This is a genomic window from Lysobacter tyrosinilyticus (genome assembly GCF_054779815.1).
Genome location: NZ_BAAGXN010000001.1, coordinates 1,284,051 through 1,396,323 on the forward strand (window position 1 = coordinate 1,284,051; position 112,273 = coordinate 1,396,323).

Genomic DNA, 112,273 nt, shown 5'->3' on the forward strand with positions numbered 1-112,273 from the left:
ACGCGCCGAAGCCGAACGCGCCGAAGCCGAACGCGCCGAAGCCGAACGCGCCGAAGCCGAACGCGCCGAAGCCGAACGCGCCGAAGCCGAACGCGCCGAAGCCGAACGTGTCGAAGCCGAACGCGCCGAAGCCGAACGTCTCGAAGCCGAACGTGCCAAGGCGGAAGAGGAAGCGGAATACGCGCGTCTCGAAGCCGAGTACGCTGAAGCCGAGCGCCACGCCCAGGCACAGCGCGACGCCGACGCGTTGGCGCAGCGCGAAGCCGCGGAGGCTGCGCGTCTTGCTGCCGAGCAGGCAGTGGCCGCAGAAGCCGCACGCATCGCTGAGGAAGAGCGTCTCGAGATCGAGCGTCTGGCCGCGGAACAGGCAGCTGCCGTACAGGCTGCCGCCGAAGCCGAGGCCGAGGCCGAACGTCGCGCGCAGGAAGTCCGCGAAGCCGAAGAGCGCGCGCAGCGCGATGCCGCGGCCGCGGCCGCCGCATTGGCCGCGGCAACGATGCTGCCTACGCCGGAGCCCGATCACGAGCCCGCCGTCGCCGCCATCCTTGCCCATGCGAAGGCGGGTACCGAGGATCCGGATGAGGCGCTCGACCTCACCGGCCTGGATCCGGAGCTGGTCGACATCTTCGTCGAGGAAGGCGCGGACCTGCTCGACCATTCCGACGGTCTCCTGGCCGAGTTGCGCGCCACGCCGGATTCGCGTGAACCGCTGATCGGCTTGCAGCGCGACCTGCACACCCTCAAGGGCGGTGCGCGCATGGCCGGCATCATGGCCGTGGGCGAACTTGGCCACACCATGGAATCGCTGCTCGAAGCCGTGGTCGAAAACCGCGTCGAACTGGGCAGCGACGGAATCCCGCTGCTGGAGCGCGGTTTCGACCGCCTGCACGCGATGGTCACGCGCGTCGGTGCGCGCCAGGCGATCGCGATGCCCGAAGCGCTCATCGTCGAGTTCGACGCCCGTTCGCGTGGCCAGCGCATCGCTGCTCCAGCCGCCGAGGTTGCGGGCGAAGCGCCGCAGCCCACCGCTGCACCTGCACTCGCACCGGCGACGCTGGAACTCAAGCCGCTGTCGGCGCCGATGGTCGAAGCCGTCCATGGCGAGGACGAGGACGTCGGTGCACGCGCACCGCAGGAACAGGTGCGTATCCGCGCCGACCTGCTCGACCGCCTCGTCAACTACGCGGGCGAGGTGGCGATCTATCGCGCCCGTCTGGAACAGCAGTTGGGTGCATTCCGTGGCGCGATCGCGGAAATGGACCAGACCAACCTGCGTTTGCGCGACCAGCTGCGCCGTCTGGAAATCGAAACCGAAGCGCAGATCATCGCGCGCTTCCAGCGCGAGCACGACACCGCGGACGCGACCTTCGACCCGCTCGAGCTCGATCGCTTCTCGACCCTGCAACAGCTGTCGCGCGCGCTGGCCGAGTCCGCAGCCGACCAGATCAGCCTGCACAGCACCCTCGACGACCTGACGCGCCAGTACGAAACCCTGTTGCTGCAGCAGTCGCGCGTGAGCTCGGAACTGCAGGAAGGTCTGATGCGCACCCGCATGGTGCCGTTCGACTCTCTGGTTCCGCGTCTGCGTCGCGTCGTGCGTCAGGCCGCGGGCGAAACCCACAAGCAGGCCCAGCTCAAGCTCGGCAACGCGCAGGGCGAACTCGACCGCAACGTGCTTGAGCGCATGACCGCTCCGCTGGAGCACATGCTCCGCAACGCGATCGCGCACGGTCTGGAAAAGCCCGATCAGCGCAAGAAGGCTGGCAAGTCGGAAGAAGGCTCGATCAGCATCGCCATCCGCCGCGAAGGTTCGGAAGTGGTGCTGGAAGTCGCGGACGACGGCGCCGGCCTCAACCGCGATGCCATCCGAAAGCGCGGCGAGGAGCGTGGCCTGGTCCGCCAGGACGCGGTGCTTACCGACAACGACCTCGACATGCTGATCTTCGAGCCGGGCTTCTCGACGGCCGACGAAGTCAGCCGCCTCGCCGGTCGCGGCGTGGGCATGGACGTGGTGGCGTCGGAAGTGCGCCAGCTCGGCGGCACGATCGACATCCAGTCGAAGGTGGGCGAGGGCACTCGCTTCATCCTGCGCCTGCCGCAGACGCTCGCGGTCACCCAAGCCGTGTTCGTGCGCATCGGCGAGACTAGCTTCGCCGTGCCGATCGCCTCGGTGCGCGGCGTGGGCCGCATGCCGCGCGAAGAAATGGCCAAGGCCGGTGCCGCCTACCAGTACGGTGGCGAAGACTATCCGGTGCACGACCTCGGACAGCTGGTTGGCCATGCGACGGCGAAGGCTGAAGGCCAACTGCAGATGCCGTTGTTGCTGATCCGCGCCGGTGACCTCCGTGCCGCGGTCAGCGTCGACCACGTCATCGGCAACCGCGAAATCGTGGTGAAGCCGGTCGGTCCGCAGGTCGCTTCGGTGCCGGGCATCTTCGGCGCGACCATCATGGGTGACGGTAGCGTCGTGGTGATCCTCGACGTCGCTCCGCTCGTGCGTCGCCAGTCTCTGCTCGCGCCCGAACACCTGCCGACGGCACCGGCGGTCGAACACCGCCGCGTCCCGATGGTTATGGTGGTCGACGACTCGGTCACCATGCGCAAGGTCACCGGTCGCGTGCTGGAACGAAACAACTTTGAAGTGCTAACCGCGAAGGACGGCCTCGATGCGCTGGAGAAGATGGTCGAGCACGTGCCCGACCTGATGCTCCTCGATATCGAAATGCCGCGCATGGACGGCTACGAGCTCGCTACGGCGATGAAGGCCGAACCACGCCTACGCAACGTGCCGATCATCATGATCACCTCGCGTACCGGCGAGAAGCACCGCGAGCGCGCTTTCAGCATCGGCGTGAACCGCTACCTGGGTAAGCCGTACCAGGAGCCGGAACTGCTGCGCAACGTATTTGAACTGCTAGGGATAGCGCGTACCCATGAGTGAGAACGGTCGTCGCGTCGCATTGCTGGCGCGCCCCGGCGTCGCCCGCGACCGCATGCGCGAAGCGCTGCAGCAGGCCGGCGCGAACATCGTGCTGGAAGTCGATCCGACTTCCTCCGACGAAGGCGTCGTGCTCGCGGCGCAGCCGGAGGTCGCGTTGATCGTGCTCGACTCCGCGACGGACGAGGCGCTCGAGCGCTTCGATGGCGTGCTGTCGAATCCGAAGATCGAGGTGCTGTTCGAGGAAGCCGAGCTGGCCATTGGTCGCGTCGGTTGGGATGCCGCGCGCTGGGTGCGCCACCTGCGCGCCAAGCTGGGGCACGCCGACAGCGTGCTGCCGCCGCAAAACGGCGCAGCAGCTTCGACGCAGGCCGCTTCGACGCAAACGACCGCCGTGCCCGCGCCGGTCGCGGTTGAAATCCCCGCGCGCCCCGAACCAGAACCCATCGTCACGCCGGCTCCGGCGAGCATGCCATCGACACCTGTGCCTGCGCCTGTCGTGGCGCCGAAGATGGAGCTCAGCCTGGCTGACATGGACGAGGTCGCTCCAGTCGACGTGCATTCCGACATGGAGTTGGTGACGATCGAACTCGGCGATGAAGCCGCGCACTACGTGCACGAACACGCCGCCGAACCGACGCCGCCACTGACCGCGAAACTCGAGCTGGAACTCCACGACGACACGCCGACCGAAATCAAGTTCGACGGCATGGGCCTCGAGGAAGACCATCCCACGGACACCAGTCGCTTCCACAGCGACATGGCGGACCTGCACGCGCGCATCGCCGAAATGGAACTCGTCGACCACCGCACGAGTGCGCCTACGCGCGGTGCGGTGCTGATCATGGCGGGCATTGGTGGTCCCGACGCCGTGCGTCAGTTGCTGGGCGCCTTGCCGGCCGCGTTCCCGCGCGCCGTACTTGTACAGCAGCGCCTCGACGGCGGTCATTACGACAAGCTCGTAGCGCAGATGCAGCGTGCCACCACGTTGCCGGTCAAGCTGGCCGCCAGCGGTGACACGCTCGAAACGGCGACGGTCTACATTCTTCCGCCGACGGTTGGCTTGCATGAAAACGGGCAGGGGCTGGCGTTCAACGACGCTCCGGCCGATCTGCTGACCGGCTTGCCCGCCAGCGACAGCGCCGTACTGATGCTGAGCGGCGCCGACGCGACGCAGGTGGATGCGGTCATGAAGCTGGCCGCCTCCGGCACGCTGGTTGCCGGTCAGGCATTGGATGGTTGTTACGACGTTGCCGCGCCAGCCGCGCTGGCCGCGCGTGGCGGCCAATCGGGCAAGCCTCAGGATCTGGCGCGGCGCCTCGCCGAGCGCTGGCACTGAGCAAGCTGCACTAGAGAATTCCGGGAATACAGATGAACACCGCAGAGCACAGCACCCAACAGCAGAACGATATTCGAGGCGTGTTGATTGCCGTGGCTCGCGCGCGCCTGCTGCTGCCGAACGCGACGATTGCCGAGGTGATGTCGTTTGCGCCGCCGTCGCCGATCGAAGGGGCGCCGGAGTGGCTGCTCGGCCGCATCCGCTGGCGTGGCTGGGAGTTGCCGCTGATCGCGTTCTCGCGCATGGCCGACATCGCGCCAGAAGCCGGCGGCCTGGGCAGCAAAGTCGTGGTGCTCAAGGCATTGGGTGGCGATCCCAAGCAGCCGTACTTCGCCATCCTGACCCAGGGCTTCCCGCGCTTGGTGACCGTGTCGCCGGATCGCCTCCAGCAGGATCCGGGCGAATTCCTGCCGCAGGGTGTGCACGCGCGCGTCTGGCTCAACGAGGACGAGGCCTACATCCCCGACCTTGAGGCCATCGAAGTCCTGATCGGCAACGCGCTGGCGCAGGCACAAGCCGCGTGATCCCTGCAGGCGTGGTTGCCGACGCGGCCCACGCTTGAATTCGAGTTACCACACCCTCCGTTCGGCGTACGCCCGGTAGGTTTGCTTAAAGGTGTGAAGACCGTTTCGTCATCCCGGCGCAAGCCGGGATCCGGTTTCATTTCATCAGGCCAGATCGCCCAGGCGCGATTGCAATGCGGCAATCGCCGCCAGGCCCGCGGTCTCCGTGCGCAGGATGCGTGGTCCCAGCTTCATTCCCTGGAAGCCGGCGGCACGCAACTGTTCGCGATCGGTCGGCGACCAGCCCCCCTCCGGGCCCACGGCCAGCACGACGGTGGTGTCGGCTTGCGCGGAAAGCTGCGACAGCGCGAGTTCGCCCTCTGGATCCAGGATCAGGCGCAGACCGCCCGCAGCTAGCGCATCCACCGCCGCTGCCAGCGATACGGGTGCGGCGACTTCCGGTACCCGCGCGCGGCCGCATTGCTCGCAGGCGGATGCCACCACGCCACGCCAATGCGCCAGACGCTTTTCCGCGCGTGCTCCGTCCAGCTTCACTTCGCTGCGCTGCGACCACAGCGGCGCGATCGAAGCCACGCCGAGTTCAGTCGCCTTCTGCAGGATCAGGTCCATCTTCTCGCCGCGCGCCACGCCCTGGAGCAGTACGAGACGAAGCGAGGATTCGTTGTCGACCGGCTGGCTGCCCGAAACCGCAACCCGCAACCCGCGCTTGTCCTGGGTGACGATGCGGGCCAGGTAATCATGGCCGTCGCCGTTGAACAGCACGCATTCGTCGCCGATCGACAGGCGCAACACCCGCGAGAGATGGGCGGCCACGCCTTCGGGAAGGTCCAGTTCCGCGCCCGGCGAAAGCGCCGTATCGACATGCACTCGGGTCAGGCGCATCAGGCGAGCTCCGCGGTCGCTTCGTCGATGGCAGTGCGCGTCACGTCGGCCAACAACGCCAGCGCGTCTTCGTCGACGCAATACGGTGGCATCCAGTAGAGGATGTCGCCCAGCGGGCGCAGCAATACGCCGCGGGACAGTGCGGCGCGATACGCCCGCAAACCAATACGGGCCGCCGAATCGAACGGCATCCGCTTGTCGCCGTTTTTCGTCAATTCGAAAGCCACGATCATGCCGGCCTGGCGCACATCAGCGACCTGCGGATGCTCGGCAAACGACGCCGCAAGTTGCGTCATGCGCGCCGCGGTATCGCGGTTGCGGGCGATCACGTCATCGCTGGCGAAGATGCCCAGCGAAGCCAGCGCTGCCGCACAGGCCAAAGGATTGCCGGTGTAGCTGTGCGAATGCAGGAAGGCGCGTTCGCGCGAGTCGTCGAGGAAACCGTCATAGATCCGCTGTGTGGTCAGCACCGCGGCCAATGGCAACGAGCCGCCGGTAAGTCCCTTCGACAGGCACAGCAGGTCGGGTTGGATGCCGGTGGTGCCGCCGTCGCGCGCCGGCGCCTGTTCGCATGCGAACAACGTGCCGGTGCGACCGAACCCGACCGCGATCTCGTCGGCGATCAGGAAAATGCCGTGTTCATCGCACAACTCCCGCACCAGCCGCAGATACAGCGGATCGTGCATGCGCATGCCGCCGGCGCACTGCACGCGCGGTTCGAGGATCAGGGCGCAGATTTCGCCGCCATGGCGTTCGAGGAGCTCGCGCAGGCTGTCGGCGGCGCGCTGAGCCCGCTGGGCCGTGGTTTCGCCCGGTTCGCACAGATAGGCGTCGGGCGAAGGCGCGAACAATGCTTCCGCCAGCAGCGGTGCGTACACGCGGCGATACAGCGGGATGTCGCCCACCGCCAGCGCGCCGATCGTCTCGCCGTGATAGCCGTTTTCCAGCGCCACGAACTTCGTGCGCTGGAGTTCTCCGCGATTGCGGAACCAGTGGAAGGCCATCTTCAGCGCGACTTCCACGCCGGCCGAGCCATTGTCCGCGTAGAAGACCTTGGCCAGCGGCTCGCGGCCGGCCTCGCGCGGGGCGATCCGGAGCAACTGTTCGGCGAGCTCCACGGCGGGTGCGTGCGAGCAGCCGGCGAGGATCACATGCTCCAGCGTCGTGGCCTGCTTGGCGATAGCCGCGGCGATGCGCGGCTCGGCATGGCCGAACAGGTTGGTCCACCAGCTGCTGATCGCATCGAGGTAGCGGTGTCCGTCGCGGCCGATCAGCCACGGGCCTTCGCCGCGCGCAATGGGCAACAGCGGCAGCGTGTCGGGGTGCTCACGCATCTGCGTGCAGGGGTGCCAGAGCACCGCCAGGTCACGCGAACGCCATGCATCGGCCTCGGCTATCATCGTCTTGTTCAAGTCCTGCATCCGGCCATTATCGGCCGGCGAGGGCCAAGGTCCTACTCCGCTGTCGTCCCTCGCCCCGCCTGGGACGACGGTTCTCCGGAACATCTCCCCCCAAATCCGCATGTCCCGCCGTCTGCCCATCATCCACGGCATCACCGAGCACGAGGCCGGCCCGTATCGCCTGGAGCGCCTCGATCTCGAGTTCGCCAACGGCGAACGCCGCCGTTACGAGCGCCTGCACGGCCGCGGTCACGGTGCCGTGATCGTCGTGCCCATGCTCGATGCCGAGACCGTGCTGCTGGTGCGCGAATACGCCGCTGGCATGCACCGATACGAGCTCGGACTGGTCAAGGGTCGCATCGATGCCGGCGAGACCGCGCTGCAGGCCGCCGATCGCGAGTTGAAGGAAGAAGCCGGCTACGGTGCGCATTCGCTCACCCTGCTGCGCGACATCACCCTCGCGCCGACTTACATGAGCCACACCGCACAGCTGGTGGTGGCACGCGATCTTTATCCCGAGCGCCTGCCCGGCGATGAGCCGGAGGAGCTGGAAGTGATTCCGTGGAAGCTCGACGCGCTCCACGAGCTGATCCTGCGCGAGGACTTTTCCGAAGGCCGCAGTATCGCGGCCCTGTTCATCGCCCGAGAGTGGCTGAGGATGCAAGCGTGAGCATTGGCAACATCATCGACGCCGGCATTCGCGAGGAAGTGATTGCCCTCGCGCAGGACGCCGCCGCGGCGATCCTTGGCATCTACGACAGCGAATTCGCAGTGGAGCACAAGGACGACAATTCGCCGCTTACCGCGGCCGATCTGGCTTCGCACCGCTGCATCGTCGATGGCCTGGCGCGGATCACGCCGGATATCCCCGTGTTGTCGGAAGAGTCGGCGCACGAGGTTTCCACGGACACACGCCGGCACTGGCATCGGTTGTGGGTGGTGGATCCGCTCGACGGCACCCGCGAATTCGTCAAGCGCAACGGCGAGTTCACCGTGAACATTGCGCTGGTGGAAGACGGTGTCGCCGTGTTCGGCGTGATCCAGGCGCCGGTCACCGGTCAGTTGTGGCACGGCAGCGCAGAACTCGGCGCCTTCCTGCGCGAACACGGTCGCGACACCGCGGTGCGCGCGCGTGCGCCGGCACGGGCGCCGTTGCGCGTGGCTGCCAGCCGTTCGCACCGCGATACACGCACCCAGGGCTTCATCGATCGCATGGGCGAAGTCGAGCTGCTGGGCCTGGGCTCCTCGCTGAAGTTCTGCCGGATTGCCGAAGGCAGCCTCGATGTCTATCCGCGCTTCGGTCCCACCAGCGAATGGGACACCGCCGCGGGTCAGTGCGTACTTGAGGGCGCGGGCGGTGCGGTGCTGGACCCGCAAGGCCGGCCGTTCCGCTACAACCAGCGCGATACCGTGCTCAATGGCGATTTCGTCGCGCTCGGCGATGCCGCGCTGCCGTGGCGGCAGTGGATGGGCGCCTGACGTCTGGCGCATCTCGAATTTCAACGATTTCAATCTGCTCCACGACAGGTGAGCATGAACGACTTGCCGCACGATCACCGCGACATCCACACGCTGCTCGCGATCATGGCGCGCCTGCGCGACCCGGATGGCGGCTGTCCCTGGGACGTGGAGCAGACCTTCGCCACGATCGCGCCGTATACGATCGAAGAAGCGTACGAAGTCGCCGACGCGATCGACCGCAACGATCTGCACGCGTTGAAGGACGAGCTGGGCGACCTGTTGCTGCAGGTAGTGTTCCATGCCCGGATGGCGGAAGAGCAGGGCAGCTTCGCTTTTGGCGACGTGGTCGCGGCGATCAGCGACAAGATGATCCGTCGCCACCCGCATGTCTTCGCCGACGCCACCGTCGAGGATTCGGAAGCACAGACAGCGGCGTGGGAAGAACAGAAGCGCCGCGAGCGCGAATCTTCGGGCCATGCCGACACCTCCGTACTCGCCGGCATTGCCCGCGGCCTGCCCGAGTGGCAGCGTGCGGTGAAGCTGCAGAAGCGTGCGGCGACAGTGGGTTTCGATTGGCCGGATATCACGCCGGTGATCGCCAAACTCCACGAGGAAATCGAAGAGGTACGGGCGGAGTTCAGCGCGATCGCGCAACAGCCCGATGACCTCGCGGCGCGCGATCGGCTCGAGGATGAAATCGGCGATCTGTTGTTCGTTGCCGCCAATATCGCCCGGCACGCGAAGGTCGATGTAGGCGCCGCCATGCGGCGCGCCAACCTCAAGTTCGAGCGCCGCTTCCGCGCGATGGAATCACTGGCCGAGGCCTCGGATGTCGCGCTTGCCGCCCTGTCGCTGGAAGCGCAGGATCGTCTGTGGGAACGGGCGAAGGTGGACGAGAAAGCCAAGCTCGGCTAGCCCCTTGTAGAGCGGAGCTTGCTCCGCTCATGCGTCAGCTACGGAGCACGTGGAAGGCAAAGGCAGCGGAGCAAGCTCCGCTCTACAACGGACGAGGGGACGATGAGCCGCTTCAACAGTTTCCGCGAGTTCTATCCGTTCTATCTGAGCGAACACAGCAACCGCACTTCGCGCCGTTTGCACTTCATCGGCAGCTGCGGTGTGCTGGTGCTGTTGGGGCTGGCGATCTGGAGCCGCACCGGCTGGTGGATATTGGCGGCGTTGTTCTGCGGCTATGGCTTCGCGTGGGTGGGGCATTTCTTCTTCGAGAAGAACCGGCCGGCAACGTTCAAGCATCCGTTCTATTCGTTCGCCGGCGACTGGGTGATGTTCAAGGACATCGTCATCGGGCGAATCAAGTTCTAGGGTTGGGTCGCACCAGCAGGTGTGTCGAGGCCTTCGACGTCAGCATTCACTCGCGGAAGATCAACCACGCCGCCACGACGATAAGACCGAAGCCGGCCCAGTGATTCCACTTCAATGGCTGGTCCAGGTACCAGGTCGAAAAACCGGCGAACACCAGCAGGGTAATCACTTCCTGCATGCCCTTGAGTTGCGGCGCCGAGTACATCGCGCTGCCAAGGCGATTGGCCGGCACCATCAGGCAGTACTCGAACAGCGCGATGCCCCAGCTGGCGATGATGGCGGTGGTCAGGGGTGCCGATTTGTAGCGCAGGTGGCCGTACCAGGCGAACGTCATGAATACATTGGAGCCGAGCAGCAGCAGCGCGGGATAGAAGCGGTCGATCATGGGGTCGCCAAGGCAAATTGAGACAGGAAGATGAACCGCCATTTTGCCTGCCTTGGGCCCGCTCTTCACGGAGCGATTACCCTCCACCGTGCATCTTCACAAACCTGAAGTCGAACGGGAGCCCTGTCATGCAAACGACGCGCGATGGCGGACTGGTCCTCATAGTCGAGGACAACCGCAATATCTCCGAGATGGTGGGTGAGTATCTGGAAGGTCGTGGGTTTGAAGTGGATTTCGCGGCCGACGGCGTGGACGGCTATCGGCTGTCCACCGAAAACAGCTACGACGTGATCGTGCTGGATCTCATGCTGCCGCGCATGGATGGCATCGAGGTCTGCAAGAAGCTGCGCGAGGAAGCGCACAAATCGACGCCGGTGTTGATGCTGACCGCCCGCGACACGCTGGACGAGAAGCTGAATGGCCTTTCTGTTGGCGCCGACGATTACCTGACCAAACCCTTCGCGATCCAGGAGCTCGAGGCCCGGCTGCGCGCATTGATCCGGCGCGAACGCCGCCAGGTCGGTGGTGAAGTCCTGAAGGTCGCCGACCTCGTCCTCGATCCCGCCAGCCTGCGCGTGACCCGTGGGGGCACCGAGCTGCAGCTGTCTCCGATTGGCCTGCGCCTGCTGACCATCCTTATGCGGGAGTCGCCGCGCGTGGTCAGTCGTCAGGAAATCGAGCGCGAGATCTGGGGCAATGGCCTGCCGGATTCGGACACGCTGCGCAGCCATCTCTACAACCTGCGCAAGACCATCGACAAACCGTTTGACAAGCAATTGCTGCATACCGTGCAAAGCGCGGGCTACCGGATCGCCGACATCTCGCAACCGCCGGATTGACCCGGGCACGCATGACCCAAGGCCTTCCGCGCAAAATCAAGCTGGCTTTCATCGCACAGGCCCTGGTAGCCAGCATAGTGCTGTTCCTGTTCATTCTTGCGCTGGGATTGGCGGTCCGGCAGAGCATCGTCTACGCATTCGCGAAACGCGAAACTTCGCGTTTCTGGATCGAGCAGCCCAAGGACGCCAATGCCGCGCTCCTGCGCGGTCGCACCTTCAACAGCTGGTTCGTACCAGCCGGTGGCGGCGTGGATTCGCAACCGATGTCCGTACGCGAGCTGCCAGAGGGCTTCAACCAGCTCGCCTTCAATAACTATGTTTTCGTCAGCGAGCGACCGGCCGGCCGCTTCGCAGTGGCGATCGAAACGGAAGTGATCGACTACGTGATTCTCTGGACGCTCGTGGGCGCACTGCTCCTTGCGTTGCTCACGTCGTACTTCATGGCCTGGCTGACCTATCGCACGACCAAGCGCCTGGTGGTGCCGGTCAGCTGGTTGGCGGACGTGGTCGAAGCCTGGGATCCGCGCGCACCCGATACGTCCGCCATCCGGCCGAACCGGTTGCCACCGGATTCCGGCAATGAGGTGCGCCAGCTGACGGGAGCGTTGACCGACCTCGCCGACCGCGTGACCAATTTCGTCCAGCGCGAACGCGACTTCACCCGCGATGCCAGCCACGAACTTCGCACGCCACTCACCGTCATTCGCGTCGCTACCGATTTGATGCTCGCCGCTCCGGACACCAGCGAGCGCCAGTTGCGTTCGCTGGCGCGCGTGCAGCGTGCCGGGCGTGACATGGAAGCAGTGATCGATGCCTTCCTGATCCTCGCGCGCGAAGCGGAAGTCGAGCCGCTGAGCGAAGACTTCGACGTACGCGAAGTCATCGCGCACGAGGTCGCGCGCGTGCAGCCGCTGCTGGCGGGGCGGCCGATCGCGCTGGAAGTCATCGATGACGGTGCACCGAAGCTGTTCGCGCCGCCGCACGTGCTTGCGGTGATGATCGGCAACCTGCTTGGCAACGCGGTGCGTTTTACCGACATCGGTCGCATCGAACTGCACCTGACTCCGCAGCGCATCGAGATCCACGACACCGGTATCGGCATGACCCCGGAAACGCTGATCAAGGCCTTCGACCCGTTCTATCGCGCCGATCCCGCCCGTGACGAGGGCCGCGGCATGGGGCTGTCGATCGTGCGACGCCTGGGCGAACGTTTTGGTTGGCCGGTCAGCCTGCAGAGCCAGGCGGGGCAGGGGACCGTCGCAACGATCCGCTTTGCCTGATCAGGCAGTTCGACATCTCTCGCCAAGGCTCGGGGGGCTTGTCAACCGAGGGCCTGTTCGAGCGTTATATCCATCGACTTCCTCTTTGCCGTGTCCATGAGCGCCCCCCGCAAGCCTTCGCCCGCCCGCAAGCCATCCGCCTGGTCACGCCCAATCGCCATTGCCGTCGTCGCGCTCGCCGTCGTCTCCGGCGGCGTCTACTACTGGCATCATCGCAGCAGTGAAGAAGCCGCTTCAGCCTATCGCACCGCGAAGGTCGATCGCGGCGACATCCGCGTCACCATTTCCGCGACCGGCGCGCTCAATGCCACGTCCAAAGTCGACGTCGGCAGCCAGATTTCTGGCCAGGTCACCGACGTATTGGTCGACTACAACGACCACGTGAAAAAGGGGCAGGTCATCGCCCGCATTGATCCCAGCACCTACGAGGCACAGATCGCGCAGGGCAGTGCGCAGATCAACGCCGCGCGCGCGAACCTGGCGACCGCGCAGGCGACGCTGCGCAATGCCGAAGTCGACTACAACCGCAAGGACGAACTCGCGCAGCAGCAGCTGATCGCGCGCGGTGATCTCGATCTGGCCCGCGCAGCGCGCGACCAGGCACGCGCGCAGGTGGCATCGGCGCAGGCGCAGATCAACCAGCAGACGGCTTCCACGCAGACCACGCGACTCAACCTGCAGCGCACGGTGATCCGCTCGCCGGTCGATGGCGTGGTCCTGTCGCGCTCGGTCGAACCGGGCCAGACCGTGGCTGCGAGCCTGCAGGCGCCGGTGTTGTTCCAGATTGCCGAAGACCTGTCGCAGATGGAGATCCTGCTCGCCGTCGACGAGGCCGACATCGGTCAGGTGAAGCCGGGCCTCGAAGTCGGCTTCACCGTGGACGCATTCCCGGAGCGTCGCTTCCGCGGCAAGGTGAAGCAGGTACGCCTGGCAGCCACCAATACCAGCAACGTGATCACTTATCCGGTAGTGGTGACGGTCGACAACGCCGACCAGTCGCTGTTGCCGGGCATGACCGCCAATGCCGAGATCGAAGTCAGTCATCGTGATGACGTGCTGCGCGTGAGCAACGCCGCACTGCGCTACAAGCCGGACGACGAGAGCGCCGAGGCCGGCACGCAACAAGGCGGCGGCCGCGGCGGCTTCGCCCAGGATTTCGAGCGCATCGCGAAATCCCTGCAGCTCAATATCGAGCAGCAGGCGGTGTTCGATCAGGCGCTGGCAGTGATGAAACAGCGAGCGGCGGCGCGCATGGCGGCGCCGGCGGCACAGAATTCCGGCGCGACCCTGTTCGGGCGTGGTCCGACTGGCGGCGGCAACAACCGTGGCAGCACTGGCGGCGGTAACGGTGGCGCCATGCGTCAGCGCATGGCCGAGCGTTTCAACCAGCAGTTCGCCGCGTTCAAGGCCACACTCGACGAACGCCAGAAGACCCAGTGGGAGAGTGAAGTCGCGGCCCTGCTCGGTTCGCGTCGCGCTCCCATCTACAAGCTGGTGAATGGCAAGCCACAGGCCGTGACGGTGCGCGTGGGCGCTTCGGATGGCAGCAACACCGAGGTGTCCGGCGATATCCACGAGGGCGACGAGATCGTCGTGGGTAGCGGACGCGGCAAGCAATGAGTGCGGCGGTGACAACCAACTCCGTGATCGAAACCCGCGCGCTGGGCAAAGTGTATTCGCCCGGTAGCGAAGCGGAAGTCGTGGCCCTGCGTGGCGTGAATCTGCGCATCGGCTCCGGCGAATTCGTCGCAATCATGGGGCCGTCGGGCTCGGGCAAGTCGACGTTGATGAACTTGCTCGGCTGTCTCGATACACCCTCCAGCGGCACGTGCCTGTGCGATGGCATCGATGTCGCGACGTTGGATGCCGAGCAACGCGCCGCGCTGCGCCTGGAGAAGATCGGCTTCGTCTTCCAGGGGTTCAATCTGCTGCCGCGCATGAATGCGCTGGAAAACGTCGCCATGCCGATGGGCTACGCGAATGTGCACCGCGAGGAGCGGATGCAGCGGGCGCGTGATGCACTGCAGGCGGTAGGTCTGGCCGAGCGCGCCGGCCATCGCCCCAGTGAACTCTCCGGCGGCCAGCAGCAGCGTGTGGCGATAGCGCGCGCACTGATCAACCGTCCGCCGATCCTGCTCGCGGACGAACCCACCGGCGCGCTCGACAGTCGCACTGGCGAGGAAATCCTGGCGTTGTTCAAACGCCTGCAGCAGGAGGACCACACTGTCGTGCTGATCACCCACGATCCGGATGTGGCGCAGCATTGCGACCGCATCTTCGTCATGCGCGACGGTGAGCTGCATGAAGGAAGTGCGCCGTGATCGCCGTGACGCTGCGCCTTTCTCCCTCCCTTTCGCCGCAGGCGAAGGGGAGGGTTGGGGAGGGGTATGAGCGCCGAAGGCGCGAATGGGCCTTTCCAAAAACAAACGCAGAAGCAAAGGCACCCCTCCCTAACCCTCCCCTTGCGCTGCGCGCAAAGGGAGGGGACAAAGCGGCAACCTCGCAATGAATTTCATTGAAGTCCTCCACACCGCCATCTTCGCCCTGCGCGGCAACTGGCTGCGCAGCGCACTTACCTCGCTCGGCGTGATCATCGGCATCGCCGCGGTGATCGTGATGGTGTCGGTCGGACAGGGCACGCAGGCCGAGATCGACAAGCTTGTTTCAGGGCTGGGTTCCAACCGCCTCGACATCGGCGGTGCCGGTGGCTTCGGCGGTGGCGGTGCGCGTATCGCTGCGGGCAGCCGCTTCTCGTTGAACGAAGCCGATGCCGGCGCGATCCGCGACGAAATTCCCGAAGTGCAGTACGTCGCCGCGATGCTGCGTGGCGGCACGCAGGTGGTGTACGCCGAGAACAACTGGTCGACGCAGTGGCAGGGCGTGCAGCCGGATTTCTTCGCCATCAATGGCTGGGAGATCCAGGACGGCAATGCCTTCGAGAGCAGCGACTACAACGGCGCGAAGACCGTGCTGCTCGGCGAGACCGTGCGTCGTGAACTGTTCGCCGACGAGGATGCGGTGGGCCAGACGGTTCGCATCGGTCGCGTTCCATTCACCGTGGCTGGCGTGCTGAAACCCAAGGGCCAGGGCGGTTTCGGCCAGGACCAGGACGACATCGTGCTGGTGCCGCTGGAGACCGCGCGCCGTCGCTTGATGGGCGCCTCCAATGTTCCGCCGGGCGCGGTGCAGCAGATCGCACTGGGCGTGACGCGGGCGGAAGACGTCAACTATGTGCAGGGCGAAGTCGAGGCATTGCTGCGCCAGCGTCACAAGATCCAGCCCGGCGACGACGACGATTTCAGCGTGCGCAACATCGCCGAAGTCGTGGCCACGCGCACCCAGACCACGCGGCTGATGTCGCTGCTGCTCGGCGCAGTGGCGACGATCTCGCTGGTGGTGGGTGGCATCGGCATCATGAACATCATGCTGGTGTCGGTGACCGAGCGGATCCGCGAGATCGGCCTTCGCATGGCAGTCGGTGCGGGCCCCGCGGACATCCGTCGCCAGTTCCTGGCCGAAGCGATGCTGATCTCGCTGATCGGCGGGGTAATCGGCATTGCGCTAGGCGTGGTGGGGGCCCTGTTGGTGGGACGCTTTGGTTCGCTGCCGGTGGCGCTCAATGGCCAGGTCGTCGCCCTGGCGGCGGGCTTCTCGATCGCCACCGGGTTGTTTTTCGGCTACTACCCGGCGCGCAAGGCCTCGCAACTGGATCCGATTGAAGCCCTGCGCCAGCAGTAGGTGCCTGGCTCGCCCGGCACGCGCTCTTTCCTGCGGTAGACCGCATTCTTTGTAGAGCGGAGCTTGCTCCGCTGCTTCTGGATTTGTTGTCGCGCCAAGCCAGGCGCGGGTCTGGGAGAGCTGCGGAGCAAGCTCCGCTCTACAAAGCCAGGAGCGGCGCTTTATGCTTGGCCGGCACCTTCCGGAGCCAGCCATGCGTCGCCTTTCCGTCCTCCTGCTCGCACTCGCCGCCATTACCGCCCACGCCGAAGACAAGCCGAAGACCGCACTGGTGATCCACGGTGGTGCCGGCGTGATCGAACGCAGCGCCCTGAGCGCGCAGGACGAACGCGAAGTTCGCGCTGCGTTGAACCGCGCACTCGATGCGGGTAATGCGGTGCTGTCGAAAGGCGGCACCGCTTTGGATGCGGTGGAAGCGGCAATCGTGGTGCTGGAGGAGTCGCCGCATTTCAACGCCGGCAAGGGCGCGGTATTCAATGCCGAGGGCAAGCACGAGCTCGATGCCTCGATCATGGAAGGACACACCCGTCGCGCAGGTGCCGTCGCCGGCGTCACTACGGTGCGCAATCCGATCCGGTTGGCACGCGCGGTGATGGAACACAGCCCGCACGTGATGTTGGCGGGAATGGGAGCGGAGAAATTCGCCGACACCCGTCCGGAAATCGAACGCGTGCCCAACAACTGGTTCGATACCGAGCGCCGCCGCAAGCAGCTCGAAGCCGCGCAGGCCAAGGAGCGCGCCGGCGCCGCCATCGTCGAGAAGGGCAAGTACTTCGGCACCGTCGGTGCGGTGGCACTCGATGCGCAGGGTCACATCGCCGCGGCGACCAGCACGGGCGGCATGACCAACAAGCGCTGGGGGCGCGTGGGCGATTCGCCGGTGATCGGCGCCGGCACCTGGGCCGATGATCGCTGCGGCGTTTCGGGTACCGGCTGGGGCGAGTTCTACATCCGCAATGCCGTGGCGCACGACATCTGCGCGCGCGTGGCCTATCGCGGCGATGCGCTGGCAGCGGCCGCCGATGAAGTGGTGAACAAGATCGTTCCCGCGGCCGGCGGTGACGGTGGTGCGATTGCGCTGGACCGCGACGGAAATATCGCGATGCCGTTCAACACCAGCGGCATGTATCGCGCGTGGATCAAGCCGGATGGTTCGCGCGGTACGGGAATCTTCCGCGACGAGAAGTAGGTGCGCGCCCCGGCTGGCTGGAAGCAGAGACGGCGAGGCGCAATCACACCTCGCCGCCGGCTGTAGGGTGCGTCAGGCGTTGGCGCTCTGCTGCTTCGACCACTCCTTCATCGCTTCGCGCATTTCATCCGGACTCACGTCGCGCACATGCGTGCCAAGCGACCACTTGTGCCCGAACGGGTCGATTACCGTGCCCATGCGATCGCCCCAGAATTCGTCCTTCACCGGACGCTCCGGTTTCGCGCCGGCCTTCACCGCGCGCTCCCAGGCCGCGTCGGCGTCCGGACCGTAGATGACGAAGCTGGATGTCGCGCCGCCGCGCTTGTTCGGGCCGAGCGCCTGCATGTCCGGCCATTCGTCCGACAGCATCAGTTGGGTATCGCCGATGCGGATTTCGGCATGACCGATCTTGTCGCCCATCGGCAGGCGATACAGCTCCTCGGCGCCAAAGGCCCGTTCGTAGAACGCGATCGCCTTGGCGGCATCGTCGACGATCAGGTAGGCATTGACCGAGTGGTAGCCCTCGGGAACGGGATTCACGGACATTGCGGTGCTCCTTGCGGGGAGAAGAGACGGCAGGCTGCGCCCGGCCGCGTTAGCCGGCAATGATCGTTCTTGCCCGTTCCGGTGAATCGGCGGGCGGTCGTTGGTCAGGGGCGGGGGGTGGCACGCTTGTGGCAGAATCCCGGGCTGATTACGGCGCTTCACGCCGCGTCGCCCGGCCCGTTACGGCCGTACCGGAACTACTTTCCATGCCGATTTTCGAGTCGATTTCTCCGCTGCTGCGCGCCCTCCCCGAGTCACGGGAGGTGGGCCATGGCTGATACCACCGGTCATCTTCCGCGCGATCCCGCGCGCATCCTGAAGGCCGCCAAGTGGTCGATGCAGGGGCTGCGGGCCGCGTGGACCCACGAGTCCTCGTTCCGGCTCGAGGTCTACCTGTTCGTGCTGCTGGCCCCGGTTGGCTGGTGGCTGGGCCAGACCCCGGTGGAGCGCATCCTGATGATCGGGTCGATCCTGCTGGTGATGAGCACCGAACTGCTGAACTCGGCGATCGAAGCGGTGATCGAACGCTACGGTCCGGAATTCCACGAGCTTGCCGGCCGCGCCAAGGACATGGGCTCGGCGGCGGTCTTCGTGCTGATGATGAACGTCCTGCTGGTGTGGGGCGCGATCCTGGTGCCGCGTTTCCTGTAACGCGGACTCATCAAATTCCCCGATATGCCTGACGGCGGGCCGAGGCCCGTCCTACCGAGACTGCGCAAGTGATCGAACTGCTAACCGACCCGCAAACGTGGATCACCCTGGTCACCTTGAGCGCGATCGAGATCGTGCTGGGTATCGACAACCTGGTGTTCATCTCCATCGCGGTGAGCAAGCTGCCGCTGATGCAGCGCGAGAAGGCGCGCAAGTTCGGTATCGCCGTCGCCTGCCTCACGCGTATCGGTCTGCTGCTGACGCTGGCGTGGCTGGCGGGCCTGACCACCGACCTGTTCCATGTGTTCGGCCAGGGCATCTCGATGCGCGACCTGGTGCTGATCCTGGGTGGCGTGTTCCTGTTGGTGAAGGGCACTGCCGAGATCAAGGACCTGATCATCGGCGAGGACGAGTCCGAGGATGTGCACACCAAGCCGGCGGTGTCGTTTCTGGGCGTGATCGCGCAGATCGCCGTGATCGACATCGTGTTCTCGCTGGACTCGGTGATCGCTGCGGTCGGCATGGCCAACCAGACGCCGGTGATGGTCGCCGCGATCCTGCTCGCCGTGGCGGTGATGCTGCTTGCCGCCACGCCGCTGGGCCACTTCATCGAGCGCAACCCGACCATCAAGATGCTGGCGCTGGCCTTCATCGTGCTGGTGGGTGCGTACCTGATCGCCGACGGCTTCGAACTGCATATCCCGAAGGGCTACCTCTACGGCGCGATGGGCTTCTCCGCGCTGGTGGAGTGCCTGAATCTCTGGGCCAAGCGCAACGCGATGCGGCGGGTCGAGGCGGACTGAGGCCTTTTCTCCCTCACTTTCGCCTAGCGAAGGGGAGGGCCGGGGAGGGGTACGAAGTGCCACAGACACGATTGTTGTTGTCTAAACAACAACAGCAAACGCACCCCCTCCCAACCTCCCCCTTTCGCTGCGCGAAAAGGGGAGGAGCAGAACGACGGCGCGCAGGGCATGGACTCATCACGCCGGCTTAATTCCGGCAGATGCTGCAATGCGCGACGAACGGATCGTTACCACCTAGCCTCCACTAAGGGGAATTCCATGCGCAAGCTCCTCATGACGCTGGTCCTGGTCTGCCTGGCCGGCATGCTCAGCGGCTGCGGCTACAACACCATCCAGCAGAAGGACGAGGCGGTGAAGGCTGCCTGGTCGCAGGTGCTCAACGTCTACAAGCGCCGCGCCGATCTCGTGCCGAACCTGGTCGCCACCGTGCGCGGCTACGCCACCCACGAGCAGCAGGTGCTGACGCAGGTGACCGAGGCGCGTTCCAAGGTCGGCAGCATCAACGTCAACGCGGACGATCCGGCTTCGATCCAGCAGTTCCAGCAGGCCCAGACCGAACTGAAGAGCGCGATCGGCCGCCTGCTGGTGGTCAGCGAGAACTACCCGCAGCTCAAGGCCGACCAGAACTTCCTGCAGCTGCAGGCGCAGCTGGAAGGCACCGAGAACCGCATCTCGGTGGAGCGCCAGCGCTACATCGTGTCGGTGCAGGACTACAACACTTTCATCCGCTCGTTCCCGCAGAACCTCACCGCGAAGGTGTTCGGCTACCAGACCAAGCCGAACTTCACCGTCGAGAACGAACAGCAGATCCAGGAAGCGCCGAAGGTCGACTTCGGTCAGCCGGCGCAGCAGCCGCCGGCGCAGCAGCCCGCTCCGTCGGGTGGCTGAGCGCTGAAGGCGCCTTGAGCCCGTGATATTGCGGCGTTTCATCGTCCTCGTCGTGCTGATGTGCGCCTGCGCGTTAGCGCAGGCGCAGCAGCTGGCCGCGATTCCGCCGCTGACCGGTCCGGTCATCGACACCACGATGACGCTGGACGCGGCGACCAAACAGCAGCTGGAAGCGCAGGCATTGGCCTTGCAGCAACGCAAGGGCAGCCAGCTGCAGGTGCTGATCGTGCCGACCACGGAGCCGGAGGACATCGCGCAGTACGCGGTGCGCGCGTTCGACGAGTACAAGCTCGGGCGCAAGGGCGTCAACGATGGCTTGTTGGTGGTGGTGGCAAAGAACGACCATCGCGTGAAGATCGAAACGGGTTACGGCCTCGAAGGCGCGATTCCGGACGCGACCGCCATTCGCGTCATCAGCGAATACATGGCACCGAAATTTCGTGCTGGCGACTTCAATGGCGGACTAGTCGACGCGACGGCCGTGCTCGTGAAACTTGTCGACGGCGAGGAATTGCCGGCGCCGCTGGTAGAAACGCGGCATAGAGGCAAAGGAGGCGCGGGCGGCGGATTTCTGTTCGCACTGTTCGCGGCCTTCATCGTGGCTCAGGTCGCGCGCGCCTTCCTCAATCCGGTGCCCTCATTCCTGCGCGGCCTGTTGGGCGGTGCCGCGGCCGGTGGCGTCGCCTGGCTGATTTCTTCCGCGCTGGTGGCCGGCGGCATCGGCGGTCTGATCGGTTTCTTCGTGGGCCTCGCCAGTCTGCCCAGCGGCCGTTATGCCGGTGACCGTCATTGGGGCGGATTCGGTGGTGGTGGTGGCTGGGGCGGTGGTGGATTCGGTGGCGGCGGCGGTTTTGGCGGCGGCGGAGGCGGTTGGTCCGGCGGCGGTGGCATGAGTGGAGGCGGCGGCGCCTCCGGCAGCTGGTAGGAGCCTGCGATGCGATTGCTCAAGCACCTGTTCGCCATGCCTTCGCGGCGCCTGTTCTCGTCGGATTCGCTGCAGCGCATTGCCGCTGCGATCGCGGCCAGCGAGGCGCGCCATACCGGCGAGATTCGCTTCGCCGTCGAGAGCGCATTGCACCCCCGCGCGGTACTCGCGGGCGCGCAGGCACGCGATCGTGCGCAGGAAGTCTTCGCGCAACTGCGGGTCTGGGACACCCACGCCAACAACGGCGTGCTGCTCTATCTGCTGCTGGCCGATCACCGCATCGAGATCGTTGCCGATCGCGGCTTCAATGACCGGGTCAGTCCCGAGCAATGGCGCGGCGCGTGTCAGCTGATCGAGGAGCGGTTGCGCGCAGGGGAGCCGGAAGCGGCAGTCCTGGGTGGCATCGAGGCATTGTCGGAACTGGTCGAAGCCCACTTTCCGCGCGACGCGGACTACGTCGATACGAACGAGCTGCCCGACGAGCCGCATCTGCTGTAGGACGGCTGTTCCGGGTCTTGTAGAGCGGAGCTTGCTCCGCTGCGCCGTCAGGTGCCGGGAAAAGCAGCGGAGCAAGCTCCGCTCTACAAGTGGCAGCCCGGGGCGAGGGCAATCGGTTCCGGCACCGAGTCGTCCTGCTCGGGCACAATACGAAGGTCCTCCGCGAAGCATTCCCCGGCATGACCGTACTGCACCAGATCGACCCGATCGCCCTCGACCTCGGTACCTGGAACCTGCCCGTCCTCGGCAGCGTGCATCCGCAGATCCACTGGTACGGCGTGATGTACCTGCTGGCGTTCATCGCCGCCTGGTGGCTGGGACTGCGGCGCGTGCGCGCCGGGCGCCTACCGGGCGTGAACGAGCAGGGCTACGGCGATCTGATCTTCTATGGCGCGCTCGGCGTGGTGCTGGGCGGCCGCCTCGGCTACATCCTGTTCTACGACCTGCCCACGTACATCGAACACCCGCTGCAGGTGTTCAAGGTGTGGCAGGGTGGCATGAGCTTCCACGGCGGCCTGCTCGGTGTCGTGTTCGCAGCGTGGTGGTGGTCGCGTCGGCAGAAACTGCACCTGTTCGACACCGTCGATTTCATCGCCCCGCTGGTGCCGCCCGGTCTCGGCTTCGGCCGCCTCGGCAACTACATCAACGGCGAGCTGTGGGGCAAAACGACCGGTGGGAGCTGGGGCGTCGTGTTCCCGACCGATCCGGATCTGCAGGGCCTGTCGATGCAGCAGCTGCAGACCCAGTTCGCGAGCGGCGCGCTCGACCAGTTCGCGCGTCATCCCTCGCAGCTGTACCAGGCGGGCCTCGAAGGCCTGGTCATGTTCGTGGCGCTGTGGTGGTACTCGCGCAAACCGCGACCGCGCTACGCGGTGTCCGGCCTGTTCGCGCTGCTGTATGGCCTGTTCCGGTTCGTCGTCGAATTCGTCCGCGTGCCGGATGCGCAGATCGGCTACATCGCCTTCGGCTGGCTGACGATGGGGCAGGTGTTGAGCCTGCCGCTAATCGCGCTGGGCCTGTTCTGGTTGTGGCTGTCGCGTCGCTCGCCGACGTTGCAGCCGGCGTTGTCGCACTGAGGAGAGCCAATCAATGAAGCAATACCTGGAACTCCTTCGTCATGTGCTCGAGCACGGCAGCGAGAAGGCCGACCGCACCGGCACCGGCACGCGCAGCGTGTTCGGCTGGCAGATGCGCTTCGACCTCAACGAAGGCTTCCCGCTGGTCACGACCAAGAAGCTGCACCTGCGCTCGATCGTGCACGAGCTGCTGTGGTTCCTGCAGGGCGACACCAACGTTGCCTACCTGAAGGACAACAAGGTCTCGATCTGGGACGAATGGGCGGACGCCAACGGCCAACTCGGCCCGGTATATGGAAAGCAGTGGCGGCGCTGGGCCGGTCCCGACGGCAAGGAGATCGACCAGATCCAGTGGGTGGTCGATGAAATCAAGCGCAATCCCGATTCGCGCCGCCTGATCGTTTCGGCCTGGAATGTCGCCGACCTGCCGCACATGGCGCTGATGCCGTGCCACACGATGTTCCAGTTCTATGTCGCCGACGGAAAGCTCAGCTGCCAGCTCTACCAGCGCAGCGGCGACATCTTCCTCGGCGTGCCGTTCAATATCGCCAGCTACGCGCTGCTGACGCACATGGTGGCGCAGGTCTGCGGCCTGGGCGTGGGCGACTTCGTGCACACGCTGGGCGATGCGCACCTGTATTCGAACCATTACGACCAGGCGCGCGAGCAGCTGTCGCGCCAGCCGCGTCCGCTGCCGCAGCTGAAGCTCAATCCCGAAGTGCGCGATATCTTCGGCTTCAGCTACGACGACATCGCAATCGAGAACTACGATCCGGCGCCGGCGATCAAGGCGCCGGTCGCGGTCTGATGCGCGTTAGGCCGCACCGACCTTCATCGCTCATCAAGGATTCACCAGCATGGCGTCGATTCATGCGCTTCGCCGACAAAAGGGTTCTCTGCAATTCGCGCGCAAGCTCCTAATCGCGGCCGTGCTTTTTCAGCTCCCGTTCCTGGTCGAAATTGTGCTGCGACAGGCTGACCTACTGGGTGGCTGGCAAATGCCTGGGAAAGTTACATCGCTGCTCTGGGTTGCAACTTCATTGCTAGCGATAGTCGGATTCGCAATGGTCTGTCGTCAGTTGGAACTTTGGGAGGGAGATCTGGAAAGTAACGAGTTTGCGCAACGCACGAGACTCCTGGGTTCGCGGAAGATTGCTGCAAGCATTCAGTTATTTTTTTACCTCGCATTTCTCACGCCACTGCTCAACCTAGTGTCGGTGGCCTGGGCCATATCCAAAGCTTCAGCTGCGATCCGCGAGCTTGACCTTCTAGTTCCGGCTCGTCGCCTATAGATGCACATCACAGGCGGCGACCTAACAATTCATTCAGGCCTAAGCCGCCTTGATCCAGACGTTAGCTTTGCAGGGGAAGAGTTTCGTGAATCATAAGAACCTGGTACTTGCCATCCTGGCCATAGCTTCGTTCGCGTCCGGAGCCATAGACCAGTACTTCTACCCTGGCCGACCATTTCCACCAACGGCAGTGGCATTCACGCTCATTGGCGTCGCCCTAATCTTCTTCTGGTACCGGCTGGACTCGACTCAACTCGGTTACCGACGTTCGCCGTGGCTCAACGTGAGCGTAATTGCGCTCGCCATTGTTGCTTTGCCCTACTACTTCTTTCGGTCGCGCGGCTTCAAAAAGGGAGCCATTGCCACGGGGGTGATGTTGCTGGCGTACGCTGCCTCCAGCGCGTTGACACTGGCCGGCTCGTACTCTGCCTACTACGGCCTGCAAGGCTAACAATTCATTCTTGTCGAAACCGCTTCGCGGCGGGTGCATGCCTGATCGACGCAATACAGGGTCGCCTGAGCTCGCTGCCTCAACGCCAACCGCACCACCCTCCGGAAGTCATGACGCCCCATCGCACCGTCGCACTCGTACTGCTCGCGGCACTCGATCGCCATCACGCCATCGGCCGCGGCAATGCGCTGCCTTGGCATCTGCCCGACGACCTTAAGCGTTTCAAGGCGCTCACCTTGGGCAAACCGGTGCTGATGGGGCGCAAGACCGCACAGTCGTTGGGTCGTGCATTGCCTAGCCGCCTCAATCTCGTGCTCACGCGTTCGGGACAGGTGCCTTTCGCGGGCATGGAAGCGGTGGCGTCGCTGGAAGCGGCACAACAGCGCGCAGTTGAGTCCGGCGCCGACGAGCTGTGCGTGATAGGTGGCGGCGAGATCTACACCTTGTGCCTGCCTGATGCCGCGCGCATGCACCTCACGCACGTCGATACCGAAGTAGAAGGCGCTGACGCCTTCTTCCCTTCGTTCGATCCATCCGGGTGGCGTATCGATTCCCGCGAGGAACACCCCGCGGATGCACGGCACGCGTCCGCGTTCGCGTTCGTCGACTATTCGCGGGTGGACGCCACGCGCTGAAGGTCCAGCGGCGGCCGGTAATGGCCGGTGATGCGGTATCCGAAGAGGATGTTGTCCTCGCGCGCGCCGCGGCCGATGTTGTGGATGATGAGCGGTGGGCCGAATATCGAGCGACGTTCCGACACGATGCCGATGTGCGGCACGTTGCCGCCCAGGTCCCACGTCACCAGGTCGCCCGGCTGGTAAGCCTCGGCCCGGGCGCTGATCTCCAAGTTCCAGCGTTGCCGCTCGAACCAGCGCTGCAGGTTCGGCACGCGCCGGTGGTCGATATTGGCGTCCGGCGCGTGCAGGCCCCATTGCTTCGGATAGGCGCCGAAGTGGGCACGCATGTCCTCGTGCACGCGTTGCTGCAGATCCAGGCCCTGGGTGCGGAATGCGCGGATCACGACATCGGTGCAGACGCCGCGGTCTGCGGCCACATCGCCGCCGGGATAGGGCAGTCGCACGTAGGCCGGGTCATAGCGGACGGTGACGCCAATCTGTCGCCTCGCTGCGGTGACCAGGGCAGGCGCCGGGAGTGCAGGCGAAGTGGCAGGCTGTTGCCTCGCAGGTGCGTCGGAGGCTGTGGCCGTCGGTTGCGATGTGCGTGAGCAAGCCGCCAGGGCGGCGACCAGCAGCAGCGCCATGCATGCGGACCTCACTGCCTTCGTTCGCATGCAGTGCAGCAGCCTATTTGCCCTGTGGCGGCCGGTGCGGCGGGCGAGGGCGCGGTGGATTTGCCGGCACGTCGCGGCCGGGTACCTGCACGACGCGCAGTTCGTCGGTATCCAGCTGCAGGGCGGTGAGCTTGCCGCCCCACACCGCCCCCGTGTCGATCGCATGCACGCCATGGCCGATGAACAGCCCCAGCGTGGACCAGTGACCGCACACGACCTTCAGATCGCGCTCGACGCGGCCCGGCACTTCGTACCAGGGATAGAAGCCCGGCGGCTGCGTGCCCGGCACGCCCTTGTCCTCGAACGAAATGCGGCCGCGCGGCGAGCAGTAACGCAGTCGGGTGAAGATGTTGATGATCGCGCGATGCCGGTCGATGCCGGTGAGCTTGGGATGCCATGCGGGCTTGTCGCCGTACATGTTCTTCAGCAGGCGCGCGGGCTGGTCGCCATGCAGGCGCTCCTCCACCTCGCGCGCGTGGCGCTCGGCCATCGCCGTGGTCCACTTCGGCGCAATCCCGGCGTGCACCATCATCCAGCCCAGCGAACGATCGACGTGCACCAGCTTCTGCTTGCGCAGCCAGCCGATCAGTTCGTCACGGTCCGGCGCGAACAGCACGCCCTGAAGGTCGGGATTGACCTTGCGTTGTTCTTCTTCGCGACGCTCGCTGATGGCGAGCAGTGAAAGATCGTGATTGCCGAGCACGACGATGCTGTTCGCGCGCAGCGAATGCACCAGGCGCAGGGTCTCCACCGACTGGCCGCCGCGGTTGACCAGGTCGCCACAGAACCACAGCGAATCGCGCGCAGGATCGAAGGCCAGCCGCTCGAGCAGCCGTTGCGTCGCGTCGTAGCAGCCCTGCAGGTCGCCAATCGCCCAGACAGCCATCAGTGCAGCGTCCGCGGAATGGTCAGGGTGAAGGCGGGAATCGGCGCCTTGAACTGCGTGCCGTCGTCGGCCAGCATCTGGTAGTCGCCGCGCATCGTGCCGAGGTCGGTCTCCAGCACCGCGCCCGAGGTGTATTCGAAGTTTTCGCCGGGACGCAGATAGGGCTGTTCGCCGACCACGCCTTCACCCTCGACCTCTTCGGTCTTGCCGTTGGCGTCGGTGATGATCCAGTGGCGCGTCAGCAGCCGCGCGGGCACGTTGCCGCTGTTGCGGATGCGGATGGTGTAGGAGAAGACGTAGCGGTCCTGCTCCGGCTCGGACTGATCGTCGAGGTAGCGGGTAGCGACATCGATGTCGATGGCGTAAAGGCTTTCCATGGTGGCAGTGTAGTGCGCGATGCTCGCCCGCGGTAGGTTGTACGTCGCGGTGATGTTGATGCCGCACGCGCGGCTGGCGTCGATGGGCAACCAGTAATTCTGGTTGCCACGAGACGGCCTTCTAGTCCGACAACGAATTCGCCAATCGGACGAAGTCGTCCACCGCAATCTGTTCCGCGCGTGCGTCCGGGCGCACGCCTGCGGCCTCGATCGCCGCAGCATCGCACTGCTGCGACAGCGCATTGCGCAGCGTCTTGCGTCGCTGGCCGAAGGCATCGCGCACGACGGCTTCGAACTTCGCCGGATCGCGGACATCGATCGTCGCGGGATCACGCGGAATCAGACGAACTACCGCCGAATCGACCTTCGGCGGCGGACGGAACGCGCCCGGCGGCACGGTGAACAGCGGCGTGACGCGGCAGTACGCCTGCAGCATCACGCTTAGGCGTCCGTACACCTTGCTGCCCGGTTCCGCCGCCATGCGATCGACGACTTCCTTCTGCAGCATGAAGTGCATGTCGCGGATCGCCGCGGCGTGCTCCATTGCATGGAACAGGATCGGCGAGGAAAGGTTGTAGGGCAGGTTGCCGACCAGGCGGATCGGTCCGCCGTTATGCGCCAACGCGCTGAAGTCGACGGTGAGCACGTCGCGATGGATGACCTCGAGCGTGCCATGCGCGCGCGCTGCTTCCGTGAGCGGGAAGATCAGATCGCGGTCGAACTCGATGACGGTGAGTTCGTGGTGGCGATCGAGCAGCGGGAAGGTGATCGCGCCCTGGCCGGGCCCGATCTCGACGAGGCGGTCGCCGGGCTGCGGGTCCACTGCCTGCACGATCTTGCTGATGATCCCGCGCTCGTGCAGGAAGTGCTGGCCGAGGTGTTTCTTGGCCGGTTCGGTGAAGGCGGTGGATCGAGTCATTCGCGGATTATCCGTGACCGTCCTGGCTTTGTAGAGCGGAGCTTGCTCCGCTGCTTTTCGTAGCGCCAGGGCCTGTCCGGTTCGCCCTGTCACAAGCTCAACTGCGGTCCGGGCAGCCCCGGATCTACAAAAGCGACACGATCCCCGTCAGGACCGAATCAGATAGCGGGTGGTTGGGCCCGAAGTTCTTGTGTGGGCTTTTCCCAGCGCACAGCCCGGGAAAAGCAGCGGAGCAAGCTCCGCTCTACAAGGATCGGTTGTGGCGACGTCGCGCGATGCCCGCGCATGTGTCGGCGGCGGCGAACAGGCTGGTAGGATCGGCTATGCCTCGGCCGGCCAAGTCCAGGGCGGTGCCGTGGTCGACGGCGACGCGCGGGTAGGGCAGGCCGAGAGTGAGGTTGACCGCTCGTTCGAAGCCGCTGTACTTGAGCACCGGCAGGCCCTGGTCGTGGTACATGGCGACCACGGCGTCGAACCCCTGCAGCTTGGCTGGGAGAAAAGCGGTGTCGGCGGGCAACGGGCCTACCAGCTGCAGGCCTTCTTCACGCAGTGCGGCGAGGACCGGTTCGATCACTGCAATCTCTTCGCCGCCCAGATGCCCGGCTTCGCCGGCATGCGGGTTGAGACCGAGCACGGCGATGACGGGATCGACGATGCCGAAATCGTGGCGCAGCGCGGCGTGGGTTATACGGAGGGTGCGTTCAACGGCTTGCGGCGTGATCGCATCCGGCACGTCGCGCAGCGGCAGGTGGGTCGTGACCAAAGCGACGCGGACGATGTCGTTGGCCAGCATCATCACAACGTCGCGGGCGGCCTGGCTGGCGAGGAGCTCGGTAGTGCCGGTGTAGGCGATGCCGCCGTCGTTGATGGCGGCCTTGTGCACGGGGCCAGTGACGAGGCCGTCGAATTCGCCACGCAGGCAACCTGCAGCGGCCTGTTGCAGCGCGCCGATCACGGAGGCGGCATTGCGGGGTTCCGGCCGGCCCCATTCGGCAAAGATCGGCTGGTCGATCTCGACTATTGCCAACTCACCCTGGCGGCGCTGGTCGCTGCCCGGCGGAACGAGATGAAGCGGCAGCTGTAGTGCAGATGCCGCGGCGTGCAGCGTCCGGGGATCGGCGAAGACGCTAAGGTCATAGTCGCGCGGCTGTTGCGCCAGCCGCACGCATAGTTCCGGTCCGACGCCTGCGGGCTCGCCCGGAACCAGCGCAAGCCTGACAGGCCTCATGGCTCAGCCGTTGGGCTGGGAGGCCGGCTTGGTTTCCTTCGCAGGCGCGGTCTGTTCGGCGGGCAGGCCGTTACGCATGTCGACGAAGTAGGCGTCGCCGCGCATTTCCTGCAGGTAGCGATTCCATTCGTCCTCGAGCTTGCGGCGGCCGATGGTGTCGCTGATGCGTGCGCGACGGTTTTCATCGCTGGCGTCGGTCTGGCGCGTCTCGACGCGTTGGACGACGTGCCAGCCAGCGTCGGTGTGGAACGGAGCGGAAATCTGGCCGTCGTTCAGTGCGGCCACCTGGCCGCCGAAGTCGGTGCCGTACTGCTCCGGTACGAACCAACCCAGGTCGCCACCCTTGGCCTGCGAACTGAGATCCTGCGATTCCTCGCGCGCGACCTGGACGAAGTCTGCACCGCCCTTGAGGCGCGCGGCGATCGTGTCGATCTTCGCCTTGGCAGCCGCTTCGGTGACGACGTCGTTGACGCGGATCAGGATGTGGCGGGCATGAACCTGCGTGACCATGCTGCCAGCGGTGGACTGCGCTTCGTCGCGCACTTCCACCAGCTTGAGCAACTGATAGCCGCTGGCGCCGCGCAGGGGTGCGGTGACGTCACCGGGCTTCATGTTCTTGACCAGCGCAGCAAACGCGGCGGGAATCTCGTCCATCGAACGCCAGCCCAGATCGCCGCCTTCCAGCGCGTTGGGGCTGTCGGAGTAGCGCACCGCGGCTGCGGAGAAGTCCATCTCGCCGCGATCGACCAGGCCCTGCACACCTTCGATCTTGCTCTTCGCCGTCTTGATCTGATCCGGCGTGGCGCCTTCCGGCAGTCCGACCAGGATGTGGGCGAGGTGGAACTGGACGCCCGCGTTCTTCTGCGTCTCCATCGCGGCCTGGATTTCCGCTTCGCTCACCGAAATCCGGCTCTGCGCGAAGCGCTGGCGCATGCGCTGCACCACCAGCTCGTCACGGATCGTGTTGCGGAAGTCGTCGAACGTGCCGCCATCGGCCGCGGCCTGCTGGCGCAGCTGGTCGTTCGTGAGATTGTTCTGACGCGCAATGCCGGCGATGGTCGAATCGACTTCCTGATCCGTCACGCGTACGCCGGTCTGCTCGGCGCGTGCCAGCTGGAGCTTCATCAGCACTAGGCGCTCCAGCACCTGGCGTTCCAGCACGTCACGCGGCGGAAGCTGGTTTTCGCGGCCTGCATACTGACGAGTGATGTTCGCGACAGCGCGGTCGAGCTCGCTGCGCAGGATCACGTCCTCGTCGACGATACCGGCGATACGGTCCAATGGCTGGAGCGAGGACGACTGCTGCTGGGCGATGGCCGGGGCGCCGGACAGGGCCGCGGCCGTGAAGAGGCACGCAAGGAATTTCTTCATGGAATGGGGTCTGGAACCAAGTCGCTGTCGGTGCGATTCACCGACGAGGGCGGGACGAGATAGAGATCGTCGCGGTCGTAACCGAGGATAGCACGGCGCAGGATACGCCTCGTGTCCTGGCCTGCGGAGCCCAAACCCTTCAATTCGAACTCCACCTGCAGGCTGTTGTTCAGGTCGCCGGTGCGGTTGCGCAGGTAGCGTCGGCCCAGCACGCGCACGGCCAGACAGCAGCTTTCCCATTGAACGCCGGCCAGTTGTTCGAGCGGCTTATGGTCGAGCAACGAGTAGTAGTAGCGGCCGACCAGACTCCAGTTCGGATTGACCGGATACAGGAACGAGAAGTCGGCTTGCTTGAACAGGTCGTTGCGCGTGACCGGATCGCGACGGAAGCGATAGCCGATGTTGACGATGCCCTCGTTGCCGATCAGGTAGCGCGCACGCAGGCTTGCCAGGTTGGTGCCGCGGTACTTCGGGTCCCATTGGTAGGCGGCGGAGATGCTCCAGCGATCGCTCGGTGCGACCGTGGTCTCGGCCACCCACGCCGACTTGCCCTGCTGCACGACGGCTTCACCGGGCATGACGACGCGCGACGCGTCGAAATACTTGATCTGCCCCAGGCTGACCGACAGGCGTTCGCGGCCGTCGTCCTCGCCGATCAGGCGCGTGGTGAGGGCGGTGGTGAGCTGGTTGGCATCGGACTGACGGTCCGCTCCGCCGAAGCGGTTGTCGCGGAACAACTGTCCCCAGCTGAAGGTCAGCGGCGCGGTATCGAAGACCGGCAGCCCGTCCTGGTTCTCGTAGGGCACGCGCAGATAGAACAGTCGCGGCTCCAGCGTGTGCAGATAACGGTCGCCGCGGATGGTGGTTTCGCGATCGAAGAACAGACCCGCGTCGATGCTGGTGATCGGCAAGCTGCGCGTAGGCCGGTCGTCGCTGAACTGCTCGACCAGCTGCTGGAGCCGCGCCTGTCCCGCGGGCGTGCTCGTATCGAGCGACGGTTCATAGCGCACTACGTACTCGCTGGCGCGCTCTTGCGCTGAGCCGTCGAGCTGGTAGGCGGTATGGCGCCAGGCCAGTTTCGGTCGCAGGAACCAGCTGCTGCCCTCCAGCGGGAGGCTGACGTAGGGCTTGAAATCGAAACGGCTGCCGCCCGGGATATTGATGTTCGGCAGCGGTGTGACCTGATTGACTTCGTCGTGCTCGAAACGCACGACTTCCGAATCCACGCCCGCCTCGAGCCAGTTGCCGAAGGGCTGCGCCCAATGCACATAGCCGCGCGGCAGCCGGTCGAAGGGCATGCTGCGTTCGTTGAGTGTGTAGTCCGCGAGTTGGTGGTGATCCACCATCACGCCTGCATCCCACCAGCGACCGCGTCCGTAAAGACCGGTGGTGCTGGTCACGAACGAAGCCGAAATGCCGTAAAGACTGTTGTTGAAGTCTTCGAAGTAATGCGTGTCGCTCACCCAGCCCACATCGGCGCGCGCGAACCAGCGACTGTCGAGGCGATGGATCGCGTTGACCTGGAGCGCCCCGCGGTCGTTCGCCGGCGGGCTGCCTGCATATCGGGTGGGCTCGTTCTCGGGCAGCCGGTCGTGCGGCATGTAATTGCCGGAGACTTTGCCGCTGCCTTCTTCATACAGCCAGCGGAATTCGCCACCCAGCGCGATGCCGCGCTCGCTCATGTAGCGCGGATTGAGCGTGGCGTCGTAATTGGGGGCCAGGTTGAGGTAGATCGGCTGGCGCCAGTCGAAACCATTGCGGCCGGAAAACGAGATCGACGGATACAACAGGCCGGTGCGGCGGCGATCGTCGATCGGGAACATGAACCATGGCACGTGCAGCACCGGCACCTTGCCGATGCGCAGCGTCGCATTGTGCGCCACGCCCATGCCTTCCTCGGTGTCGATATCGATGCGCCTGGCGCGCAGCTCCCACACGCGCTGATTGGGATCGCAGGTCGAGTAGGTGGAGCCGATCAATGCGCCTTCTGCACCATGCATCTCGATGGCTTCAGCGCCGCCGTTGCCGCGACGCCGGGTCAGCTGGTACCGCAGGTCCTCGATCCGGTGAGTGTCCTTCTCCTGGTTGCCGCTGGCGCGCTCGGCGATCACGCGCATCCCCGAATCCTGGTAGCGCACGCTGCCTTCGGCTACGTAGTCGCCAGTCTCGCGGTTGTAGGTCAGCTTGTCAGTGTGCAGCGCCTGGTCGCCGCGGCTCAGATTGACGTTGCCCTGGAACAGCGTGCTGGTGTCTTCCAGGGTGTCGGCCTGATCGCCCTCGATGTTCGTGGGCTGCTCGGTGCGTGTCTCCGGCGCGCTGGTCGTCACCGGTGGCGGCTGATCGAACCCCGGCAGCGCGTCGACGATCGGACACAGTCCCCAGTTCTCGTCGTCGTCACCCTTGGCGTGGGCGGGCAGGGCCAGCGCGATGCAGAGCGACAACGGGAGCAGGCGAAGGCTTGGGCGCACGCGGGCATCCGGGTCCGTCTAAAACGGCCGCTAGCTTGCCCCATCCCATGCATACGGGCAATGCGGAGGGGATTTGGGCGGCACCGGTGTTCATTTCCTGGTGGCAGACGGCGCGGCCGTCTCTGATTGAAATGAGCGGCGCCGAAAGCGAGCTCTCGGCGAAAACACTACAAGCGGAACGCGTTTGGTTTGGCTCGAGACCAGGCCTCAAAAACACAGCGGCGGATCGTTGCCGATCCGCCGCTGTGGGAATCCTTCGTGGGGCGTCGCTTACCTGGGGGCCGACGAGGTCTTGGTCGTGGTGGTACCAGCATCGTTGCGATTGACCACCTTCGGCAGCACGTTGGACGGCCCGCTGTTGGTTTCGGCGAACAGCGACGGTTCGTCGAATTCGACGTCCAGCCAGGCGCGATCGTTCAGGCCGATGGCGCGGTCGAGCATGGTCGGCATCAGGCCGGTGGGCAGCGAGCTCTCACTGTTCCACAGGATGGCGATGCCCAAGTCGCGGTCGGGCAGCATCGCGACCACGCCGCGGTAACCCTGCACCGCGCCGCCGTGGAAGATCAGGTTGTTGCCGGCGTAGTCGTACACGCGCCAGCCGAGGGCATAGCCCGCCGAATTCAGACGTTCGCGGCGCCAGGAGGAGCCGCGCAGCTCGGTAGGCGTGGATACCAGGGCCTGGTGGAGCGTGGCCAGCAGCGGCGCAGACAGCACGTCAGGACGGTGGCCGGTATGGGCCAGCAGCCATTGCGCCATGTCGCTGGCGCTGGCGTTGACGCCGGCGGCCGGGGAGACGTTGTAGTAGCTCTGCTTGGGGGTCAGCGACAGCCAGCCTCCGCGGGTGCGGACGTGCGGACGGGCCCAGTTGGGGCTGCCGAGGATGCCGTCGAGGCCGACGCTGGCATCGCTCATGCCCAGCGGGCGGAAGATGCGGTTCTGCACGGCCTGGCCGTACGGCTGGCCGGTGGCGCCCTGGATCACGTCGCCGACCAGGCTGAAGGCGATGTTCTGGTAGCCGTAGCAGGAGCCCGGCGCGCATTCCATCGGCGCGTAGGCCAGCTTCTTGGTCAGGGTCGCGTAATCGACATTGGCTTCCAGATCGCGGTCATAGGCGTTGTGGCGCAGGCCCACGCGATGGCTCAGCAGGTCTGCCACGGTGAGCTTGGCCGCCGCGGTCGGGTCCGCGAGACGGAAGTCCGGGTCGTACTGGGTGAGGTGGGTATCCCAGCGCAGCGTACCGTCATTGACCAGCAACCCCGTAAGCGTGCCGGCGAAGGCCTTCGACAAAGAGGCGAGACGGAAAACGGTATGGCCGTCCACCGGCAGCGGGGCGCGGGTATCGGTGATGCCGTAACCGCGCGCGCTCAGGACCTGGCCGTTGTGGACGATGGCCATGGCCATGCCCGGGATGCGTTCGTTGGCGACCAGCTGCTGCGCCATCGCCTCGAATTGGGCGACATCGAAGTTGGAGCCAAGCGGCAGGACGTTCTGCGCTGACGCGCGATCAATGAAGCCCGTGCGGGAAGCAGGGGCCTGCGCGGTGGTCTTCCCCTCCCAGCGCAGTGGGGTTTGGGCCGACCCAAGTGCCTGGGTCATCAGGCACGAGACGATCAATCCGGCTTGCCACATCCTGCGGTACCGGCGGCGGGGCTTTTCTTTCATCGCTCGCAGCGCCTGCGTATGCTGTCAATCGCGCCTGATCATAGCGCCAAAAATCAAGGGAAGGGAGTAACAAGCATGTTCAGCTTGCTGATTTTGTTAGGTTTGGTGATCGTGTTGGCGTTCTGGGCGATGGGCATCTACAACGGCTTGGTTACCGGCCGGAATGCCTTCAAGAATGCGTTTGCCCAGATCGACGTCCAGCTCCAGCGGCGCTTCGACCTGATCCCCAACCTGGTGGAAACCGCCAAGGGTTATCTCAAGCACGAGCGCGAGACCCTCGAGGCGGTGATCGCCGCGCGCGGGGCCGCCATCTCCGGCCTGTCCGCTGCCAAGGCCAGCCCGGGCGATCCGGCCGCGATGGAGCAGCTCGCCGCTACCCAGAGCCAGCTCAACGGCGCCCTAGGCCGCCTGCTGGCCGTCGCCGAGGCCTACCCCGACCTCAAGGCCAACCAGAACATGATGCAGCTCACCGAGGAGCTGACCTCGACCGAAAACAAGGTCGCCTTCGCCCGCCAGGCCTTCAACGACAGCGTGATGGCCTACAACAACCGGCGCGAAGTATTCCCGGGTAGCGTGGTTGCCGGCATGTTCAATTTCGCCCCTGCCGCGCTGCTGGAAATCCCGGCCGAGCAGCAGGCGCAGGTACGTGCCGCGCCCAAGGTGCAGTTCTAGTCACCAAAGCAGCGGTTCCGGCTTCACGCGTTGCGGCGACTTCGGTCGCCGCAGTGCTTCGTGCAGCGCGGGCTCCGCGCGCATCTCGCAGATCATCCGGACTTCGTAGATGAATTTCTTCGAACATCAGGCCGCGGCGCGGCGCAGTTCCACACGACTGGTCGTGCTGTTCACGCTGGCAGTAGCGGGGATAGTGATTGCCGTGGACGCAGCGGCCTGGCTCGTTTACGACAGTCCGGACAAGGATCCCGTCGAAGTCGGCGCAATGCTCGTCTTCGCGTCGTTGACCACGCTCGCCATTATCGGGCTGGGCTCCTTGTATCGCGTCGCCACCCTTCGTGGCGGCGGAGAATCCGTGGCGCTGCAGATGGGCGGCGTCGCCGTACCCGAACACAGCAACGACTTCCATTTGCGCCGCCTGCGCAACGTGGTCGAGGAAATCGCCATCGCCTCCGGCGTGCCGATGCCCAAGCTATACGTGCTCGAGCACGAAGCCGGCATCAATGCGTTCGCAGCGGGCTATTCGCCTTCCGACGCGGTGGTTGCGGTCACGCGCGGTGCGCTGGAGCGGCTCAATCGCGACGAGCTGCAGGGCGTCATCGCCCACGAGTTCAGCCACATCCTCAACGGCGACATGCGCCTGAACATTCGATTGATCGGCGTGCTGTTCGGCATCCTCATGCTGGCGATCATTGGCCGCAAGGTGCTCGAACTGGGCCGTGGTCGCGACCGCAACGCCGGTGCGATCTTCGTCGCTGCGCTGATCGCGATCGTCGTCGGCTATATCGGCCTGTTCTTCGGTCGACTGATCAAGGCAGGCGTGAGCCGCTCGCGCGAGCGGCTCGCCGATGCTTCGGCCGTGCAGTTCACGCGCCAGACCACCGGGCTCGCCGGCGCATTGAAAAAGATTGGAGGCATCGACGAGGGCAGCAAGCTCAGCCATCGCGGCGATGCAGAAGAAGTCAGCCACATGCTGTTCGGTGATGGCGTGGGGCTGAGCAGCTGGTTTGCCACGCATCCACCGCTGGTCGAACGGATCCAGGCACTGGAACCCAGCTTCAGCGGGCCGCAGCTTGAGCGCCTGCGCGCGCAATGGCACGCCGTACCGCCCAACGGCCTCGACGAAGACGCGGCCCTGGGGCTGGCCGAACGTGGCGTTACGCCGCCGCTGCCGGCACCTGCGACCGAACAGCCGATAACTCCGGCCGCCGTGGCGGCACAGGTCGCGCACCCGGGTGCGGACGACTATCGCCGCGCCGATGTCATCGCCGCGCATATTCCGGACGAAGTGCGCGCGCTGGCCGCGCAGCGTGAATCCGTGATACCGCTACTGCTCGCATTGCTGCTGGACAATGACGTCGGCATTGCCGACAAGCAGGCGCTCGAAATCTCGGCACGCCTCGGCAAGACCGTTGCGCTGGAGGTGCGAAGACTGCATCAGGAGTCGCTGGCGGCAATGCATCCCGCCCTGCGGCTGCCGGTGGCGGCGTTGGCCTTTCCAGTACTGCGCCTGCGTCCGCGGCCGGAGCTCGATGTCTTCCTCGATGCGGTCAATGCGATGGTGTACGCGGATGGCAACGTCTCGCTATTCGAGTATTGCCTCGCACGCCTGCTTACCGTGCACGTGCGCGAGTCGCTGGATCCCTCGCGTTACGCGCGCTTCGGACGACGCAAGCTCAGCGAGGTGCGCAGTGAGATCACCACGCTGCTAACCGTAGTCGCGCAATGCGGGAGCCCCGAGTCCGAAGCTGCGCGGCAGGCCTATCTAACCGGCATCCAGCGCGTGATTCCCGACCACGCCTTGCCCTATGTGGCGCGCACCAACGGCATCGCGGGCCTGGACGACGTCTGGGTACCGCTGGATGCGCTGGAGCCGCTGGCGAAGGAGGTCCTGATCGAAGCCATCACCGCGACCATCGGTCACGATGGTCGCGTCGACGTGGCTGAGGCCGAGTTGTTGCGCACGATCTGTGGCGTGCTGCATTGCCCATTGCCGCCAATGCTGGGACGTTCGTGATCGCCGATTCGCAAGCTACTGGATGCGTCCAGTAATCAGGTCCGCGGCGCGCTCGGCGATCATGATGGTGGGTGCATTGGTGTTGCCGCCGATCAGTGTCGGCATCACCGACGCGTCGACCACGCGCAGGCCGTCCACGCCGCGTACGCGCAGTTGCGGGTCGACCACCGATTGCGCGTCGCTGCCCATGCGGCAGGTTCCGATCGGGTGATAGACCGTTTCCGCCTTGGCGCGGATGAACTCCACCAGCTCCGCATCCGAAAGGTCGTTGCGTGCCGGGAAGATCGGCGCACCGCGGTAAGGATCGAAGGCCTTCTGGGCGAACACCTCGCGTGAGACCTTCGCGCACTCGACCATCATCTTCAGGTCGAAGCCTTCCGGATCGCTGAGATAGTTGGCCTCGATGCGCGCCTTGTCGCCCGCGTTGGCGCTGGCGAGCAGGATGCGGCCACGGCTGCGTGGGCGCAGGAAACAGGTGTGCGCGGTGTAGCCATCGCCGGTTAGGCGGTGACGGCCATGGTCGTCGAGCATCGCCGGGACGAAGTGGAACTGGATGTCGGCACGCCCGTCGGGCGCGTACCGCGAGCGGATGAACGCTCCGGCTTCGGCGATGTTGCTGCTGCCAGCGCCGCTGTGTCCGCGCAGGTAGTAGTCGAATGCGATCTTCGCGTCGCTGACGCGGTCGTAGGTCACGCGCTGAGTCGAGTGCTGCAACGTGCAGATGTCGAGATGATCCTGCAGGTTCTCGCCGACCTGCGCCGCGTCGACCACCACATCGATGCCATGCCGGCGCAGATGTGCGGCCGGGCCGATGCCCGACAGCATCAGCAGCTGCGGCGAATTGATCGCGCCGCCGCTGAGTAGTACTTCGCGGGTCGCGACCTGGTGGAATGCCTTGTTGCCGACGCGATAGGTCACGCCGTTCGCCCGGCTGTGCTCGAAGGTGATCCGGTTTGCCTGCGCGCCGGTTACTACGGTGAGGTTGTGCCGCTCGCGAATGGGGTGGAGGTAAGCGACCGCCGAGGAACAGCGCGCCCCGTCCTTCTGGGTGACCTGGTAGAAACCGAAGCCCTGCTGCTCGGGTCCGTTGAAGTCGTCGTTGAGTGCGTAGCCCGCCTGCTGTCCCGCTTCGATGAAAGCCTTGGACAACGGATTGGTGTAACGCAGGTCGGCAACGTAAAGCGGACCGTGTCCGCCGTGCAGCGCATCGCCGCCGCGGGAGTTGTGCTCGCTGCGCTTGAAGTAGGGCAGTACGTCATTCCAGCCCCAGCCGGTGGCGCCATGCGCCGCCCAGTCGTCGTAGTCGGCGTTTACGCCACGGATGTAGCACATGGCATTGATGGAGCTGGAGCCGCCCAGGACTTTGCCGCGAGGCCACCACATCACGCGGTTGTTGAGCGCTGCCTCGGGAGCGGTGCTGTAGTCCCAGTTCACGCCCTTCTTGTTGACCAGCTTCGACAGTCCGGCAGGCATGTGGATGAAGGGATGCCAGTCGCGCGGGCCGGCTTCGAGCAGCAGGACTTTGCAATCGGGGTCTTCGGTCAGCCGGTTGGCCAGAACGCAGCCGGCCGAGCCGGCACCGATGATGATGTAGTCGTACAACGGACCGCCCCTGCATTACCGCCTGATGACCGCGCCGACGCTATGCCCCGGGCCTAGAGCATTTGCTCTGGGAGAGGGCGGGCCGTCCATGAGGTCGCGTCGGTACCGGTAGCGGGGGCCACGAGCTTGGGCTACCGTGGCGCGGGATTTCCAGGAGCGCTTGCATGACCCACAACGTCGCGGGCCCGGCCGGTCGGCGCGTCCATACGGGGGAATGGCGGGCGGTCATGCTCTCCTTCGTCTACTTCTTCTGCGTGCTGGCGGCGTATTACATCCTGCGGCCCGTGCGCGAACAGTTGTTCGCCGCCGTGGGCGGATCCACCAACCAGACCTGGTTCTACGCCACCGTCTTTGTTTCGACGCTGTTGTTGACGCCGGTGTTCTCGGCGCTCGCTTCACGCTATCCGCGACGCGTCGTGGTGCCGGTGGTGTATGCATTTTTCATCGTGTGCCTGTTCGGCTTCATTCCGTTCTTCACTTACGAAGGACTGATGGCGCCCTACGTGCTGGGAGTGGTGTTCTTCGTCTGGGTAAGCGTGTTCAACCTGTTCGTCGTCGCGGTGTTCTGGAGCTTTATGGCGGACATCTGGGACGAAGGCCAGGCGCGGCGTCTGTTCCCCATCATCGCGCTCGGCGGGACTACAGGTGCCATCTGCGGCCCAGTGCTTACGCAGCTGCTGGTGGCGCGAATCGGCGTGGCGCCGCTGCTGGTCGTATCCGCAACGCTGCTGATCTTGGCCGCGTCTTGCGCAGTGATGCTGGGACGATGGGCGCGCGTATTCGGCGCGCGACGCTTCGAAGTCGGCCATGAAGCCGCCGTGGGTGGCAGCATGTGGGACGGCCTGAAGCAGGTGTTCGCCAATCCCTTCGTGCGTGGCATGTCGCTGCTGTTGCTGCTGGGCGACGGCATTGGCACGGTCAACTATGCGCTGGTTGCGGACTACGCCAAGGACCATTTCACCGACGCGATCGCGCGAACGCGCTTCTTCAGCGGCATGGACCTGTCCACCAACACCCTGCAGGTCATCCTGCAGCTCACGCTGACGCGCTGGCTGCTGCCGCGCGCGGGTGCCGGGGCGCTCATCGCGTTGTGGGGCCTGGGCGTGACTATCGTGCTGTTGATGGTTTTCTTCGCCGCGGACCCGCATGCGGCTGTTACCGGGTTCAGTGCGGCGCAGGTTGCGGAGAAGGTGGCGAATATTCCCAACGGCCTAGGACTGGTCCGTGCGATGGCCGAATTCTTCCTGCTCATGCCATGGGTCGCACTGGCGCTCGTTGTAAGCCGCGCGCTGGCCTACGGACTGGTCGGGCCTGCGCGCGAAAGCCTGTTCTCGATGGTCCCGCGCACCCTGCGCTACAAGGGGAAGAACGCGGTCGACACGGCCGTGTGGCGTTTTGGCGACTTGACCGTTGCTTCCGTCATGGACGGCCTGCGCGGCGTTGGCGTGGGTATTGCCGGCTTCTCGTTGTTGGCGGCCTCGTGGGGCGCGATGGCGACGGCGATTGGCTGGCGGCTTGCCGAGACCGCGCGGCGCGAGGATTCCATGCCTGCACACCAGGTGGGCGCAACGTGATGCGATCGGTATGTTGTCCATGCCGCGCTGGCGGCATGCCTGAAACCCATCCTGGGAGCTGAAGATGGCTGTTCTCGCCGTGATCCTGGTGCTGCTGGTCGCCGCACTGCACCTGTACTTCCTGGTGCTGGAGATGTTCCTGTGGACCAGGCCGATTGGCTTGAAGGTATTCCGCCAGTCCCTCGAGAAGGCGGAGCAATCGAAAGTGCTGGCGGCCAATCAAGGGCTTTACAACGGCTTCCTTGCCGCCGGGCTTGTATACGGCGTTGCAACCGCCTCGCACGAATTCGAAATGTTCTTCCTGGGCTGCGTCATCGTCGCCGGCATCTATGGCGCGGCGACGGTCAGTCGGCGGATCTTCTTCGTGCAGTCGGTGCCAGCGTTGCTGGCGATGGCGGCCGTGCTAGCTGCGTGACCTGGGTGAGAGCCACATCGCGATGCGGGCGCGAAAGACTTCATCGCCCTCGCCGTCGCGCACCGAGACCGTGACGGGCAATTCGTAGCCGGACGCGGCCTCGACGATGGCGATATCGGGCATGGCGATGGCGTGCATCGTGCCGCGCGCCTTCTTCAGATATTCGACCGTCATGCCCTTGGGAATCCAGCGCATTGTCGCCGGCAACGATGCTTCGGTCATGACGCCCGCGCTCAGTTCGGCCAGGTTGCACAGCGCGATCGCGTGGACCGTGCCGATGTGGTTGTGCACGCGACGCCGGTCGCGGATCTGCACTTCGCAACGTCCGGGTTCCAGATTGATGAAGCGCGGGGCGATGGTGGCGAAGTAGGGCGCGCGCAGGCAGACGGCGCGCGAGAACAACCAGCGGCCTGCGGGCCAGCGACTCAAACGGCGGTACTGCGCGAGCACGGAAGCGGCCATGCATGACTCCGGAAAAGGAGACGGCGGGTCGAGCCCGCCGTCGTTTTTGGTGATTGCGTTCGATCAGGCCGCGGCGCGGCTGTCGTAGTGTTCGCGCCGGTAACCGGCGGAACGCAGCTCCTCGGGATCGAAGTCGTCGACACTGATCGCATCGATCGTCATCTCGCGCAGTTCTTCCAACTGCTTGCGTTCGTCGGCAGTGATCCAGCCTTCGCGCACGCCTTCGTCCAGCTGTGCAGTGAAGTCCAGCGCCTCGATGTCGCTGTTCTTCAAAGCCTTGAGGAACTTGCGCTCCACCGGCTCGGCCAACACGACCTTCGGCAGGTAGCTGTTGATACGGCCCGCCGGGTTGTTGGCGCACGGCGTGACGAAGGTGCCGGCGGCGAGGCGGTCGCGCGCTTCGTTCGGCGACATCAGCAGGCTGGCGACCTTGTGGCCAAGACGATCGCTCGGCGCCTGTGCGCGGCGGCCCCAGGGGAAGATCAGCAGCCACAGCAGGTAGCTGACCGGACGCACCGGGAAGTTGCGCAGCGCCGCGGAGAACGCGGTTTCGATCTTGTTGACGCTGTCATGGATGGCCCAGGCCAGGAGCGGCTGATCGCACACCGGACGGCCCTGGTCCTCGTAGCGCTTGAGCATCGCGCTGGCGATGTAGAGCTGGCTCAGTACGTCACCGAGGCGACCCGACAGCGATTCCTTGAACTTCAACTTGCCGCCGAGCAGTAGCATCGAGGTGTCGGCCATCACCGCCAGCGCCGCGGAGTAGCGGTTGAGCTTGCGGTAGTAGCGACGCGTGTAGGAATCGCCCGGAGCCTTGCCCACGCGCGCGCTGGTGAAGCCGTACCACCAGCTGCGCACCGCGTTGGAGAAGGCGAAGCCGATGTGGCCGAACAGATTCTTGTCGAATTCGGTGAGGCGTTCGTTCGCATCCGGCAGGCTCGCCGCCTTCATTTCCTTCAGCACCCATGGATGGCACAGGATCGCGCCCTGGCCGAAGATCATGAGGGAGCGCGTCATGATGTTCGCGCCTTCCACCGTGATCATGATCGGCAGTGCCTGCCAGTTTCGGCCGGCGTAATTCTTCGGGCCGAGGATGATGCCCTTGCCGCCGTGGATGTCCATAACGTCGGTGGCGACTTCACGCGCCATCTCGGTGCAGTGGTACTTGGCGATGGTCGAAGGCACCGCCGGCAGTTCGCCGCGCGATACCGCTGCTGCGGCAGCTTCCGACAACGCACTGATCGCGTAGGCCTTGCCGCCGATGCGGGCGAGTGCTTCTTCCACGCCCTCGAAGCGTCCGACCGACAGGCCGAACTGCTTGCGGATGCGCGCGTAGGCGCCGGTGACGACGGCGCCGAACTTTGCACCGCCGCTGGCGGTGGAGGGCAGGGTAATGGAGCGACCGATCGACAGGCACTCGACCAGCATCTGCCACCCCTTGCCGGCATAGGCTTCGCCACCGATCAGCTGGCTGAGCGGGATGAAGACTTCCTTGCCGTGAATCGGGCCGTTCTGGAACGTCGAGTTGAGCGGGAAATGGCGGCGGCCGATGTCGATGCCATCGGTGTCGCGCGGGACCAGGGCGAGGGTGATGCCGATGTCCTTCTTGTCGCCGATCAGGCCGTCCGGGTCGTACATGCGGAAGGCCAGACCGATCAGCGTCGCAACCGGGGCGAGCGTGATGTAGCGCTTGTCGAAGGTCAGCTTCACACCGACCACGCGGGCGCCGTTCCACTCGCCCATGGTCACGATGCCGTAGTCGGGAATGGACGTTGCATCCGAGCCCGCCCACGGACCAGTCAGGCCGAAGCAGGGCACTTCGCGGCCGTCGGCCAGGCGCGGCAGGTAGTAGTCCTTCTGCTCCTTGGTGCCGTAGTGCATCAGCAGCTCGGCCGGGCCCAACGAGTTCGGGACGCCAACGGTCGAGCTGAGCACCGTCGAGACGGTGGCCAGTTTCTGGATCACCTTGTGGTTGCCCAGCGCGGTGAAGCCCAGACCGCCGTATTCCTTCGGCACGATCATGCCGAAGAACTTGTTCTTCTTGATGTATTCCCAGATCTCCGGGGTCAGGTCGGCGTTGACATGGGTGATCTGCCAGTCGTTGGTCATGCGGCAGACCTCTTCGACCGGGCCGTCGATGAAGGCCTGTTCGTCAGCACGCAGCTCTGGCTTGGCCTGGTCGAAGAGCACATCCCAGTCGGGCTTGCCCGAGAACAGCTGGCCTTCCCAGCCCACAGTGCCGGCTTCCAGTGCCACGCGTTCGGTTTCCGACAGCGGCGGCAGGATCTTGGTGTAGAAGCCGAGCAGCGGCTTGGTAATAAACGGCAGGCGGATCTGCGGCACCAGCAGCGGCACCGCGACCAACGCGCCCAGCACGGTCGCAATAATGGTCGCGGTGATGTTCGAGCCGACCAGCAGGCAGCCGATCAGGGCGGTCAGCGAGGCAGCCGCCCATACGGCGAGGCGAAGGCGGTGGTATGCGGCAACCGCACCGACGACCAGCAGGGCGAGGAAGGGAAGGGCAATGCTCATGGATGGCTCCGACGCGACGCGTCGTTGACGGGCTGGCGGTAGGGTTGGTTTAGCGCCGGGCCATCGCGGAAATCGGGCGATGGCGGCCCGGATTCAAACGCTGGCATGAAACGCTTAACATACGGCCGAGTATGGTTCTCTTCCCAAAGAACTGTCAACTGCGCCATCCATTCGGCCTCCGGGGGTGTGCGTACTGTCACAGTCACCACCGTATGGTTAAACTGTCACGATGACGACCGCCGCCGCCAAGCCCGATCCTTCCAAGACCGAACGCACCGGGCGCCTAAGCGCTGACGACTGGGCGTCCGCCGCGCTGGACCTCATCGCCGAGCAGGGCGTCGCCGCTGTTGCCGTCGAGCCGCTGGCCCGTCGGTTGGGCGTTACCAAGGGCAGTTTCTACTGGCATTTCCCCTCGCGCGAGGCGTTGCTGGTAGCGGCACTGGAGCGCTGGGAGAAGGTGGAGCAGGAGGTCGTGTTCGGTCAGCTCGAAGCGATCACCGATCCGCGCGCGCGACTGCGCGCGCTCTTCAGCTTGGTCGCGCACGAATACAAGTCGCACGTCGTCTATTCCGAGCTGATCAAGGCCATGGATCACCCGGCGGTACAACCGGTCATCGGTCGCGTGTCCGAGCGTCGCCTCGACTATCTCACTGCTTCCTTCCGCCAGGCGGGCCTCTCCCGCACCGACGCGCGTTACCGCGCCCAGCTGCTGTATTCGGCCTACGTCGGATTCCTGCAGCTCAACCTGCAACTGCATCAGACACGGATGCAGCACGACGAATTCGAGGCCTATGTCGAGCATATGGCCGCTACCCTGATTCCCAATCCGTAAGAAGGTCCGTTGATGAACAACCTGTCGCAGAACGCTCCGGCTGAAAATGCCGGACGAAGCCAGCTTGCCGCGCTCAATGAGTGGGTCGCGCAAGTTGCTGCGCTGACCCAACCTGACGCGATCCAGTGGTGCGACGGCAGTGACGCCGAAAACGCAGCACTGATCACGCAGATGGAAGCCGATGGGACCCTCATCCGGCTCAACGAAAGGACTCACCCCAACAGCTGGCTGCACCGCTCGCACCCGGACGACGTCGCCCGTGTCGAACACCTGACCTTCGTCTGCACGTCCAAGCAGGACGACGCCGGCCCGAACAACCACTGGATGTCGCCTGCCGATGGCCACGCCAAGATGGATGCGCTGTTCGCCGGCTGCATGAAGGGCCGCACCATGTACGTGATCCCGTACTGCATGGGCCCGATCGAATCGCCGCTGTCGCGTTGTGGCGTGGAAATCACCGATTCGCCGTACGTGGTCGCGAACATGCGCATCATGACCCGCATGGGCGCGCCGGCACTGGCGCGCATCGAGCGCGAAGGCTCGTTCGTGAAGGGCCTGCATTCGATCGGCGAGCTCGACCCGAACCGCCGCTTCATCATGCATTTCCCCGACGAACTGACGATCAAGTCGTTCGGCTCGGGCTACGGCGGCAATGCGCTGCTCGGCAAGAAGTGCCATGCACTGCGTATCGCGTCGCACCAGGCGAAGTCGGAAGGCTGGCTCGCCGAACACATGCTGATCCTCGGCCTGGAAAATCCGCAGGGCGAGACGCACTACGTCGCTGCCGCTTTCCCGTCGGCGTGCGGCAAGACCAACCTGGCGATGCTCATTCCGCCGGATGGCTATCGCAAGGATGGCTGGAAGGTCTGGACCATCGGCGACGACATCTGCTGGATGCGCCCGGGCGCCGATGGCCGCCTGTATGCGATCAATCCGGAAGCCGGTTTCTTCGGCGTCGCGCCGGGCACTTCGATCAATTCGAACCCGAACGCGCTCAAGACCGTCGCGCACGACACCATTTTCACCAATGTCGCGGTCACCGCCGACAACCAGCCCTGGTGGGAAGGCCTGAGCGAAGGCAAGCCGGTTACCGACTGGCGCGGTAACGAGTACGACTCCGGCAAGGGCCCTGCCGCGCATCCGAATTCGCGCTTCACTGTCAGTGCCAAGCAGTGCCCGAGCTATTCGGCCAAGGCCGAAGATCCGCAGGGCGTGCCGATCAGCGCGATCGTCTTTGGTGGTCGCCGCGCCTCGCTGGTCCCGCTGGTGTTCGAAGCGCGCGACTGGACGCACGGCGTGCTCGTCGGCGCCGCAATGGGTTCGGAAACTACCGCTGCCGCCACGGGTGCAGTGGGCGTAATGCGCCGCGACCCGATGGCGATGAAGCCGTTCTGCGGCTACAACTTCGCCGACTACTTCAGTCACTGGCTGTCCTTCGACAAGGACGGCGCCAAGCTGCCGAAGATCTTCCACGTCAACTGGTTCCGCAAGGGCGACGACGGCAAGTTCCTGTGGCCGGGCTTCGGCGACAACCTGCGCGTGCTGGAGTGGATGATCAAGCGCGTGAAGGGCGAGGCCGGCGCGGTGGAGACGCCGATCGGCAACCTGCCCAGCATCGACGACGTCAATGTCGACGGCATCGCGCTGAGCGAAGAGGCCCGGTCCAAGCTGTTTGGTTTCGACCACGCAGGCTGGCAGGCGGAATTCGCGAGCATCGGCGAGTACCTCAACGAGTACGGTCCGCGCATGCCGGAAGTGCTGAGGGACGAGCAGCAGCGCATCGCTGGCGCCCTCGCCGAGTAACGACTACATGGGTTCGCCAGTCCGAAGCCTCGGACTGGCGAAATCCATGGGCAGATCCTGATTGCACGTGGACGACCGTTTGAAGTCGTCACGTCGCGAACGATCGCATGGCCAGCCGTGATTTCGCCGGCTTTCTGATTGCGCCGTCGATCGACATCAATTCATAACGGCAAGGGTTTCATCGGGAGCCCACGCGATTGCGCGCGTCCCCTTACGCGCTTGCATGCGCCGGTTGCTTGAAGATTTGCTGATGCCGTTTGAACTATCGGCAAACGGGGCTTCTATTGCATTTGCACCGGCTGCATGGCGCGGCGCACCAGCGCAAGCACCTCGCGGCGAATCCAGCCTGATGGGCGATGTTGTCGTCGTGCGATCGAGAAACCTCGATCAAACCGCATGGCGCTGCCGCACCTGGAGGCAATCCTGCGCATCGCGGAGCCCCAAAAAACTACGGCCCCTTGCGGGGCCGTAGTCCTAGCAGTGATCGATCAGATCGATCAGAAGCGCTGCTGGTACTTCAGGTAGATCGTGCGGCCGATGTCGAAACCGCCGTAGTAGGCGAAGTTCGCGCTCGGTGCGCTGTACATCATCGGGCCGACGTGGTTGCCGACATTGTTGGCACCGATCGCAGCCGTCGCATTCCACGGCAGCTTCACGTAGGCCTGGATGTCGTGGAACGTGTTGGAGCCCACGACGTTGGTGCGGGTCAGACGGCCGTTGACGATGCGGTCGTCATCATTACACGGGCGGCCCGTGGCGCAGGGTTCCTTCATGCTCGAGTAGTAACGGGCCATGTAGGAGACGCCGAAGTCACCCTTCTGCCAGGTCACGCCGAGGTTGGAACGAATGCGGAAGATACCCGGCTCGCCCACATGGCCGAGCATGACGTCGTCGCCGGCCGGGTTCTTGGTCAGCTTGTCGTACTTGCTGGTGTAGGAGTTCTGCCAGTCAATGACGAACTTGCCGAACGAGAATTCCGGCAGCTTGTAGTTGACGCCCAGGTCATAGCCTTCCGTTTCGATCTTGCCAACGTTTGCCAGGCCGATGAACATGTTGGTGACATGGCCGTCGGCGGCACGGGTAACGTGGGCATCCGTGCAGCGCTGGGTGATACCCGTCACATAGCAGTCGGCCAGGATGTCGGTCGCGTCATCCGATTGGATCGCATTGGTGATCTCGTAGTTGTACCAGTCCAGCGAGATGTCCAGACCTTCGACCCAGTGCGGGCTCCACACCAGACCGGCGGTCTTGCTCTTGGAGTTTTCCGGCAGCAGGTTCGGGTTGGAACCGCTCAGGAACTGGTCCGGCGTCTGGCACGGATACTGCGTGCAATTCGCGCCACCCTGGGCTTGCTGCACGTAACCGACCGGAACGCCTGCGCAAGCCGGCGTACCATTGACGGTGCCGTTCGGGCTGTTCACACCGCAGGGGTCAATGTAGAACGCAAAGGTGCCGCTGAGGCCACCGAACAGGTCGGAGATGGCCGGCGCGCGGAAGCCTTCAGCGTAGGTGCCGCGGACCAGCAGGTCATCCATCGGACGCCAGCGCAGCGAGAACTTGCTGTTGGTGGTGTCGCCGAAGTTCGAGTAATCCGAGTAGCGGCTCGAGATGTTGAAGGTCAGTTCCTTCGCGAACGCCATGTCGGCCAGGACCGGGATCTCGATTTCCGCGTAGATTTCATCCAGGTCGTACTGACCCTGGGTGGTCGTCGCGGGCAGACCCGTGCTGTTGGCGGACTGACGGAAGGCGTCCGGTACGAACACGCCTTCTTCCGAACGGTGTTCCACGCCCACGGCGAGGCCGAGATCACCCGCCGGCAGCGCGAACAGCGAGCCCGCCACGCTGGCGGTGTAGCTGTGCGACTCGGTACGGCCGGTGTCGGTGAATTCCGGGAACAGGAAGGCCTGCAGATCGGCATTGCCGGTCAGCGAGCCAGCCTGGGTGTCGCCGAACGGAGCCAGCGGGTTCCACGGAATGCACTCGCCGTTGCCGATGTTGGTGCCGTAGTCGATCGGGTTGGCAAGCGAACCGCACTCGACGCGCTGGGTGGTCGGGTTGAAGTACGACGGGCCCAGGGCAGCAGTGGTGGCCAGCAGGCTGGCATCGCCGTGACCCTTCTTCACCGAGTCATTGCGGTTGATGTTGGCGCCGACGTCCCAATCCCACTGGTGGTCGCCGATCGAGAAGAAGCCTTCAAGACCACCCGCCCAGCGGTAGGTTTCCAGGTTGCTCTCGGTGGTGCGCGGTACTTCCCACAGACGGCGCTGGAAGTTCAGCGCGGTGCCCGGGGTCGGGGTGAAGAAGCTGGCGCCCGACATCGGCGTGCCGAACGAGGTCGACTGGTACGGATAGCCGGCGATCTGCTGGTCGGTCGTACGCTTGTTGTACGAGAAGTCCGACGTGAAGCGCAGGTTGTCGGTGATGTCGACCATGCCGGTGATGTACAGCGAACGGCGCTCGATGCCCGTCTGCAGGAACATCTCTTCGTTCGAGTTGGCATTGTCGCCGAACGAGCCCGGGTTGGTCGGCGAGAACGGAACACCCGGCACGTACGGACGATAGCTGGAGATCAGCTTCGGGTTCATGCCCGGGCGCAGGGTGCACTTCACAACCGCGCCACCCGGACCGCACGGCAGGTTGGCCGAGCCCACATAGGAGACCGGGCTACCGGCCGGCAGGCCCGAGCTGAACGCGCGGTCCTTCGCCATCACCGGATCTTCCTTGGTGAATTCGGCGCTCAGCGTGACGCTGGCCTTCTCACCGGTGGCACCGATGGTCATGTCGTACGACTGCTTCTCGCCGTCGCCTTCGCTGAACTGGCCGACATAGGCGTTGGCTTCGGCGCCGTCGAACTGGCGGCGGGTGATCACGTTGACCACGCCGGCGATGGCGTCGGAGCCGTAGATCGACGAAGCGCCGTCCTTCAGGATTTCGATGCGCTGGATCGCCGACACCGGAATCTGGCCGAGGTCCTGCAGGCCGTCGGTGGTAGCGCCGATGCGCTTGCCGTTGACCAGCACCAGGGTACGGTTGGCACCGAGGTTGCGGATATCGATGTAGTAGCCGCCGACGGATTCACCGGAGGCGAGGGCCTGGGAACGCGAGATCGCCGGCGAACCGGCCGAGGTCAGGTTCTGCAGGATGTCGGCAACCGAGGTGAAACCCTGCTGCTGGATATCCTCACGGCTCAGCGTGATGATCGGCTGTGCGGTTTCGATCTCGGCGCGCGGAATGCGCGAGCCAGTCACTTCGACGCGGTCGAGGGTGGTGGCTTCCTTCTGCTCGGCGTCCTGGGCGTACGCAACGCCCGTGCCCGCGGCGGCAGTGGTGCCCACGACGAGCGCGAAGGAAATCGCGTCGCGGAGCTTGGTGGTCTTAAAGGTCATCTCTCTCTCTCTCCAAGTCGATCTTGGTTTGTTTCCCATGGGAACCTCCCCGGAGGGGTCAAGAAAGACACCAAATCCGGCAAGGCCGTCCGGATAGTAGTCGGCTCCTCCAGAAAATTAAAGTGTCGTTAACAGGCGCCGACGAACGGTTCCAAGGACCGTGTCGGACGTCAGAAAATAAGGCGAAATCTGGGCCGGCAGCCCTATCGGGCCGGCGAGAGAACCGGTCGAAAACCGGGGCAGGTTGGGACTAGAGGTCCTGCTCGTAACGGACGTAGGGGACGGTGCCCTCGTCCTTGTCGCTGTCGGGGGCGAAGGGGTTCTTGCCCCGGGTAACGACATTTTCGGCGCCCACGGTGAGCTGACCGCTCCAGGGGGTGCGCCAGGTCAGGCCTACGCCCAAACCGCTCCATTGCCCAGGCATGCCGGTCGTATCGACCACGCGGCCAATGATGTTCGCGCCGAAATTTCCGACGCCGGCGCCGAGCGTCACGGTCTTGGTGGTCCAGCGATCCGTCACTTCGGACGGGATGTCGTCGGCAGGAATCAGCCTGGCGCGAGCCAGGGTGCCGCCGATGGAAACCGTGGCCTCGCGGCCGATGTTCTTCTGCCCGTAGAGCGTGAGGCTGTTCTGGTCGAGCCGGCTGGTCTTCTTGTTGGGACTCAGCCAGGCCGGCAGGGTGTCGCGGGCGTTGCCCAGGATCAGGCCGAGGCGATTGCCGCCACGGGTGAGCGAAGTGCCGGCAGTGAACTGACGGTCGCTGCTATCCCCGTCGAGTGTGGCGAGCAGGCAGTGATTGGGCAGGTTGCCGATGGTCGCGGCAACGCCGCTCTTGCGGTCGCAGACCAGCCCCAAAGTGTCGCCAGCGTCGAGGCCGAAGGCGGCATTGAGAGTGTTGCCACCCACGCGCCAGCGTGCTCCCGCCGCGGGTACGGCGCTGGGTTCCAGCTGCAGGACGGCTTCAAGCTTGCCGTTGGTATTCCACACCGGAAGCAGTGCCGTGTCCGTGCGTGCCGCCTGCGCATGCGCGCCCGCCGCCGCGCCGAAGGCGAGCATCAGGGCGAGTGGCAATTGGAAAAGGCGCGCGTTCATGGCGTGGTTACGACCGGAGTCCTGCCGGTGAAGTTCCCCGCTTTATGGGCGTATGACTATAGCTACTTTATGCTTATTTAACAATCTGTGCGGTCCGTCGCAACCCGTTCACTGGGTGCGCTCCGGGGCCGGCTGCAGGTCCGGAACGGGCTGGAATAACGCTGCGATCTCCCCCGGGCTGAACCGATAGGTCTGCCCGCAAAACTCACAACGGACCTGCGCCTTGCCGTCGGCCACGGCCGCGGTGGCCTCCTCCTCGCCCAGCGAGGTCAGCATGGCTTCGACCCGTCCCCGCGAGCACGAGCAGGCGAATGACAGCGGCTTGTTGCCCAGCAGCTGCACCCCGTCTTCGTGAAAGAGCCGGGTGACCAGTTGCTCATCGGTCCACTCCAGCAGTTCGTGCGGCGTGAGGGTATCGAACAGGGCGCCAGCGCGTGTCCAGCCGTCATCGTCGCCCGCATCACCGGGCAGCTTCTGCAGCATCAGGCCCGCTGCGGCGGTTTCGTCCGCTGCAAGCAGCAGGCGGGTCGGCAACTGTTCGGAACGACGGAAGTAGTCCTCGAAGGCGCCGGCGAGTGAGTCCGATTCCAGCGCGACCAGCCCCTGGTAACGCATCGGATCGCGGCCGTCGCGCGAGGGATTTTCAATGGTGATGGCCAGCATCGCGTCCGGACCCAGGTCGCCCAGGTCCCGCGTCACCGTGCCGCCTTCCTCCGCCAGCTGTGCGATGCCGCGCAGCGTGCCCGCGGCAGTGCACTCGGCGAACAACGTGCGCAGGGGGCCATGCCCACGCAGCTGCACGGAAAGACGCCCGTCGACCTTCGCGTGGCCCGTGAACAGAGCTGCCGCGGCCGCGGCTTCGCCCAGCAGTTCCGCCGCTGCCGCGGGATAGTCCGAACGGGTCCGGATCTGCTGCCAGGTGTCCTGCAGATGCACGCGGACCCCGCGCACACCTGCGCCCTCGATCAGGAAACGGCTCAGCTGGTCACGGTCGGTCGGGGTGGTCATGAAAGGCTCGTACGGTAAGGCGCGCGGCATCCACGATAATGCGCGCCGAGGTTGGTGGGGATATCCGCCAAATGGGGACGGGGGACGCTTGGTGCAAGACATGATTCAAAACGATGCGGACGGTGGCGAGCTGAATCCGTCCGCGGGCCGCAATGGTGGGGCGAAAACGAAGGCCCGGCGCCTGCGCGCATGGCTGTGGAAGCTGCCGTTGCTGTTCGTGGGCATTACCGTGCTGCAGGTGCTGCTGCTGCGCTTCTTCGATCCTCCGTTCACTGCCTTCATGGCTGCACGGCAGATCGAGGCGTGGGGAGAGGGCGATTTCAGCTTCCGCATCGCCTACGACTGGCGTGATCTCGACGAGATCTCGCGCAACGTGCCATTGGCGATGATGGCGGCGGAAGACCAGAACTTCGCCACGCACAATGGCTTCGACTTCAAGGCGATCGAAAAGGCGCGCGCGCACAACGAGCGTGCTGAAGAGCGAGCCCGCAAGCGGAACAAACCCGTCAAGGGCACTCGCGGCGCCAGCACGATCAGTCAGCAGACCGCCAAGAACCTGTTCCTGTGGAAGGGGCAGGGCGTCACGCGCTGGGCGCGCAAAGGCCTGGAGGTCTGGTACACGGTGTTGATGGAAACGCTGTGGCCGAAGCGCCGGATCATCGAGGTATACGTCAACACGGTCGAGCTCGGTGATGGTGTCTATGGAGCGCAGGCCGCCGCGCGCACGTATTTCCGAAAGGATGCGAAATCGCTCGCGCCGGCTGAAGCCGCACGCATGGCCGCGGTGTTGCCGAATCCGCGCCGCTACAGCATCGCCCGGCCTGGTCCGTACGTGGAGCGGCGCAGTAACGCGATCCAGCGCCAGATGCGCTACATGGGTGGCCCTGGATTCCTGCAGCGGATCGACTGAGTTCGTGATGTTCGCAGCGTGCCAGCGCTGCGACCGTTACCATTCCCGCCATGACCCGTGACCCCCTCACCGTTGTCGTGGCGGCCTTCAACGAGGCCCAGGCCCTGCCTTTGCTGCATCCCCGTGTGCGTGCCGTGCTGGATGGCATGAGCGACGTGGACGGTCGCGTGCTGTATGTCGATGACGGCAGCCGCGATGCCACCTGGGCCGTATTGCAGCGGATCGCCGCGGAGGACCCGCGGGTGGGCGTGTTGCGCCTGTCGCGCAATTTCGGCAAGGAAGCGGCACTCACGGCGGGACTGGACCATGTCGACGCCGGTGCCGTGGTAATCCTGGACGCCGACGGCCAGGACCCGCCCGAACTCATCCCGCAGTTCGTCGCCAAGTGGCGCGAAGGCTTCGATGACGTCCACGGCACCCGACTCGAGCGTGAAGGCGAAAGCTGGCTCAAGCGCGCGACCGCGCACACCTTCTATCGCGTGATCGGCCGCTTGTCGCATACGCCGATTCCGGCCGACACCGGCGACTTCCGCCTGCTTTCGCCGCGTTCGCTGGCGGCGCTGCGGCAGTTGCGTGAACGTCATCGTTTCATGAAGGGATTGTTCGGCTGGATTGGTTACAACCGGGTCGCGATTCCCTATCACCGCGAGGCGCGCACCGCTGGGACCAGCAAGTTCAACCTTTGGCGGCTGTGGAATTTCGCGCTGGAGGGCATCACCAGCTTCTCGACCGCGCCACTGCGCCTGGCGACCTACCTGGGCCTGCTGACCGCAGCGGTAGCGTTCGTCTACGCGTTGTGGATCGTGGTCAAGGCAATGTTCTGGGGCGACCCGGTCGCCGGCTGGCCGACCATGATGGCCGTGATCCTGTTCCTGGGCGGCGTGCAATTGATCGCGCTTGGCCTGATCGGCGAATACCTGGGGCGCCTGTACGAGGAAGCCAAGCAACGCCCCCTCTATCTGGTCGATGCCTGGAAGCCGGCCACAGGAGTATTCTCGGGTTCATCCATCGCCATCGAAGGAGAGAGCCATGCGTACCGTACGGCAGCTGCTCGAAGCGAAAGCCCCGGAGATCTACGCGATCGAGCCTGATGCGCCGGTGATCGAAGCGATCCGGCTGATGGCCGACAAACGTATCGGTGCACTGTTGGTGATGGATGGGACGCGATTGCTGGGCATCGTTTCCGAGCGCGATTACGCACGGAAAATCGTGCTGCAGGGGCGCTCCTCCGCAGACACGCCGGTGCGCACCATCATGACCGCCGACGTGATCAGCGTGCGCCTGGAGGACACCGCCGAGCACTGCATGCAGGTCGTTACCGAGCAGCGCATTCGTCACCTCCCCGTACTGCGCGGTGGCGAAGTGATCGGGGTGGTTTCGATCGGCGATCTGGTGAAGGCCGTGATCGAGGATCAACAGGTCGAACTCGACCAGCTCCAGCGTTACATCGCCAGCTGACGCGGCAGCATGGCCGAGGTATCGGTCAGAAGACCTGCAGGTCCTGCGCCGACACCACTTTGCCTTCGTAACCGGCTTCGCGGATTTCCCGGATCAGGTCATCGTCGGTACCGCCCTTGCCGTATAGCTGGTGATAGAGCACCAGCAGCTTCGGTTTCGCGCGCCGCGCGATATCCGCCAGATCCCGGCTGCGGGTGTGGTAGGCCGCGTGGTAACGCTGCCATTCCGGTTCGCGCGCGGCGAAGGTGCTCGTGCTGATGACTTCATGGATGAGTACGTCGCAGCCGTCGCAGGCCCGCACTACGGCATCGCTGGGAGCCGTATCGCCGGAAATCACGATGCGGCGATCGGGCGTGTCGAAACGGTAGCCATAGGCATATTTCCATTTGCCGTGGGGCACGGCGAAGGCAGTGACTGTCACGTGTTCGTCGCGATACGCGACGCCAGGTTTGACCTCGTGCGCCTCGACGCGGTGACCGCCTGTATTGCTGGGTTCGCCACCGTGCAGGCGGATGTCGATGTCTTCCGCATACGCCGCCAGGATGTGGTCGGTCATCGCGCTCAGGCCGGGCGGGCCGTACACGCGCAGCGGGCCGCTGCGATCGAGCACCCACGGCGTGAAGATCAAATCCGGATAGCCGGTCGTGTGATCGCTGTGCAGATGCGTCACGAATGCCAGATCGAGGCGTTCCGGCTTGAGCGCGTCAATGCCGTGTTGCCGTGCAGCCGCGGACGCGCGCCGGACCACACCGGGGCCGAAGTCGACGAGATAGGCCTGATTGCCAACCACAATCGCCGTGGCAGGCCCCGAATGGTCCGGGTCGGCGTTGGGCGTGCCGGTTCCGAGCATCACTACGCGGGTGGCTTGGGTGTTCGCGGCGTCACCTGCGGCGCCTGCGGTAGAAACGAACAGCAGCGTCGCCAGAGCGATCGATAGGCGCAAGGAGATTCGTGTTGGCATGGGTGCGGCGAATGGCTGCGATCGTCGAATACTGTCGATATGCGTGCCGACGCGCAAATGATGCGGGTGCATCTTTACACGCGCTATTTGGCGTAGCGGCCGCCGCAGGCGGCGTCTTTGCCCGGCCCCAGTTCCAGCGTTGCCAACAGCGCTGCAGGCGGTGCGATGTTGCCCAAAGCCAGGGCAATGGCGCTACGCAGCCCGATGCGGCCGTAGTTCGGGTGAATGTCGGGATTCTTGAACGTGCCGTCGATCCATAGCGGCGTTCTCAGCGCAATCAGGCTGCGATCCTTGGGGCGCGGCCTGAGCTTCAGGTGCAGGGTTTCATCGCGCAGGTTGATCGTGCCGTCTCCGACGATGATGGTATCGGTGGTGTCAAAGCCCATCGCGCGCGAAGTCATCAATCCACCCTCGACGCTGAAGTCGCCGAATGCACAGCGGATCGGGATCTTGCGATCGCCGCGCATGAGGAATTTCAGCGCCTCGGCGACATCGATGCCCGCCAGTTCCATCAGCAGATTGCTGATCTGGCCCTGGCCCATGCCGACTGCGACCTTGCCGTCGCTGCTGCCGAGCATCAGCGCGATCGAATTGCCTTTGCCAGCCAGGGTGACGTCGCCGCCAATGCGGCCAATCGCGTCCTGCGCGAGCTTCAGATCGGGGACTAGTTCGCGCAGGTTCAAGCCGTTCGCCCCGATCTGCGCCTGCGTGCGTATCGGATTCTCTCGCGCATCCATGCGCACCACTGCACGCACCTGTCCGCCGGCTACGCCGAAGTTCAGGGGATCCAGGTGAAGCAGGCCGTTTTCCAGCCGCAGATGCGTGTCCATGTCGTCCAATGGCCACTTCAGCGCATCGATGCGATGCGCGCGGTAGCGCACGTCGGCATCCATGGCGCGCAGTTTGTCCAGTTCGTAAGGACGATCAGGAAGCAGGCGTGCGCTTGCGCGATCGCGTTCGGCTTGGGCAATGAGTTGCGGGTTGCTTGTTTCGCCACTGCCGGTTTGCGGCGCTTTGTTGATGAAGCCTGCGAGGTCGTCGAAGTCGAGGTGTTTGGACACGAGGTCGGCGCGCAGGTAAGGGCGTGCCCGTCCGGTTTCCACGCTGGCATCGCCGGCCAGATCGCTGTCGCCGACCACGCCGCGGAAGTTGTCGTAATGCCAGATATAGCCATCCGGATTCTTGGTTTCGCGAGTCAGGCGGCCATCGAGCCGATAAGGCGGTGTGTTGGGCGTGACGATTCCCAGCAACGGATAGAGGTCCGCCATGTCCTGTCCGGACAGTGCGAGCTGAAGATCGAAGTCGCGCAGCAACACAGGATCCACGAGGGAACCGCGCGCATGGGCTCTCGTGGCGCCGGCTTGGGCGTGCACATCGATGCGATAGGGGCGCTGCCGATCGCGCAAGGCCAAAGGTGTTTCCGCACTGCCGTTGACCTTGAACCGGTTTCCCTTCCACAGGCCGCCACCATCGAGCTGGACTGAAGATGCGCTGTTGTCGTCGTCGTGCGGACTGGTGACGTTCGCGTGGACATCGGTGTTGATGGCTGCATCGGTGAAACTGACCTGGCCATCATCGATCCACAGTCGTGAAAACTGCGGCTGCCTGCCGCCGCGACTGCCGAACTTCCAGTTGCCGATGTGCTGTGGGCCGACCTCAAGGCGCAGAAGCGGACGTGTCAGTCGCAGGTCGGGAATACGGGTTTGCCCGCGCAGCAATGGCCAGAGCCGGATCTTGAGTTCGACGCGGTCCGCTGCCGCCATCACGGGCTGCTTCGACCAGGCCGCATTGCCAAAGCGCAAGGCGTCCGCGCGGATGGTAGGGGTGCGCCAGTCGAGATCGACGTCGATGTTCCCGTCGATGCGGAACAGACGTCCGGTCTGCGCCTCGACCCGGCGTTCGATCGGTCCCTTGAACCAGTTCCAGTCCCATAGCGCGACAAGGATGGCGAGCGAACACGCTAGTACACCCAAAGCAAGCCACCATGGATGGTGCCGCAGCGTGTCGGCAAATGTGCGGGTCGATTCGAGCGGGCGTCGTCGTTCCATCGGACTGCTCACGCGATGATGCGACGGACGAACCCTACAGCGGCGCTATTTGCCGCCGGGCGTAATTGTTCCGAGGGTTGGATGGTCCGCTGCGGTGTGCGGATCAGCCGCATCGTGGTCAGCCTCCGTAATCGGATCGGCTCACCATCGGCAACAAGGGATCAAGTGAGAGTGAACATGTTGCGCGGGGTTCAGCTGCGCGCGTTCACATGTGTGGAACGACCTGCGCCATGACCGAAACATAGTGGCACACGCTGCCCGCGATCACGAACATATGCCACACGGCATGCGAATAGCGCATCGAGGGGCGGTGGTAGAAAAATGTGCCGAGCGTGTAGCAGACGCCACCGGCGAGCAGCCAGCCGAAGGTCCAGGCATCCAGCGAGCGGAACACCGGCACGATGGCCGTCAGTACCAGCCATCCCATCGCGACGTAGATCAGGGTCGAAAACAGCTTGAAGCGGCCGGTGAATAACAGCTTGAACACGACGCCGGCCAACGCCAGCGTCCAGATCGCGGCAAACAACCACCAGCCCACCGCGCCACGCAGGCCGATCAGGGTAAATGGCGTGTAGGTGCCGGCGATCAGCAGGTAGATCGCGCAGTGGTCGAAGACCTTCAGTCGGGCCTTCGCGACCGGGTGTTGAATGGCGTGGTACAGCGTCGAGGCGACATACAGCAGCAGCAGGCAGACGCCGAAGACGATTGCGCCTATGAGCTGCCAGCCATCGCCGTACAAGGCGGACAGCGTGATCAGGACGGCGCCGCCGGCCAGGGCCGCCGTCGCTCCCAGTCCGTGGGTCAGTGCATTGGCAATTTCTTCGCGGAGCTCGTGGGAGGCTGTAGTCATGGATTGAGGATCGGTTCCTGACGTGGAGCAAATGCTCGGGAGTCGGAACCGGACCCGGGTCGCCTATCATCCGAGGCCCGGAGCCGGTTGTACGCGCGGATGATCATCTCCCATCAGCACCGTTTCGTCTTTGCCGCCATTCCCAAGACCGGCACCCACTCTGTTCGTCAGGCCCTGCGCGAGCACCTGAGTCCGGACGATCTGGAGCAGGTGGGGTTGTTCGTAGACAAACGGTTTCCGTTCGAAGAGCTCGCGGCCATCCGGCACGGCCACATCACGCTGGAGCAGATCCGACCGTTTCTAGGAGAGGAAGCATTCTCTGGGTACCTGAAATTCGCGTTCGTGCGCAATCCGTTCGACCGGTTTGTCTCGTACTGCGCTTTCGTGGCCCGCGAAACGGGAGCCTTCGATCGCGACCCGCAGAAGGTGATGCGCCACATCCTGTTCCAGGTGAGGCCCGTACAGCACGTGCTGTTCGTGCCCCAATACACCTTCGTGACCGGGGTCGATGGCCGCATGCTCGCTGACAAAGTAGGGCGCGTGGAGGAGATGCAGGAGTCGTACGAGGCCATCTGCGCACGCATCGGCATCCCGTCGCGCCGGCTCGACCAGGTCAACAGTTCACGGCGGGGCAGCTATCGGGACTACTACGACCAGCAGCTTATCGATGGCGTCGCCGGGCTGTATCGCCGGGATCTTGAGCTCTTCGGTTACCAGTTCTGAGCGGTGCCATGGACTCGACAGCATTCGCCCGCTGAAATGAAAAACGCCCGGCCAAGCCGGGCGTTTTTTTGGTGCCTGAGCGTTACTGCGGCATCGCGGAAGCTGCGTCCTGCATCTGGGCGATATAGGACCCATAGCCCATGAAGCACAGGACCATGCCGATCACGCAAAGCAGCAGCGGGATCTTGTTTCCTGCGAAGTTCATGAGCGCGAAGATCAGCGACACGAACGGAATGAACAGCGAGCCCAGCCCCCAGAGCACGCTGGTACGGAAAGCATTGACCACGATCCACAGGCCGCCAATGAGCGACAGGATGACTCCTAGCCAGAACATAGTTTCCCCTTCGGAAGTGTACGGATGAGGCCGCCATCCCCATGGCGGCCCCCGGACACTAGCCCATCAGCGGGAAAGTGTGAAGTGCGTCACTCAGTCGATGGCGACTGCGTGCGCGTGCTCGCGAGTGGCCAGGAACTGCACGTCCGGCGCGCGCTCCTGCGCCAGCTGCAGGTTGACCCGGGTCGGTGCGAGATAGACCAGCTCACCGGCGGCATCGAGGGCGAGGTTCATCGCGTTCTTGTCACGGAACTCCTCGAGCTTCTTTGCATCGTTGCAGCGGATCCAGCGCGTCGTGGCCACGTTGACCTGTTCGAAGCTGGCGTCGACACCGTATTCGTCCTTCAGGCGATAGGCGACGACGTCGAACTGCAGCATGCCGACCGCGCCCAGGATCAGGTCGTTCGACATCAGCGGGCGGAAGAACTGCGTAGCGCCTTCTTCCGACAACTGCGCCAGGCCCTTCTGCAGCTGCTTGAGCTTGAGCGGATCGCGCAGGCGCGCGCGGCGGAACAGTTCCGGGGCGAAGTTGGGGATGCCAGTGAAACTGATCATCTCGCCTTCGCTGAAGCTGTCGCCGATCGAGATCGTGCCGTGGTTGTGGATGCCGATCACGTCGCCCGGCCAGGCGCTTTCCGCGATCTCACGATCGCTGGCCATGAAGGTCAGCGCGTTGGCCAGCTTCACTTCCTTGCCAGTGCGCGGATGGAAGGCCTTCATGCCGGCACTGAACTTGCCCGAGCAGATGCGCATGAACGCGACGCGGTCGCGGTGCTGCGGGTCCATGTTCGCCTGGATCTTGAACACGAAGCCGGACAGATGCGTTTCGTACGGTGCGACTTCGCGCGAAGTCGTTGCGCGCGGTTTGGGTGAGGGTGCGTGCTCGACGAAGAAGTCGAGCAACAGCTGCACGCCGAAGTTATTGACGGCCGAACCGAAGAACACCGGCGTCTGCTTGCCGGCGAGGTAAGCGGCCGGATCGAACGGGTGCGAAGCACCTTGCACGAGTTCCAGCTCGTCGCGCAGTTCGGCGAGCATGTCGCCGCCGATGCGCGCTTCCAGGGCCGGGTCGTCGATGGACGCGAAGATGGTCGAATCCTGGCGGGTGAAGTTGCGCCCGGCTTCGTACAGATGCACTTCACCGGTGACCAGGTGGACCACGCCCTTGAGGCGCTGGCCCATGCCGATCGGCCAGGTGACCGGGGCGCATTGGATGCCCAGCACGCTCTCGACTTCGTCCAACAGGTCAATCGGCGGCTTGCCTTCACGGTCGAGCTTATTGATGAAGGTCATGATCGGCGTGTCGCGCAGGCGGCACACCTCCATCAGCTTGATCGTGCGTTCCTCGACGCCCTTGGCGACGTCGATCACCATCAGCGCCGAGTCCACCGCGGTGAGCACGCGGTAGGTGTCTTCGCCGAAGTCGGCGTGGCCGGGCGTGTCGAGCAAGTTGACGATGCGGTCTTCGTACGGGAACTGCATCACCGACGAGGTCACCGAGATGCCGCGCTCTTTTTCCAGCGCCATCCAGTCGGACGTCGCGTGGCGCGCAGCCTTGCGGCCCTTGACCGAACCGGCCATCTGGATCGCGCCGCCGAACAGCAGGAGTTTTTCGGTCAACGTGGTCTTGCCGGCGTCGGGGTGCGAAATGATCGCGAACGTGCGGCGGCGCAGGGCTTCGATGGAAACGTCGGACATGGCGGCGGCGCGCTGGAGGGCGCGTCGGGAAGCGGGGAAGGGTGGGGATTATACGTGTTTGGGGGACCTGCCCGGGGTCGGTGCTGACTGCTTCAAGGCTCGTCATCCCGGCGAATGCCGGGATCCAGCCTTTGACTTGGTGCTCATTGTGCGGAAACCGCGCGCAGAAGCTGGATCCCGGCATTCGCCGGGATGACGAGCAAAAACTTAGTTGCCCGCACCACCGGCAATCCGTAGCGGCCCGCCCGGGCCACGCATGCGGAAGGGCAGCGATTCCAGCTTCATTCCGCGGTTCACCTGGACCACGAAATGCAGATGGGGGCCGGTCGTGAAGCCGGTATTGCCCGACAAAGCGATCTGCTGGCCCGCGCGCACGCGTTGGCCGACGCGCACCAGGACGCCCTCCTCACGCAGGTGCGCGTACAGCGCCATGGTGCCGTCGTCGTGCAGGATACGGATGAAGTTGGCGCGCCCGCCGTATTTTTCGCGATTGAGGCCGGCCTTGGCGAAGTCGTTTTCGACCTGCATCACCACGCCCTCGCGCGCAGCGACCACCGGCGTACCGATGTCCGCGGCGAAGTCGACGGCGTAGCGGTTTTGCGGGTCGTTGTGGCTGAAGCTGCCACCGAAACCCTGGTCGATACGGAGACTGAGTTGCTGCAGCGGAAGCAGATATTCGAAATCGCGCGGCCTTGCGTTGGGATCGCCGGGCAGACTGTTCATCATCAGCTCGCCACCGCGGGAACCGTCGATCACCGCGACCAGCGTTGTCCCACGCGCGGGAACCGTTGCGCGTGCAGGCAGTTGCGGATCGCTATCGATGGCGCCGCCGCGCGCCTGGAGCATGACTTCGATCGGGCCCGCCAGATTGTTGTCGGCGAAGGCGAAGTAACGCCCATCGTTGGTTTCCAGGCGCAGCCGTGCGACGGCGCCTGGTTCGGCGGCAATTGGAATGGACTTGACCGAGCCGGCCTTCACCGCCGGGTTCGCCCCATCCGGCGCGGCGTCGCCGTAATGAGTGACGCCGTTCTTGTCGGTCCACTTGTAGACCTTGGCGGCATGCGCGGTGAGCACGGCAGTCGCCATTACAGCGACCGTGCCCAGGACCAGCGCAAGACGCGAAACGCGCATTACTCGGTGCACCCCTGCTTCAGGTTGAGTGATCGTGCCACATCGCGCAGATCGAAAGCAGTGACGGATTTGTCGTCATGCACGGCAAAAAGCGCGCCACCGGGGAAGCCGGCGCTGGCTGCGGCATGCAGGGCGACGCCGTCGGTGCGGGCGGTAGTGGCGCCCTGGAAGCTTCCGACCGGCTTCAGCGATACGCGATCGAACAGATGGAAGATCGTCAGCGGCGCCAGCTGGTCCACGGCGATCCAGTAGCCGCTGCCGTCGGGGCAGGTCCACAGGGCCACGCCTTCGGCTTCGGCGCCGAAAGCATCTTGCGGCAGGCTGCGCCCGGTGTAGCGACCGCTGAAGCTGTATTCGCGCAGGGTCGACAGATGACGGCGATCCTCGTCGGCGACCAGCATGCGGTCGTTATCCGGATCGCCTGCGATGGATTCGACCATGCGCAAAGCGCTTTCCTCGTGCGTATCGCCGAACGAGCCGCCGTACTGGGCGCGCATGCCGCCGTCCTGGTCAAAGGACACGCGGTAGCGGCGCACGCGCTGGTCGAGTTCGTTGAACGGCGGCACCACGTCGAACTTCTTCCCGTACATGAAGCTGTCGGTGACGTAGGCCTCGTACTCGCCCGGTTCCTTTTCAGTCATCCAGATGCCGTAGGGACTGCGCAGCTCCTTCTCGCCGAAGCTCCCGATCAACTTGAAGTCGGGAAGGCGAAGCACCTGGACGCGATGGTTGTCGCGTTCGACCACGAACAGGTAATCGCCCTGCACGGCGACGCCGTTGGGGCGCTTGAATTGGCCGGGGCCCGCGCCCTCTTCGCCAAAGGTGCGCAGTTGCTCGCCGGTGTCTGCATCGAACACGACCAGGCGGTGGCTCGACTTGCCGGTGACGATCAACCAGGTCTTGCCGTCTTCGGTGGGCCAGGTGGCCAGCGAGTCCAGTTCCTCGGCCGGGATTTCGGGCGACGAGACGTAGGCCTCGATCACGGTGACCGGGTTCGGTGCCGCGACCGGAGTCGGAGGTGCGGTTTCGCGCGGAACGGTGGCACAGGCGCTGAGCAAGGCGGCCACGGCGGCCGCGGTCAGGAAACGAGGATTCATCCGTGGAGTCTATTCGGTGGTGCCGCCCAATGCGGCGGCGCGGGTCGATTGTGTCGAAAGCCGCCCCATTCGGCCATCCGCAGGCGAACGGTGGGTCCGCGACACGCGTCGCGTTATGACTAAATGGAATGAATATCGCTTTATCTCGATAAAGAGATTGACCGCAGCGACGAGGCGCTGGCAGACTGCTGGCCATCCATCGAGACCGGCTGAGGGACAGGCCCTTTGACGCCGGGGCAACCTAGCTTCCGATTCGTCGCATGCGTTCGTCGCAGCGCGGCAAATGGGGAGGGAAGGTGCCAACTCCTGCGGACTGCCGCGCGCAGTCCGAAAGATGGTTGCAACGTCTGCCTTCGCGGTGGACGTGCAGCTGACGACTCGGTGGCCCTTTTGGATGCGGACCACCGACATGAGCCTCGTTACTTCTCCCGACCTCGCAGCTTGTACCCGCCCGGCCGTCGTCACTGGCGCAGCGGCGGCGCTCGCCGTCGTGCCGGCGTATCGCGGCGAAATCACCCTGTCCCTCAATCTGCGCCACGTCGGTGCCCGCACCGTCACGCTGCGTTACGAGAGTCTTGGCGACGCATCGCTACCCGCCGTGTTCGTCGCTGGCGGCATTTCCGCGAATCGCCATATCGGTAGCAGCGAGACCTTCCCGGACGTGGGTTGGTGGGAAGCGCAGGTCGGCATCGGCCGGGCGCAAGATCCCACGCGCAATCGGTTGGTCGCGTTCGACTGGCTCGGCAGCGACGGTGCGCTCGATGTCGTGATCGATCCTGCAGACCAGGCCGACGCGATCGCAGTGGTGCTGGACGCGCTACGCATCGAACGCCTGCAGGCGTTCGTCGGTTGTTCCTACGGAGCGATGGTCGGCCTGCAGTTCGCCGCGCGTCACGGCCACCGCCTCGATCATCTCGTGGCGATCAGCGGCGCACACCGGGCGCACCCCTTTTCCAGCGCCTGGCGTGCACTGCAGCGTCGCGCAGTGGCACTGGGCGCGCTGCAGTGCGATGAGAGCCATGGCCTGGCATTGGCACGCCAGTTGGCCATCCTCAGCTATCGCACGCCGGAGGAGTTTTCCGAACGCTTCGACGCCGCGCAGATCGTCGACGGTCGTGTGCGCGTGGCGGCCGAAGACTACCTGGACCACTGCGGCGCGCAGTACACCGCGCGTACGTCGCCGGTGGCGTTCCAGCGGCTGTCGGAATCAATCGACCTGCAATCGATCCGCCCCGAAACCATCGCCGTGCCCGTGACCGTGGTTGCGGTCGAGGAAGACCGCCTGGTTCCCGCCGACGACAGCCGCGCGCTGGCGCAACGCCTGCGCAACGCGCGTATCGAAGTTCTCAACTCCCTGTACGGCCACGACGCCTTCCTCAAGGAAGAAGCCGCGATCGCGGCCGTGCTCACCCAGGCGCTGCAGGAAGCTGCGACGTCCCGTTCCGTCATCACCATCGAGGCCGCCGCATGAGCAAGTCCTTCCCCCAGACCGCTTCCCTCCACCGCTGTACCAGCGCCGTGCGCGCGGGCATCGATCGCGATACCGCCTTCGGCGCGGTGACGCCGCCGATCGTGCTGTCGTCCAACTTCAGCTTCGCCGGCTTCGAGCAGAAGCGGCAATACGACTACACGCGCAGCGGCAATCCGACCCGCGACCTGCTCGCAGAAGCGCTGGCCGAACTCGAGGGCGGCGCCGGCGGCGTGATCACCGCGACCGGCATGGGCGCGATCACGCTGGCGCTGCACGCGCTGCTGCAGCCGGGCGACAAGCTGGTGGTGCCGCACGACTGCTACGGTGGCAGCTGGCGCCTGTTCAACGCACTGGCAAAGAAGGGTGCGTTCGAGCTGATCACAGCGGATCTCACCGATCCGCGCGCACTGGCCGATGCCCTGCAGCAGTCGCCCAAGGTGGTGTGGATCGAAACGCCGTCAAACCCCTTGCTGCGCGTCACCGACCTGCGCTTCGTGATCGAGGCCGCGCACAAGGCCGGCGCGCTGACGGTGGTCGACAACACGTTCCTGTCGCCGGCGTTGCAGCAGCCGATCGCCTTCGGCGCCGACTTCGTCCTGCATTCGACGACCAAGTACATCAACGGCCACAGCGACGTCGTTGGCGGTGCCGTGGTGTCGAAGGAGGCCGAACAGCATCAGCAGCTGGTGTGGTGGGCGAATGCGCTGGGACTCACCGGCTCGCCGTTCGACAGCTTCCTCACCCTGCGCGGCCTGCGCACGCTGGATGCGCGCCTGCGCGTGCACCAGGAGAACACGCTTGCGCTGGTGGATTTGCTCGACGGACATCCGGCCGTGGCTGCGCTGCATTACCCCGGCCTGGAGCGTCATATCGGCCATTCGGTCGCCGCCAAGCAGCAGCACGGCTTCGGCGCGATGCTGAGCGTGGAACTGGAAGGCGGCACCGAAGCCGTGCGTGCCTTCCTCGATGGCCTGCAGTGCTTCACCCTGGCCGAATCGCTCGGCGGCGTGGAAAGCCTGATCGCGCATCCGGCGACCATGACCCACGCCGCGATGGCGCCCGAGGCGCGTGCCGCTGCCGGCATCGGCGATGGTTTGCTGCGCCTGTCGGTGGGTATCGAGCATGCGGACGATCTGGTCGCTGATATTGCCGCTGCGCTGGAACGCGCCGAAGCGGTGACCGACAGCAAACGGCGCGTTGCGAAATGAGCGCCAGCGCCGACGTGCTCGATACGACTTTCGCTGCGACGCGGATCCAGGCGCGCACGAGCGCGCGCGCGCCGGCGCGAATCGCGTTGCTTGGTACCGGCACGGTCGGCGGTGCGGTGCTGGAGCGCCTCGCTTCCTGGGCGGGTGCGCCGATCGGCTCACGACTGCAGTTGGTGCATGTGGCGAACTCGCGGTTCGCCCTCAGCGATGCCGACGGACTGTGTCCGGATGTGGCGGCGCAGGCAATCGCTGCTACCCGACAAGACGGCGCGATTCCGTCCTCGTTGTCCGCGGCCACGCAGGCACTGGGACCGCGCGGCTATTGCCGGATCCTCATCGACGCCACCGCCAGCGAAGCTGTCGCCGAACAGCACGCGCGCTGGCTGGCACACGGCATCCACGTGGTGACCGCCTGCAAGCTGGGGCAGGGCACCTCACTGGCCCGCTGGCGTTCGATCCGTGAGGCCTGCGACGAAGGCGGAACCGGTTATGGCGACAGCGCCACTGTCGGCGCGGGCCTGCCGTTGCTGCGTTCGCTGCGCGAACTCCGGACTGGCGGCGACCGCATCCATGCCATTGCCGGCATCCTGTCGGGTTCGCTCGCCTGGCTGTTCAATCAATACGACGGCATGCGCCCATTCTCCGCTCTGGTACGGCAGGCGCGCGATGCGGGCTACACCGAGCCGGATCCGCGCGACGACCTGTCCGGCGAGGACGTGCGTCGCAAGATCGTGATCCTCGCGCGCGCGGCCGGCTTCGAGATCGAACCGCGCGACGTTGATGTGACTTCATTGGTACCACGCGAACTGGCGTTGTTATCGAAGGAGGCGATCGATGCAGCTCTGCCTGCGCTCGACACGCCGCTGCGCCAGCGTTTTGCCGAGGCCTACAAGAACGGCGAGAAGTTGCGTTTTGTCGCGCGGCTTGAACGTGATGGTGATGGTGGTGTCCAGGCCCGGGTCGGTCTGGAAGCGTTGGCGCACGATCACCCGTTGGCCGGCGGTGCCGGCACGGACAACAAGGTAGCGATCTGGTCCGATCGCTACCGCTCGCAGCCGTTGGTGATCCAGGGGCCGGGCGCCGGAGCGGAAGTCACCGCGGCCGGTCTGCTCGACGACGCATTGCGGATCGCCCACGCGGGTTGAGAACTTCTGCAAGCGCGGCCAAGGGGCGCGGGTCGCTCCTCGGGCCGGTGCGGCGGCGAAGTCCGGTACGATCCGGACTCCCGCGAGTCACTGCCTCACGTCATGCCCGCCGCCGGCCCCTTGCACATCGCATTGCTCGAAGACGACGCGCTGCTGCGTGAACGCATCCTGCTGCCGGGACTGGCGAATTACGGTTTCGTCGTCGAGGGAATGGAGTCGGGTGCATTCCTGTTGAACAAGGTGCGCGACACGCACTACGACATCGTCGTGCTGGACGTCGGGCTGCCCGATGCCGACGGTTTCACCGTCGCACGACTGCTGCGCGAAGCCCATCCCGGCATCGGCATCGTGATGCTGACCGGCCGCACCGGCACCAGCGATCGCGTGCGCGGACTCACGGAGGGCGCCGATGCCTACCTGCCCAAGCCGGTCGAGATCGAGTTGCTGGCGGCGACCCTGCACAGTCTGGGACGGCGTCTGCGCGGCGCATCGCGTGCTCGATCCGCGTATTGGCATCTGGATGCCGATGGCTGGTGTCTGGTGTCGCCGTCCGGCAGCAGCGCGGCCTTGACCAGGACCGAGCGGCGCGTGGTCGAACGCCTGCTTGCCACGCCCGGGCAGGTGGTGGCGCGCGAACAACTGATTGCATCGCTCACCGACAACGTGTTCGAGTTCGACACGCACCGGCTCGATTCGCTGATCTATCGCCTGCGTCGCAAAGTGCATGACGCCTGCGGCGAACCCTTGCCACTCAACGCCGTGCATGGCGAAGGCTACGTGCTGAGCAACATGGGCTGATCAGGCGGGCGGCGCATCCGCCAGCGGTAGCCGGATGCGGAAACAGGTGCCCTGGCCAGGCGTGCTCTCCACTTCGATTTCGCCGCCCACGGCCTTCACCAGATCGCGGGTGACCGCGAGCCCGAGTCCCGTGCCTTCGCCGGCCTGTTTGGTGCTGAAGAACGGCTCGAATATCCGCGCCCGCACCTGCTCGTCCATGCCTCGGCCGGTGTCGGCCAGGGCGATTTCCACGCGTCCGTGCGTGAGTGCGACGCGTCCGATGAAGGCGCCGCCGTCCGGCATCGCATCGCGGGCATTCGCGGCGATGTTGAGCAGCATCAGTTCGAACTCGCTGCGATCCAGGCGCACCGGAACGGGCATGTCGCCGGGCTCGAGCTCGAGCCGGACCGACGGCGGAAACATCTGCCGCAACAGCGGCCTCAGTTCGAGCAACGCCTGTGCGGCATCGAACACTTCGATCAGGAGCACATCGCGACGACTGAAGGTCAGCAGCTTGCGGGTGATGGTGACGCCGCGCTGAGCCGCCACCTCGACGCCTTCCAGCGATTCCTGCATCGCCATCGCACGCTCGTGCGCGGAGCCGAGTTCGTCGGCATGATGCCGTTGCCGCGCGAAGCCGAGGACCACGTCGAGGATGTTGCTGAAGTCGTGCGCGATGCCGCTGGCCAGGCGGCCGCTGGCTTCCATCTTCTGCGCATGGATCAGTTGCGATTGCGCACGCTCGCGTTCGAGCATCTCGTGCTGCAGCTGGCGACGCCCTTCATTGGCTTCACTCAGGCTTTCGCGCAACGCCTTGATCGAGCGATCGAGGATGATCGTGATGAGGCCGTAGCTGATCAGCACCGCCGGCACGTTGACCAGCGCCACGCCGATCGGGATGCCGGTCTTGAGTGCCTGATTCACCTCCACCATGAAGCCGGTCGCGAACACGCACATGAGCAGCCCATAGGCGATCCACAGCGCGCGGCGTCCGAGGACCAGGCCGCTGATCACCAGCGTCAACATCGTCGGTGCCGGATCGATCGCCTGCGACAGTACGCCGGTCCGGAAGAACACGATCTCCAGCGAGATCAGCTGCAAGGCCAGGAACAGCATGATCGCGGGCCGGAATCGCCCGCGCCGGATCATCGCGATGCTTACCCACGCCATCGCCGCGATGAGCATGTCGATCGCGAAGATCAGCATCCTTGCTTCGTTGATCTCGCCGCCGCTGGCGAGGCGCCAGGCCCAGTTCGCAGGCAGCAGCAGCCCGTAGAACAACAACAGCAGCTGCATCACCGGCGCATTGCGGCGATCGACCGGATCGGTGATCGGTGCGTTTGCCAGCCACTCGCGGATGCGCTTCCACATGCGGTTTGCGTCCTCGGCTGCGCGGGCCCAAGCGCCGATGGTACCGGCGGTTCATGGCATCGCCGCAGGACGACTGCCAATACAGGCCAACGGTGAGATTTCCGTGAGTATTGGGTGAGAACCCGAGCGTGACAATCCGCGCCAGCCCGCCTTAGGTTCGCATGCGCTATCGATTCGTTGCGTTGGACGACGAGCACGACAGCCGAACTACATGCCCAGGGCGGGGGCGAATCAACTGCACGCGACTGCAGCGGCAACGGCCGTTTTTACGGACGTTTTTGGCCGAGGGGCGTCGTTTGCTCTCAAGAATGCAAACCAGTGGAGAGAGTTTGATGAACGAGATTTATGGCCGGGTGTGGAGTCACGCCAAGCAGGCGTGGGTGGTCACCTCGGAACTGGCGTCGACGCAGGGCAAGAAGGACGGCCGTCGACGCCTGCGTGGTGCCATGGCGGGTACGGTGCTGACCTGCAGCCTCGTGATGGGCTCTCCAGTGCTGGCGCAGGAAGTCACCATCGAGCGCAATGGCGACATCTGCACGGTGCGTGTGGCTGGCGATGAGACCGGCAAGGCGGTGGATTGCGCGGTGTTCGAGCAGGCAAGCGCTGTGGCGCCCGTCGTCGCGGACGGGGCGCAGGTGACGCCGATGGCCGTGGGCGACGCCGACAACTATTTCGCCGCCGATGGCGCCCGCGACGGTAGCGACGACGCCGTCGCCGCAGGCACGAACGCCGTGGCCGCGGGCGCGTCCAGCGTCGCCAACGGCGTCGAGAGCAGCGCCTACGGATTCCAGAGCGATGCCGAAGGCGACTACGCGACGGCCTTGGGCGGCAGCAGCCTTGCGCTGGGCACAGGCTCGACCGCGGTCGGCAATGGCGCCACTGCCCTGGGCGAATACAGCATCGCGAGCGGTTACGGCAGCGTCGCCAGCGCCGACTATGCGACTGCACTGGGCGAGGGCAGCCAGGCCGTTGGCAACGCGTCGACCGCGCTCGGCGCGGAAAGCCTCGCTCAAGGCGCCGACAGCGTCAGCGTCGGCGCGGGCAGTTTTGCCGGCGACTATGCGACCGCCACCGGCACGTTGAGCTATGCCGGCGGTTACGGTTCCGCCGCGTTCGGTGACGGCGCCTGGGCGGACAACTACTTCGCGATGGCGATGGGTGCCAACTCCACCTCGCTGTCGATCGGCGGCATCGCGATCGGCACTGGCAGCTATGTCGACATGCTGGCCGACCATGCCATCGCCATCGGCAACAACGTGTACGCCTACGGCAAGAACTCGATCGCGATGGGCGGTTTGTGGACTACCGCCGGCGCCGATGGCGCGATCGCGATCGGCGGCACCATGGCCTGCGAAGGCTTCATGTGCATCGAGCAGAACACCGCGGCCTGGGGCGTCAACAGCCTCGCGCTCGGTGCCGGTGCGACCGCGCAGGTCAATGGTGCAACCGCCGTGGGCGCCGGTTCCCAGGCCAACGGCATGACCTCGACGGCCCTTGGCCAGTTCGCCTATGCGAACAGCGACAACGCCGTCGCGATCGGCGCCCGCGCCATTGTGTGGGGCAACAATTCGGTGGCGATCGGCGCCGACTCCTACGCCGATCGTGACAACACGGTATCGGTGGGCAACAGCTGGGGCACCACCCGCCAGATCACCAACGTGGCAGCCGGCACCGAGGCCAACGACGCGGTGAACAAGGACCAGCTCGATGCGGTGGCCGCAGTCGCGGCGAACGCGATCGGTTACGACGATGCCGTCAAGGGCCGCGTGACCCTCGCCGGCGCGGGCGGCACGGTGATCGACAACGTGGCGGCGGGCACGCTCAGTGCGACCAGCAGCGAAGCGATCAATGGCAGCCAGCTGTTCGACACCAACAACCGCGTCACCGTGGTCGAAGGCCGCGTCGACAACCTGGAAACCCAACTCGGAAACTTCGCTGGCACGATCGCCAATGCAGTCAGTTATGACGATGCCAACAAGGACGTGCTGACCCTGGACGGCGCAGGCGGTACGACCATCGGCAACGTCAAGGCCGGCACGGATGCGATGGATGCGGTCAACATGGATCAGCTGTCGTCAGTCGCGGCGATGTTTGGCGGCGGCGCGACATTCGATGGCAACGGCATGTTCATGCCGCCGAGCTACATGATCCAGGGCAGCAGCTACGGCAACGTCGGCAACGCGTTCATGGCAATCGACGGCGTGCTGAGCGGGATCAACAACCGCCTGTCGTCGCTGGAAACCGGCGCCGGACTTCCGGGCGGTACCGGCAATGGCCTGGCAATCGGCAACGGCAGCCATGCCAACGACGGCAACGACACGGCGGTTGGCAACGGCTCGACGGTGGGTGCGGCGAACGGCACGGCGCTCGGCAACAACAGCACCATCGACGCCGCGGCGACCAACGCGGTGGCGGTGGGTGCCGATAGCAACGTGACGGCCGCCAATGGCACTGCGATCGGGCAGGGTGCCTCGGTCACCGCCACTGGTGCGGTGGCGATCGGTCAGGGTTCGGTGGCAAACGAAGCCAACACGGTTTCGGTCGGCAGCGTCGGCAACGAACGCAAGGTCACCAACGTCGCCGCCGGTACCAATGCAACCGACGCAGTCAACCTCAGCCAGATGCAGGCCGGCGACCTCGCCGCGGTAGCCAGCGCCAGGACCTACACCGACACCACCGCCACGCAGACGCTGACCAGCGCGAATGCGTACACCGACAGCCGCTTCACTGCGATGACCGACCAGTTCACCCAGTTCAGCAATGACGTGTGGAATCGCCTGGGGCAGCAGGACCAGCGCATCGACCGTCAAGGCGCGATGAGCTCCGCGATGATGAACATGGCGATCAATGCCGCCGGCAGCCGCAGCCCGCGTGGCCGCGTCGCGATCGGTGCGGGCTGGCAGAACGGCGAAAGCGCGCTGTCGGTCGGCTACGCCAAGCAGATCGGCGAACGCGCGTCCTTCAGCCTCGGCGGTGCGTTCAGCAGCGACGACAGCTCGGCCGGCGTCGGCTTCGGCTTCGACCTGTAAGGCCTGTTGGCCGAAACGACTCGTCGAACCGGGCGATATCGAACACATCCCTGCTTCCAAGCGCGTTGCAACGACGAAGGGCGCCGGGCATCCCGGCCTCCGGCATCCGTCGCCCTTCGTCACCCAATTCCGTGGAGACACCATGAACAACCGTACCCGCATCACCGGCGCGAGTTCGCTCAGCGCCGCCGTACTCGCCGCCCTGTCCGCGCTCGCCGCCGGATCTGCTGTGAGCACCACCGCCATGGCTTCGTCGCTCGTGCAGCCGATGGCCGGGAGTTCCCTGTCGGCGTTCGCCGCCGGCGTCGGTGGACGCAGAGTCCTGCCAGAACGCACCGAGAGGCAGGGCAGCTTCGATCGCTTCATCGTCAAGTACCGCAGCGGCGCGGCTGCATCGCGCAGCACCTCCACGCTGCTCGGCGCGGTGAACGCCGCCGCGACGCGCGCCGGTGTTGCGGGCGCGACGACCCGGGCCAACGGCACGCCTACCGCGCTGGGCCTGCAGCACGTGCGCAAGCTGGCCATCGGCGCCGACCTGGTGCGCCTGTCGCGCGGGCTGAGCCGGAGCGAAGCCGATGCCTTGCTTGCCCAGTTGCGTGCCGACCCGATGGTCGAATTCGCGCAGCCGGATTACCTCAGGCAGCACCTGGCGTTCACGCCGAACGACACGTACTACGGCTACCAGTGGCATTACAACCACGCCACCGCTGGCATCCAGGCGCCGATCGCATGGGACACCACCGGGGGCGAAGGTGTCGTGGTCGCGGTGCTCGACACGGGCTACCTCGATCACGCCGATCTCAACGCCAACATCGTGTCGGGCTACGACTTCATCATCGACGCAGCGGTCGCCGGCGATGGCGACGGCCGCGATGCCGATGCGCACGATCCGGGTGACTGGGTGGGCGCGGGCCAGAGTTCATTCCATGGCACGCATGTCGCCGGCACCGTGGCGGCCGTGACCAACAACAACCTGGGCATGGCCGGCGTCGCGTTCAACGCGAAAGTGCAGCCGGTGCGGGTGCTCGGCCATGGCGGCGGCTATACCTCCGACATCGCCGATGCGATCACCTGGGCGTCGGGCGGTAATGTCGTCGGTGTGCCGGCCAACGCCACTCCGGCCGAAGTCATCAACATGAGCCTGGGTGGCTACGGCGCCTGCAGCGATGATCCGGTGACGCAAGCAGCGATCGATGGCGCGGTCAGTCGTGGCACCACCGTGGTGGTCGCTGCCGGTAACGACAACTACGACGCGTCGTTCTTCACCCCGGCCGGCTGCAGGAACGTGATCGCGGTCGGTGCGACCGGCGTCGACGGCGCGCGTTCGTACTTCTCCAACTACGGTCCTGCGGTCGCCCTGTCGGCACCGGGTGGCAACGCCACCAGCGGATCGGATCCGAGCGATCGCTGGATCTGGTCGCTGGGCAACACCGGCACGCAGGCGCCGGTCGCCAGCCCCGGCGGGGATTCGTATGTCGGCATGAACGGCACGTCGATGGCCAGCCCGCACGTGGCCGGCGTCGTCGCTTTGATGCAGAGCGCTGCGAATGCCGCGGGCAAGCCGGTGCTGACGCCGGCGCAGGTGAAGACGATCCTGCGCAGCACGGCGCGGCCGTTCGCGGTGACGCCGCCGTTCAGTCAGTCGATCGGTTCGGGCATCGTCGATGCCTCCGCCGCGGTGGCTGCGGCCACCCAGGACATTCCCGCCGACCCCAGCATGCTGTTGACCAACCGGGTTGCGATGGCCGGCCAGGGCGGTTCTGCGGGCGAAACCCTGGCTTACCGGATCGTCGTGCCGGCCGGCCGGACCAGCCTGAACCTGCGCACCTACGGCGGCAGCGGCGATGTCTCGGTGTACATGGCGTACAACCGCATCCCGTCCACGACCAGCTACGACCGCAAGTCGGCCAAGGTCGGGAACAGCGAGACCGTGGTGATCACCAATCCCGCGGCGGGTACGTACTACCTGCTGGTGGTCGGCGAAACCGCCTTCGCCAACGTCTCGGTGCTGGGCATTTATTGACGGCGATTAGATCGGGCGCGTCGTGATGGATGGAAGCCGATTCGTTCACCAGGCCACCTGGCTCGACAACTGTGTTGCGGTCGTCGATCAGGCCGGCAAAGCAGGCGAAGCGCTGTTGTTTCGGATCAATGTCCCACCGGGGGTGCGCAGGTTGACCCTGCGCGCCCAGGGGCAGGGCGGCGTCGCTCTGTTCGTGAGGTACGAGGCGGTGCCCACACGGTACTGCTTCGATTACGAATCGGTGCTGCTGGGCAACATCGAGACCGTGGCGATCAACTTTCCGATCGATGGCACCTACTTCCTGAGCGTGATCGGACGCAGCGACTTCAGCGAAGTGTTCGTACTGGCCATGTATGTGTAGGGCATCGAGCAACTGGAGGCGGGGTACTCGCCTCCGGTCTTGATGGACCGCCATCGAGCCTCAACGGGATGGAAGGTGGCGCGGCACCTTCGCCTCGAGCAGACGGATCAGTGCCGGCTCCATGAACTCGTAATCGTCCGGTATTTCCAGGCAGACCACGCGCTTGCCGCTCAGGTGTGGCTTGAACCGGGTCGACAGCTTGGTGCGGTGTGTCCGTTCCATCACGAAGATGATGTCGGCCCACTGCAGCAGCTCCGGAGTCACTGGATTTTCCGCGCCATGATTGAGTCCGGCCGAGGACGTCTCGATCCCAGGCCAATCGGCGAACACCTGTTCGGCCGTGGGGCTGCGTAGCCGGTTCTGGCTGCAAATGAAAAGAACGTGGCTTGCCAAGGCGTCGCGGCTTCCGGTTATGCCACGGCCGGCTGTGTCTTGAAGAACGTCTCGATCGATTGCGGGCGCCCGAACAGATAGCCCTGCGCGTAGTCCACGTGCAGCTCCTGCAGGAAGCCATGCTCGGCCGAGGTTTCCACCTGCTCGGCGATCGTGCTCTTGCCGATCACATGGGCAATCTCGCTGATCGAGCGCACAACCGCCTGCGATAGCGGCGACTGGTCGAGGCCGCGGATGAAGCTGCCGTCGATCTTGATGTAATCGACGTCGAGATCGCTGAGGTAACCGAACGAGCAGAAGCCTGTGCCGAAATCGTCCAGAGCGAAGCGGCAGCCGAGATCACGCATCTGGCCGATGAAGCGCTGGGCGCGCTTGCGATCGCGGACGACGCTGGTTTCGGTGATTTCCAGGCACAGGTTCTGAGCCGGGAAGCTGCTGCGGCGCAGGCGCGCCGCCAGGTAGTCGGCGAAGTGCTCGTCGGTCAGCGTCGCACCGCTCAGGTTGATGCCGCAGCTGGCGATACCCTTGGCCGCCAGGGGATTGCGTTCCATCCAGGTCAGCGCCGCGTCGATCACATAGCGATCGATGCGCGGGCCCATCCGGAAACGCTCCGCGGCGGAAATAAATTCGGCCGGCACATGGATGCGGCCGCTGGGTTCCTGCCAGCGCAGCAGCACCTCGAAATGCACGCCCTCGTTCTCGTCGGTGTGCATGGGCACGATCGGCTGCACGTAGAGCAGGAACTGCTCGCGTTCGAGCACTTCGCGGATGCGCAGCGCCGAACGCATCACCGCGCTATGCGCCTGCGCCTCATCGCTGCTGGGATACGACACGTGGAAGCGGTTACCGCCGAGTTCCTTCGCGGCGAAGCAGGCCGCATCGGCGTGCGAGAACAGGATGTCGTAGTCGCGACCGTTGTAGGTTTCGCTCTGCGCGGTGGCCGAGACCAGGCCGATGCTGGCGGTGGTCGTCAGGACCTGGTCGCCCCACGGTACGCGCATCGCCTCGATCTCGGTGAGCAGGCGACGGGCCTCCACAATCGCGCCGGCCTCGGCACGCGGCAGCAGGATCGCGAATTCGTCGCCGCCGGTGCGCGAGACCAGAGAGTCCTCGCCGACCACGGCGGCGATCGCGCCGCCGATGGCGTGGATCATGTCGTCGCCGGCGACGTGGCTGGTACTGTCGTTGATGATCTTGAGGTTGTCGAGATCGATGTACAGCAGCGTGGCGGGCGTCGTGGTCGTGGTCAGGCGACGGCGCGCCTCTTCCTCGAAGGCGGTGCGATTGAGCAGGCCGGTCAGGGTGTCGCGCGTTGCGCGCTGGTACAGCGCGTACGACGTGGTGCGCTGCTCGAGACCGGCCAGCGCCATCATCACCGGGATGACCGCGACCAGGCACAACAGCAGCAGCAAGACCGTGGTTTCCAGCAACGTCCGCGGTGCGGTAAAGCCGCCCAGGCCCAGTCCGGTCGCGGCACTCAGGTAGATCACGGTGATGCCGGTGGCAGCGGCGGTCCACACGGGCGAGAAGCGCAGTGCCGACCAGAGCAGGAGCACCAGCGGCAGGCTGATCAGGCCCAGCACATAGATGCCGCGGCCACCCAGCGTCTGGATGGCGATGAAGCTGGTGGCGAGCAGCGCGATCCAGAACATTCGCTCGCGCAGCCGCGAGGGCTCGTGGAACGGCGAGAGGCGGTGGTTGGGATTGCGGGTCGTGGTCGCGAGCAGGATGGTGGGCGCCGTAACCGCGATGCCCAGCATGTCGCCCAGCGTCCAGCGCACGAACGTCGGCGCCATGTCGGCGATGTCCAGGCGCCCCGCCTGCTGCAGGGTCACCACGCCAAACGCCGCGCTCAACACGCTCAATAGCAGGCCGCCACCCAGCAGGCGCATGCCGTCGTCGGTACGCAGATGCAGGACCCGACCGTGCAACACGTACCAGGCGGCAATCGCGGTGGCCGCGGTCTTCGCGACGACGGTCAGGGCGACATACAAGGGAGTGGGCTGGCCGAACAGCCAGATGAAGGACAGCGTGCCCAGGGCGACAATGCCGGCCCAGCGCCAACCGTAACGCACGGCCACGGCAAAGCCGATGCCTGCGCTCGGCCACAGCATCGAGACGCCTTCCGCATTGCGCAGAAAACGCGAAGCGAGCACCGCGCCAACAAAGTAGAGCGCAGTCCAGAGCAGGAAGCGTTGGAGGTCCCGGGCCTTTCCTTGCATGGTCCCCAGTCTACAGGGCAAATCCGGATACGGTCCGGCCGGATCGGGCATTCCACCGATCCGGCCGGGAAGCGAAGCGGGGTGCGTCGTCCAGCGTCAGCACTCGATGACGTTGACGGCCAGGCCGCCGCGCGAAGTTTCCTTGTACTTGTCCTGCATGTCGCGGCCGGTGTCGCGCATCGTCTTGATGACCTTATCCAGCGACACCTTGTGCTTGCCATCGCCACGCATGGCCATGCGCGAGGCGTTGATCGCCTTGACCGAGCCCATGGCATTGCGCTCGATGCAGGGAATCTGCACCAGGCCGCCGATCGGGTCGCAGGTCAGGCCCAGGTTGTGTTCCATGCCGATTTCCGCGGCGTTTTCGATCTGGCCGGGACTGCCGCCGAGCGCGGCGGTCAGGCCGGCCGCGGCCATCGAGCAGGCCACGCCCACTTCGCCCTGGCAGCCGACTTCGGCACCGCTGATCGAGGCATTTTCCTTGTAGAGGATGCCGACCGCCGCCGCGGTGAGCAGGAAGTCGAACACGCCCTGCTCATTGGCGCCCGGACAGAACCGGTCGTAGTAGTGCAGCACCGCCGGGATGATGCCGGCCGCACCGTTGGTCGGCGCGGTGACCACGCGGCCACCGGCGGCGTTCTCTTCGTTTACCGCCAGCGCGTAGAGGTTGACCCAGTCGAGCACGGTGAGCGGGTCGCGCATCGCCGCTTCCGGCTTTGTCGAGAGTTCTCCGTGCAGGGCGGGAGCGCGGCGGGCGACGTGCAGGCCACCGGGCAGCGTGCCCTCCGAGCGGATGCCGCGTGCCACGCAGTTCTGCATCGCCTTCCAGATTTCGCGCAGGCCGTCACGAATCTCAGGGCCGGTGCGCCAGGCATGCTCGTTCGCAAACATCAGCTGCGCCATGGTGAGACCGTTCATCTCGCAGTGCTGCAGCAGTTCGGCGCCGCTATGGAACGGGTAGGGCAATTCGGTGGTGTCGGCGACGATGCGGTCTTCCGCCGCTTCGTCCTGGTTGACGACGAAGCCGCCACCGACCGAGTAGTAGTCGCGCGTCGCCAGCACATTGGCTTCCGCGTCGTAGGCGGTGAAGCGCATGCCGTTGGTGTGGAACGGCAGCTTCTGCCGCTTGTTCATGATGAGGTCGTGCTTCTCGTCGAAGGCGACCTCGTGCCTGCCGAGCAGGCGGATCTTCTTCTCGCTGCGGATGCGTTCGAGTGCGGCGGGAATCAGGTCCGGGTCGATCTCGTTGGGCATATGCCCTTCCAGGCCCATCAGCACCGCCTTGTCGGTGCCATGCCCGCGGCCGGTAAGGGCAAGCGAGCCGAAGACTTCGGCGCGCACGCGCGCGGTCTTGTCGAGGAGGTCGTTCTCGTCGAGCCAATGCTGCACGAAGCGGCAGGCTGCCCGCATCGGGCCGACGGTGTGGGAGGAACTGGGACCGATACCAATCTTGAACAGGTCGAAACTGCTGACAGCCACGTGGGGTAACTCCGGGAGGCCCACGAGGGATGGCAAGTGGGCGGTCCCGCTATTCTACGCGCCTTGACTCCGCCGCTTCCGCCATACCGCAGCGCATTGCCGATGCTTCGATTGACCTTGTTCCAGCGCGACGACTGCCACCTCTGCGACCTCGCGCTGGAGGTGTTGGCCCGGGCTCGGGTGCCGGAGTTCGAGAGCGTATTCATTGATGGCGACGATGCGCTGGAAAGCCGTTATGGCGAGCGTGTGCCGGTGCTGCGTGAAGAGTCGAGTGGCGTGGAGCTGGATTGGCCGTTTGATGTGGATGGGTTGAGGGCGTTGTTGGGGGCGGATTGACCTTCATCCGGAAGACAGAGGTCCGAAATAGAGAGAAGCCGCCGGATTGCTCTGGCGGCTTCCTCTTGCAGTCGAAGGTGGCTTGAAAGCCACCGTTGTTCGCCGACGACAGCCGCGGGCGCGGCATTTGTCTGAGCCGTATGTCAGGGCGTACGGGCGGCCGGAGCGAACACTACCTTGGTGCTCACCGCCACGTCGTTGGGCAGCGTCGATGTGTCGGCCCAGTCGCCACCGCCGATGCCGAAGTCCAGGCGCTTTACGATCGCCTTGCCAGTCAGTACCGGCTTTGCCCCTGGTGTCCAGGTGAAGGCGAGGGTGACCGGCTTGCTTACGCCGTGCAGGCTCAGGATTCCATCTGCAGCGAACTTGTTGCCGCCGAGTGCGCGGAACTTCGTCGCGGTGTAACGCGCCTGCGGGAATTTGGTCACGTTGAAGAAATCGCTGCCCTTGAGCGTGTCGTCGCGCTCGGGATTGGCCGTGGTCGAGCCGGTGAGCGCGATGGTGACGTCGAGCTTCGAAGTCGCCAGCTTCGCCGGGTCGAACGAGAATTTCGTGGCAAAGCTCGGGAAGCGACCGCTGAACGCCTCGCCGTCGTAGCTGCTTGCGAAGGTGAGCGAGGAACCAGCTGTCTGCACGTAGTCGGCGGCGAACGCCGGTGAAATTGCGGAAGCTGCGGTGAGAGCGATGCCAAGGACGAGGCGGGGGAAGCGCAACATGGGAACTCCGAAACGGAAGGTGAGTCAGGCGGATGCGCTGCGACGTCGTGCCGGCAGCATGCGGGTGAGGGTGGCGTCGTGCCGTACTAAGTGGTGGTAGAGCGCAGCCGCGGCATGCATGGCCACCAGCGCGATCAACAGCCAGAACAGCCATTCATGGGCGTCACGCGCGATTTCAGCGAGCGGCCGGTCGGGCGGTAGCAGTTTCGGGACGCGGAACAGGCCGAACCAGCGCATCGGGCGCAGGCCGTTGAGCGAATCGAACAGCCACCCCGACAAGGGCACGCTGAACACCAGTACGTACAGCAGCCAATGCGTGATTGACGCGATGCGCTCCTGCCATTGCGGGGTGCCGGCCACGGGGCGCGGCGTGCTATCGAACAAGCGCCACACCAGGCGCACCACGATCAATGCCAGTACGGTCAGCCCGAATGATTTGTGCAGGTCGTAAACCCAGAAATATTTCGGCGACTTGGGCAGTTCGACCATGACCAGACCGACGACGCCAAGGCCGAAGATAAGCAACACCATCAGCCAATGCAGAAGCTGGCTGATCGATCCCCAGCGGTCAGGCGTGTTCCTCAAGGTCATGGCGTGGGCTCCGGTGGGTTGGGTGGTTCTTCAGTAGAGGCTGGTTGGGCCGAATCGGATTCGCGGCCGTCGGGTGCAGCGTCGGGTGCGGCATCCTTGGACGATTGCAGCGCCCGGGGCTGGCCGCGTACCGCCTCGGCTTCGATCAACAGCCGGATCTCGTCGCCAATGACCGTGGGCCATGTGGTGATGCCGAACGCCTTGCGACTCAACGACGCCGTGGCGGAGAAGCCAACGGTGCGCCGGAACGGCGGTAACGGATGCCGCTTGAGCGCATTGAAGGTCACATCCAGGCACATCGGTCCGGTCACGCCGCGCAGGGTCAAATCGCCGCAGGCCTTGGCGTGGTCCGCATCGACGCCTTCCACGGTGCGCGAGACGAAATGGGCTTCGGGGTGGCGCTTGCCATCTAGGAAATTACGGGCCAGCACCGCGGCATTCCATTTCATATCGCCCAGGTCCAGGCGGGTGACGGGAACCGTAACGTCGAGTACCGCACTGCGCCAGTCGTCGCGATCGAAACGGAGCGTGCCGGAACTGCCGGAAATCGTGCCCATCGCCTTCGAGAAGCCTGCGTGTTCGACCAGGAACACGACGCGCGTATGCACCGGATCGATCGTGTAGGTTTCGGGTTCCGCGGCATACGCGTTGCTCGCCAAGGAGACGAGCAAAACGATGCCTGGTCGGATGGGGATGCGACGTGCCATAAGCCGGCCCTCGACGGGATGCGCTGGATTCTAGGCCCGACTCGCTGAATCCGGTGGTCGCGGCGGTCCGACTTGCAGTAATCGGCCACTTGTCACAGCCTAGGGCCAAGGGGATCCGGGGGGAGTCTCATGGCAGGAGCCAGCACGGTGCTGGCAGTGCGGCGGTTGTCGCGCTGTGTTGCAACGACAGGGAAGTGGATGCGGACGAAGGGATTGATCGCGCTGCTACTCGCGGCAATGGCTGCGGTCGTGCACGCGGGTTTGCCTGAAACGCCACGATTGCGCCAGCTGACGGTGGCGGACGGGCTGCCGTCGAATCGCATCAATGGCATTGCCGAAGACCGCTCGGGTTATCTATGGATCGCCACCAGCGATGGACTGGTCCGCCATGACGGCGTCGATTTCCGCACCTGGCGCGTCGAGCAGGGGCTGCACGACAACTTCATGTGGGCGGTGCATGTCGATGCGCGCAATCGGGTGTGGTTCGGCACCCGTCGGGCCGGACTCGGCGTGTTCGATGTGCCGCGCAATCAGTTCCGCTACTACGACCGCAGCAACACGCCGGCCATGGCCAGCGAGAACGTCTGGTCGGTCGCGTCGACGCCGGATGGCGCGGTGTGGTTCGGTACCGCCGATGCGGGGCTGTATCGCATCGATGTCGATGGCAAGCGCGTTGCCCGTTTCATGCCGCGCGCCAACGATCCGCGCAGCTTGCCGCAAGCGAGCGTGGTGCGGCTCGTCGTGGCACCGGATGGCACGCTGTGGGTCGGAACACAGGGCGGCGTGGCGCGCTGGACCGGTCGCGATTTCGAGCGGGTTCCGGCCGAATCATTGAATTCGCCGGCAGTGAACTCACTCACCGTCGAGCGCGATGGCTCGTTGTGGATCGGCACGCCAGAGGGCGTTAGCATCCGCCGGCCCGATGGTACGTATTCAAAATCGCCGTGGTCAGTACAGGCTGGCAACTTGAAGGTGTTGCACGTCCTCGCGCGCGATCGTAGCGGCCAATACTGGCTTGATATTCCGGCAGGCTTGGGACTCAAGGGTGGCGGAGACATCGAGGTAGTACCGCTCTACAGCACACTGGCAAGTGGCCTGGTGCGGCCATCTTGGGTTGGCGCGCACGAGGATCACGAGGGCGGCATGTGGTTCGTCAGCTACAACAATGGTCTCTGGTACCTTCCGCCGAGCTGGCGCCGGTTTTCAGTATTGTCGCGACGCACCGACGATGCCGGTTCGATCGCCAATGACCATGTGCGCAGCATCGCGCCTGGTGGCAATGGCGATATGTGGCTGGTCGGTACCGGGGGCGTGCTTGACCGCCTGAATCCCGAAAGCAGCGAGGTGAAGCACGTCGCCACCAGCGTGGGAGAGGACTATGTGCTGGGCGCCGTGTTTGAGGACCGCCGCGGCCAAGTATGGACAAGCTGGCAGGAAGGGATCGCGCGAGTGGATCCGGTCAGTGGCAGTGTCACGCGCTGGAATCGCCGGGACGCCGCCGACGCGCCGCCGTTTGGCGAAGCAAACTTTGCTCAAACCGGCGATGGTTCGCTATGGCTGGCGACCAAATACGGCGTGCAGATGCGCGCCGAGGACGGCCATGTCGAACTATCAGTGTCGGCCGGCGAGAGAGGATTGCCCGCGGATGTGTTTATCGAACAAATTGGCCTCGGCCCCGATGGCGCACTGTGGCTGGCGACTTCGAACGGATTGCTGATGTGGAACGCCGGCTTGCGCCGGTTTGAATCGGTGCCGGGCGCGTCGCAGCAACCCGTTTTTGGCTTCGTTGGCGCCGGGAAGCAGCACGTATGGTTGGCACGCTTTGGCGCAGTCGAATCGTATCGCTGGGATGGTGCGAGATTAACGCTCGAATCGGGCGTGGACACACGCTCGGGCTTTCCTGCGCTAGAGCCTAGCGGTTTGGTGCAAGACAACGCCGGCCGGCTATGGGTCACCAGCGTACGCGGACTGATTCGCGTGGATCCCTCATCTCGTTCCGTACGCATCTTCGGCGTGCACGATGGCTTGCCCGCCCAGGAGTTCGAAGATGCACCAGTAATGCACGCGGGCGACGGCCGCATTCTCGCGGGCACCACCAACGGTCTGGTGATCTTTGACCCGGCTACGGTCAAGGATGGAGGAGTCGCACCACGTCTGGTTGTCGAATCCGTCGACCTACTGCGCGGGGAACGTAAGCTCTCCTTCACGCCCGCGGGCCCGCTGTCGATCGAACACGACGATCGCGATCTTCGTGTCGTTGCCCGACTGCTGTCCTTCAACGATGCACGCAACCACGCTTATCGGTTCCGTCTTGAAGGTCACGACAACGGCTGGGTCGATACCGGCGCATCGGGCGAGCGCGTCTTCACCCGGCTCAAGCCCGGTCACTACCGTCTGCATGTGCAGGCACGCGCGAGCGATAACGTGTGGTCGGCGGTGCAGACGCTGACGTTCGACGTGCAGCCCGCCTGGTGGCAGACCTGGTGGGCAGTCGCGAGCTTCGTCGTGTTGGCTGCAGTCCTCGTATGGCTGCTCGCAGGTGCCTATCGCAACCGCCTCAAGCGCCGGCATGCCTGGCAACTGGCCCGACAGAAGCAGGATCTCGCCGAACAGGCATCACTTGCCAAGACCCGCTTCCTCGCCACGCTTGGCCACGAAGTGCGCACGCCGATGACCGGTGTGCTGGGCATGAGCGAGTTGCTGCTGGGAACGCAGTTGAATGCGCAGCAGCGTGGTTACGTTGGAGCGATCCGTGGTGCCGGCGAGCACCTGCTGCGTCTGGTGAACGACGCGCTGGATCTGGCGCGCATCGAATCCGGCAAGCTCGACCTGGCCGAAGAGATATTCGACCTGCATGTGCTGATGGAAGAACTATCCGCCCTCGTGGGGCCGTTGGCGCGTCAGCGTGGATTGGACTTTGCGATGAGCCTGGGCGAAGACGCGCCACGGCATATCCGCGGCGATGTCGCCCGCGTGCGCCAGATCCTGCTCAATCTGCTGGGCAATGCGGTCAAGTTCACGGAGCACGGACGGGTATCCCTGGGCGTGGCCAAGGAAGCGGAAGGCGTGTGCTTCGAAGTGGCCGATACCGGCCCCGGCCTCAATGCCGAACAGAAATCGCGCCTGTTCCGCCGCTTCGAGCAGGCCGACGGCTCCCGGACCAGTGCGCGTTACGGTGGCAGCGGACTCGGTCTGGCGATCAGTCAGGAGCTGGCCGCGGCCATGGGTGGGCGGATCGAGATCGAGAGCGCGCCGGGTGAAGGAGCGCGCTTCAGCGTGCGCCTCCCGCTGGTGACAGCGAGCAATCCTGCGGCACGAGAGCAGCCGAGCGAAGTCGCGGCGATCACGCCGCGCAGTCTCTCGCTCCTGCTGGTCGAAGACGATCCGACCGTTGCCGATGTGCTTACCGGGCTGCTGCGGTTGCTTGGGCATCATGTCGTGCATGTGCCGCACGGTTTGTCGGCCCTGGCGGCCGTCGCCACCACGCCGTTCGATGCCGCCTTGCTCGACCTGGATCTGCCCGGCATGGATGGTGTCGCGCTGGCGCGGCAGCTGCGCGTACAGGGTTATGCGCGGCCGCTGATCGCAGTGACCGCGCGTGCGGATGGCGGCGCGGAGCCGGAAGCGATGGAGGCCGGTTTCGACTACTTCATCCGCAAGCCGATGACCAAGGCGATGCTTGCCTCGCTGCTCTTGCAGGCCATACCTGGTGAGTTGGCGGGCAAGGCATCGATGCGGCCGGAAGAGGCCGCCCAGGTGTTATCGCTATAGGGATGCGCGACCGGCGTGCCCGGTCGCGCATTACAACGACTCAGCGCGCGCTGAGTTCGTGCACGGCGTCGACCAGTACGGCGACGTGTTCCGGCTTCATGTCCGGCGACATGCCATGGCCAAGGTTGAAGACATGGCCTTCGCGCGAACCGCCATTGCCGTCGCGATAGCTGTCGAGCGCACGGCCGACTTCGCGACGGATCGCGTCCGGTTCGGCGTAGAGCGTCACCGGGTCGAGATTGCCCTGCAGCGCGACCTTGCCGCCCGTGCGACGCGCGGCATCGCCCAGGTCGATCGTCCAGTCGACACCTACGGCTTCCGCGCCGCTGTCTGCCAGATCCGCGACATATGGTGCATTGCCCTTGCCGAACAGGATCAGCGGCGCGCGATCATTGCCTTCGCCGCGTGGCAGCTCGGCGGCGATGCGTTGCAGGTAGCGCTGCGAGAACTCGCGATACATCGACGGCGAGAGCACGCCGCCCCAGGTGTCGAACACTTGCAGCGCCTGCGCGCCGGCCTGGTGCTGCGCGGACAGGTACGCGATCACCGCATCGGTGACCACGTCCAGCAGCTTGTGCATCGCGGCCGGATCGTTGAGTGCGAGCGACTTCACCTTCGAATAGTTGTCGCTGCCGCCGCCTTCGATCATGTAGCAGGCGAGCGTCCACGGAGAACCGGAGAAGCCGATCAGCGGGACCGAGCCATCGAGTTCGCGACGGATGGTGCGCACCGCATCCATCACGTAGCGCAGGTCGGTTTCCATGTCCGGGACGCCCAGGCGATCGATATCGGCTGCGGTGCGGATCGGACGTTCGAACTTCGGGCCTTCGCCTTCGGCGAAATACAGGCCCAGGCCCATTGCGTCGGGCACGGTGAGGATGTCGGAGAACAGGATCGCCGCGTCGAGCGGGAAGCGGCGCAGCGGCTGCAGCGTGACTTCGCAGGCGAGTTCGGGATTCTTCGCCATCGCGAGGAAACTGCCGGCTTGGGCGCGCGTCGCCCGGTATTCCGGCAGATAGCGGCCGGCCTGGCGCATCAGCCATACGGGCGTGCAGTCGACGGGTTCACGACGGAGGGCGCGGAGGAAGCGGTCGTTTTTGGGCGGGGTGGGGGACATTTGATCTGTTTCTTCTTTCTTGGAAATTTCATTCGCCTGGCGCCGCAGATGCGTCAGGTGGGCCCGCGGGACGCGGCTTCAACAACGATGGCGCCGAATTGCTATCGCGGTCCGGGCGCTTCCACACCCTGCGCGAACATCAGCTGGAAGCCACGCTTGATCTGCTGGTCGCGCGCACGTTCAAGCGCAGCGAGTGCGGAGGATTGATCGAGAAAGACCTCGCGCCGCACCGTGCTGCGGCCGCCGATCTGGCCAGTCTCACGCAACAGTTCCCACCCACCCAGCAGGTCGGGCTGCAGCATCAATTGCACGAAGCGCGGCGCTTCGTGGCCTTGCGGGCGTTGTTGCAGGAGCAGGCGCATGGAGGGGCATTGTAGCGACACGGGCGCGGATGACCGTAGGGTCAGCGCCGGCTCATGGCCTACAGGCCTACGCCCCCGCTTCCAGTACCGCCCGTACCGCATCCTCGGCCACGCCCGACACCACCCGCGCCGCGCCGGCATCGTCCCACAGCACGAAGCGCAGTCCGTGGGCATCCGCCTTCTTGTCCAGGCGCATGCGGGCGATCAGGGCGCGGGCGTCCAGTCCGAGTGGAACGGAGGTGGGCAGGCCGAACCGCTGCAGCAGGCCCTGCAATCGATCGCCGTCCTCCGCCGGGGCCAATCCCAGCAAGGTCGACAACCGGGCGGCCAGGACCATGCCGACCGCCACCGCTTCGCCATGGTTAAGCGCATCTCGGCCCACGCCGGCATAGCCCTGCTCGGCCTCGATGGCGTGACCAAAGGTATGGCCGAAGTTGAGCAGCGCGCGATGGCCGCGTTCGTACGGGTCGCGCGCCACCACGTCGGCCTTGAATTCACAGGAGCGCGCGATGGCTTCCGCCAGCGCGGTGTCGTCGCGCGCCAGCAGGGCTTCGGCGTGCCGATCGAGCCAGTCGAGGAAATGGGCATCGAAGATGGCGCCGTACTTGACCACTTCGGCCAGGCCGGCGCGCAGTTCGCGGTCGGGCAGGGTGCGCAGCACCGTGGTGTCGGCGATCACCGCACGAGGAGGATGGAAGGCGCCGACGAGATTCTTGCCCTGCGGCAGGTCGACCGCAGTCTTGCCGCCGACCGAGGAATCGACCATCGACAGCAATGTGGTAGGCACCTGCACGCAGTCGATGCCGCGCATCCAGCAGGCCGCGGCGAAGCCGGCCAGATCGCCGACCACGCCACCACCGAGCGCAACGACGGTGGCATCGCGCGTGGCCCCGAGTGCGGCAAGGGCGTCGAGGCATTCGCCGAAGCGGGTCAGGGTCTTTTCCTGCTCACCGGCCGGCATGACCCAGCGTGCGACGGTCAGTTGCGGTTTCGCGGCATGTAGCAATGCTTCCACCCGCTGTGCGTACAGCGGAGCAACGTGGGTGTCGCTGGCGACCAGCACATGGCGTCCGCGCAGGATATGAGCCACGTGCTGGGCGTTGCTCGCGCTGGCCTCCAGCAAGCTTGGGCCGATGGTGATCGTGTAGGGCGCATCGCCAGCGACTTCGACGGTGCGATGCGATGGGTGGTGGAGCAAGGTCATGCGGCGGCTCCAAGGCGTTGCCAGTGCTGCGTCAGCAGGGTTGCGAGCTGGGCCGCGCCTGCGTCCGCGTCCAGCACGTCGGAATCGAACACGAGGTCGGCGACCTCGGCATAGAGAGGTGCACGTATTGCGGCGATTTCGTCGAGCACCTGCTCGCGATCGGGGCGGGCGAGCAACGGGCGCGAATTGTCGTCCGCCAGTCGCGCGAGCTGCTGCGCGACGCTCACATGCAGATGCACGACGAAACCGCGTTCGCGCAGCAACGCGCGATTGCCGGCATCCAGCACGGCGCCGCCGCCCGTGGCCAGCACGATCCCCTCTTCGTGCAGCAGGCGCACCAGCACGGCGCGTTCGCGCGCGCGGAAGCCGGTTTCGCCTTCCCGCTCGAAGATCTGCGTCACGGTAGCGCCGGCTTCGCGTTCGATCTCGTGGTCGGCATCGAGCAGGCGCAGCCCGAAGCGCGTCGCCAGGTGCCGGCCGACACTGGTTTTGCCTGCGCCCATGGGGCCGACAAGGATCAGGTTGCTGGCGGGGTTCATGCGGCCATTCTAGCCGCGGGCTTAACAGATCGCGGCGTAGCGTCACAGCTGCCGTTCGCGCACCGGCGCATTGCCGGTCATCCAGGGAGTGAAGCCATGTCGATAGCCAAGATCATCGAGCTCAATGCCGCCTCCAAGACCAGCATGGAGGATGCGGTCAAGGCCGGTCTGAAGAAGTGCGCCGAATCGGTCAAGAACATCAAGGGCGCGTGGGTGAACGAGATCAAGGTGGTCACCGACGACCACGGCAACGTGACCGAGTGGCGGGTCAACCTGCGCGTGACCTTCGTGGTGGAGTGAGTCGCGCGTCATTACGGGATGGCATGAGAGGTCGCCACGGGGCGCAGGTCGCCACGCGGCGGTCGGATGACAGCGTCGGGCATCGCCGCGACAATGTAGGCATGACGCCGTCCCCTCTCTATGCCGAAGCCCTTGCCACCTTCGATCGCCTCTTCGCCGAGGCCGCGACGGCCGGCGAACCCGATCGCACCGCCATGACCGTAGCCACGGCGACGGCTGACGCACGACCGTCGGCGCGAATCGTGCTGCTCAAGGCGCACGATCCGCGGGGCTTCGTGTTCTATACCCACCTCGATGGCCGCAAGGGCCGCGAACTGCAGGGCAATCCGCACGCCGCGCTCTTGTTCCACTGGCCGCGTGTGCACGACGGCGTGCAGGTGCGGATCGAGGGCGCAGTCGAAGTCGTCGACGATGCCGAAGCCGATGCTTACTTCGCCTCGCGTCCGCGCGGCAGTCAGCTGGGCGCGTGGGCATCGAAGCAGTCCGAGACGCTGGACGCACGCGAAACTTTCGAGGAGCGTTTGGCACAGGCGGAACAGGAATTCGATGGTGCCCAGGTTCCGCGCCCGCCGCGCTGGAGCGGCTGGCGGGTGAAGCCGGAGCGGATCGAGTTCTGGTTCGGAGCCGATTTCCGTTTGCACGAGCGCTGGTTGTACGAGCGCGATCGTGCCGGCGAGTGGTCGAAGCGGATGCTGTATCCGTAACGCGGCGGATCGATTCATGGGCCCGCAACGCATCGTCTGCCTGACCGAAGAACCCACCGAGGTGCTGTATGCGCTCGGTGAGCAGCATCGCATCGTCGGCATCAGCGGATTCACGGTGCGACCGGCGATCGCACGCAAGGAGAAACCGAAGGTCAGTGCGTTCACGTCGGCCAAGATCGACGAGATCCTCAAGCTGCGCCCGGACTTCGTGATCGGGTTTTCCGACATCCAGGCCGACATTGCAGCCGCGCTGATCCGGCAGGGCATCGAAGTCTGGATCAGCAATCATCGGGGCGTCGATGAAATCCTCGACTACGTCCGGCGGCTTGGCGCACTCGTGGGCGCGACGGGCAAGGCCAATGCCTACGCCGATGAGCTGCAGCGTGGTCTCGCCGCGATCGAACAGGAAGCGTCCACGTTGCCGCGCCGTCCGAAGGTCTACTTCGAGGAATGGGATGAGCCGCTGATCACCGGCATTCGCTGGGTGGCGGAGCTCGTGCGCATTGCCGGTGGCGACGATGTCTTCCCGGAGCAGGCCAGCGAATCGTTGGCGAAACACCGCATCCTCGAAGACGGTGGCGAAGTCGTAAGGCGCGCGCCGGACATCATCTTCGGCTCGTGGTGCGGGAAGCGGTTCCGACCGGAAAAGGTCGCGGCGCGTGCGGGCTGGCAAGCGATTCCCGCCGTGCGCGATGGCGAGCTGCATGAGATCAAGTCGCCCATCATCCTGCAGCCCGGTCCTGCGGCGTTGACTGAGGGCGTGCGTGAAATCGCAGCGTATATCCGCAATTGGGCGCAGCGCGCGTAGCCAGGCGCGTACATGTCGCGCATGCAAACCTGAACCTTTTCAGCGCGACACTCCGTCGTCTTCACAATGCGTCGCGACCAGTTGGTACAGACGCGGCGCGAACTCGACGCTGCCTCGCGCATACCCACTGCGCGCTGCGACCGGCTTATTGCGGATAGATCTCGCGACTGAACTGCATCGTGGCATGACCACCGCCTTCGGCAGTCACTTCCACATCGAAGCGTAATGTTTCCGGCGGCGTGGTCTGTACGGTCCCTACGTAGTCGATCCATTCGCCGCTGCGCAGTTCCCGCAACGAAAGGTCTTGTCGCTGACCAGTCAGGTTGGTGGCCGCGGCCTTGATCTGCGCCTGCACGGCGGTTTCCTGGCCCTCGGCGCCGCGGCGCAACCCGACCAGCAGCATCACCGTGTGTTCGTCCCTGTTGATTCCGTACCGTTGCGCCACCTGTGGCGTCAGCGAGGAGGTAGGCAGCGCGCTGGCGCGGACGGTCAGGTCGCCCATGCGGGCGATGGCTTCCTGTGGGGCTGGCGGCGCCGGTGGCGCGGACGAAGGACCGCCGCCGCAACCGGCAAGCACCATGGTGAGGCTCGCGATGGAAAGCAGCAGGCGCATGGCATGTTCCGTTTAGTCGTTGGCGGCCGACAGCTCGCGACCGCGGTCGGTGGCAGCGCGAATGGCGTCAGCGACCAGTTCGCGGAAACGCCCCGCTTCGAAACGTTCAAGCGCGGCCTGGGTGGTGCCACCCGGCGAGGTCACGCGCCGACGCAACTCCGCTGGAAGTTCGTCGTTCTCATCCAGCATGCGTGCGGCACCGAGGATGGTCTGCTGCACCAGCGTGCGCGCGGCCTCCGGTGTGAGGCCTTCTGCTTCGCCTGCCGCCTGCATGGCTTCGGCGAGCAGAAAGACGTACGCCGGACCGCTGCCCGACACCGCTGTCACGGCGTCCATCAGCGCCTCGTCGTCGATCCAGACGTTCTTGCCCGCCGCTTCCAGCAAGTCCGCCGCCTGCGTGCGTTGCGCAGCGGCAACCCGGTCGTTGGCGAACAGTCCGGTCATGCCCGCGCCCAGCAGGGACGGCGTGTTGGGCATGGCGCGGACGACTGCGAGGTTGCCGCCCAGCCATCGCTCCAGTTGGGCAGCGGTAATGCCCGCGGCGATCGATACCACCAGCGGACGCGTGATCTGGGCAGCGGGTGCGAGCACCTCGCAGACGGCCCGCATGACCTGCGGCTTCACCGCTAGCACCCAGGTGGTCGCGTTGGCCGCCGCGGTGGTGTTGTCGGTGAAGCTGTGGATGCCGAAGTCGCGGGTCAGCGATTCGCGCAGCTCGGCCACGGGCTCGGCCACGCGAATCGAGGTCGCGGGGACGCCGCGTGCGACCAGGCCGCCGATGAGACTGCGGGCCATGTTTCCGCCGCCGATGAAGGCAACGGTGCCGGAAGCGAAGGAAGGCGAGCTCATCGGCGCGTGAACCGTTCAGTGAAAACCGCAGGCATCGTAGCTCGCGAATCCACGCGCGCAAGCCCGTATCGTCACATCAGACCTTGCGCGGTCGTGCACCGAACAAGGCGGTGCCGACGCGCACCAGCGTCGCGCCTTCGGCGACGGCGACTTCGAGGTCGTCACTCATGCCCATCGACAATGTATCGATCCGTGGATACCGAGCGGTCAACGCGTCGAACAACTGTCGCGCCTGACGGAAGGCGGGGCGCCGCGCTTCCACATCGGCGTGCGGTGTTGGAATGACCATCAAGCCGCGCAGTTGGAGCCGGGGCTGGCTCGCGATCAGCTCCGCGAGCGCTTCCACCTGGCCGGGCTGACAGCCGTGCTTGCTGGCCTCGTCGTCAATGTTGACCTGGATGAGCACATTCAGTGGTGCCCGTTCAGGCGGACGATGCGTATTCAGCGCGCTGACCAGGCGTTCCCGATCCACCGACTGGACCCAATCGAAATGCGTGGCGGCTTCCTTCGCCTTGTTCGACTGCAGGTGGCCGATCAGGTGCCACTCCAGCCCAAGATGTTGCAGCGCGGAGCGCTTGGCGAGCGCCTCCTGCACATAGTTCTCGCCAAAAGCGTGCTGGCCGAGCGCCGCCAGCGCCTCCACGGCCTCCACGGACTGGGTTTTGCTGACCGCCAACAGTCGCGGTAATGGCCGTCCAGCGGCGCTGGCCGCGTTTTCTACCCGGTGTAGGGTCTCGTGCAGGGCGTGCGTGAGCACGTTCGCAGTTCTCGCTTGGGCCCGAAAAGGGGCTGGTTTTACGGCGGGGGGAGGGGGCTATACTGCCTCGCGAGGTATAACCGTTCCAGCATTCTGCAGTACGTCGTAACCAACTCATTCCGGTTTCACCGGCCAACTTGCAGTGCAGGGGAGCACGCATGGATATCGCCGAACTGTTGGCGTTCTCGGTCAAGAACAAAGCGTCCGACTTGCATCTGTCGGCCGGTCTCCCGCCGATGATCCGGGTGGACGGCGACGTCCGTCGCATCAACATCCCGGCGCTCGATCACAAGCAGGTCCACGCGCTTGTGTACGACATCATGTCGGACAAGCAGCGGCGCGACTACGAAGAATTCCTCGAAGTCGACTTCTCCTTCGAAATCCCGGGGCTGGCCCGCTTCCGCGTCAATGCCTTCAACCAGAACCGCGGCGCCGGTGCGGTGTTCCGTACTATTCCGTCGGAAGTGCTGACCCTGGACGACCTGGGCTGCCCGCGCATCTTCAAGGAACTGATCGACCAGCCGCAGGGCCTGATCCTGGTGACCGGTCCGACCGGCTCGGGCAAGTCGACGACGCTGGCGGCGATGCTCGACCACATCAACAAGAGCGAATACGCGCACATCCTCTCCGTCGAGGACCCGATCGAATTCGTGCACACCTCGCAGAAGTGCCTGATCAACCAGCGCGAAGTGCACCGTGACACCCACGGCTTCAACGAAGCGCTGCGTTCGGCCTTGCGTGAAGACCCCGACTACATCCTGGTCGGCGAGTTGCGTGACCTGGAAACCATCCGCCTGGCGCTGACCGCCGCGGAAACCGGCCACCTGGTGTTCGCGACCGTGCATACCAGCTCGGCCGCCAAGACCATCGACCGCATCATCGACGTGTTCCCGGCCGGCGAAAAGCCGATGGTCCGCTCGATGCTGTCCGAGTCGCTGCGCGCGGTGATCTCGCAGGCGCTGCTGAAGAAGGTCGGCGGCGGCCGAACCGCAGCCTGGGAAATCATGGTCGGCATCCCGGCCATCCGTAACCTGATCCGCGAGGACAAGGTCGCGCAGATGTATTCGGCGATCCAGACCGGCCAGCAGTACGGAATGATGACCCTGGACCAGCACCTGCAGGACCTGGTCAAGCGTAGCCTGATCCTGAAGCCGCAGGCGCGAATGTACGCCAAGGACAAGCGCTTGTTCGACTGAGTTTCGCCACTTCCCCCGCATGCGGGGGAAGGCAGAGGGATGGGGCGGGCTGGCAGTTGGTTCGCCTCCGATCGCATTGAGTACCAACGCCTCGCGGAGGCAACCCCATGAGCACCATCGACTTCACCTCCTTCCTCAAGCTGATGGCGCACCAAAAGGCGTCGGACCTGTTCATCACCGCCGGCATGCCGCCGTCGATGAAGGTCCACGGCAAGATCTCGCCGATCACGCAGAATCCGCTCACCCCGCAGCAGAGTCGCGACCTCGTCCTCAACGTGATGACGCCGCAGCAGCGCGAGGAGTTCGAAAAGACCCACGAGTGCAACTTCGCCATCGGCGTCACCGGCGTCGGTCGCTTCCGCGTGTCGTGCTTCTACCAGCGCAACCAGGTCGGCATGGTCCTGCGCCGTATCGAGACCAAGATCCCGACCGTCGAAGAACTGAACCTGCCGCCGATCATCAAGACGCTGGCGATGACCAAGCGCGGCATCATCATCTTCGTCGGCGCGACTGGTACAGGTAAGTCGACCTCGCTGGCCGCGATGATCGGCTACCGCAACCTGAATTCAACCGGTCACATCATCACGATCGAAGACCCGATCGAATTCGTGCACAAGCACGAAGGCTGCATCGTCACCCAGCGCGAAGTCGGTATCGACACCGACAGCTGGGACGCCGCCCTGAAGAACACCCTGCGCCAGGCGCCGGACGTGATCATGATCGGCGAGGTGCGCACCCGCGAGGGCATGGACCACGCCATCGCGTTCGCCGAAACCGGCCACCTGGTGCTGTGCACCTTGCACGCCAACAACGCCAACCAAGCGATGGACCGCATCATCAACTTCTTCCCGGAAGACCGCCGCAACCAGCTGTTGATGGACCTCTCGCTCAACCTCAAGGGCGTGGTCGCGCAGCAGCTGATCCCGACGCCGGACGGCAAGGGCCGGCGCGTTGCCATGGAAATCCTGCTCGGCACACCCCTGGTGCAGGACTACATCCGCGACGGCGAGATCCACAAGCTGAAGGAAGTGATGAAGGAGTCCGTGCAGCTGGGCATGAAGACCTTCGACCAGGCCCTGTTCGAGCTGTACCAGGCCGGCGAGATCAGCTACGAAGACGCGCTGCGTTACGCCGACTCGCAGAACGAAGTGCGCCTACGCATCAAGCTGGCCCAGGGCGGCGATGCCAAGACCCTGTCGCAAGGGTTGGACGGCGTGGAAGTGGCGGAAGTGCGCTAAGCGCCGCACACGACGCAGAGAAGAAGAAGCCGGGGAAGCCCGGCTTCTTTTTTGTCCACGTCTGTCTGCCGATGAGCGCGGCTGGGCATTTTGTAGAACGCAATCCCCCGAGAGGGCCAAGCGCTAGGCGCAATCAAACAGGTGCTCAACGCGAATTGCGTCCGGGAGCTTGTGGTGGCTGAACGTTGCCACGGTCCGTTTGGCCGCCAGCCGCGGATCGGTGCGTTGGGTCAAGTGGATGCGCGCCATGTGACGTATGCGGCCGGGAACGGCCGCAACGAACAGCGCGTGATACGCAGGCTTGGACGCCATGTTGCGGACTTTGGCGCCCATGCCTGTTCAGCTTGCGACTGGAACCTACTACTTGCCCGCGCCGCGCTGGAGGCCGGCAGGTCTGGAGTCGTCTGTCCATGGATCGGAAGTCGCTGCTCGCGTGATGGGGCGTCGCCATTCGATCCGTCCCACATGATTCCGGTCGAGCCCCATATCGCGGTCGTGTTGGCGGCAGGCGGAAGCCTCCGCTTGGGCCGCGCGAAGCAGCTGCTCGTGCGCAATGACGAAACGCTCGTGCATAGAGCCGTGCGCTTTGCGCGCGAAACCTATCCCCGGCGCTTGTTGGTAGTGGTCGGTGCCTGGCAGCAGGATGTGATCGAGGCGCTCGAAGATCTCAAGTGCGAGGTCGTGGTCAATTCGGCGTGGCCGCAGGGTCTGTCCTCGAGCCTGAGTGCCGCGTCGCGAGCGCTGGGAAATTACCTGGGCTCGGTGCTGCTGCTTGGCTGCGACCAGCCCGCGCTCACGATGGATCACCTGCGGCAGTTGATTCGTGCCGCGGAAACTAGCGAATGGGGTTACGCGGCCACGGAAATGCGAGGGCGCCTGGGCAGTCCCGCAGTCATTCCCGGCGCCGTACTCAGCTATGTCGAACGCATGCGTGGCGATCACGGCTTGGCGACCCGTCTCAACGAGCTGCCCCGCGATCACGTGGTCCGCATCGCAGCGCCGGAGCTCGAGTTCGATATCGACGACGAGTTCGACCTGCGTACGGCGGTCGAGCGCGGCTGGGTGGACGATCATGAGATCCACCGGGATTGGGGGACGTAGGCGCGCGATCCCTAACGAGATTTCTGCAGACCGACGCCTGCATGCACTTCGTTCGGGTGCCATGCGCTGGGATGGCGCCATGAAGGATCAGGGGCTGTGCTCTCGCTCTGATTGACAGTCAGGCCACGCCCGGCGCGACAATGCCCGCGCCACTCGGAGGCGGCCCATGTCCCTCGCCATTTCGAAAGCCCCTGTTCCCGTCAACGAACCGGTCAAGGGCTACGCGCCGGGCTCACCCGAGCGCGCGAGCCTACAGGCCAGGCTGAAGACGATGTCGGCGGCGCGGATCGAGATGCCACTGGTGATCGACGGCAAGGACGTGCGCACCGGCCGGCTCGGTGAGGCCGTCATGCCGCACCGCCATGCGCACGTACTGGGCGACTTCCACCAGGGCGGCGAAGCGGAAGTGCGGGCCGCCATCGATGCGGCGATGAGGGCGAAGCAGGACTGGGCCCGCGTGCCATGGGAGGCGCGGGCCGCGGTGTTCCTGAAGGCGGCCGACCTGTTGCAGGGGCCGTATCGCGATGTGCTGAATGCCGCGACCATGCTCGGACAGAGCAAGACCTGCCACCAGGCCGAAATCGACAGCGCCTGCGAGTTGATCGACTTCTTTCGCTTCAATGTCGCGTTCTATCAGCAGCTGTTGCAGGAACAGCCGCAGAGCGCGCCGGGAATGTGGAACCGGATGGAACACCGCCCGCTTGAAGGCTTCGTGTTCGCCGTCTCGCCATTCAACTTCACCTCCATCGCGGGAAATTTGCCGACGGCCCCTGCGCTGTGCGGCAACACCGTGGTGTGGAAGCCGGCCAGTACCGCGGTCTACAGCGCGCATTTCCTGATGCAACTGCTCAGGGAAGCCGGGTTGCCGGACGGCGTGATCAACCTGGTGACGGGCAGCGGTGCGGATGTCGGCAACCCGGTGCTGGCCGACAGGCATCTCGCTGGCATCCACTTCACCGGATCGACCAGCGTGTTCCAGCAGATGTGGCGCACCGTCGGCGGCAATATCGACCGGTACGCAGGGTATCCGCGCCTGGTAGGCGAAACCGGTGGCAAGGACTTCATCGTCGCGCACGCCAGCGCCGACCCCGCCGCGTTGACCACGGCGATCATTCGCGGCGCCTTCGAATACCAGGGCCAGAAATGCTCCGCGGCGAGCCGTGTCTATGTGCCCGACAACTTGTGGCCTCAAATCAGGGACGCTCTGGTCGCGCAGGTGGAGGGCATCAAGGTCGGCGACGTTGCCGACTTCTCGAACTTCATGGGCGCGGTGATCGATGAGTCCAGTTTCAGGAAGCAGAAGGCCGCCATCGAGCAGGCGCGATCCTCGGGCGATGCCATGGTTCTAGTGGGGGGCGAGTGCGACGACACGGAAGGCTGGTTCGTCCGTCCCACCATCATCGTCACGACCAATCCGGCGTACCGCACCCTCTGCGAGGAGCTGTTCGGACCGGTCCTGACCATCCATGTGTACGACGAGAGCAAATGGTTCGAGACCCTGGAGTTGGTCGATGGCACCAGCCCTTATGCGCTGACCGGCGCCGTGTTCGCCCAGGACCGCTACGCCGTCGAGCAAGCCCTGGATCGCCTGCGCAACGCGGCGGGCAATTTCTACATCAACGACAAGCCCACCGGTGCCGTCGTAGGCCAACAACCCTTCGGCGGAGCCCGCGCGTCCGGCACGAATGACAAGGCGGGTTCTCTGCTGAATCTGGTCCGCTGGATCAGTCCACGCAGCATCAAGGAAACGTTCGCTCCGCCCACGAGCTATGCGTATCCCTTCATGGGGAACGACGAGCGCTAGTGCGGAGCTGATCCACCCCGGCCGCTCGTCGCTGCCATCCACCTTCCACGCACGCGGCCTTCACTCCGCTTCCAATTCTTCCTCGCGTACCCCTTCAGGGTCGCGGTCCAATCCTTCCTGGCGCTGTTCCTGGCTGTGTTGCGCGTTGCGCTGGGCATCATCCTTTGCCTGCTGGCGCTGCATTTCCTGCGAGTGCTGGGATGGAGTCTGTCGATAGCACATGACGTCTTCTCCAGTAGCCGACTGGCCGGGGAATACCCAGCATGTGCCGGCAGCCGGAAGATCCTGTGAGAATTTCGTGCAGGGAAGCGTGCGCGGCTTCGGCTAGCGGAAACCCCTCGCTCCCGATGATCCGCACTGGCAGGGGGCCTGCTTGGGGCATTGCTCGGATGATTCAAAGGGCCGTTCGCGCCACCTCCACTTGAACAGCCCCTTCCAGGGTGTAAGGTAAGCCCCGGCGTCTCGGCGCCGGCGGTACTAGGCAGGTTCTGCTCACGAACAGGCAGCACTCCTTGACACGGGGTGGCACATGGAAGGTACCTACGACCTGTGGTTGGTCGTGTTGTCGGTGGCCGTTGCGGTCATGGCTTCGTACGTCGCGCTGGACCTGGCGTCCCGGGTGACAGCGAGCGAAGGCCGCCCGGCGTTTTATTGGCTGGTGGGTGGCGCGGTGTCGATGGGGATCGGCATCTGGTCGATGCATTTCATCGGCATGCTGGCGTTCGCCCTGCCCATTCCGATGTCCTACAACGGCCCGGTCACGGCGCTGTCGCTGCTGATCGCCATGGTCGTTTCGGGCTTCGCGCTGCATACGGTCAGCCGCAAGCGCCTGTCGCTGTCGCGCCTGGCGATCGGCGGCGTGCTGATGGGTGCGGGCATCGCGTCGATGCACTACACCGGCATGGCGGCGATGGAAATGGCGCCACCAGTGACCTACGACGCGACGCTGTTCGTGCTGTCGATCGTCATTGCCATGGTGGCGTCGTGGGCCGCGTTGTGGATCGCGTTCCAGCTGCGCGAGGAAACCCTGCTAACGGGCTTCTGGCGCAAGGGCGGCAGTGCGGTGGTGATGGGGGCCGCGATCTGTGGCATGCATTACACCGCCATGGGTGCCGCGATCTTTTCGCCGTTTTGCACGACGACCACAGGTGCTCCGAGCATTCCGCCGATCTGGATGGCTGCGACGATCGCGGCATTCGCCTTCATCCTGCTCACCACGACGCTGATGGTTTCCCTGGCCGACGCACGCCATGCGCGCGAAGTCGCCTTCCATGATCAGCGTGTCAAGGCGCAGTGGGCAATCCACGAGGTCCTGGAGCAGCGCGTCGACGAGCGGACCGCCGAACTCGCGCATGCCAATGCGGCACTCCAGGCCGAAATCGCCGAGCACGAGCGCACTGAGCAGGAATTGCGGGACAGCCAGGACGAAGCCCGCGCCATCATCGACACGGCCTACGACGCCTACTTCGCGATCGATGCGCAAGGCGTGATCCTGGAATGGAACAAGCAAGCCGAAACCATGCTGGGTTGGCCGCGCCAGGAGGCGGTCGGCATGAGCCTGGCCGAGATCATCGTTCCCGAGCAGCAGGCCAATCACCAGGACATCCAGCAGCTGCTGACCAACGCCGAAAGTCCGGTCCTGAACCGGGGCATCGAAATCACCGCGCGACAGCGCAACGGCTTCGAATTCCCCGCCGAGCTGCGGATGTGGCCGACGAAGGTGGGGACGGCATACAAGTTCAGTGTCTTCCTCCACAACAACCAGCGCCAGCGCGCCATTCGCCGCCTGGTCGCGCAAACCGCTGCCGCCGCCACGCTGATCGAGTCGGACACGCTCGCCGATGCGGCACCGAAACTATTGGAAGCAGTGGGCACGGCCATGGGCTGGATGGTCGGCGCGTTGTGGGAGGTCGAGCCCAATGCGAACACTCTGCACTGCGTCGAGGTGTGGCACGCCGGCAACAGTGGCAATGGCCCGGCCGTGTCGTCCTTCATCGATGAAACCCTGGCGACGTCGCTCGCAAGCGGCGAAGAATTGCCTGGCCGGATCTGGACGCAGGGACGGCCGGTGTGGGTCATCAATGGGATGCTGCGCGAAACGGCATCGCGACGCATGGATAGGATCGCGGAGATCGGCCTGCACGGAGGAATCGGCTTTCCGATCGTCAGTGGTCCGCAGGTGCTGGGCGTGGCCGAGTTCTACGCGAGCGCCATCCAGGAGCCCGACTCCGAAGTCCTGGGGATGATGGATGCCCTGGGCAGTCTGCTGGGCCAGTTCATCGCGCGAAAACAGGCCGAAAGCGCGCTGGCGAACAACGAACAGCATCTGGCCGAGGCGCAGCAGATCGCGCATGTCGGCAGTTGGGAATGGAACGTGGCCGGCAACACGATCACCTGGAGCGACGAACTTTGCCGCATCCATCGCTGCAATCCCCAGGATTTTCAACACACGCCCCAGGGCTATCTCACGGTGGTCTATCCAACGGACCGGCGACTGGTATTGCGCACGGTCAGCAATGCCGTCCGCAAGCATCTGCCGTTTGATTTCGAATATCGCATCGTGTGCCCGGATGGCATGGTGCGAATAATGCAGGCCCGTGGCCGGCCACTGATCGACAGTCATGGGCGCATTACCGGCATGCTCGGTACCGGCCAAGACATCACCGAACGAAAGGAGGCGCAGCAACGCCTGCAGCAGCTGGCCCACTTCGATGTGCTGACTGGCTTGCCGAACCGCCGCCTGTTCCACGATTCGTTGCAGAACGCGATGGCGATGGCGGACAGTCACGGCTGGATGGTGTTCCTGCTGTTCCTCGATCTCGACTGCTTCAAGGACATCAACGACAGCCTCGGGCATGCGGTGGGCGATGAATTGCTGTGTCAGGTCGGGCGACGCCTCCAGGGGTGCCTGCGACTGCGCGATACCGTCGCGCGACTGGGCGGCGATGAATTCGGCATGGTGCTGCTGACGCCGAGCGATCCGCAGTTTGCGGCCAAGGTTGCCACGAAGATCCAGGAGGCATTGAACGTTCCGTTCGAAGTCGAGGGTCATCGCGTCAGCACCACCGCCAGCATCGGCATCACCGTATATCCGGTCGATGCCGACGACACGCACAGCCTCATCCGGTATGCGGACCTGGCAATGTACGAGGCCAAGCAGGGCGGCCGGAACTCCTATCGCTTCTACACCGAGACGATGAACTTGCGCGTCCGCAAGAAGCTGGAGCTGGAATCGGCGCTGCGCGGCGCCCTGGAACGGGAAGAGTTCCAGCTGCACTACCAGCCCAAGGTTTGCCTGCGTACCGGTCGCTGGGTCGGCGTGGAGGCGCTGTTGCGTTGGTACCGTCCCGGACACGGCGTAGTGTCGCCTTCGCAGTTTATCCCGGTGCTGGAAGACACCGGTTTGATCGTGCCCGTGGGTGCATGGGTAATCACCGCGGCCTGCCGTCAGTTGCGCGCTTGGGAGCGTGCGGGCTTCGGGCCGCTGCCGATCGCGGTCAATGTTTCGGCGCACCAGATCAGCCGCAAGAGTCTGCTGCCGCCGCCACCAGACCCGGCCGGACGCGGCTATAGCGAGGCCGATCCGCTCGGGCTCGCCGCGACCACCGCCGCCAGTCTGGCGGCCCATGGTGTGGCACCGGGGCTCCTGGAGTTCGAACTGACCGAGAGCGCCGTCATGGGCGACCCGGAGCACAGCATCGAGATACTTCAGCGCCTGAGGAGTCTGGGTTTGCACATTTCGGTGGACGACTTCGGCACCGGCTATTCCAGCCTCGCTTATCTGCGGCGCTTCCCGGTCGATATCGTCAAGATCGACGGCGCCTTCATTCACGACCTCACCAGCAATTCCGAAGACGCATCGATCACCCTGGCCATCATCGACATGGCACACCGCCTCAACCTCCGCGTAGTGGCCGAAGGCGTCGAAACGGAGGAGCAACTGGAATTCCTGCGTCGAAATGGCTGCGACCAGGTGCAGGGCCACCATGTGGCCCGTGCCATGCCGGTGCGGGAGCTGGAGAAATTGTGGCAGCAGACGCGCGGCGTGGCACCGGAGGTTTCGGGTCTGCTCAGCGAGCTGCTGTTCTCGGAAAATTCGGGTTCCTGAGTGCCGAAAGGTCTAAACCGCATCATCCAGGCCACCGTCCCCCGCGCGTGGCCTGATCGGCCTCGCCCCTGGCGTTGAACACGAATGTCGGCATGCGTTCATGCGTGTGCCATTCGAGCTGGGTTGTCGATCGATCTTGACCTCGATGGCGACTCCTCTGCGATACGTGGTCATCGGTGCAGGTGCACTGACGGTGGCGTGCGCCGATCTGCTCAGCGAGCACGGCCACCAGATCGTTGCGTTGGCTTCGCCGGACCGCAGGACACGGCAGTGGGCGCGGGCGCAGGGTATTGCCTGTGCCGGGACGCTTGCCGGGGTGTTGCCGCGCATCCAGGACCAGCCGTTCGATTACCTGTTGAGCATCGTCAACTTCCGGAAGATTCCCGAAGCGATCCTCAGGGCACCGCGTTTCGGCGCGATCAACTATCACGACGCGCCGCTTCCGCGTTATGCGGGTTCGCACGCCGTCACCTGGGCGTTGGTGAATGGCGAGACGCGGCACGCCGTTAGCTGGCACGTGATGACCGATCGGGTCGACGCCGGCGATCTTCTGGTGCAGACGGACCTCGCCATCTGGCCCAGGCTTTTGGCTACCGTCTGCCGCTGGTCGAACTGTTCCGTTCACCCACCATCGAGACGCTGGCAGCCCGCTTCATTGCTTCTGTGCATCCGCAGAGCGCGTGTCTACGGCTGCAAGCGATGGCGCGCCCAGCCGACGGCGAGTGACCATGAATCTGTCCGTCGACCCGATGCTCGGTCGACATCAGGAAGGGCACTGAGAGCGGCGCACGCTTAGGAGCCTGCCGCTCGATGCGCGCGGTCCCGGATGCTATTGGCTGCGCGGCTTCGGCGATTCGCGAGAATCCGTCGAATCCAGTGCATCGGCATCCGGAAGATTAAACGTCACGCTGCATTGCCGAAGGATCGCATTAATGCGACTGGAGACGTGCGGGTCGTCACCGTCGGCCGTCACTGACAGGATCGAATCGGCGTAGCCATTGCAGTAGTCGATCAGGGCGTCGACACGCATGGTCAGGTCCCGCTCGAAGCCGTCCAGCAGGATGTCGAGCTCTTCGCGCCGCTTGTAATGGGGTTTGTGAGCGTCGGATGCAGACATGTGCGACCTCCGTGTGCGGGCCCAGGCACCTGCAGACTTAGCGATGATCCGTTGCCTTGGTGTGAAAGCGACTTGAGGCGCCCACGCATGCGTGGCTCAGCGGCGCTTGAAGAACTGCACCTCGCGCTCGTGCTTTTCCGCCGCGGCTCGGGTAGAGAACGTGCCCAGGTTGCGCCGCTTGCCGGTGAGCGGGTTCTTCTTGCGGGAATACAGGCGATAGCCTCCTGAGGCGAGCTTGCGGATCATGGCGCGCTCCCTGGGGCCGGGAATCCATGAACGCAGATCCGGTGTGACCGGGGCGTCAGCCGCGGCTCATGCTGCGTCTTTGGAGGCTGTGGCGAGCGGCACGGAGTTCGCTGCCGGTCGCGTCAGCAGCAGGACGCCGCCGAGGACCACGGCGGTGCCGACGATCTGGATCGGCGTGACCGCTTCACCCAGCAGCCAACCTCCGAGGAACAGCAGCGACACAGGCCCGAGTGCGGAGAGCTGTGCCACGTTCGATGAACCGATCCGTGCCACCGCCGCCATGGTCATGGTGACCGGCAGGAAGGTGCAGAACACCGCGTTCGCCAACGCATATGCATACGCGGGCGGCGGCAGCTGGAGCAGGTGCGCGGGCTCACGCGCGAGCAGGAAATGCACCAGCGTGGCCGCGGTAGACGTGAGCATTGCGTACGCGACCAGCCGCAGCGAGCCGATGCGCTGGATCAGCTGGCCCGACAAGGCCAGATAGACCGCATAGGCGAGTGCCGCCAACAGCACCAGGCCGCTGCCCAGCAACAGGTGCGCGCCCTGCAGGCGCAGGCCTTCGAGGAACACGAGCACGACACCGGCGTAACTCACCGCGAGCGCCAGCCATTCGCTCTGCACGACCTTGCGCCGGAACGCGAACACGCCCAGCAACAGCACGAAGGTGGGATTGAGGAACAGGATCAGTCGCTCCAGCGAGACCGGCACGTATTGCAGGCCCCAGAAGTCGAGCAGGCTGGAAAGGTAATAACCGAGGACGCCGAGCACGAGAATCAGGCCGGCATCGCGACCGGCCAGCGGAGCGCGTGCTCGCCTCGTTTCGCGCACGGCCAGCAGCACGAACAAAGGCAGCGAGAAACTCATGCGCAGCGCCATCACGTCGAGTGCATCCAGGCCATAGCGGAACTGGTACTTCGCCAGGATGGCCTTGGCCGAGAACAGAATGGCGCCGCCGGCGGCGAGCAGGAAGCCGGTGCGGCGCGTCGCGGCGGCATCGGCGGGAAGCGTTGCGGAGAGAGTCACGGTGTATCGCCGGGTGTCCGGAGGGGGCGGACGCCGATCATGATACGGCGCGGTGTCGGCGGCATGTGTGCCGCGACAGGTTCACAGCGTTGCACAAGCGACGGCCTGGGCGAAGCCGGGCTATTGCATGCTCCGGCGCAGCTCCGTCAACAGGTGGTCCGCCTGATCGACGCGGATGAGTCCCCGCCGCGGATATTCGAGGTCGATGATCACGTACACCGCGAGCGACATCATCAAGGCGAAGAGCGTGGGATGCAGCCAGCTGCGCTCCTTGTTGGGCGCCAGGTCGTAGCCGACCAGCAGGGCACCGATCAGGCTCAGTGCGCCCAACAGCAGGAAGATGACCAGGGGCGGATGGTTCTCGGTCGCCGAGGCACGCGTGGTGGTGATGTCGATCATCTCGTTCAAAGCCGGCACCAGCAGGGTCATCGCCTGCACGGGCGCGTCCGGACGCTTGCATGCGGCCAAGCTGCGCGACCAGATCTGGCCTTGCATCACGGAGGCCTCGGCCAGGCTCGTGCTCCTGGTTTCGATGGGGGCCGATTTCCGATAGGTGCTCGCGCGCACGTCGACGTAACGGCGGAACAGTTCGCGCAACTCGGGCTGCGCATCGCGTGGAAGCATGTCGAGGCGCAGATACGCGGTGCCGATGGCGTTGGCTTCATCGGTAATCAGATGACGCCGCGCTTCGAATCGCGAAGCCGCGCCGGAGAACGTGAATGCGATCAGGAGGCCAAGCAGGCCGAATACGGCAGCGGCGGCGGATCCGGTTCCCTTCAGGCCGTCAGGGTCACGGGCAAGCGCAACACCGCCCATGCGTCGTCCGACTTCGGACAGCGCCAGCATGCCGATCAGCAGGCCTGCAGCCGATGCCGAGGCGGCCAGTTCGATATTCATCCATTCCCCGAGGCTTATCCCTGTTGGGCGATGATACGGCGCCCGCAAAGGCGTTTTGCAACGCGCTCGGCCTTGTAGAGCGGAGCTTGCTCCGCTGCTTTTGCTGGAGAAGACAGCGGAGCAAGCTCCGCTCTACAACGCTACAGCGCCCGTTGCGTGGCTTTACGCGGTTGTTGTCCGTGCGCAATGCCACGGCGGGTCGAGTGCCAGGATCCGTGCGTAGACCGGACAATCCGCGCGATGGGTGCCGGGCAGGTAGCCCAGGCTCATCAGGAATTCGTTGGTGATCTCGCCGCCAGTGAAGCGGAAGGTCTTCTTGAACAGCTTCACCCAGCCGGCCTTGTCGCGCACCGCGGAGCCATCCTGCACATGCGCATCCAGCCATTCCGCGAAACTGCCGTGCGAGGCACGCAGCTGGCGGATCACTTGTGCGTTGTGGATCGCGGCATCGACCTTGAGACGATTGCGGATGATGCCGGCATCGTTGAGCAGGCGTTCGCGATCGCGATCGTCATACGCGGCCACCGTGTCCACGTCGAAGTCGCCATAGGCGCGGCGGAAGCCGTCGCGTTTCTTGAGCATGGTTTCCCAGCTCAGACCGGCCTGGTTGATCTCGAGGATCAAGCGTTCGAACAGCACCGCCTCGTCGCGGCTGGGGAAGCCGTATTCGGTGTCGTGGTAAGGGCCATGCAGTGCGTGGCCGCGGGCGAAGTCGCAATAAGTAGACATAGATGGGTCTCGAGGCGGGCTGCGCCCGCGCCCCTCATCCGCCCTTCGGGCACCTTCTCCCCGCATGCGGGGAGAAGGGAGCACCAGTCAGAATCGCATCGCTCAATGTTTGCCATCCCTCGCCCCGCTTGCGGGGAGAGGGACAGCTTCGCGTAGCGAAGCAGGGTGAGGGGACGTGCGCAGGTATTTGCCTGTCTTTCAACGGATACGGGCGGCGCTGTTCAAACTCACTTCGTAGCCGGCGCGGCGTACTGCGACAGCCCCAGCACATCCAGCCCCTGCTCGAAGCGCACGTCGACCGGAATCTTCGCGTCCTTGAGCTTGGCCAGATCGGCGGCAAGTTCCGGCTTGATCACCCCCAGCGTGTCGGTCAGTCGCTTGGCTTCGGCGTAATCGCCATCGCCCTGCACGGTGAGCAGCTTGGCACTGAGCGAGTTCATGGCCGCGCGCATCTTGTCGAAGTCGACGCGGTAGCGCCCGTTGGCGTCGCGGCTGAAGGCGCCGGCATCGGCGAAGTAATTGAAGCGCAGCATATTGGCCTTGCCGTGCGCATCGGCGGCACCGAAGCGCACCGAACGCAGGATGCCGGCGAGGAAGGTCACGTAGCTGTCCATGATCTTCGCCTTGTCCATCTCGCCCTTGTTGCTGAGCGCATCGATCATGTACAGGCCGAGGATATCGGCCTTGCCTTCCTCGAAACTGGACGAGTATTCCTTCAATGCTTCGTCGACCGTGCCCTTGCCGTCGAGAGTCTTCTTGATGCCAAGGCCGTGCGCGACTTCGTGGAACATCGTGTCTTCGAAGAACGCGTCGAAGGTGACGTGCTGGAGCTGATCCTCGGCGATCAGCTGCTTCGCGATCGGCGTCAGGATCGCGTCGAACTTCGCCTTCATCACGTTTTCCAGCTGCAGGCGGCGCGTGCCCTTGGCCAGCTGCACTTCCTCGTCATTGGGCAGGTTGATCGCGATGGTCTTCGCGCCGACATTGGCGTCGCCGGCGTAGTACACGGCCTCGTACGCGTTGAGGTCGGCCTTGGCGCCAGGCTTTTCGGCCTTGTACTTCGCGTCCACCGGCAGGCCCTGCTGCAGCTCCGGCAGGAAGCTGGCGTAGCGGGCGAGCTTCTTGCTCCACTCGATGTCCTTCACCAGCACCAGGCCTTCGTACGCGGCTTTGTAGCCGAACAACTGGTCCTCGTAGGTTTCGATCGGGCCGATCACGACGTCGACCGGATTGGACTTCATGTCCATCCACGCCATGTCGCTGGGGCGGAAGTCGTCGCTCAGCAAGGCATCGGCGCGCATGCGCAGGTAGTCGGCGAAGCTCTTGTCGCCGCTGAGGTCCGCGGCCTCGCGCAGAAGCACGGCCGCGCGCTCGAGTTCGGCCTTGTATTCGACGTGGTAGGGAACAGTGATCAGCTTGCCGGCGGCATCGCGACGGAGCACGGTGTAGTTGGACTTCTTGTCGGCAAGATCGGCGGCTTCGAATTCTTCCTTGGTCATGTCGACCGGATAGAACGTGGAGCCCGGCGGACGCGGCTTGATGTTGGCGACGAAGGGCATGTCTTCGTTAAGGCGGTCCCAGGGACCGAAGTTGATCTTCACGAGCTCGCGGGTGGCGTCGTCCGCGGCCTGCGTCATCAGCGCCGCCTGGTCGCCGCCCCAGCTCTGCTTCCAGGTCAGCTCGTTCATGATGTCGGCGGCCTGGACCAGCTTGGCGACCATGTGCCGGGTGTTCTCGTCCAGATGCGACAGGTCGGCCTTCAGTGGCACCACCGCGTAATCGCCGGCGTGGGCCTGGGCATAGGATTCGGCGGGCTTGGCCGCCGCGGGCGCGGCGGTATCCGTCGCGGTCTGCGGCTTGCAGGCGCCCAGTGAAAGGCCGGCCAGTGCGACGAGGCAGCCGAGGACGAGCGGACGAAGGGACGGTGCGGTCATGGGCGAAGGCGGGCTGGGGAAAGCCGCCATCGTACGCCCAGCGACCGTATCCCCGTCAGCTGGCGCGAAGGTGCCCCCGCGCTAGAATGTCAGCCATGTCATTGATGCCCGAGCCCCTGACGAACCAGCTGTTGATCGCATTGCCGGCGCTGGCGGAAACCAACTTCTCGCGCAGTGTCGCGCTGATCTGCCAGCACGACGACGACGGCGCCATGGGCATCGTGGTCAACCGCCGCTCCGAGTACACGCTCGGCGAGGTGCTGGGGCAGATGGGCCTGGACGGCGGTAGCGAGGCGATGCGCGCGCAGCCCGTACTGGCCGGTGGCCCGGTGCATCCGGAGCGCGGCTTCGTCCTGCACGATGGCGGCCCGCGCTGGGATTCGACCCTGGCGATCGCCGACTCGTTGTTCCTGACCACTTCGCGCGACATCCTCGAAGCGATGGCGCGCGGCGAAGGACCCGAGAACGCGGTCGTCGCGCTCGGTTGCGCCGGCTGGGGGTCGGGCCAGCTCGAACACGAACTGACCGAGAACGATTGGCTCACGGCGCCAGCCGACGCGGAACTGTTGTTCCGGCTGCCGCTGGAAGCCCGTTGGGTGGCCGCCGCCGGACGCATCGGCGTCGACTTCGCCCATCTGGCCGATTACTCCGGGCACGCATGAGCATCCGCAGCGACGGCACCGTGCTCGGCTTCGACGTCGGTGCACGTCGGATCGGCGTCGCCGTGGGCAGCGCCTTCGGCTCGGGCGCACGCGCGCTGGCCGTGATCGACGTGCACGGCCACGGGCCCGACTGGGCCTCGATCGAACGGCTGCTTCGCGAATGGCGGCCCGATGGCTTCATCGTCGGCGATCCGATGACGCTCGAAGGCGGCGACCAGCCAGCGCGCGCGCGCGCCCATGCATTCGCGCGCGAGCTGGTTAGCCGGTTCAAGCTGCCTGCGGTGTTGGTGGACGAGCGCGCGAGTTCGATCGAAGCCGCGCAGCGTTTCGCCAACGATCGTGCCGAAGGTCGCAAGCGTCGCCGCGATGCCGAAGCACTCGACGCGGTCGCTGCTGCCGTCATCGTCGAACGCTGGCTGGCATCGCCGCAGGACGCGGTCGACGTTACGACCGGCTGATCCTTTCCGAATTCCAATCACCTGAAATTTCCGCAATGAAGCACCTGCTCACGCTGGATAACCTGCCGCGCGCCGACCTCGAAACCCTGCTTGACCGGGCCCAGGCCTTCGCCGATGGCGCACAGGCACGCAGCGCGTTGGACGGCGTCGCCGTGTGCACGCTGTTCTTCGAGCCCTCCACGCGCACGCGCCTGAGCTTCCAGCTGGCAGCGCAGCGGCTGGGTGCGCACGTGCTGAGTTTTGATGCGTCCACGTCATCGACGACCAAGGGCGAAACCGACCTGGATACGTTCCGCACCATCGAGGCGATGGGCGTGCGCGGCTTCGTGGTGCGCCACAAGGTCGATGGCGCGGTAGCGGCGCTCGCGGAAGCGGCGAAGCCCGGTGTGGCGCTGCTCAATGCCGGCGACGGTCGCAGCGCACATCCGACGCAGGGTCTTCTCGACATGCTCACGCTTCGCCAGGCAAAGGGACGCGACTTCTCGAAGCTGAAGGTGCTGATCGTCGGCGACGTGAAGCACTCGCGCGTCGCGCGCTCGGACCTGCACGCACTGCGCGCGTTCGGTACGGGCGAGATCCGCGTGTGTGGCCCGGCTTCGCTGCTGCCCGACGACGGCACGCTGCAGGGCTGCACGGTGACGCAGGACTTCGATGCGGCCCTGGACGGCGTCGATGCGGTGATGATGCTGCGCATCCAGCGCGAGCGGATGGAGGACGGGTTGATTGCCTCCCTTGACGACTACCACCGCGATTTCGGCCTGACCGCCACGCGCCTGCGCCGCGCCGCGCCCGATGCCGTGGTGATGCATCCGGGTCCGATGAATCGCGGCGTGGAGATCACCGACGAGGTCGCCGATGGCCCGCAGTCGCTGATTCTCAAGCAGGTCAATAACGGCGTTGCGGCGCGCATGGCGGCGCTGGAGTCCTTGCTGGCCTGAGTTCGCAAATCCCGAGCGGAGCTTGCTCCGCCGCTCTAGCTCTTGTAGGTCCGGGTCTGCCCGGATCGCTCTTGGTGATGCAGGCCCCGAGCCGGCTCGGTGTCACGTCCGCACGCGGGCTTTGTAGAGCGGAGCTTGCTCCGCTGCGCTCTTCAGGGGAGCAAGAGCAGCGGAGCAAGCTCCGCTCTACAAGACCCATTCAGAGTGCGTCGGGAAGCTGCAGCCCGTTGCGCTCGTCGTCCCAGGCGACCGCGCTAATACGCCATTCGCCGTTCCAACGCACGAACTGCAGATTTTTGATGCCGCGAGTACTGAAGGCGATGCCATCAAGCACGCCGGACTTTGCATAGAGACTGCAACGCCCGGCCACATTGCCGCATGCCCAGGTTCGTTCGTCGGTTTCCCATTCGGCGAAATCCACGAGGTGGCCTTCAGTCAGCAGCGGTCGACGCTGGTCGATGAAAGCCTGCAGGCCCTGGATTTCCGTCACGGAGCCGACCACCTTTGAAATGGTGCACGTCGGCAGGAACAGCTGGTGCAGTCGATCGAGGTCTGGCGCGTGGCCGGCGTTGTTGGCGAAAGCTCCGTACAGATCGGTCGTCAATCGATCGAGCGCGGCCTTGTCGGTCGGCGAGGGGTGAAGTGGCATGAGCACGCTCAGCGCAGCAGGATCAACGTCGCCAGGCCGAGGAAGGTGAAGTAGCCCATCACGTCGGTGACGGTGGTGAGGAAGATGCTGCTCGACACCGCCGGATCGAAGCCCATGCGCTTGAGCGTGACCGGGATCAGCACGCCGGCGCCCGCGGCGCAAAGCAGATTGATGGTCATCGCCGAGCCGATCACCAGCGCGAGCCAGGGATTGCCGAACCACGCCCACACGATCAAGCCCAGGACCGTGCCCAGCGCCAGCCCATTGAGCAGCGCGACGCGCAGTTCCTTCCACATCAGCACATTGATATTCGATGCACTTACCTGGCTCAGCGCCAGGCCGCGCACCATCAACGCCAGCACCTGGGTGCCGGCATTGCCGCCCATGCCGGCGACGATCGGCATCAGTACGGCTAGCGCCGCGATCTGGTCGATCGAGCCCTCGAACTGCTTCACGACGAACGACGCCAGAAACGCCGTGCACAGATTGATGCCGAGCCAGATCAACCGGCGACGCCAGGCGCGCGGCACCGGCGAGAACAGGTCTTCGTCCTCATTCAGACCCGCGGCGCCGAGGGCCTGATGCTCGGCCTGCTCGCGGATGATGTCGACGACGTCGTCGATGGTGATGCGGCCGAGCAGGATGTTGTTGTCGTCGACGACGGGCGCCGAGATCCAGTCGTGGTCGGAGAACTGGCGCGCGACTTCGTCGGCGGATTCTTCCACGCCGATCGCGGGCTGCTCGTCGTCAACCAACTGGTTGATCGGCGTGTTGGGCTCGTGCGTCAGCAGCGCCTGCAATGCGATGCGGCCCAGATACTGGTGGCGGCGGCTGACCACATAGAGGTGGTCGGTGTGTTCGGGCAGTTCGCCGCGCAGGCGCAGATAGCGCAGCACGACGTCGACCGTGGTGTCGGCGCGCACCGTCACCACATCGGGATTCATCAGGCGGCCGGCGGTGTCCTCGTCGTAGGACAGGACCTGTTCGAGGCGCTCGCGGTTCTCGCGGTCCATCGACTTGAGGACTTCGTCGATGACCGTGTCGGGCAGATCCTCGACCAGGTCGGCCAAGTCGTCGATGTCGAGGTCCTCGACCGCCGCGACGATTTCGTCCGGGTCCATTTCCGCGAGCAGGCTCTCGCGCACGTCTTCGCCGACGTGGACCAGCACCTCACCGTCGTCTTCCGCGTCGACGAGGCCCCAGACCACCGTGCGCTTGGCCGGCGGCAGCGATTCGAGCAGGTTGCCGATCTCGGCCGGTGAGAGGGTGTTGACCAGCCGGCGCACGGGACCGAGTCGACCGGAGTCAAGCGCGTCCGAGAGCAGGCGCAGCTGACGTGCGGTCTTGTCGTGGCGGACGGCTTCGGCCATGCGTTACTTCCAATGGCGAGGTCGGGCCACGAGGGCGCGACGGTCGTGCTGTTAGAGCGGGGCGTTCATGTGCGCATTATGACGGCGCGGGCTGATGCTGCCCACCCCATGGACGCCGAAGAAATCGCCAGGTGCCGCTATGGGCCGGGCTGGTGCGCGCGCATCCAGGCTTCGATGGCCGCGCGATCGCGGGCCCGCGTCAGCATGGGCAGATGCTTGCGCAGCGCGGTGAGGTCGCATTCGCGGATGATCCGGCGGACCTCGAGCAGCGTGTTGGGATGCAGGCTGAACTCGGTGAGGCCCAGTGCGAGCAGGAGCGGGGCGTAAACGGGGTCGCCGGCCATTTCGCCGCATACGGCGATCGGCTTCTTGCGCAGCCGCGACAGGCGGATCACGTCGCGCAGCAGGCGCAGCACCGCCGGATGGAGTGGCGTGTAGAGATCGGCCAGCGCCTCATTGTTGCGATCGGCGGCGAGCAGGTACTGGACCAGGTCGTTGGTGCCGATCGAGAGGAAGTCGACGCTGCCGATGAAGCCGGGCAGGGCCAGCGCTGCGGCCGGCACTTCGATCATCGCGCCGAGCGGCACGTGGCCCGCGATCTCGTGGCCCTGCGTGCGCAGCTCGCGCGAAATGCGCTTGAGCTGGCTGCGGACTTCATGGATCTCCTCGCGCGAACTCACCATCGGTATCAGGATCCGCAGCGGGCCGTAACCC

105 protein-coding genes and 1 riboswitch (1 of these 106 running past the window's edge) are annotated in these 112,273 nt (G+C 65.1%); of the genes, 54 read left to right on the plus strand and 51 right to left on the minus strand.

The genetic code is table 11. The annotated features are described in order from the left end of the window. Positions 1–482: pentapeptide repeat-containing protein (locus ACYVGK_RS05480; protein ID WP_460732456.1), on the minus strand; the 482-nt coding region annotated here is incomplete at its 3' end. A gap of 14 nt (positions 483–496) precedes the next feature. Between ACYVGK_RS05480 and ACYVGK_RS05485 the strand changes: the two genes are divergently transcribed. Genes ACYVGK_RS05485 through ACYVGK_RS05495 form a run of 3 tightly spaced genes read left to right on the plus strand, consistent with a single transcriptional unit; the run spans position 497 to position 4,801 of the window. Beyond that, positions 497–2,941, plus strand: coding sequence for a response regulator (locus ACYVGK_RS05485; RefSeq protein ID WP_460732457.1), 2,445 nt, complete (start codon positions 497–499; stop codon positions 2,939–2,941). After that, entirely contained in the window at positions 2,934–4,277 is a 1,344-nt protein-coding gene (locus ACYVGK_RS05490) for a chemotaxis protein CheB (RefSeq protein ID WP_460732230.1), read from the plus strand. The genes ACYVGK_RS05485 and ACYVGK_RS05490 overlap by 8 nt, the downstream gene beginning before the upstream one ends. A 32-nt stretch (positions 4,278–4,309) precedes the next feature. Continuing rightward, positions 4,310–4,801, plus strand: a complete 492-nt coding sequence (locus ACYVGK_RS05495; protein WP_460732231.1) for a chemotaxis protein CheW — start codon at positions 4,310–4,312, stop codon at positions 4,799–4,801. 144 nt (positions 4,802–4,945) lie between these two features. Here the strand turns inward: ACYVGK_RS05495 and ACYVGK_RS05500 are convergent, their stop codons facing one another. Both ACYVGK_RS05500 and bioA read right to left on the minus strand, forming a co-directional pair. Next, positions 4,946–5,683, minus strand: a complete 738-nt coding sequence (locus tag ACYVGK_RS05500; protein WP_460732232.1) for a 16S rRNA (uracil(1498)-N(3))-methyltransferase — start codon at positions 5,681–5,683, stop codon at positions 4,946–4,948. Beyond that, complete coding sequence (gene bioA, locus ACYVGK_RS05505) at positions 5,683–7,083, minus strand: adenosylmethionine--8-amino-7-oxononanoate transaminase (protein WP_460732458.1); 1,401 nt, start codon at positions 7,081–7,083, stop codon at positions 5,683–5,685. Before bioA ends, ACYVGK_RS05500 begins: the two co-directional genes overlap by 1 nt. Positions 7,084–7,204: 121 nt before the next feature. On the opposite strand from bioA, the gene nudE reads away from it, so the two are divergent. The 4 genes from nudE (at position 7,205) to ACYVGK_RS05525 (ending at position 9,864) form a co-directional block, all read left to right on the plus strand. Beyond that, positions 7,205–7,753 carry an ADP compounds hydrolase NudE gene (gene nudE / locus ACYVGK_RS05510; protein WP_460732233.1) on the plus strand — a complete coding sequence of 183 codons (549 nt, stop codon included), beginning with the start codon at positions 7,205–7,207 and terminating at the stop codon, positions 7,751–7,753. Next, positions 7,750–8,562 (plus strand): 3'(2'),5'-bisphosphate nucleotidase CysQ, encoded by an 813-nt coding sequence (cysQ, locus tag ACYVGK_RS05515; RefSeq protein WP_460732235.1) that lies wholly within the window; start codon positions 7,750–7,752, stop codon positions 8,560–8,562. Before nudE ends, cysQ begins: the two co-directional genes overlap by 4 nt. Positions 8,563–8,616: 54 nt before the next feature. Next, on the plus strand, positions 8,617–9,459 hold the full coding sequence (gene mazG, locus ACYVGK_RS05520) for a nucleoside triphosphate pyrophosphohydrolase (protein ID WP_460732236.1): 843 nt from the start codon (positions 8,617–8,619) through the stop codon (positions 9,457–9,459). A 102-nt stretch (positions 9,460–9,561) separates the two neighbouring features. Next, positions 9,562–9,864 carry an Mpo1-like protein gene (locus tag ACYVGK_RS05525; RefSeq protein WP_460732238.1) on the plus strand — a complete coding sequence of 101 codons (303 nt, stop codon included), beginning with the start codon at positions 9,562–9,564 and terminating at the stop codon, positions 9,862–9,864. Between the two features lie 46 nt (positions 9,865–9,910). Here the strand turns inward: ACYVGK_RS05525 and ACYVGK_RS05530 are convergent, their stop codons facing one another. Continuing rightward, positions 9,911–10,249 (minus strand): DMT family protein, encoded by a 339-nt coding sequence (locus ACYVGK_RS05530; RefSeq protein ID WP_460732239.1) that lies wholly within the window; start codon positions 10,247–10,249, stop codon positions 9,911–9,913. Between the two features lie 128 nt (positions 10,250–10,377). On the opposite strand from ACYVGK_RS05530, the gene ACYVGK_RS05535 reads away from it, so the two are divergent. The 6 genes from ACYVGK_RS05535 (at position 10,378) to ACYVGK_RS05560 (ending at position 17,295) form a co-directional block, all read left to right on the plus strand. Then, the gene (locus ACYVGK_RS05535; RefSeq protein WP_460732240.1) at positions 10,378–11,088 is read left to right on the plus strand and encodes a response regulator transcription factor; all 711 of its coding nucleotides are present in this window, start codon (positions 10,378–10,380) and stop codon (positions 11,086–11,088) included. An 11-nt stretch (positions 11,089–11,099) separates the two neighbouring features. Then, a complete protein-coding gene (locus ACYVGK_RS05540) occupies positions 11,100–12,368 on the plus strand; it encodes a sensor histidine kinase (protein ID WP_460732241.1) in 1,269 nt (422 codons plus the stop codon). Positions 12,369–12,464: 96 nt separating this feature from the next. Continuing rightward, a complete protein-coding gene (locus ACYVGK_RS05545) occupies positions 12,465–13,988 on the plus strand; it encodes an efflux RND transporter periplasmic adaptor subunit (protein ID WP_460732242.1) in 1,524 nt (507 codons plus the stop codon). Between the two features lie 8 nt (positions 13,989–13,996). Then, positions 13,997–14,689, plus strand: a complete 693-nt coding sequence (locus ACYVGK_RS05550; RefSeq protein WP_460732243.1) for an ABC transporter ATP-binding protein — start codon at positions 13,997–13,999, stop codon at positions 14,687–14,689. A gap of 184 nt (positions 14,690–14,873) precedes the next feature. Beyond that, positions 14,874–16,106, plus strand: a complete 1,233-nt coding sequence (locus ACYVGK_RS05555) for an ABC transporter permease (RefSeq protein WP_460732244.1) — start codon at positions 14,874–14,876, stop codon at positions 16,104–16,106. Between the two features lie 193 nt (positions 16,107–16,299). Then, positions 16,300–17,295: an isoaspartyl peptidase/L-asparaginase family protein gene (locus ACYVGK_RS05560; RefSeq protein WP_460732245.1), complete on the plus strand. Its 996-nt coding sequence runs from the start codon at positions 16,300–16,302 to the stop codon at positions 17,293–17,295. A gap of 72 nt (positions 17,296–17,367) precedes the next feature. On the opposite strand, the gene ACYVGK_RS05565 is transcribed toward ACYVGK_RS05560, so the two are convergent. Then, the gene (locus ACYVGK_RS05565) at positions 17,368–17,841 is read right to left on the minus strand and encodes a VOC family protein (RefSeq protein ID WP_460732246.1); all 474 of its coding nucleotides are present in this window, start codon (positions 17,839–17,841) and stop codon (positions 17,368–17,370) included. Between the two features lie 270 nt (positions 17,842–18,111). On the opposite strand from ACYVGK_RS05565, the gene ACYVGK_RS05570 reads away from it, so the two are divergent. The 10 genes from ACYVGK_RS05570 (at position 18,112) to ACYVGK_RS05615 (ending at position 25,060) form a co-directional block, all read left to right on the plus strand. Beyond that, positions 18,112–18,492, plus strand: coding sequence for a diacylglycerol kinase (locus ACYVGK_RS05570; protein ID WP_460732247.1), 381 nt, complete (start codon positions 18,112–18,114; stop codon positions 18,490–18,492). Between the two features lie 68 nt (positions 18,493–18,560). Beyond that, entirely contained in the window at positions 18,561–19,295 is a 735-nt protein-coding gene (locus ACYVGK_RS05575; protein ID WP_460732248.1) for a TerC family protein, read from the plus strand. A gap of 258 nt (positions 19,296–19,553) precedes the next feature. Beyond that, on the plus strand, positions 19,554–20,183 hold the full coding sequence (locus tag ACYVGK_RS05580; RefSeq protein WP_460732249.1) for a LemA family protein: 630 nt from the start codon (positions 19,554–19,556) through the stop codon (positions 20,181–20,183). A 28-nt stretch (positions 20,184–20,211) separates the two neighbouring features. Next, positions 20,212–21,108, plus strand: coding sequence for a TPM domain-containing protein (locus ACYVGK_RS05585; RefSeq protein WP_460732459.1), 897 nt, complete (start codon positions 20,212–20,214; stop codon positions 21,106–21,108). Between the two features lie 9 nt (positions 21,109–21,117). Further along, a complete protein-coding gene (locus ACYVGK_RS05590; protein ID WP_460732250.1) occupies positions 21,118–21,606 on the plus strand; it encodes a TPM domain-containing protein in 489 nt (162 codons plus the stop codon). Positions 21,607–21,785: 179 nt separating this feature from the next. Next, positions 21,786–22,682 (plus strand): prolipoprotein diacylglyceryl transferase, encoded by an 897-nt coding sequence (gene lgt, locus ACYVGK_RS05595; protein WP_460732251.1) that lies wholly within the window; start codon positions 21,786–21,788, stop codon positions 22,680–22,682. 13 nt (positions 22,683–22,695) lie between these two features. Then, positions 22,696–23,490: a thymidylate synthase gene (locus ACYVGK_RS05600; RefSeq protein ID WP_460732252.1), complete on the plus strand. Its 795-nt coding sequence runs from the start codon at positions 22,696–22,698 to the stop codon at positions 23,488–23,490. A gap of 49 nt (positions 23,491–23,539) precedes the next feature. After that, the gene (locus ACYVGK_RS05605) at positions 23,540–23,974 is read left to right on the plus strand and encodes a hypothetical protein (RefSeq protein WP_460732253.1); all 435 of its coding nucleotides are present in this window, start codon (positions 23,540–23,542) and stop codon (positions 23,972–23,974) included. Positions 23,975–24,059: 85 nt separating this feature from the next. Continuing rightward, a complete protein-coding gene (locus tag ACYVGK_RS05610) occupies positions 24,060–24,425 on the plus strand; it encodes a hypothetical protein (protein ID WP_460732254.1) in 366 nt (121 codons plus the stop codon). A 110-nt stretch (positions 24,426–24,535) separates the two neighbouring features. Next, entirely contained in the window at positions 24,536–25,060 is a 525-nt protein-coding gene (locus ACYVGK_RS05615) for a dihydrofolate reductase (protein WP_460732255.1), read from the plus strand. On the opposite strand, the gene ACYVGK_RS05620 is transcribed toward ACYVGK_RS05615, so the two are convergent. The 8 genes from ACYVGK_RS05620 to ACYVGK_RS05655 all read right to left on the minus strand — a co-directional run bounded on the left by ACYVGK_RS05620 (position 25,033) and on the right by ACYVGK_RS05655 (position 34,627). After that, a complete protein-coding gene (locus ACYVGK_RS05620; RefSeq protein ID WP_460732256.1) occupies positions 25,033–25,686 on the minus strand; it encodes a DUF1287 domain-containing protein in 654 nt (217 codons plus the stop codon). The genes ACYVGK_RS05615 and ACYVGK_RS05620 overlap by 28 nt on opposite strands. Before the next feature lie 43 nt (positions 25,687–25,729). Continuing rightward, a complete protein-coding gene (locus ACYVGK_RS05625) occupies positions 25,730–26,602 on the minus strand; it encodes a symmetrical bis(5'-nucleosyl)-tetraphosphatase (RefSeq protein ID WP_460732257.1) in 873 nt (290 codons plus the stop codon). Further along, complete coding sequence (gene apaG, locus ACYVGK_RS05630) at positions 26,602–26,979, minus strand: Co2+/Mg2+ efflux protein ApaG (RefSeq protein WP_460732460.1); 378 nt, start codon at positions 26,977–26,979, stop codon at positions 26,602–26,604. The genes ACYVGK_RS05625 and apaG overlap by 1 nt, the downstream gene beginning before the upstream one ends. A gap of 121 nt (positions 26,980–27,100) precedes the next feature. Next, positions 27,101–27,898 carry a 16S rRNA (adenine(1518)-N(6)/adenine(1519)-N(6))-dimethyltransferase RsmA gene (gene rsmA / locus ACYVGK_RS05635; protein ID WP_460732258.1) on the minus strand — a complete coding sequence of 266 codons (798 nt, stop codon included), beginning with the start codon at positions 27,896–27,898 and terminating at the stop codon, positions 27,101–27,103. 244 nt (positions 27,899–28,142) lie between these two features. After that, on the minus strand, positions 28,143–29,126 hold the full coding sequence (gene pdxA / locus ACYVGK_RS05640) for a 4-hydroxythreonine-4-phosphate dehydrogenase PdxA (protein ID WP_460732259.1): 984 nt from the start codon (positions 29,124–29,126) through the stop codon (positions 28,143–28,145). Positions 29,127–29,129: 3 nt separating this feature from the next. Beyond that, on the minus strand, positions 29,130–30,497 hold the full coding sequence (locus ACYVGK_RS05645) for a peptidylprolyl isomerase (RefSeq protein WP_460732260.1): 1,368 nt from the start codon (positions 30,495–30,497) through the stop codon (positions 29,130–29,132). Next, positions 30,494–32,965 (minus strand): LPS-assembly protein LptD, encoded by a 2,472-nt coding sequence (lptD, locus tag ACYVGK_RS05650; RefSeq protein WP_460732261.1) that lies wholly within the window; start codon positions 32,963–32,965, stop codon positions 30,494–30,496. The genes ACYVGK_RS05645 and lptD overlap by 4 nt, the downstream gene beginning before the upstream one ends. Positions 32,966–33,235: 270 nt before the next feature. Then, positions 33,236–34,627: a serine hydrolase domain-containing protein gene (locus tag ACYVGK_RS05655; protein WP_460732262.1), complete on the minus strand. Its 1,392-nt coding sequence runs from the start codon at positions 34,625–34,627 to the stop codon at positions 33,236–33,238. Between the two features lie 75 nt (positions 34,628–34,702). On the opposite strand from ACYVGK_RS05655, the gene ACYVGK_RS05660 reads away from it, so the two are divergent. Together ACYVGK_RS05660 and ACYVGK_RS05665 are read left to right on the plus strand one after the other, a co-directional pair. Continuing rightward, complete coding sequence (locus ACYVGK_RS05660) at positions 34,703–35,299, plus strand: LemA family protein (protein WP_460732263.1); 597 nt, start codon at positions 34,703–34,705, stop codon at positions 35,297–35,299. A 109-nt stretch (positions 35,300–35,408) separates the two neighbouring features. Beyond that, on the plus strand, positions 35,409–37,316 hold the full coding sequence (locus ACYVGK_RS05665; RefSeq protein WP_460732264.1) for a M48 family metallopeptidase: 1,908 nt from the start codon (positions 35,409–35,411) through the stop codon (positions 37,314–37,316). Between the two features lie 15 nt (positions 37,317–37,331). On the opposite strand, the gene ACYVGK_RS05670 is transcribed toward ACYVGK_RS05665, so the two are convergent. Then, positions 37,332–38,918, minus strand: coding sequence for a GMC family oxidoreductase (locus ACYVGK_RS05670; RefSeq protein WP_460732265.1), 1,587 nt, complete (start codon positions 38,916–38,918; stop codon positions 37,332–37,334). Positions 38,919–39,082: 164 nt separating this feature from the next. Between ACYVGK_RS05670 and ACYVGK_RS05675 the strand changes: the two genes are divergently transcribed. Continuing rightward, positions 39,083–40,492 (plus strand): NTP/NDP exchange transporter, encoded by a 1,410-nt coding sequence (locus ACYVGK_RS05675; protein ID WP_460732266.1) that lies wholly within the window; start codon positions 39,083–39,085, stop codon positions 40,490–40,492. Positions 40,493–40,556: 64 nt separating this feature from the next. Then, positions 40,557–40,907: a DUF1304 domain-containing protein gene (locus tag ACYVGK_RS05680; RefSeq protein ID WP_460732267.1), complete on the plus strand. Its 351-nt coding sequence runs from the start codon at positions 40,557–40,559 to the stop codon at positions 40,905–40,907. Here ACYVGK_RS05680 and ACYVGK_RS05685 read toward each other — a convergent pair. Further along, on the minus strand, positions 40,896–41,369 hold the full coding sequence (locus ACYVGK_RS05685) for a hotdog fold domain-containing protein (RefSeq protein ID WP_460732268.1): 474 nt from the start codon (positions 41,367–41,369) through the stop codon (positions 40,896–40,898). The two genes, ACYVGK_RS05680 and ACYVGK_RS05685, sit on opposite strands and share 12 nt — an antisense overlap. A gap of 63 nt (positions 41,370–41,432) precedes the next feature. Further along, positions 41,433–43,901 (minus strand): acyl-CoA dehydrogenase, encoded by a 2,469-nt coding sequence (locus ACYVGK_RS05690; protein ID WP_460732269.1) that lies wholly within the window; start codon positions 43,899–43,901, stop codon positions 41,433–41,435. Positions 43,902–44,130: 229 nt separating this feature from the next. Here ACYVGK_RS05690 and ACYVGK_RS05695 point away from each other — a divergent pair, with 229 nt between their 5' ends. Both ACYVGK_RS05695 and ACYVGK_RS05700 read left to right on the plus strand, forming a co-directional pair. Further along, positions 44,131–44,733 (plus strand): TetR/AcrR family transcriptional regulator, encoded by a 603-nt coding sequence (locus ACYVGK_RS05695; protein WP_460732270.1) that lies wholly within the window; start codon positions 44,131–44,133, stop codon positions 44,731–44,733. Between the two features lie 12 nt (positions 44,734–44,745). Further along, the gene (locus ACYVGK_RS05700; protein WP_460732271.1) at positions 44,746–46,536 is read left to right on the plus strand and encodes a phosphoenolpyruvate carboxykinase (GTP); all 1,791 of its coding nucleotides are present in this window, start codon (positions 44,746–44,748) and stop codon (positions 46,534–46,536) included. Positions 46,537–47,033: 497 nt separating this feature from the next. Here ACYVGK_RS05700 and ACYVGK_RS05705 read toward each other — a convergent pair whose 3' ends face one another. The 3 genes from ACYVGK_RS05705 to hslO form a co-directional block, all read right to left on the minus strand. Next, a complete protein-coding gene (locus ACYVGK_RS05705) occupies positions 47,034–49,922 on the minus strand; it encodes a TonB-dependent receptor plug domain-containing protein (RefSeq protein WP_460732272.1) in 2,889 nt (962 codons plus the stop codon). Positions 49,923–50,172: 250 nt separating this feature from the next. Continuing rightward, the gene (locus tag ACYVGK_RS05710) at positions 50,173–51,015 is read right to left on the minus strand and encodes an XOO1806 family protein (RefSeq protein ID WP_460732273.1); all 843 of its coding nucleotides are present in this window, start codon (positions 51,013–51,015) and stop codon (positions 50,173–50,175) included. 108 nt (positions 51,016–51,123) lie between these two features. Further along, positions 51,124–52,023, minus strand: coding sequence for an Hsp33 family molecular chaperone HslO (gene hslO / locus ACYVGK_RS05715; protein ID WP_460732274.1), 900 nt, complete (start codon positions 52,021–52,023; stop codon positions 51,124–51,126). Between the two features lie 100 nt (positions 52,024–52,123). Here hslO and mtgA point away from each other — a divergent pair, with 100 nt between their 5' ends. Genes mtgA through ACYVGK_RS05730 form a run of 3 tightly spaced genes read left to right on the plus strand, consistent with a single transcriptional unit; the run spans position 52,124 to position 54,391 of the window. After that, the gene (gene mtgA, locus ACYVGK_RS05720) at positions 52,124–52,933 is read left to right on the plus strand and encodes a monofunctional biosynthetic peptidoglycan transglycosylase (protein WP_460732275.1); all 810 of its coding nucleotides are present in this window, start codon (positions 52,124–52,126) and stop codon (positions 52,931–52,933) included. A gap of 50 nt (positions 52,934–52,983) precedes the next feature. Next, entirely contained in the window at positions 52,984–54,024 is a 1,041-nt protein-coding gene (locus ACYVGK_RS05725; RefSeq protein ID WP_460732276.1) for a glycosyltransferase family 2 protein, read from the plus strand. Further along, positions 53,963–54,391, plus strand: a complete 429-nt coding sequence (locus tag ACYVGK_RS05730; RefSeq protein ID WP_460732277.1) for a CBS domain-containing protein — start codon at positions 53,963–53,965, stop codon at positions 54,389–54,391. Before ACYVGK_RS05725 ends, ACYVGK_RS05730 begins: the two co-directional genes overlap by 62 nt. Before the next feature lie 25 nt (positions 54,392–54,416). Here the strand turns inward: ACYVGK_RS05730 and ACYVGK_RS05735 are convergent, their stop codons facing one another. The 3 genes from ACYVGK_RS05735 to trhA all read right to left on the minus strand — a co-directional run bounded on the left by ACYVGK_RS05735 (position 54,417) and on the right by trhA (position 58,250). After that, complete coding sequence (locus ACYVGK_RS05735) at positions 54,417–55,334, minus strand: MBL fold metallo-hydrolase (RefSeq protein ID WP_460732278.1); 918 nt, start codon at positions 55,332–55,334, stop codon at positions 54,417–54,419. Between the two features lie 101 nt (positions 55,335–55,435). Then, on the minus strand, positions 55,436–57,400 hold the full coding sequence (locus tag ACYVGK_RS05740; protein ID WP_460732279.1) for an AsmA family protein: 1,965 nt from the start codon (positions 57,398–57,400) through the stop codon (positions 55,436–55,438). A 205-nt stretch (positions 57,401–57,605) separates the two neighbouring features. Next, the gene (gene trhA, locus ACYVGK_RS05745) at positions 57,606–58,250 is read right to left on the minus strand and encodes a PAQR family membrane homeostasis protein TrhA (RefSeq protein ID WP_460732280.1); all 645 of its coding nucleotides are present in this window, start codon (positions 58,248–58,250) and stop codon (positions 57,606–57,608) included. Between the two features lie 99 nt (positions 58,251–58,349). On the opposite strand from trhA, the gene ACYVGK_RS05750 reads away from it, so the two are divergent. Continuing rightward, positions 58,350–58,973, plus strand: a complete 624-nt coding sequence (locus ACYVGK_RS05750; RefSeq protein ID WP_460732281.1) for a sulfotransferase family 2 domain-containing protein — start codon at positions 58,350–58,352, stop codon at positions 58,971–58,973. An 82-nt stretch (positions 58,974–59,055) separates the two neighbouring features. Here the strand turns inward: ACYVGK_RS05750 and ACYVGK_RS05755 are convergent, their stop codons facing one another. The 4 genes from ACYVGK_RS05755 to ACYVGK_RS05770 all read right to left on the minus strand — a co-directional run bounded on the left by ACYVGK_RS05755 (position 59,056) and on the right by ACYVGK_RS05770 (position 63,233). Next, positions 59,056–59,307: a hypothetical protein gene (locus tag ACYVGK_RS05755; protein WP_460732282.1), complete on the minus strand. Its 252-nt coding sequence runs from the start codon at positions 59,305–59,307 to the stop codon at positions 59,056–59,058. A 93-nt stretch (positions 59,308–59,400) separates the two neighbouring features. Next, the gene (locus ACYVGK_RS05760) at positions 59,401–61,005 is read right to left on the minus strand and encodes a peptide chain release factor 3 (RefSeq protein WP_460732283.1); all 1,605 of its coding nucleotides are present in this window, start codon (positions 61,003–61,005) and stop codon (positions 59,401–59,403) included. A 207-nt stretch (positions 61,006–61,212) separates the two neighbouring features. Beyond that, positions 61,213–62,136, minus strand: coding sequence for a peptidoglycan DD-metalloendopeptidase family protein (locus tag ACYVGK_RS05765; RefSeq protein WP_460732284.1), 924 nt, complete (start codon positions 62,134–62,136; stop codon positions 61,213–61,215). Then, on the minus strand, positions 62,136–63,233 hold the full coding sequence (locus tag ACYVGK_RS05770; RefSeq protein ID WP_460732285.1) for a phytase: 1,098 nt from the start codon (positions 63,231–63,233) through the stop codon (positions 62,136–62,138). The genes ACYVGK_RS05765 and ACYVGK_RS05770 overlap by 1 nt, the downstream gene beginning before the upstream one ends. Positions 63,234–63,426: 193 nt before the next feature. Next, a riboswitch (SAM riboswitch) is annotated at positions 63,427–63,574 on the plus strand. A gap of 68 nt (positions 63,575–63,642) precedes the next feature. Between ACYVGK_RS05770 and metX the strand changes: the two genes are divergently transcribed. The 4 genes from metX to ACYVGK_RS05790 all read left to right on the plus strand — a co-directional run bounded on the left by metX (position 63,643) and on the right by ACYVGK_RS05790 (position 67,855). After that, entirely contained in the window at positions 63,643–64,704 is a 1,062-nt protein-coding gene (gene metX, locus ACYVGK_RS05775; protein ID WP_460732286.1) for a homoserine O-succinyltransferase MetX, read from the plus strand. Further along, a complete protein-coding gene (locus ACYVGK_RS05780; RefSeq protein ID WP_460732287.1) occupies positions 64,701–65,912 on the plus strand; it encodes an O-succinylhomoserine (thiol)-lyase in 1,212 nt (403 codons plus the stop codon). The genes metX and ACYVGK_RS05780 overlap by 4 nt, the downstream gene beginning before the upstream one ends. Next, positions 65,909–67,057: a homoserine dehydrogenase family protein gene (locus ACYVGK_RS05785; RefSeq protein ID WP_460732288.1), complete on the plus strand. Its 1,149-nt coding sequence runs from the start codon at positions 65,909–65,911 to the stop codon at positions 67,055–67,057. The genes ACYVGK_RS05780 and ACYVGK_RS05785 overlap by 4 nt, the downstream gene beginning before the upstream one ends. A gap of 102 nt (positions 67,058–67,159) precedes the next feature. Then, positions 67,160–67,855 (plus strand): response regulator transcription factor, encoded by a 696-nt coding sequence (locus tag ACYVGK_RS05790; RefSeq protein ID WP_460732289.1) that lies wholly within the window; start codon positions 67,160–67,162, stop codon positions 67,853–67,855. Here the strand turns inward: ACYVGK_RS05790 and ACYVGK_RS05795 are convergent, their stop codons facing one another. Further along, positions 67,856–69,205: a sensor histidine kinase gene (locus ACYVGK_RS05795; RefSeq protein ID WP_460732290.1), complete on the minus strand. Its 1,350-nt coding sequence runs from the start codon at positions 69,203–69,205 to the stop codon at positions 67,856–67,858. Between the two features lie 332 nt (positions 69,206–69,537). On the opposite strand from ACYVGK_RS05795, the gene ACYVGK_RS05800 reads away from it, so the two are divergent. From ACYVGK_RS05800 to ACYVGK_RS05810, 3 genes are all read left to right on the plus strand, one after another. Then, complete coding sequence (locus ACYVGK_RS05800) at positions 69,538–72,234, plus strand: ESPR-type extended signal peptide-containing protein (RefSeq protein ID WP_460732291.1); 2,697 nt, start codon at positions 69,538–69,540, stop codon at positions 72,232–72,234. Between the two features lie 142 nt (positions 72,235–72,376). After that, a complete protein-coding gene (locus tag ACYVGK_RS05805; RefSeq protein WP_460732292.1) occupies positions 72,377–74,257 on the plus strand; it encodes a S8 family peptidase in 1,881 nt (626 codons plus the stop codon). A 25-nt stretch (positions 74,258–74,282) separates the two neighbouring features. After that, positions 74,283–74,618: a PPC domain-containing protein gene (locus ACYVGK_RS05810; protein ID WP_460732293.1), complete on the plus strand. Its 336-nt coding sequence runs from the start codon at positions 74,283–74,285 to the stop codon at positions 74,616–74,618. Positions 74,619–74,678: 60 nt separating this feature from the next. On the opposite strand, the gene ACYVGK_RS05815 is transcribed toward ACYVGK_RS05810, so the two are convergent. From ACYVGK_RS05815 to ACYVGK_RS05825, 3 genes are all read right to left on the minus strand, one after another. Further along, a complete protein-coding gene (locus ACYVGK_RS05815; RefSeq protein WP_460732294.1) occupies positions 74,679–75,011 on the minus strand; it encodes a low molecular weight protein tyrosine phosphatase family protein in 333 nt (110 codons plus the stop codon). 17 nt (positions 75,012–75,028) lie between these two features. Then, entirely contained in the window at positions 75,029–77,233 is a 2,205-nt protein-coding gene (locus ACYVGK_RS05820) for a putative bifunctional diguanylate cyclase/phosphodiesterase (protein ID WP_460732295.1), read from the minus strand. A 96-nt stretch (positions 77,234–77,329) separates the two neighbouring features. Next, a complete protein-coding gene (locus ACYVGK_RS05825) occupies positions 77,330–78,712 on the minus strand; it encodes an L-serine ammonia-lyase (RefSeq protein ID WP_460732296.1) in 1,383 nt (460 codons plus the stop codon). A 102-nt stretch (positions 78,713–78,814) separates the two neighbouring features. Between ACYVGK_RS05825 and ACYVGK_RS05830 the strand changes: the two genes are divergently transcribed. Next, a complete protein-coding gene (locus ACYVGK_RS05830; RefSeq protein ID WP_460732297.1) occupies positions 78,815–79,048 on the plus strand; it encodes a glutaredoxin family protein in 234 nt (77 codons plus the stop codon). Positions 79,049–79,191: 143 nt separating this feature from the next. Here ACYVGK_RS05830 and ACYVGK_RS05835 read toward each other — a convergent pair whose 3' ends face one another. From ACYVGK_RS05835 to ACYVGK_RS05845, 3 genes are read right to left on the minus strand one after another with little or no spacing between them, the layout of a single operon-like run. After that, positions 79,192–79,764 (minus strand): YceI family protein, encoded by a 573-nt coding sequence (locus ACYVGK_RS05835; RefSeq protein ID WP_460732298.1) that lies wholly within the window; start codon positions 79,762–79,764, stop codon positions 79,192–79,194. Positions 79,765–79,788: 24 nt separating this feature from the next. Then, on the minus strand, positions 79,789–80,355 hold the full coding sequence (locus ACYVGK_RS05840) for a cytochrome b (protein WP_460732299.1): 567 nt from the start codon (positions 80,353–80,355) through the stop codon (positions 79,789–79,791). Continuing rightward, positions 80,352–81,062 (minus strand): YceI family protein, encoded by a 711-nt coding sequence (locus ACYVGK_RS05845; protein ID WP_460732300.1) that lies wholly within the window; start codon positions 81,060–81,062, stop codon positions 80,352–80,354. Before ACYVGK_RS05845 ends, ACYVGK_RS05840 begins: the two co-directional genes overlap by 4 nt. 198 nt (positions 81,063–81,260) lie before the next feature. Between ACYVGK_RS05845 and ACYVGK_RS05850 the strand changes: the two genes are divergently transcribed. Further along, complete coding sequence (locus tag ACYVGK_RS05850; RefSeq protein WP_460732301.1) at positions 81,261–84,833, plus strand: two-component regulator propeller domain-containing protein; 3,573 nt, start codon at positions 81,261–81,263, stop codon at positions 84,831–84,833. A 40-nt stretch (positions 84,834–84,873) separates the two neighbouring features. Here the strand turns inward: ACYVGK_RS05850 and hemE are convergent, their stop codons facing one another. From hemE to ACYVGK_RS05870, 4 genes are all read right to left on the minus strand, one after another. Further along, complete coding sequence (gene hemE / locus ACYVGK_RS05855; RefSeq protein ID WP_460732302.1) at positions 84,874–85,950, minus strand: uroporphyrinogen decarboxylase; 1,077 nt, start codon at positions 85,948–85,950, stop codon at positions 84,874–84,876. 101 nt (positions 85,951–86,051) lie between these two features. Further along, on the minus strand, positions 86,052–86,312 hold the full coding sequence (locus ACYVGK_RS05860) for a WGR domain-containing protein (RefSeq protein WP_460732303.1): 261 nt from the start codon (positions 86,310–86,312) through the stop codon (positions 86,052–86,054). A gap of 67 nt (positions 86,313–86,379) precedes the next feature. After that, positions 86,380–87,516, minus strand: coding sequence for a 3-dehydroquinate synthase (gene aroB, locus ACYVGK_RS05865; protein WP_460732304.1), 1,137 nt, complete (start codon positions 87,514–87,516; stop codon positions 86,380–86,382). Beyond that, positions 87,513–88,055, minus strand: coding sequence for a shikimate kinase (locus ACYVGK_RS05870; protein ID WP_460732305.1), 543 nt, complete (start codon positions 88,053–88,055; stop codon positions 87,513–87,515). The genes aroB and ACYVGK_RS05870 overlap by 4 nt, the downstream gene beginning before the upstream one ends. Positions 88,056–88,151: 96 nt before the next feature. Here ACYVGK_RS05870 and ACYVGK_RS05875 point away from each other — a divergent pair, with 96 nt between their 5' ends. From ACYVGK_RS05875 to ACYVGK_RS05885, 3 genes are all read left to right on the plus strand, one after another. Continuing rightward, on the plus strand, positions 88,152–88,355 hold the full coding sequence (locus ACYVGK_RS05875) for a dodecin family protein (RefSeq protein WP_460732306.1): 204 nt from the start codon (positions 88,152–88,154) through the stop codon (positions 88,353–88,355). 101 nt (positions 88,356–88,456) lie between these two features. Next, positions 88,457–89,059 (plus strand): pyridoxamine 5'-phosphate oxidase, encoded by a 603-nt coding sequence (gene pdxH / locus ACYVGK_RS05880; RefSeq protein WP_460732307.1) that lies wholly within the window; start codon positions 88,457–88,459, stop codon positions 89,057–89,059. 16 nt (positions 89,060–89,075) lie between these two features. Beyond that, the gene (locus ACYVGK_RS05885) at positions 89,076–89,867 is read left to right on the plus strand and encodes a cobalamin-binding protein (RefSeq protein WP_460732308.1); all 792 of its coding nucleotides are present in this window, start codon (positions 89,076–89,078) and stop codon (positions 89,865–89,867) included. 145 nt (positions 89,868–90,012) lie between these two features. On the opposite strand, the gene ACYVGK_RS05890 is transcribed toward ACYVGK_RS05885, so the two are convergent. The 3 genes from ACYVGK_RS05890 to ACYVGK_RS05900 form a co-directional block, all read right to left on the minus strand. Further along, complete coding sequence (locus ACYVGK_RS05890) at positions 90,013–90,480, minus strand: DUF4426 domain-containing protein (RefSeq protein WP_460732309.1); 468 nt, start codon at positions 90,478–90,480, stop codon at positions 90,013–90,015. 12 nt (positions 90,481–90,492) lie between these two features. After that, the gene (gene proC, locus ACYVGK_RS05895) at positions 90,493–91,329 is read right to left on the minus strand and encodes a pyrroline-5-carboxylate reductase (protein WP_460732310.1); all 837 of its coding nucleotides are present in this window, start codon (positions 91,327–91,329) and stop codon (positions 90,493–90,495) included. Between the two features lie 76 nt (positions 91,330–91,405). Then, positions 91,406–92,086, minus strand: coding sequence for a YggS family pyridoxal phosphate-dependent enzyme (locus ACYVGK_RS05900; protein ID WP_460732311.1), 681 nt, complete (start codon positions 92,084–92,086; stop codon positions 91,406–91,408). A 158-nt stretch (positions 92,087–92,244) separates the two neighbouring features. Between ACYVGK_RS05900 and ACYVGK_RS05905 the strand changes: the two genes are divergently transcribed. Further along, on the plus strand, positions 92,245–93,282 hold the full coding sequence (locus tag ACYVGK_RS05905) for a type IV pilus twitching motility protein PilT (RefSeq protein ID WP_460732312.1): 1,038 nt from the start codon (positions 92,245–92,247) through the stop codon (positions 93,280–93,282). 107 nt (positions 93,283–93,389) lie between these two features. Continuing rightward, on the plus strand, positions 93,390–94,520 hold the full coding sequence (locus tag ACYVGK_RS05910; protein ID WP_460732313.1) for a PilT/PilU family type 4a pilus ATPase: 1,131 nt from the start codon (positions 93,390–93,392) through the stop codon (positions 94,518–94,520). A 123-nt stretch (positions 94,521–94,643) separates the two neighbouring features. Here ACYVGK_RS05910 and ACYVGK_RS05915 read toward each other — a convergent pair whose 3' ends face one another. Continuing rightward, on the minus strand, positions 94,644–94,853 hold the full coding sequence (locus tag ACYVGK_RS05915) for a hypothetical protein (protein WP_460732314.1): 210 nt from the start codon (positions 94,851–94,853) through the stop codon (positions 94,644–94,646). Between the two features lie 132 nt (positions 94,854–94,985). Between ACYVGK_RS05915 and ACYVGK_RS05920 the strand changes: the two genes are divergently transcribed. Both ACYVGK_RS05920 and pruA read left to right on the plus strand, forming a co-directional pair. After that, positions 94,986–95,621 (plus strand): nucleotidyltransferase family protein, encoded by a 636-nt coding sequence (locus ACYVGK_RS05920; protein WP_460732315.1) that lies wholly within the window; start codon positions 94,986–94,988, stop codon positions 95,619–95,621. Between the two features lie 166 nt (positions 95,622–95,787). Continuing rightward, positions 95,788–97,425 (plus strand): L-glutamate gamma-semialdehyde dehydrogenase, encoded by a 1,638-nt coding sequence (gene pruA / locus ACYVGK_RS05925; protein ID WP_460732316.1) that lies wholly within the window; start codon positions 95,788–95,790, stop codon positions 97,423–97,425. A 60-nt stretch (positions 97,426–97,485) separates the two neighbouring features. On the opposite strand, the gene ACYVGK_RS05930 is transcribed toward pruA, so the two are convergent. After that, positions 97,486–97,608, minus strand: coding sequence for a hypothetical protein (locus ACYVGK_RS05930; RefSeq protein ID WP_460732317.1), 123 nt, complete (start codon positions 97,606–97,608; stop codon positions 97,486–97,488). A gap of 346 nt (positions 97,609–97,954) precedes the next feature. Between ACYVGK_RS05930 and ACYVGK_RS05935 the strand changes: the two genes are divergently transcribed. Together ACYVGK_RS05935 and ACYVGK_RS05940 are read left to right on the plus strand one after the other, a co-directional pair. After that, entirely contained in the window at positions 97,955–101,533 is a 3,579-nt protein-coding gene (locus ACYVGK_RS05935; RefSeq protein ID WP_460732318.1) for a bifunctional diguanylate cyclase/phosphodiesterase, read from the plus strand. A 100-nt stretch (positions 101,534–101,633) separates the two neighbouring features. Further along, positions 101,634–102,329, plus strand: a complete 696-nt coding sequence (locus tag ACYVGK_RS05940) for a formyltransferase family protein (protein WP_460732319.1) — start codon at positions 101,634–101,636, stop codon at positions 102,327–102,329. A 33-nt stretch (positions 102,330–102,362) separates the two neighbouring features. Here the strand turns inward: ACYVGK_RS05940 and ACYVGK_RS05945 are convergent, their stop codons facing one another. The 6 genes from ACYVGK_RS05945 to ACYVGK_RS05970 all read right to left on the minus strand — a co-directional run bounded on the left by ACYVGK_RS05945 (position 102,363) and on the right by ACYVGK_RS05970 (position 107,482). After that, positions 102,363–102,650, minus strand: coding sequence for a hypothetical protein (locus ACYVGK_RS05945; protein WP_460732320.1), 288 nt, complete (start codon positions 102,648–102,650; stop codon positions 102,363–102,365). 96 nt (positions 102,651–102,746) lie between these two features. Beyond that, positions 102,747–102,896: a hypothetical protein gene (locus ACYVGK_RS05950; RefSeq protein WP_460732321.1), complete on the minus strand. Its 150-nt coding sequence runs from the start codon at positions 102,894–102,896 to the stop codon at positions 102,747–102,749. A gap of 66 nt (positions 102,897–102,962) precedes the next feature. Continuing rightward, the gene (locus tag ACYVGK_RS05955) at positions 102,963–103,922 is read right to left on the minus strand and encodes a DMT family transporter (RefSeq protein WP_460732322.1); all 960 of its coding nucleotides are present in this window, start codon (positions 103,920–103,922) and stop codon (positions 102,963–102,965) included. A 120-nt stretch (positions 103,923–104,042) separates the two neighbouring features. After that, a complete protein-coding gene (locus ACYVGK_RS05960; RefSeq protein ID WP_460732323.1) occupies positions 104,043–104,819 on the minus strand; it encodes a bestrophin-like domain in 777 nt (258 codons plus the stop codon). 162 nt (positions 104,820–104,981) lie between these two features. Continuing rightward, positions 104,982–105,548 carry a DNA-3-methyladenine glycosylase I gene (locus ACYVGK_RS05965; RefSeq protein WP_460732324.1) on the minus strand — a complete coding sequence of 189 codons (567 nt, stop codon included), beginning with the start codon at positions 105,546–105,548 and terminating at the stop codon, positions 104,982–104,984. 227 nt (positions 105,549–105,775) lie between these two features. After that, positions 105,776–107,482, minus strand: a complete 1,707-nt coding sequence (locus tag ACYVGK_RS05970; RefSeq protein WP_460732325.1) for a dipeptidyl-peptidase 3 family protein — start codon at positions 107,480–107,482, stop codon at positions 105,776–105,778. A 95-nt stretch (positions 107,483–107,577) separates the two neighbouring features. Between ACYVGK_RS05970 and ACYVGK_RS05975 the strand changes: the two genes are divergently transcribed. Genes ACYVGK_RS05975 through ACYVGK_RS05985 form a run of 3 tightly spaced genes read left to right on the plus strand, consistent with a single transcriptional unit; the run spans position 107,578 to position 109,540 of the window. Continuing rightward, a complete protein-coding gene (locus ACYVGK_RS05975; protein WP_460732326.1) occupies positions 107,578–108,144 on the plus strand; it encodes a YqgE/AlgH family protein in 567 nt (188 codons plus the stop codon). Further along, positions 108,141–108,602, plus strand: coding sequence for a Holliday junction resolvase RuvX (ruvX, locus tag ACYVGK_RS05980; RefSeq protein ID WP_460732327.1), 462 nt, complete (start codon positions 108,141–108,143; stop codon positions 108,600–108,602). The genes ACYVGK_RS05975 and ruvX overlap by 4 nt, the downstream gene beginning before the upstream one ends. A gap of 35 nt (positions 108,603–108,637) precedes the next feature. After that, positions 108,638–109,540, plus strand: coding sequence for an aspartate carbamoyltransferase catalytic subunit (locus tag ACYVGK_RS05985; RefSeq protein ID WP_460732328.1), 903 nt, complete (start codon positions 108,638–108,640; stop codon positions 109,538–109,540). A gap of 199 nt (positions 109,541–109,739) precedes the next feature. On the opposite strand, the gene ACYVGK_RS05990 is transcribed toward ACYVGK_RS05985, so the two are convergent. The 3 genes from ACYVGK_RS05990 to ptsP form a co-directional block, all read right to left on the minus strand. Next, positions 109,740–110,189 carry a hypothetical protein gene (locus ACYVGK_RS05990; protein ID WP_460732329.1) on the minus strand — a complete coding sequence of 150 codons (450 nt, stop codon included), beginning with the start codon at positions 110,187–110,189 and terminating at the stop codon, positions 109,740–109,742. 8 nt (positions 110,190–110,197) lie between these two features. Continuing rightward, positions 110,198–111,559, minus strand: a complete 1,362-nt coding sequence (gene mgtE / locus ACYVGK_RS05995) for a magnesium transporter (protein WP_460732330.1) — start codon at positions 111,557–111,559, stop codon at positions 110,198–110,200. A 137-nt stretch (positions 111,560–111,696) separates the two neighbouring features. Then, on the minus strand, positions 111,697–112,273 hold the 3' portion of the coding sequence (gene ptsP / locus ACYVGK_RS06000; RefSeq protein WP_460732331.1) for a phosphoenolpyruvate--protein phosphotransferase. It continues 1,148 nt past the right edge of the window; the window shows 577 of its 1,725 coding nt (coding positions 1,149–1,725); its start codon lies off the right edge, out of view; the stop codon is at positions 111,697–111,699.

Coding starts and splice junctions, on each gene's coding strand:
- ACYVGK_RS05485 (WP_460732457.1), top strand. CDS start 497: ATGCTGCCTACGCCGGAGCCCGATCACGAGCCCGCCGTCGCCGCCATC.
- ACYVGK_RS05490 (WP_460732230.1), top strand. CDS start 2,934: ATGAGTGAGAACGGTCGTCGCGTCGCATTGCTGGCGCGCCCCGGCGTC.
- ACYVGK_RS05495 (WP_460732231.1), top strand. CDS start 4,310: ATGAACACCGCAGAGCACAGCACCCAACAGCAGAACGATATTCGAGGC.
- ACYVGK_RS05500 (WP_460732232.1), bottom strand. CDS start 5,683: ATGCGCCTGACCCGAGTGCATGTCGATACGGCGCTTTCGCCGGGCGCG.
- bioA (WP_460732458.1), bottom strand. CDS start 7,083: ATGATAGCCGAGGCCGATGCATGGCGTTCGCGTGACCTGGCGGTGCTC.
- nudE (WP_460732233.1), top strand. CDS start 7,205: ATGTCCCGCCGTCTGCCCATCATCCACGGCATCACCGAGCACGAGGCC.
- mazG (WP_460732236.1), top strand. CDS start 8,617: ATGAACGACTTGCCGCACGATCACCGCGACATCCACACGCTGCTCGCG.
- ACYVGK_RS05525 (WP_460732238.1), top strand. CDS start 9,562: ATGAGCCGCTTCAACAGTTTCCGCGAGTTCTATCCGTTCTATCTGAGC.
- ACYVGK_RS05530 (WP_460732239.1), bottom strand. CDS start 10,249: ATGATCGACCGCTTCTATCCCGCGCTGCTGCTGCTCGGCTCCAATGTA.
- ACYVGK_RS05535 (WP_460732240.1), top strand. CDS start 10,378: ATGCAAACGACGCGCGATGGCGGACTGGTCCTCATAGTCGAGGACAAC.
- ACYVGK_RS05540 (WP_460732241.1), top strand. CDS start 11,100: ATGACCCAAGGCCTTCCGCGCAAAATCAAGCTGGCTTTCATCGCACAG.
- ACYVGK_RS05545 (WP_460732242.1), top strand. CDS start 12,465: ATGAGCGCCCCCCGCAAGCCTTCGCCCGCCCGCAAGCCATCCGCCTGG.
- ACYVGK_RS05555 (WP_460732244.1), top strand. CDS start 14,874: ATGAATTTCATTGAAGTCCTCCACACCGCCATCTTCGCCCTGCGCGGC.
- ACYVGK_RS05560 (WP_460732245.1), top strand. CDS start 16,300: ATGCGTCGCCTTTCCGTCCTCCTGCTCGCACTCGCCGCCATTACCGCC.
- ACYVGK_RS05565 (WP_460732246.1), bottom strand. CDS start 17,841: ATGTCCGTGAATCCCGTTCCCGAGGGCTACCACTCGGTCAATGCCTAC.
- ACYVGK_RS05570 (WP_460732247.1), top strand. CDS start 18,112: ATGGCTGATACCACCGGTCATCTTCCGCGCGATCCCGCGCGCATCCTG.
- ACYVGK_RS05580 (WP_460732249.1), top strand. CDS start 19,554: ATGCGCAAGCTCCTCATGACGCTGGTCCTGGTCTGCCTGGCCGGCATG.
- ACYVGK_RS05590 (WP_460732250.1), top strand. CDS start 21,118: ATGCGATTGCTCAAGCACCTGTTCGCCATGCCTTCGCGGCGCCTGTTC.
- lgt (WP_460732251.1), top strand. CDS start 21,786: ATGACCGTACTGCACCAGATCGACCCGATCGCCCTCGACCTCGGTACC.
- ACYVGK_RS05600 (WP_460732252.1), top strand. CDS start 22,696: ATGAAGCAATACCTGGAACTCCTTCGTCATGTGCTCGAGCACGGCAGC.
- ACYVGK_RS05605 (WP_460732253.1), top strand. CDS start 23,540: ATGGCGTCGATTCATGCGCTTCGCCGACAAAAGGGTTCTCTGCAATTC.
- ACYVGK_RS05615 (WP_460732255.1), top strand. CDS start 24,536: ATGACGCCCCATCGCACCGTCGCACTCGTACTGCTCGCGGCACTCGAT.
- ACYVGK_RS05620 (WP_460732256.1), bottom strand. CDS start 25,686: ATGGCGCTGCTGCTGGTCGCCGCCCTGGCGGCTTGCTCACGCACATCG.
- ACYVGK_RS05625 (WP_460732257.1), bottom strand. CDS start 26,602: ATGGCTGTCTGGGCGATTGGCGACCTGCAGGGCTGCTACGACGCGACG.
- apaG (WP_460732460.1), bottom strand. CDS start 26,979: ATGGAAAGCCTTTACGCCATCGACATCGATGTCGCTACCCGCTACCTC.
- rsmA (WP_460732258.1), bottom strand. CDS start 27,898: ATGACTCGATCCACCGCCTTCACCGAACCGGCCAAGAAACACCTCGGC.
- pdxA (WP_460732259.1), bottom strand. CDS start 29,126: ATGAGGCCTGTCAGGCTTGCGCTGGTTCCGGGCGAGCCCGCAGGCGTC.
- ACYVGK_RS05645 (WP_460732260.1), bottom strand. CDS start 30,497: ATGAAGAAATTCCTTGCGTGCCTCTTCACGGCCGCGGCCCTGTCCGGC.
- ACYVGK_RS05655 (WP_460732262.1), bottom strand. CDS start 34,627: ATGAAAGAAAAGCCCCGCCGCCGGTACCGCAGGATGTGGCAAGCCGGA.
- ACYVGK_RS05660 (WP_460732263.1), top strand. CDS start 34,703: ATGTTCAGCTTGCTGATTTTGTTAGGTTTGGTGATCGTGTTGGCGTTC.
- ACYVGK_RS05665 (WP_460732264.1), top strand. CDS start 35,409: ATGAATTTCTTCGAACATCAGGCCGCGGCGCGGCGCAGTTCCACACGA.
- ACYVGK_RS05675 (WP_460732266.1), top strand. CDS start 39,083: ATGACCCACAACGTCGCGGGCCCGGCCGGTCGGCGCGTCCATACGGGG.
- ACYVGK_RS05680 (WP_460732267.1), top strand. CDS start 40,557: ATGGCTGTTCTCGCCGTGATCCTGGTGCTGCTGGTCGCCGCACTGCAC.
- ACYVGK_RS05685 (WP_460732268.1), bottom strand. CDS start 41,369: ATGGCCGCTTCCGTGCTCGCGCAGTACCGCCGTTTGAGTCGCTGGCCC.
- ACYVGK_RS05690 (WP_460732269.1), bottom strand. CDS start 43,901: ATGAGCATTGCCCTTCCCTTCCTCGCCCTGCTGGTCGTCGGTGCGGTT.
- ACYVGK_RS05695 (WP_460732270.1), top strand. CDS start 44,131: ATGACGACCGCCGCCGCCAAGCCCGATCCTTCCAAGACCGAACGCACC.
- ACYVGK_RS05700 (WP_460732271.1), top strand. CDS start 44,746: ATGAACAACCTGTCGCAGAACGCTCCGGCTGAAAATGCCGGACGAAGC.
- ACYVGK_RS05705 (WP_460732272.1), bottom strand. CDS start 49,922: ATGACCTTTAAGACCACCAAGCTCCGCGACGCGATTTCCTTCGCGCTC.
- ACYVGK_RS05710 (WP_460732273.1), bottom strand. CDS start 51,015: ATGAACGCGCGCCTTTTCCAATTGCCACTCGCCCTGATGCTCGCCTTC.
- hslO (WP_460732274.1), bottom strand. CDS start 52,023: ATGACCACCCCGACCGACCGTGACCAGCTGAGCCGTTTCCTGATCGAG.
- mtgA (WP_460732275.1), top strand. CDS start 52,124: ATGATTCAAAACGATGCGGACGGTGGCGAGCTGAATCCGTCCGCGGGC.
- ACYVGK_RS05725 (WP_460732276.1), top strand. CDS start 52,984: ATGACCCGTGACCCCCTCACCGTTGTCGTGGCGGCCTTCAACGAGGCC.
- ACYVGK_RS05730 (WP_460732277.1), top strand. CDS start 53,963: ATGCGTACCGTACGGCAGCTGCTCGAAGCGAAAGCCCCGGAGATCTAC.
- ACYVGK_RS05740 (WP_460732279.1), bottom strand. CDS start 57,400: ATGGAACGACGACGCCCGCTCGAATCGACCCGCACATTTGCCGACACG.
- trhA (WP_460732280.1), bottom strand. CDS start 58,250: ATGACTACAGCCTCCCACGAGCTCCGCGAAGAAATTGCCAATGCACTG.
- ACYVGK_RS05750 (WP_460732281.1), top strand. CDS start 58,350: ATGATCATCTCCCATCAGCACCGTTTCGTCTTTGCCGCCATTCCCAAG.
- ACYVGK_RS05755 (WP_460732282.1), bottom strand. CDS start 59,307: ATGTTCTGGCTAGGAGTCATCCTGTCGCTCATTGGCGGCCTGTGGATC.
- ACYVGK_RS05760 (WP_460732283.1), bottom strand. CDS start 61,005: ATGTCCGACGTTTCCATCGAAGCCCTGCGCCGCCGCACGTTCGCGATC.
- ACYVGK_RS05765 (WP_460732284.1), bottom strand. CDS start 62,136: ATGCGCGTTTCGCGTCTTGCGCTGGTCCTGGGCACGGTCGCTGTAATG.
- ACYVGK_RS05770 (WP_460732285.1), bottom strand. CDS start 63,233: ATGAATCCTCGTTTCCTGACCGCGGCCGCCGTGGCCGCCTTGCTCAGC.
- metX (WP_460732286.1), top strand. CDS start 63,643: ATGAGCCTCGTTACTTCTCCCGACCTCGCAGCTTGTACCCGCCCGGCC.
- ACYVGK_RS05780 (WP_460732287.1), top strand. CDS start 64,701: ATGAGCAAGTCCTTCCCCCAGACCGCTTCCCTCCACCGCTGTACCAGC.
- ACYVGK_RS05785 (WP_460732288.1), top strand. CDS start 65,909: ATGAGCGCCAGCGCCGACGTGCTCGATACGACTTTCGCTGCGACGCGG.
- ACYVGK_RS05790 (WP_460732289.1), top strand. CDS start 67,160: ATGCCCGCCGCCGGCCCCTTGCACATCGCATTGCTCGAAGACGACGCG.
- ACYVGK_RS05795 (WP_460732290.1), bottom strand. CDS start 69,205: ATGTGGAAGCGCATCCGCGAGTGGCTGGCAAACGCACCGATCACCGAT.
- ACYVGK_RS05800 (WP_460732291.1), top strand. CDS start 69,538: ATGAACGAGATTTATGGCCGGGTGTGGAGTCACGCCAAGCAGGCGTGG.
- ACYVGK_RS05805 (WP_460732292.1), top strand. CDS start 72,377: ATGAACAACCGTACCCGCATCACCGGCGCGAGTTCGCTCAGCGCCGCC.
- ACYVGK_RS05810 (WP_460732293.1), top strand. CDS start 74,283: ATGGATGGAAGCCGATTCGTTCACCAGGCCACCTGGCTCGACAACTGT.
- ACYVGK_RS05820 (WP_460732295.1), bottom strand. CDS start 77,233: ATGCAAGGAAAGGCCCGGGACCTCCAACGCTTCCTGCTCTGGACTGCG.
- ACYVGK_RS05830 (WP_460732297.1), top strand. CDS start 78,815: ATGCTTCGATTGACCTTGTTCCAGCGCGACGACTGCCACCTCTGCGAC.
- ACYVGK_RS05835 (WP_460732298.1), bottom strand. CDS start 79,764: ATGTTGCGCTTCCCCCGCCTCGTCCTTGGCATCGCTCTCACCGCAGCT.
- ACYVGK_RS05840 (WP_460732299.1), bottom strand. CDS start 80,355: ATGACCTTGAGGAACACGCCTGACCGCTGGGGATCGATCAGCCAGCTT.
- ACYVGK_RS05845 (WP_460732300.1), bottom strand. CDS start 81,062: ATGGCACGTCGCATCCCCATCCGACCAGGCATCGTTTTGCTCGTCTCC.
- ACYVGK_RS05850 (WP_460732301.1), top strand. CDS start 81,261: ATGCGGACGAAGGGATTGATCGCGCTGCTACTCGCGGCAATGGCTGCG.
- hemE (WP_460732302.1), bottom strand. CDS start 85,950: ATGTCCCCCACCCCGCCCAAAAACGACCGCTTCCTCCGCGCCCTCCGT.
- ACYVGK_RS05860 (WP_460732303.1), bottom strand. CDS start 86,312: ATGCGCCTGCTCCTGCAACAACGCCCGCAAGGCCACGAAGCGCCGCGC.
- aroB (WP_460732304.1), bottom strand. CDS start 87,516: ATGACCTTGCTCCACCACCCATCGCATCGCACCGTCGAAGTCGCTGGC.
- ACYVGK_RS05870 (WP_460732305.1), bottom strand. CDS start 88,055: ATGAACCCCGCCAGCAACCTGATCCTTGTCGGCCCCATGGGCGCAGGC.
- ACYVGK_RS05875 (WP_460732306.1), top strand. CDS start 88,152: ATGTCGATAGCCAAGATCATCGAGCTCAATGCCGCCTCCAAGACCAGC.
- pdxH (WP_460732307.1), top strand. CDS start 88,457: ATGACGCCGTCCCCTCTCTATGCCGAAGCCCTTGCCACCTTCGATCGC.
- ACYVGK_RS05885 (WP_460732308.1), top strand. CDS start 89,076: ATGGGCCCGCAACGCATCGTCTGCCTGACCGAAGAACCCACCGAGGTG.
- ACYVGK_RS05890 (WP_460732309.1), bottom strand. CDS start 90,480: ATGCGCCTGCTGCTTTCCATCGCGAGCCTCACCATGGTGCTTGCCGGT.
- proC (WP_460732310.1), bottom strand. CDS start 91,329: ATGAGCTCGCCTTCCTTCGCTTCCGGCACCGTTGCCTTCATCGGCGGC.
- ACYVGK_RS05905 (WP_460732312.1), top strand. CDS start 92,245: ATGGATATCGCCGAACTGTTGGCGTTCTCGGTCAAGAACAAAGCGTCC.
- ACYVGK_RS05910 (WP_460732313.1), top strand. CDS start 93,390: ATGAGCACCATCGACTTCACCTCCTTCCTCAAGCTGATGGCGCACCAA.
- ACYVGK_RS05915 (WP_460732314.1), bottom strand. CDS start 94,853: ATGGGCGCCAAAGTCCGCAACATGGCGTCCAAGCCTGCGTATCACGCG.
- ACYVGK_RS05920 (WP_460732315.1), top strand. CDS start 94,986: ATGATTCCGGTCGAGCCCCATATCGCGGTCGTGTTGGCGGCAGGCGGA.
- pruA (WP_460732316.1), top strand. CDS start 95,788: ATGTCCCTCGCCATTTCGAAAGCCCCTGTTCCCGTCAACGAACCGGTC.
- ACYVGK_RS05930 (WP_460732317.1), bottom strand. CDS start 97,608: ATGCAGCGCCAGCAGGCAAAGGATGATGCCCAGCGCAACGCGCAACAC.
- ACYVGK_RS05935 (WP_460732318.1), top strand. CDS start 97,955: ATGGAAGGTACCTACGACCTGTGGTTGGTCGTGTTGTCGGTGGCCGTT.
- ACYVGK_RS05940 (WP_460732319.1), top strand. CDS start 101,634: ATGCGTGTGCCATTCGAGCTGGGTTGTCGATCGATCTTGACCTCGATG.
- ACYVGK_RS05945 (WP_460732320.1), bottom strand. CDS start 102,650: ATGTCTGCATCCGACGCTCACAAACCCCATTACAAGCGGCGCGAAGAG.
- ACYVGK_RS05950 (WP_460732321.1), bottom strand. CDS start 102,896: ATGATCCGCAAGCTCGCCTCAGGAGGCTATCGCCTGTATTCCCGCAAG.
- ACYVGK_RS05960 (WP_460732323.1), bottom strand. CDS start 104,819: ATGAATATCGAACTGGCCGCCTCGGCATCGGCTGCAGGCCTGCTGATC.
- ACYVGK_RS05965 (WP_460732324.1), bottom strand. CDS start 105,548: ATGTCTACTTATTGCGACTTCGCCCGCGGCCACGCACTGCATGGCCCT.
- ACYVGK_RS05970 (WP_460732325.1), bottom strand. CDS start 107,482: ATGACCGCACCGTCCCTTCGTCCGCTCGTCCTCGGCTGCCTCGTCGCA.
- ACYVGK_RS05975 (WP_460732326.1), top strand. CDS start 107,578: ATGTCATTGATGCCCGAGCCCCTGACGAACCAGCTGTTGATCGCATTG.
- ruvX (WP_460732327.1), top strand. CDS start 108,141: ATGAGCATCCGCAGCGACGGCACCGTGCTCGGCTTCGACGTCGGTGCA.
- ACYVGK_RS05985 (WP_460732328.1), top strand. CDS start 108,638: ATGAAGCACCTGCTCACGCTGGATAACCTGCCGCGCGCCGACCTCGAA.
- ACYVGK_RS05990 (WP_460732329.1), bottom strand. CDS start 110,189: ATGCCACTTCACCCCTCGCCGACCGACAAGGCCGCGCTCGATCGATTG.
- mgtE (WP_460732330.1), bottom strand. CDS start 111,559: ATGGCCGAAGCCGTCCGCCACGACAAGACCGCACGTCAGCTGCGCCTG.